This window comes from Bradyrhizobium sp. RDM12, assembly GCF_051917485.1.
GTDB lineage: Bacteria > Pseudomonadota > Alphaproteobacteria > Rhizobiales > Xanthobacteraceae > Bradyrhizobium.
In genome coordinates, this window is sequence record NZ_CM133064.1 from 3,297,617 (window position 1) to 3,412,959 (window position 115,343).

86 protein-coding genes, 1 tRNA gene and 9 pseudogenes (1 of these 96 cut by a window edge) are annotated in these 115,343 nt (G+C 60.0%); 48 read left to right on the forward strand and 48 right to left on the reverse strand.

What is annotated here, in order from left to right:
- The 4 genes from ACTGJ9_RS15950 to ACTGJ9_RS15965 form a co-directional block, all read left to right on the forward strand.
- A protein-coding gene (locus ACTGJ9_RS15950) for a sugar ABC transporter substrate-binding protein (protein WP_456677828.1) crosses the window boundary here: on the forward strand, positions 1 to 944 show its 3' portion. The gene continues 187 nt to the left of window position 1, outside the view; 944 of the gene's 1,131 nt are visible here — the last part of the coding sequence; its start codon lies off the left edge, out of view; it ends in the stop codon at positions 942 to 944.
- A gap of 63 nt (positions 945 to 1,007) precedes the next feature.
- The gene (locus ACTGJ9_RS15955) at positions 1,008 to 2,555 is read left to right on the forward strand and encodes a sugar ABC transporter ATP-binding protein (protein WP_456677829.1); all 1,548 of its coding nucleotides are present in this window, start codon (positions 1,008 to 1,010) and stop codon (positions 2,553 to 2,555) included.
- A gap of 275 nt (positions 2,556 to 2,830) precedes the next feature.
- On the forward strand, positions 2,831 to 3,658 hold the full coding sequence (locus ACTGJ9_RS15960) for an ABC transporter permease (protein ID WP_456677830.1): 828 nt from the start codon (positions 2,831 to 2,833) through the stop codon (positions 3,656 to 3,658).
- Positions 3,655 to 4,614, forward strand: a complete 960-nt coding sequence (locus tag ACTGJ9_RS15965; RefSeq protein ID WP_456677831.1) for an ABC transporter permease — start codon at positions 3,655 to 3,657, stop codon at positions 4,612 to 4,614. Before ACTGJ9_RS15960 ends, ACTGJ9_RS15965 begins: the two co-directional genes overlap by 4 nt.
- Positions 4,615 to 4,647: 33 nt before the next feature.
- Here the strand turns inward: ACTGJ9_RS15965 and ACTGJ9_RS15970 are convergent, their stop codons facing one another.
- The 7 genes from ACTGJ9_RS15970 to ACTGJ9_RS16000 all read right to left on the reverse strand — a co-directional run bounded on the left by ACTGJ9_RS15970 (position 4,648) and on the right by ACTGJ9_RS16000 (position 12,965).
- Entirely contained in the window at positions 4,648 to 5,547 is a 900-nt protein-coding gene (locus tag ACTGJ9_RS15970) for an SMP-30/gluconolactonase/LRE family protein (protein ID WP_456677832.1), read from the reverse strand.
- A 192-nt stretch (positions 5,548 to 5,739) separates the two neighbouring features.
- A complete protein-coding gene (locus ACTGJ9_RS15975) occupies positions 5,740 to 6,978 on the reverse strand; it encodes an ABC transporter substrate-binding protein (protein WP_456677833.1) in 1,239 nt (412 codons plus the stop codon).
- Between the two features lie 41 nt (positions 6,979 to 7,019).
- Positions 7,020 to 8,501 carry an ATP-binding cassette domain-containing protein gene (locus ACTGJ9_RS15980; RefSeq protein ID WP_456677834.1) on the reverse strand — a complete coding sequence of 494 codons (1,482 nt, stop codon included), beginning with the start codon at positions 8,499 to 8,501 and terminating at the stop codon, positions 7,020 to 7,022.
- Positions 8,501 to 9,427 (reverse strand): branched-chain amino acid ABC transporter permease, encoded by a 927-nt coding sequence (locus ACTGJ9_RS15985; RefSeq protein WP_456677835.1) that lies wholly within the window; start codon positions 9,425 to 9,427, stop codon positions 8,501 to 8,503. Before ACTGJ9_RS15985 ends, ACTGJ9_RS15980 begins: the two co-directional genes overlap by 1 nt.
- Before the next feature lies 1 nt (position 9,428).
- Positions 9,429 to 10,304, reverse strand: a complete 876-nt coding sequence (locus ACTGJ9_RS15990) for a branched-chain amino acid ABC transporter permease (RefSeq protein WP_456677836.1) — start codon at positions 10,302 to 10,304, stop codon at positions 9,429 to 9,431.
- A 90-nt stretch (positions 10,305 to 10,394) separates the two neighbouring features.
- Positions 10,395 to 11,639: an ABC transporter substrate-binding protein gene (locus tag ACTGJ9_RS15995; RefSeq protein ID WP_456677837.1), complete on the reverse strand. Its 1,245-nt coding sequence runs from the start codon at positions 11,637 to 11,639 to the stop codon at positions 10,395 to 10,397.
- A 228-nt stretch (positions 11,640 to 11,867) separates the two neighbouring features.
- Positions 11,868 to 12,965, reverse strand: coding sequence for an NAD(P)/FAD-dependent oxidoreductase (locus ACTGJ9_RS16000; RefSeq protein ID WP_456677838.1), 1,098 nt, complete (start codon positions 12,963 to 12,965; stop codon positions 11,868 to 11,870).
- 138 nt (positions 12,966 to 13,103) lie between these two features.
- Here ACTGJ9_RS16000 and ACTGJ9_RS16005 point away from each other — a divergent pair, with 138 nt between their 5' ends.
- Positions 13,104 to 14,501: an IS1380 family transposase gene (locus ACTGJ9_RS16005; RefSeq protein WP_456673068.1), complete on the forward strand. Its 1,398-nt coding sequence runs from the start codon at positions 13,104 to 13,106 to the stop codon at positions 14,499 to 14,501.
- Between the two features lie 318 nt (positions 14,502 to 14,819).
- Here the strand turns inward: ACTGJ9_RS16005 and ACTGJ9_RS16010 are convergent, their stop codons facing one another.
- Positions 14,820 to 16,043, reverse strand: coding sequence for an SMP-30/gluconolactonase/LRE family protein (locus ACTGJ9_RS16010; protein WP_456677839.1), 1,224 nt, complete (start codon positions 16,041 to 16,043; stop codon positions 14,820 to 14,822).
- Between the two features lie 239 nt (positions 16,044 to 16,282).
- On the opposite strand from ACTGJ9_RS16010, the gene ACTGJ9_RS16015 reads away from it, so the two are divergent.
- The 10 genes from ACTGJ9_RS16015 to ACTGJ9_RS16060 all read left to right on the forward strand — a co-directional run bounded on the left by ACTGJ9_RS16015 (position 16,283) and on the right by ACTGJ9_RS16060 (position 27,458).
- Positions 16,283 to 16,528, forward strand: a complete 246-nt coding sequence (locus tag ACTGJ9_RS16015) for a hypothetical protein (protein ID WP_456678539.1) — start codon at positions 16,283 to 16,285, stop codon at positions 16,526 to 16,528.
- 489 nt (positions 16,529 to 17,017) lie between these two features.
- Positions 17,018 to 18,580, forward strand: a complete 1,563-nt coding sequence (locus ACTGJ9_RS16020) for a 2-isopropylmalate synthase (RefSeq protein WP_456677840.1) — start codon at positions 17,018 to 17,020, stop codon at positions 18,578 to 18,580.
- A 276-nt stretch (positions 18,581 to 18,856) separates the two neighbouring features.
- The gene (locus tag ACTGJ9_RS16025) at positions 18,857 to 19,858 is read left to right on the forward strand and encodes a TRAP transporter substrate-binding protein (RefSeq protein WP_456677841.1); all 1,002 of its coding nucleotides are present in this window, start codon (positions 18,857 to 18,859) and stop codon (positions 19,856 to 19,858) included.
- Between the two features lie 196 nt (positions 19,859 to 20,054).
- The gene (locus ACTGJ9_RS16030; protein ID WP_456677842.1) at positions 20,055 to 20,651 is read left to right on the forward strand and encodes a Spy/CpxP family protein refolding chaperone; all 597 of its coding nucleotides are present in this window, start codon (positions 20,055 to 20,057) and stop codon (positions 20,649 to 20,651) included.
- Positions 20,652 to 20,818: 167 nt separating this feature from the next.
- Positions 20,819 to 20,894 (forward strand) — tRNA-Lys (locus ACTGJ9_RS16035).
- Between the two features lie 431 nt (positions 20,895 to 21,325).
- The gene (locus ACTGJ9_RS16040) at positions 21,326 to 22,537 is read left to right on the forward strand and encodes a DUF6884 domain-containing protein (RefSeq protein ID WP_456677843.1); all 1,212 of its coding nucleotides are present in this window, start codon (positions 21,326 to 21,328) and stop codon (positions 22,535 to 22,537) included.
- Positions 22,538 to 22,671: 134 nt separating this feature from the next.
- Complete coding sequence (locus ACTGJ9_RS16045; RefSeq protein ID WP_456677844.1) at positions 22,672 to 23,964, forward strand: SIR2 family protein; 1,293 nt, start codon at positions 22,672 to 22,674, stop codon at positions 23,962 to 23,964.
- 252 nt (positions 23,965 to 24,216) lie between these two features.
- Entirely contained in the window at positions 24,217 to 24,666 is a 450-nt protein-coding gene (locus ACTGJ9_RS16050; protein ID WP_456677845.1) for a nucleoside 2-deoxyribosyltransferase, read from the forward strand.
- Positions 24,651 to 25,355, forward strand: coding sequence for a 7-cyano-7-deazaguanine synthase QueC (queC, locus tag ACTGJ9_RS16055; RefSeq protein ID WP_456677846.1), 705 nt, complete (start codon positions 24,651 to 24,653; stop codon positions 25,353 to 25,355). The genes ACTGJ9_RS16050 and queC overlap by 16 nt, the downstream gene beginning before the upstream one ends.
- An 837-nt stretch (positions 25,356 to 26,192) precedes the next feature.
- Positions 26,193 to 27,458, forward strand: a complete 1,266-nt coding sequence (locus ACTGJ9_RS16060) for a reverse transcriptase domain-containing protein (RefSeq protein ID WP_456677847.1) — start codon at positions 26,193 to 26,195, stop codon at positions 27,456 to 27,458.
- 70 nt (positions 27,459 to 27,528) lie between these two features.
- Here the strand turns inward: ACTGJ9_RS16060 and ACTGJ9_RS16065 are convergent, their stop codons facing one another.
- Positions 27,529 to 28,614 carry a tyrosine-type recombinase/integrase gene (locus ACTGJ9_RS16065; protein ID WP_456677848.1) on the reverse strand — a complete coding sequence of 362 codons (1,086 nt, stop codon included), beginning with the start codon at positions 28,612 to 28,614 and terminating at the stop codon, positions 27,529 to 27,531.
- Positions 28,615 to 28,889: 275 nt separating this feature from the next.
- On the reverse strand, positions 28,890 to 29,537 hold the full coding sequence (locus tag ACTGJ9_RS16070; protein ID WP_456677849.1) for a hypothetical protein: 648 nt from the start codon (positions 29,535 to 29,537) through the stop codon (positions 28,890 to 28,892).
- A 216-nt stretch (positions 29,538 to 29,753) separates the two neighbouring features.
- Here ACTGJ9_RS16070 and ACTGJ9_RS16075 point away from each other — a divergent pair, with 216 nt between their 5' ends.
- Positions 29,754 to 30,368 carry a helix-turn-helix domain-containing protein gene (locus tag ACTGJ9_RS16075; RefSeq protein WP_456677850.1) on the forward strand — a complete coding sequence of 205 codons (615 nt, stop codon included), beginning with the start codon at positions 29,754 to 29,756 and terminating at the stop codon, positions 30,366 to 30,368.
- A 56-nt stretch (positions 30,369 to 30,424) separates the two neighbouring features.
- On the opposite strand, the gene ACTGJ9_RS16080 is transcribed toward ACTGJ9_RS16075, so the two are convergent.
- From ACTGJ9_RS16080 to ACTGJ9_RS16090, 3 genes are all read right to left on the reverse strand, one after another.
- Positions 30,425 to 31,786, reverse strand: coding sequence for a tyrosine-type recombinase/integrase (locus ACTGJ9_RS16080; RefSeq protein WP_456677851.1), 1,362 nt, complete (start codon positions 31,784 to 31,786; stop codon positions 30,425 to 30,427).
- Positions 31,787 to 31,951: 165 nt separating this feature from the next.
- Positions 31,952 to 32,671 carry a hypothetical protein gene (locus ACTGJ9_RS16085; protein WP_456677852.1) on the reverse strand — a complete coding sequence of 240 codons (720 nt, stop codon included), beginning with the start codon at positions 32,669 to 32,671 and terminating at the stop codon, positions 31,952 to 31,954.
- Entirely contained in the window at positions 32,668 to 35,151 is a 2,484-nt protein-coding gene (locus ACTGJ9_RS16090; protein ID WP_456677853.1) for a phage tail tape measure protein, read from the reverse strand. Before ACTGJ9_RS16090 ends, ACTGJ9_RS16085 begins: the two co-directional genes overlap by 4 nt.
- 677 nt (positions 35,152 to 35,828) lie before the next feature.
- Here ACTGJ9_RS16090 and ACTGJ9_RS16095 point away from each other — a divergent pair.
- The gene (locus ACTGJ9_RS16095; RefSeq protein WP_456677854.1) at positions 35,829 to 36,545 is read left to right on the forward strand and encodes a recombinase family protein; all 717 of its coding nucleotides are present in this window, start codon (positions 35,829 to 35,831) and stop codon (positions 36,543 to 36,545) included.
- A 365-nt stretch (positions 36,546 to 36,910) separates the two neighbouring features.
- Here ACTGJ9_RS16095 and ACTGJ9_RS16100 read toward each other — a convergent pair whose 3' ends face one another.
- The 14 genes and pseudogenes from ACTGJ9_RS16100 to ACTGJ9_RS16165 all read right to left on the reverse strand — a co-directional run bounded on the left by ACTGJ9_RS16100 (position 36,911) and on the right by ACTGJ9_RS16165 (position 54,700).
- Positions 36,911 to 37,201 carry a hypothetical protein gene (locus ACTGJ9_RS16100; RefSeq protein ID WP_456677855.1) on the reverse strand — a complete coding sequence of 97 codons (291 nt, stop codon included), beginning with the start codon at positions 37,199 to 37,201 and terminating at the stop codon, positions 36,911 to 36,913.
- 11 nt (positions 37,202 to 37,212) lie between these two features.
- Positions 37,213 to 37,605, reverse strand: coding sequence for a hypothetical protein (locus ACTGJ9_RS16105; protein WP_456677856.1), 393 nt, complete (start codon positions 37,603 to 37,605; stop codon positions 37,213 to 37,215).
- A complete protein-coding gene (locus ACTGJ9_RS16110; protein ID WP_456677857.1) occupies positions 37,605 to 37,793 on the reverse strand; it encodes a hypothetical protein in 189 nt (62 codons plus the stop codon). Before ACTGJ9_RS16110 ends, ACTGJ9_RS16105 begins: the two co-directional genes overlap by 1 nt.
- A 361-nt stretch (positions 37,794 to 38,154) precedes the next feature.
- Positions 38,155 to 38,499 (reverse strand): hypothetical protein, encoded by a 345-nt coding sequence (locus ACTGJ9_RS16115; RefSeq protein WP_456677858.1) that lies wholly within the window; start codon positions 38,497 to 38,499, stop codon positions 38,155 to 38,157.
- Positions 38,500 to 39,215: 716 nt separating this feature from the next.
- Positions 39,216 to 40,172 (reverse strand): hypothetical protein, encoded by a 957-nt coding sequence (locus tag ACTGJ9_RS16120; protein ID WP_456677859.1) that lies wholly within the window; start codon positions 40,170 to 40,172, stop codon positions 39,216 to 39,218.
- A 106-nt stretch (positions 40,173 to 40,278) separates the two neighbouring features.
- Positions 40,279 to 40,452 (reverse strand): hypothetical protein, encoded by a 174-nt coding sequence (locus tag ACTGJ9_RS16125; protein ID WP_456677860.1) that lies wholly within the window; start codon positions 40,450 to 40,452, stop codon positions 40,279 to 40,281.
- A 269-nt stretch (positions 40,453 to 40,721) separates the two neighbouring features.
- Positions 40,722 to 42,809, reverse strand: coding sequence for a UvrD-helicase domain-containing protein (locus ACTGJ9_RS16130; RefSeq protein WP_456677861.1), 2,088 nt, complete (start codon positions 42,807 to 42,809; stop codon positions 40,722 to 40,724).
- A 389-nt stretch (positions 42,810 to 43,198) separates the two neighbouring features.
- Positions 43,199 to 45,022 carry a DUF262 domain-containing protein gene (locus ACTGJ9_RS16135; RefSeq protein ID WP_456677862.1) on the reverse strand — a complete coding sequence of 608 codons (1,824 nt, stop codon included), beginning with the start codon at positions 45,020 to 45,022 and terminating at the stop codon, positions 43,199 to 43,201.
- 2 nt (positions 45,023 to 45,024) lie between these two features.
- On the reverse strand, positions 45,025 to 45,906 hold the full coding sequence (locus ACTGJ9_RS16140; RefSeq protein WP_456677863.1) for a hypothetical protein: 882 nt from the start codon (positions 45,904 to 45,906) through the stop codon (positions 45,025 to 45,027).
- A gap of 369 nt (positions 45,907 to 46,275) precedes the next feature.
- Positions 46,276 to 48,609: a site-specific DNA-methyltransferase gene (locus tag ACTGJ9_RS16145; protein WP_456678540.1), complete on the reverse strand. Its 2,334-nt coding sequence runs from the start codon at positions 48,607 to 48,609 to the stop codon at positions 46,276 to 46,278.
- Positions 48,528 to 49,082: a hypothetical protein gene (locus ACTGJ9_RS16150; protein WP_456677864.1), complete on the reverse strand. Its 555-nt coding sequence runs from the start codon at positions 49,080 to 49,082 to the stop codon at positions 48,528 to 48,530. The genes ACTGJ9_RS16145 and ACTGJ9_RS16150 overlap by 82 nt, the downstream gene beginning before the upstream one ends.
- Before the next feature lie 32 nt (positions 49,083 to 49,114).
- Positions 49,115 to 52,179: pseudogene (locus ACTGJ9_RS16155) on the reverse strand (BPTD_3080 family restriction endonuclease).
- A gap of 318 nt (positions 52,180 to 52,497) precedes the next feature.
- Positions 52,498 to 53,424, reverse strand: coding sequence for a hypothetical protein (locus ACTGJ9_RS16160; protein ID WP_456677865.1), 927 nt, complete (start codon positions 53,422 to 53,424; stop codon positions 52,498 to 52,500).
- A 43-nt stretch (positions 53,425 to 53,467) separates the two neighbouring features.
- On the reverse strand, positions 53,468 to 54,700 hold the full coding sequence (locus tag ACTGJ9_RS16165) for an MBL fold metallo-hydrolase (protein WP_456678541.1): 1,233 nt from the start codon (positions 54,698 to 54,700) through the stop codon (positions 53,468 to 53,470).
- Between the two features lie 313 nt (positions 54,701 to 55,013).
- Between ACTGJ9_RS16165 and ACTGJ9_RS16170 the strand changes: the two genes are divergently transcribed.
- Entirely contained in the window at positions 55,014 to 55,718 is a 705-nt protein-coding gene (locus tag ACTGJ9_RS16170) for a metallophosphoesterase family protein (protein WP_456677866.1), read from the forward strand.
- A 133-nt stretch (positions 55,719 to 55,851) separates the two neighbouring features.
- Here the strand turns inward: ACTGJ9_RS16170 and ACTGJ9_RS16175 are convergent, their stop codons facing one another.
- From ACTGJ9_RS16175 to ACTGJ9_RS16210, 8 genes are all read right to left on the reverse strand, one after another.
- The gene (locus ACTGJ9_RS16175) at positions 55,852 to 57,267 is read right to left on the reverse strand and encodes a hypothetical protein (RefSeq protein ID WP_456677867.1); all 1,416 of its coding nucleotides are present in this window, start codon (positions 57,265 to 57,267) and stop codon (positions 55,852 to 55,854) included.
- Complete coding sequence (locus ACTGJ9_RS16180) at positions 57,234 to 58,259, reverse strand: hypothetical protein (RefSeq protein WP_456677868.1); 1,026 nt, start codon at positions 58,257 to 58,259, stop codon at positions 57,234 to 57,236. The genes ACTGJ9_RS16175 and ACTGJ9_RS16180 overlap by 34 nt, the downstream gene beginning before the upstream one ends.
- On the reverse strand, positions 58,256 to 59,830 hold the full coding sequence (locus ACTGJ9_RS16185) for a DUF2357 domain-containing protein (protein ID WP_456677869.1): 1,575 nt from the start codon (positions 59,828 to 59,830) through the stop codon (positions 58,256 to 58,258). Before ACTGJ9_RS16185 ends, ACTGJ9_RS16180 begins: the two co-directional genes overlap by 4 nt.
- Before the next feature lie 101 nt (positions 59,831 to 59,931).
- The gene (locus tag ACTGJ9_RS16190) at positions 59,932 to 62,070 is read right to left on the reverse strand and encodes an AAA family ATPase (protein WP_456677870.1); all 2,139 of its coding nucleotides are present in this window, start codon (positions 62,068 to 62,070) and stop codon (positions 59,932 to 59,934) included.
- A 13-nt stretch (positions 62,071 to 62,083) separates the two neighbouring features.
- Complete coding sequence (locus tag ACTGJ9_RS16195; RefSeq protein WP_456677871.1) at positions 62,084 to 63,442, reverse strand: hypothetical protein; 1,359 nt, start codon at positions 63,440 to 63,442, stop codon at positions 62,084 to 62,086.
- Positions 63,414 to 66,584: an AAA domain-containing protein gene (locus ACTGJ9_RS16200; RefSeq protein ID WP_456677872.1), complete on the reverse strand. Its 3,171-nt coding sequence runs from the start codon at positions 66,582 to 66,584 to the stop codon at positions 63,414 to 63,416. Before ACTGJ9_RS16200 ends, ACTGJ9_RS16195 begins: the two co-directional genes overlap by 29 nt.
- A gap of 459 nt (positions 66,585 to 67,043) precedes the next feature.
- Positions 67,044 to 68,354 carry a hypothetical protein gene (locus tag ACTGJ9_RS16205; RefSeq protein WP_456677873.1) on the reverse strand — a complete coding sequence of 437 codons (1,311 nt, stop codon included), beginning with the start codon at positions 68,352 to 68,354 and terminating at the stop codon, positions 67,044 to 67,046.
- A gap of 1,115 nt (positions 68,355 to 69,469) precedes the next feature.
- Positions 69,470 to 69,745 (reverse strand): hypothetical protein, encoded by a 276-nt coding sequence (locus ACTGJ9_RS16210; protein WP_456677874.1) that lies wholly within the window; start codon positions 69,743 to 69,745, stop codon positions 69,470 to 69,472.
- A 303-nt stretch (positions 69,746 to 70,048) separates the two neighbouring features.
- On the opposite strand from ACTGJ9_RS16210, the gene ACTGJ9_RS16215 reads away from it, so the two are divergent.
- The 3 genes from ACTGJ9_RS16215 (at position 70,049) to ACTGJ9_RS16225 (ending at position 75,510) form a co-directional block, all read left to right on the forward strand.
- Positions 70,049 to 71,653: an MASE4 domain-containing protein gene (locus ACTGJ9_RS16215; RefSeq protein WP_456677875.1), complete on the forward strand. Its 1,605-nt coding sequence runs from the start codon at positions 70,049 to 70,051 to the stop codon at positions 71,651 to 71,653.
- Between the two features lie 1,680 nt (positions 71,654 to 73,333).
- Positions 73,334 to 73,768, forward strand: coding sequence for a hypothetical protein (locus ACTGJ9_RS16220; protein WP_456677876.1), 435 nt, complete (start codon positions 73,334 to 73,336; stop codon positions 73,766 to 73,768).
- 989 nt (positions 73,769 to 74,757) lie between these two features.
- The gene (locus tag ACTGJ9_RS16225) at positions 74,758 to 75,510 is read left to right on the forward strand and encodes an outer membrane protein (RefSeq protein ID WP_456677877.1); all 753 of its coding nucleotides are present in this window, start codon (positions 74,758 to 74,760) and stop codon (positions 75,508 to 75,510) included.
- Positions 75,511 to 75,587: 77 nt separating this feature from the next.
- Here the strand turns inward: ACTGJ9_RS16225 and ACTGJ9_RS16230 are convergent, their stop codons facing one another.
- Both ACTGJ9_RS16230 and ACTGJ9_RS16235 read right to left on the reverse strand, forming a co-directional pair.
- Complete coding sequence (locus ACTGJ9_RS16230; RefSeq protein ID WP_456677878.1) at positions 75,588 to 75,824, reverse strand: hypothetical protein; 237 nt, start codon at positions 75,822 to 75,824, stop codon at positions 75,588 to 75,590.
- A 151-nt stretch (positions 75,825 to 75,975) separates the two neighbouring features.
- The gene (locus ACTGJ9_RS16235) at positions 75,976 to 76,455 is read right to left on the reverse strand and encodes a hypothetical protein (RefSeq protein ID WP_456677879.1); all 480 of its coding nucleotides are present in this window, start codon (positions 76,453 to 76,455) and stop codon (positions 75,976 to 75,978) included.
- Between the two features lie 318 nt (positions 76,456 to 76,773).
- Here ACTGJ9_RS16235 and ACTGJ9_RS16240 point away from each other — a divergent pair, with 318 nt between their 5' ends.
- From ACTGJ9_RS16240 to fabI, 6 genes and pseudogenes are all read left to right on the forward strand, one after another.
- Positions 76,774 to 77,619 carry an HD domain-containing protein gene (locus ACTGJ9_RS16240; RefSeq protein ID WP_456677880.1) on the forward strand — a complete coding sequence of 282 codons (846 nt, stop codon included), beginning with the start codon at positions 76,774 to 76,776 and terminating at the stop codon, positions 77,617 to 77,619.
- A gap of 91 nt (positions 77,620 to 77,710) precedes the next feature.
- Entirely contained in the window at positions 77,711 to 78,799 is a 1,089-nt protein-coding gene (locus tag ACTGJ9_RS16245; RefSeq protein WP_456677881.1) for an AI-2E family transporter, read from the forward strand.
- A 76-nt stretch (positions 78,800 to 78,875) separates the two neighbouring features.
- Positions 78,876 to 81,091, forward strand: a pseudogene (locus ACTGJ9_RS16250) (DUF3141 domain-containing protein).
- 23 nt (positions 81,092 to 81,114) lie between these two features.
- Positions 81,115 to 82,076 (forward strand): annotated as a pseudogene (locus ACTGJ9_RS16255) (phosphate acetyltransferase).
- 5 nt (positions 82,077 to 82,081) lie between these two features.
- The gene (locus tag ACTGJ9_RS16260) at positions 82,082 to 83,296 is read left to right on the forward strand and encodes an acetate/propionate family kinase (RefSeq protein ID WP_456677882.1); all 1,215 of its coding nucleotides are present in this window, start codon (positions 82,082 to 82,084) and stop codon (positions 83,294 to 83,296) included.
- Complete coding sequence (fabI, locus tag ACTGJ9_RS16265; RefSeq protein ID WP_456677883.1) at positions 83,293 to 84,081, forward strand: enoyl-ACP reductase FabI; 789 nt, start codon at positions 83,293 to 83,295, stop codon at positions 84,079 to 84,081. The genes ACTGJ9_RS16260 and fabI overlap by 4 nt, the downstream gene beginning before the upstream one ends.
- Positions 84,082 to 84,100: 19 nt before the next feature.
- Here fabI and ACTGJ9_RS16270 read toward each other — a convergent pair whose 3' ends face one another.
- Genes ACTGJ9_RS16270 through ACTGJ9_RS16280 form a run of 3 tightly spaced genes read right to left on the reverse strand, consistent with a single transcriptional unit; the run spans position 84,101 to position 85,875 of the window.
- On the reverse strand, positions 84,101 to 84,559 hold the full coding sequence (locus ACTGJ9_RS16270) for a MaoC family dehydratase (RefSeq protein ID WP_456677884.1): 459 nt from the start codon (positions 84,557 to 84,559) through the stop codon (positions 84,101 to 84,103).
- A gap of 13 nt (positions 84,560 to 84,572) precedes the next feature.
- Positions 84,573 to 85,223, reverse strand: a complete 651-nt coding sequence (locus ACTGJ9_RS16275; RefSeq protein WP_456677885.1) for a 3-oxoacid CoA-transferase subunit B — start codon at positions 85,221 to 85,223, stop codon at positions 84,573 to 84,575.
- 4 nt (positions 85,224 to 85,227) lie between these two features.
- On the reverse strand, positions 85,228 to 85,875 hold the full coding sequence (locus tag ACTGJ9_RS16280) for a CoA transferase subunit A (RefSeq protein WP_456677886.1): 648 nt from the start codon (positions 85,873 to 85,875) through the stop codon (positions 85,228 to 85,230).
- 173 nt (positions 85,876 to 86,048) lie between these two features.
- Here ACTGJ9_RS16280 and ACTGJ9_RS16285 point away from each other — a divergent pair, with 173 nt between their 5' ends.
- Positions 86,049 to 86,507 carry a potassium channel family protein gene (locus ACTGJ9_RS16285; RefSeq protein WP_456677887.1) on the forward strand — a complete coding sequence of 153 codons (459 nt, stop codon included), beginning with the start codon at positions 86,049 to 86,051 and terminating at the stop codon, positions 86,505 to 86,507.
- Here ACTGJ9_RS16285 and ACTGJ9_RS16290 read toward each other — a convergent pair.
- Positions 86,485 to 87,168 (reverse strand): helix-turn-helix domain-containing protein, encoded by a 684-nt coding sequence (locus ACTGJ9_RS16290; RefSeq protein WP_456678542.1) that lies wholly within the window; start codon positions 87,166 to 87,168, stop codon positions 86,485 to 86,487. The two genes, ACTGJ9_RS16285 and ACTGJ9_RS16290, sit on opposite strands and share 23 nt — an antisense overlap.
- Positions 87,169 to 87,539: 371 nt before the next feature.
- Here ACTGJ9_RS16290 and ACTGJ9_RS16295 point away from each other — a divergent pair.
- Positions 87,540 to 88,153: pseudogene (locus ACTGJ9_RS16295) on the forward strand (response regulator transcription factor).
- A gap of 240 nt (positions 88,154 to 88,393) precedes the next feature.
- Positions 88,394 to 88,723, forward strand: coding sequence for a response regulator transcription factor (locus ACTGJ9_RS16300; protein WP_456677888.1), 330 nt, complete (start codon positions 88,394 to 88,396; stop codon positions 88,721 to 88,723).
- A gap of 15 nt (positions 88,724 to 88,738) precedes the next feature.
- Here the strand turns inward: ACTGJ9_RS16300 and ACTGJ9_RS16305 are convergent, their stop codons facing one another.
- The 3 genes and pseudogenes from ACTGJ9_RS16305 to ACTGJ9_RS16315 all read right to left on the reverse strand — a co-directional run bounded on the left by ACTGJ9_RS16305 (position 88,739) and on the right by ACTGJ9_RS16315 (position 91,964).
- Positions 88,739 to 89,350 carry an invasion associated locus B family protein gene (locus ACTGJ9_RS16305; protein ID WP_456677889.1) on the reverse strand — a complete coding sequence of 204 codons (612 nt, stop codon included), beginning with the start codon at positions 89,348 to 89,350 and terminating at the stop codon, positions 88,739 to 88,741.
- Between the two features lie 27 nt (positions 89,351 to 89,377).
- The gene (locus ACTGJ9_RS16310) at positions 89,378 to 90,265 is read right to left on the reverse strand and encodes an alpha/beta hydrolase family protein (protein WP_456677890.1); all 888 of its coding nucleotides are present in this window, start codon (positions 90,263 to 90,265) and stop codon (positions 89,378 to 89,380) included.
- 11 nt (positions 90,266 to 90,276) lie between these two features.
- Positions 90,277 to 91,964 (reverse strand): annotated as a pseudogene (locus tag ACTGJ9_RS16315) (aspartate-alanine antiporter-like transporter).
- A 129-nt stretch (positions 91,965 to 92,093) separates the two neighbouring features.
- On the opposite strand from ACTGJ9_RS16315, the pseudogene ACTGJ9_RS16320 reads away from it, so the two are divergent.
- From ACTGJ9_RS16320 to ACTGJ9_RS16345, 6 genes and pseudogenes are all read left to right on the forward strand, one after another.
- Positions 92,094 to 92,767, forward strand: a pseudogene (locus ACTGJ9_RS16320) (YoaK family protein).
- Positions 92,767 to 94,502: pseudogene (locus ACTGJ9_RS16325) on the forward strand (SulP family inorganic anion transporter). Before ACTGJ9_RS16320 ends, ACTGJ9_RS16325 begins: the two co-directional pseudogenes overlap by 1 nt.
- Positions 94,503 to 94,671: 169 nt before the next feature.
- The gene (locus ACTGJ9_RS16330; RefSeq protein ID WP_456677891.1) at positions 94,672 to 97,425 is read left to right on the forward strand and encodes a decarboxylase; all 2,754 of its coding nucleotides are present in this window, start codon (positions 94,672 to 94,674) and stop codon (positions 97,423 to 97,425) included.
- A gap of 24 nt (positions 97,426 to 97,449) precedes the next feature.
- A pseudogene (aspT, locus tag ACTGJ9_RS16335) lies at positions 97,450 to 99,140 on the forward strand (aspartate-alanine antiporter).
- A gap of 74 nt (positions 99,141 to 99,214) precedes the next feature.
- Positions 99,215 to 100,831, forward strand: coding sequence for an aspartate 4-decarboxylase (gene aspD / locus ACTGJ9_RS16340; RefSeq protein ID WP_456677892.1), 1,617 nt, complete (start codon positions 99,215 to 99,217; stop codon positions 100,829 to 100,831).
- 172 nt (positions 100,832 to 101,003) lie between these two features.
- Entirely contained in the window at positions 101,004 to 101,405 is a 402-nt protein-coding gene (locus tag ACTGJ9_RS16345; protein ID WP_456677893.1) for a hypothetical protein, read from the forward strand.
- Between the two features lie 629 nt (positions 101,406 to 102,034).
- Here ACTGJ9_RS16345 and ppk2 read toward each other — a convergent pair.
- Together ppk2 and ACTGJ9_RS16355 are read right to left on the reverse strand one after the other, a co-directional pair.
- A complete protein-coding gene (ppk2, locus tag ACTGJ9_RS16350) occupies positions 102,035 to 102,835 on the reverse strand; it encodes a polyphosphate kinase 2 (protein ID WP_456677894.1) in 801 nt (266 codons plus the stop codon).
- Positions 102,836 to 102,874: 39 nt separating this feature from the next.
- Entirely contained in the window at positions 102,875 to 103,327 is a 453-nt protein-coding gene (locus tag ACTGJ9_RS16355; RefSeq protein WP_456677895.1) for a hypothetical protein, read from the reverse strand.
- A gap of 181 nt (positions 103,328 to 103,508) precedes the next feature.
- Here ACTGJ9_RS16355 and ACTGJ9_RS16360 point away from each other — a divergent pair, with 181 nt between their 5' ends.
- From ACTGJ9_RS16360 to ACTGJ9_RS16370, 3 genes are all read left to right on the forward strand, one after another.
- Complete coding sequence (locus tag ACTGJ9_RS16360) at positions 103,509 to 103,973, forward strand: hypothetical protein (protein WP_456678543.1); 465 nt, start codon at positions 103,509 to 103,511, stop codon at positions 103,971 to 103,973.
- Complete coding sequence (locus tag ACTGJ9_RS16365; protein ID WP_456678544.1) at positions 103,966 to 105,198, forward strand: HlyD family secretion protein; 1,233 nt, start codon at positions 103,966 to 103,968, stop codon at positions 105,196 to 105,198. The genes ACTGJ9_RS16360 and ACTGJ9_RS16365 overlap by 8 nt, the downstream gene beginning before the upstream one ends.
- Positions 105,199 to 105,309: 111 nt before the next feature.
- Positions 105,310 to 106,653: a TAXI family TRAP transporter solute-binding subunit gene (locus ACTGJ9_RS16370; RefSeq protein WP_456678545.1), complete on the forward strand. Its 1,344-nt coding sequence runs from the start codon at positions 105,310 to 105,312 to the stop codon at positions 106,651 to 106,653.
- 107 nt (positions 106,654 to 106,760) lie between these two features.
- Here the strand turns inward: ACTGJ9_RS16370 and ACTGJ9_RS16375 are convergent, their stop codons facing one another.
- Positions 106,761 to 106,943 (reverse strand): hypothetical protein, encoded by a 183-nt coding sequence (locus ACTGJ9_RS16375; protein ID WP_456677896.1) that lies wholly within the window; start codon positions 106,941 to 106,943, stop codon positions 106,761 to 106,763.
- Positions 106,944 to 106,994: 51 nt separating this feature from the next.
- On the opposite strand from ACTGJ9_RS16375, the gene ACTGJ9_RS16380 reads away from it, so the two are divergent.
- The 4 genes from ACTGJ9_RS16380 to ACTGJ9_RS16395 are packed head-to-tail and all read left to right on the forward strand — an operon-like array spanning position 106,995 to position 110,308.
- The gene (locus tag ACTGJ9_RS16380; protein WP_456678546.1) at positions 106,995 to 108,650 is read left to right on the forward strand and encodes a DUF3300 domain-containing protein; all 1,656 of its coding nucleotides are present in this window, start codon (positions 106,995 to 106,997) and stop codon (positions 108,648 to 108,650) included.
- Positions 108,647 to 109,564 carry a DUF2950 domain-containing protein gene (locus ACTGJ9_RS16385; RefSeq protein ID WP_456677897.1) on the forward strand — a complete coding sequence of 306 codons (918 nt, stop codon included), beginning with the start codon at positions 108,647 to 108,649 and terminating at the stop codon, positions 109,562 to 109,564. Before ACTGJ9_RS16380 ends, ACTGJ9_RS16385 begins: the two co-directional genes overlap by 4 nt.
- Complete coding sequence (locus ACTGJ9_RS16390; RefSeq protein WP_456677898.1) at positions 109,548 to 110,009, forward strand: hypothetical protein; 462 nt, start codon at positions 109,548 to 109,550, stop codon at positions 110,007 to 110,009. Before ACTGJ9_RS16385 ends, ACTGJ9_RS16390 begins: the two co-directional genes overlap by 17 nt.
- Positions 110,006 to 110,308 carry a hypothetical protein gene (locus tag ACTGJ9_RS16395; RefSeq protein WP_456677899.1) on the forward strand — a complete coding sequence of 101 codons (303 nt, stop codon included), beginning with the start codon at positions 110,006 to 110,008 and terminating at the stop codon, positions 110,306 to 110,308. Before ACTGJ9_RS16390 ends, ACTGJ9_RS16395 begins: the two co-directional genes overlap by 4 nt.
- A gap of 656 nt (positions 110,309 to 110,964) precedes the next feature.
- Here ACTGJ9_RS16395 and ACTGJ9_RS16400 read toward each other — a convergent pair.
- Positions 110,965 to 111,642 carry a 3'-5' exonuclease gene (locus ACTGJ9_RS16400; RefSeq protein ID WP_456677900.1) on the reverse strand — a complete coding sequence of 226 codons (678 nt, stop codon included), beginning with the start codon at positions 111,640 to 111,642 and terminating at the stop codon, positions 110,965 to 110,967.
- A 509-nt stretch (positions 111,643 to 112,151) separates the two neighbouring features.
- Here ACTGJ9_RS16400 and ACTGJ9_RS16405 point away from each other — a divergent pair.
- The 5 genes and pseudogenes from ACTGJ9_RS16405 to ACTGJ9_RS16425 all read left to right on the forward strand — a co-directional run bounded on the left by ACTGJ9_RS16405 (position 112,152) and on the right by ACTGJ9_RS16425 (position 114,723).
- Positions 112,152 to 112,481 carry a hypothetical protein gene (locus tag ACTGJ9_RS16405; protein WP_456677901.1) on the forward strand — a complete coding sequence of 110 codons (330 nt, stop codon included), beginning with the start codon at positions 112,152 to 112,154 and terminating at the stop codon, positions 112,479 to 112,481.
- The gene (locus ACTGJ9_RS16410; protein ID WP_456677902.1) at positions 112,469 to 112,903 is read left to right on the forward strand and encodes a formate/nitrite transporter family protein; all 435 of its coding nucleotides are present in this window, start codon (positions 112,469 to 112,471) and stop codon (positions 112,901 to 112,903) included. Before ACTGJ9_RS16405 ends, ACTGJ9_RS16410 begins: the two co-directional genes overlap by 13 nt.
- On the forward strand, positions 112,870 to 113,079 hold the full coding sequence (locus ACTGJ9_RS16415) for a hypothetical protein (protein ID WP_456677903.1): 210 nt from the start codon (positions 112,870 to 112,872) through the stop codon (positions 113,077 to 113,079). Before ACTGJ9_RS16410 ends, ACTGJ9_RS16415 begins: the two co-directional genes overlap by 34 nt.
- A gap of 316 nt (positions 113,080 to 113,395) precedes the next feature.
- A pseudogene (locus ACTGJ9_RS16420) lies at positions 113,396 to 114,000 on the forward strand (SDR family oxidoreductase).
- A 207-nt stretch (positions 114,001 to 114,207) separates the two neighbouring features.
- The gene (locus ACTGJ9_RS16425; protein ID WP_456677904.1) at positions 114,208 to 114,723 is read left to right on the forward strand and encodes an N-acetyltransferase family protein; all 516 of its coding nucleotides are present in this window, start codon (positions 114,208 to 114,210) and stop codon (positions 114,721 to 114,723) included.
- The last annotated feature ends 620 nt before the right edge of the window (positions 114,724 to 115,343 follow it).

The following is a 115,343-nucleotide window of genomic DNA, read 5'->3' on the forward strand; positions in this document are numbered from 1 at the left end:
TCAACGGCTTCGTCGGCAACACCTGGCGCATCCAGATGGTGAAGACTGCAAAGGCCTTCGCCGCGCAGCCGGGCATCAAGGAGAACATCAAGGAGTTCAAGGTCGTCTCGACCGGCACCGATGTTGCAGCGCAACTCGGCGCGATGGAGGACTTCATCAACCAGGGCTTCGACGCCATCGTCACCATCGCGGTGGCCCCCGACGGCTTCGACCGCATCATCCGCCTCGCCGACAAGAACAATGTGGTCGTGGTGCCCTTCGACAACGTCCTCGACACCGACAAGGTGATGATGGTCAACGAGGACCAGAAGGAAATGGGCCGCATGTCGGCGAAGTGGCTGATCGATGAGAGCGGCAAGAAGGCGGGCGACATCCTCGAGGTCCGCGGTCTTCCGGGCAATTCGGTTGACCGGGACCGCCATCTCGGCTTCCGCGAAGTCATGGAAGCACCGGGCAACAGCTTCAAGATCACCGAAGTGGTCGGCAACTGGGATACCGGCACCTCGCAGAAGGTGACGGCGGACGCGCTCGCGGTGCACGGTCATTTCGACGGCGTGTTCACGCAAGGCGGCTCCGACGGTACCGTGCAAGCGATGATGTCGGCGAAGCATCCCTTCGTGCCGATGTCGGGCGAGGGTGAGAACGAGTACCGCAAGCAGATCGCCGATCACGCCAAGGACGGGCTCAAGGGCATGTCCTACGGCCAGTCTCCGGCGCTGGTCGCCATCGCCACCAAGGCGGCGATCTCCGCGCTGCAGGGCAATGTGATGCCGCAGCTGATCTCGATCCCGATCCCGGTCGCGACCTACAAGGATCTGAAGCCCGGCATCAACTACTGGCCGGACCTCAACGCAAACTTCTTTGCGCCGAACCAGTTCGCGCCGTGCGGCGTCAATTTCACCGCGCCGGAGATCATGTCGCAGAGCGAGAAGAACACCCAGTGAGCGCACCGGAGATATCCCGGTTGCGGCCCGGCCTTGGCCGGGCCGCCGCTGCGTGAGGCTGCCATGCCGGACGCCGGCCTGAGCCAATCGGCCTTCCTCGCCCTGTCCGGAATCTCCAAGCGCTACGCTGGCGTGCGGGCGCTCGAGGGCGTCGACTTCGCGTGCGAGCGCGGCAAGATTCACGCGGTGCTGGGCGAGAACGGCGCCGGCAAGTCGACGCTGATCAAGATCATCGCCGGCGTCGTCCAGCCCGATACCGGCACCATGCGGCTCGGCAGATCCGATGTGAGGTTCGCGACACCGTCCGCGGCCAATGCCGCCGGCGTCGTCTGCATCTTCCAGGAATTGTCGCTGATGCCCGACCTTTCGGTCGCGGACAACATCTCCATCGCGTCGCCGCCGCGCCGCTTCGGCCTCATCGACGCGCGGGCGCAGCGCCGCCGTGCCGAGGAGCTCCTGGCCGAGATCGGATGCGAGGACGTCAATCCCCTGATGCGCGTGCGCGATCTGCCGCTGTCGCGCCGCCAGGTGGTGGAGATCGCCAAGGCGCTCGGCAAGAAGCCGCAGCTCCTGATCCTCGACGAAGCCACATCGGCCCTCACCAGTGCCGACGTCGAGAAGGTCTATGCCATGCTGGCACGGCTCAAGGCCGAGGGTGTTGCCATTCTCTACATCTCGCACCGGATGCACGAGGTCGAGGCGCTGGCCGACCGCGCGTCCGTGTTCCGCAACGGGCGCCATATTGAGACCTTCGACAAGGGCAGGCGCTCGACCGCTGACATCGTTCAGCTCATGATCGGGCGCGACATCGCCACCCAGTATCCGCCCAAGCCCGCGCGCGCATCGCTGAAGCCGGTGCTGGCCGTCGAGCACCTGAGCTGGGACAAGAGCCTGGATCGCATTTCGCTCCGCGTCGGCGCCGGCGAGATCGTCGGTCTCGGCGGGCTGGATGGCCAAGGCCAGAAGTCCCTGCTGCTGGCGCTGTTCGGCGTGCTGCGTGGCGTTTCCGGGCGGGTCACCGTCGAAGGCCGCGAAGTGCGTCCGGGATCTCCGGCGGCAGCGAAGTCGGTCGGCATCGCGCTCGTGCCGGAGGATCGCAAGACCGAAGGCCTGATGCTGCCGATGTCGATATCAGACAATCTGGTGATCGCCTCGCTCGACGCGATCTCGACCGGACCTCTGGTCGACCGCGCGCGCGAGACCGATGCAATCAAACGCGCCATCGCGCGGCTACAGATCAAGATCGGCGCGCCCGGCGACGCCGTCGCCACGCTCTCCGGCGGCAACCAGCAGAAGGTCGTTCTTGCCAAATGGCTGATGACAGAACCCAAGCTCATCCTGCTCAACGATCCCACGCGCGGCATCGATGTCGGCACCAAGCAGGAGCTTTACCGGCTGATGCGCGAACTCGCCGACCAGGGCGCCGCCATCCTGTTCTACTCCACCGACTATGACGAGCTCATCGGCTGCTGCGATAGGGTGGCGATCATGTATGACGGGCGCATCGTGCGCGAGCTGCAGGGTGACGAACTCACCGAGACCAACATCATCGCCAGCGCGCTGAACATCGACGCCGCGGCGCCGGACACTTCCGGAGCCGCCCATGCTTGACGATGTCGCCATCCGGATTCGCCAGAACATCGGCATCGTCACCGCCGTCCTGTTGTTCTCCATTCTCTATCTCCTCTACAATCTCGCCCATCCCAAGGGCTTCTCGTCGGCGGTTCTGGTGCAGAACGGCGACGAGATCTTTGCCCTCGCCATGCTGGCGATGGCCCAGACCGTGCCGGTGCTGGCGTCAGGGCTCGATCTCTCCGTGGGCGCCGTCATGACCATGGTGGGGTGTTTCGCGAGCTATCTGCTCACGGGAGCGGGCGGGCAGCCCGTTGCACCTCGAGATATTCGGTCTGCATCTCGGCCTCGGCACCTTTCCCGGCGGCGTGAGCGGCATCCTGCTCGGGATCGTCGTGTGTCTTGCGACCGGCGCACTGGCGGGTTTCGTCAATGGCTGCATCGTCGTCTATGGACGCATCCAGCCGATCATCGCGACGCTCGCGACCGGCGCGGTCTATATCGGCATCGCGCTGTTCCTGCGGCCGACGCCGGGCGGCAAGATCGACGAGGATCTCAACTGGGCGCTGACCAATTCGCTCGGGGATTTCGCCGCGACCGTCCATGTTTTCGATGATGGCGCAGCTAGCTGGTTTGCGCCGGTGGCCTGGATCCCGGTGCCGTTCGTGCTGCTCGTCCTGATCGCGCTCCTGGTGTGGGTGCCGTTCCGCCGCTCCGTGCTTGGCCGGGCTGTCTATGCGGTCGGCTCGGCCGAAGGCGCAGCCTACATGTCCGGCCTTCCGATCGAGCGTGCCAAGATCGCGGCCTTCACGCTCGCCGGCTTCTTCGCCGGCTGTGGCGGCCTGTTCCTCGCGATCCAGACATCCTCGGGCAATGCCGACATCCCGCAGGCCGGCGCCTACACGCTCAATTCCATCGCGTCCGTCGTCATCGGCGGGACCTCGCTGCTTGGCGGGACCGGCAGTGCGATCGGCTCGATCTTCGGTGCCATGGTACTGCGAGTCATCTCGTTCTTCTTCCGCATCTTCGACATCGCCCCGCTGTTGCAGCCGCTGTTCGAGGGTCTGATCTTGCTGGCTGCGGTCAGCATTGGCGCGCTCGGCGTGCTGCGCGTCAAGAACACGCTGGAGCTGTTCCGATGAGTTCGGCCTCCCTCAGTCTCTCGCGCGATGACCGCCCGATCCTGATCGCGGCCCTGTTCATCCTCGTCATCCTGGTGGCGGGCACGATCTATACTTTTGCGCGCTTCGGCAGCGCGCCGCTGCTCTCACCGGCCTATCTGTTGCAGCAACTTCAGATCGGCGCCTTCCTCGGCATCGTATCCGCCGGGATGATGATGGTGATCCTGATCGCCCAGATCGACCTGTCGGTGCCGTGGACGCTTGCCGCGGCCGCGATGATGGCGACATCGATCGGCGGTCCGCTTGCAATTCCGGTCGGGCTCGGGGTCGGGCTTCTGGTCGGTCTCATCAACGGCATCGGCGTTGCGTATCTGCGCGTGCCCTCGATGATCTTCACGCTTGGCGTCAACGCGGTGATGCGCGGGCTGATGGTTGCCCACACCGGCGGCTACGCGCCGCAGACCACTGCCACCGACCTGATGCGGATGCTCGCGGCCGACCGCACGCTCGGCATTCCCAACGCCCTGTTTGTCTGGATCGCCGTGTCGGTACTCGTCACGATTGTTCTGCAGCGCATGAGGCTCGGCCGATACGTCTATGCCATCGGCAACAAGGAGGCAGCCGCGTATCTGGCCGGTGTCGATACCCGCCGCATCACCGTGATCTGCTTCGTCCTGTGCGGTGTCGCGGCCGCGCTCGCCGGTGTGCTGCTCGCCGGCTACTCCACCAAGGCGTATCAGGGCATGGGGGATGCCTATCTGCTGCCATCGATCGCGGCGGTCGTGATCGGCGGCACCAACATCCTCGGCGGCCGTGGCCGCTATCTCGGGACGCTGATCGGCGTCGTGCTGATCGTGCTTCTCAACAGCGTGCTGTCGATCATGGACATGCCCGAGGCCGGCCGCCAGGTGATCTACGGCCTTGTCATCATCTTCATGCTGTTGGTCTATGGGCGCGGTGAACGCGTCACGAGTTGACGCGACACGTCTGCTCTGGTTGCGATCGCTCCCCTAAACCGCTGCCCGTGTGTTGAGGTAGATCGAATACAGCGAGGTCTGTCCGCAGATGTAGAGGCGGTTGCGGCGCGGGCCGCCGAAGCAGACATTGGCGACGATCTCGCCGATCGGGATCGTACCGAGATGCGTTCCGTCGGGGGCGTAGCAGAACACGCTCCGGCCCGCCGACGTCCAGATGTTACCATGGATGTCGCAGCGGAAGCCGTCATAGAGCCCGTCCGGGCAGGTGGCAAACAGCGAGGCCTCTCCGACGGTCGGCCCCTTGACCTCATAGGACCAGATCGTTGGCGGCAGCCCGCGGACATGGGTCGCGCCGGTGTCGGCGATATAGAGCCGGCTCTCATCCGGCGAGAAGGCCAGCCCGTTAGGCTGCACCCGGTCGGACACGACGCGCGTGATGGCGCCAGAGCTACCGTCGATCCGGTAGACGTTGGAGGCGCCGATCTCGGATGGACTTTGCTGGCCTTCATAGTCGCTGTCGATGCCGTAAGTCGGATCGGAGAACCAAGTCGAATTGTCAGACTTGACCACGACGTCGTTGGGCGAATTCAACCGGCGGCCCTCGAACGCATCCGCCAGCACCGTGATTGAGCCATCGTGCTCGGTGCGGGTGACGCGCCGCATGAAATGCTCGCAACTGACCAGCCGCCCCTGGCGATCGGTGGTGTTGCCGTTGGAATTGAAGCTCGGCGCGCGGAACACCGACACCGATCCGTCGGTCTCGTCGAAGCGCATCATCCGGTTGTTCGGAATGTCGGACCAGATCAGGTAACGCCCGGCGGGAAAATAGGCGGGGCCTTCGGCCCAGCGGCAACCGCTGGTGAGTTTCTCGAGATTGACATGGCCGATCACCAGCCGCTCGAAGCGAGGGTCGTGCGCGACATAAGGGAGCATGCGTCCTCCTTGATGGCCGCAGATTCTTGGAGCTGCCTGCGTACCCCCTTACTGTGATCGACCCTGCCGAATTTGCAAGCGGGCTTCACTTCAAGGGCACATCGAGCGAGAGATGAAATGCCCGGGACATCTAGCGCGAGGACGCGCTTCTGCCCGGGCATCACATCGTTGCGGTGGCCTTGTTCCGCTTTCTTACTGCGACAGCTTCACGAAATTCGGAAACTTCAGCTTGCCTTCCGCGATCTTCTCCGGCCAGACCACGACCTGCTTCTGGTCCTGCCACTGGAAGACGAGGCCGGTCACCGCGCCCGGACCGGACTTGACGCCGTGGGTGAACTCGTCGTCCTTGCCGTAAAACTTGATCTGGCCGATCGTGCCTTCGAAGTCGGTCTTTTCCATCTCGGCGACCATCTTGTCGGGATCGGTCGAGCCGGCGCGCTTGATCGCGTCGGTGATGATGTAGACGTCGTCATAGGCGGTGTAGCCGGTATAGGCGGGCGGCGTGCCGAACTTGGCCGTGAAGGCGGCCGCGAACGGCTTTGTCTTGGAGGTGACGGCAACATCAGGCGTCGCGACGGCCAGCGACGGCACGCCATCGGCGGCGCCATTGGTGTCCTTCCAGAAGGTCGGGCTGAGCGCCTGCGCGCTGATGCCGAACATCGGGATGGGCACCTGCTGGTTCTTCCACTGCACCGTCGGCTGCACGCCGACATGCGAGATACCGGTGACGATCACATCGGGCTTCTTGCCTTCGATGTTGTTGAAGATCGGCGTGAAGTCGGTGGTATCGGGCGAGAAGCGCACATGCTCGACCACCTTCAGTCCGGCCTTGGGCAGGCAGGCCTCGTAGCCAACATCGAGCGGCTTGGTCCAGGCGGCGTCCTCGCTCATGATCGCGACCGTCTTCATGTGCATCTTGTCGACCAGGAGATCCTTGGCCGCATCGCAGACGATCTGCGCTTGCGCGGCCGAGGTCAGGTAGCCGTGGAAGGTGTACTTATTCTTCTCGTAGTCGTTGTGGATCGCCTTGGTGATCTCGTTCGAGGCGGCGCCGGGCGTGATCAGCGGCATCTTCAGGCGCGCTGCCCAGGGCTCGAGCGCGAGCACGACCTCGCTGATATAGCTCGCGATCACCGCGGAGACCTTGTCCTCGCTCACCGCGCGCTGGAAGGCGCGCACCGAGTCGGCCGAGGAGCTCTTGTTGTCATAGGTAACGATCTCGATCTTGCGGCCGAGGATGCCGCCCTTGGCATTGATCTCGTCGGCGGCAATCTGCGCGCCGCCGGGTGTGGCAGCACCCGCGATCGACTGCACTTCGGCGATGACGCCGATCTTGATGGGGGCGCCCGATTGCGCATAGGCGGGGGCGGCGAGGCACAGCGCCAGCGCGGAGGTGAGGAGGCCAGAGCTCAAAATGCTCGATGATCGCATGGTCGTTTCCCTTTCCTTGTTTTGTTGTTGGTATGCGCGAATTAGAGAAAGTCGGCGCCGGCCTCCGCGGCGAAGCGGCCGGGATCGCCCTCCCAGACGATCCTTGCATGCTCGAGAACATAGACGCGGTCGGCATGCGGCAGCGCGAAGGTCACATTCTGCTCGCCGAGCAGCACCGTGATCGACGTGGTCTGCCGCAGCTTCTCCAGCGCCTTGGACAACAGTTCGAGGATGACCGGCGCGAGGCCCAGCGTCGGCTCGTCCAGGATCAGGATCTGCGGCTGCATCATCAGCGCGCGGCCGATCGCCAGCATCTGCTGCTCGCCGCCGGACAGTGTCTGCGCCAGCTGTCCCTGACGCTCCTTCAGGATCGGGAACAGCTCGAACAGCCAGGCGAGCTGGGCGGCCCGCTTGTCGTCGGTGAGATGTTGCCCGCCGAGATCGAGGTTCTCGCGCACACTCATCTCGCCGAAAAGTTCCCGCGATTCCGGGCACTGCACGAGGCCGCTGCGGGCGATCTTCGCCGGGCTGGTGCCGCGCAGCTTTTCGCCGCCGCGGATGATCTCGCCGGTATAAGGCAAGAAGCCGGAGATGGTGTTGAACAGCGTGGTCTTGCCGGCGCCGTTGAGGCCGACGACGGAGACGAACTCGCCCTCGTGGATGTGGATCGAGACGTTCTCCAGCGCCTGCGCCTTGCCGTAATAGACGCTGACATTCTCGACCTGGAGCAGCGGCACCTTGTCCTTGAAGCCGGTCTCGGGCCGTGCATGGGTCTCGATGGCGCCGCCGAGATAGACCCTGCGCACGGTCTCGTTCTTCATGACGTCGTCGGCCTTGCCGGTGACGATCTCCTCGCCGAGATACATCGCGAGCACGCGGTCGACCAGCGCTGCGACGCTCTTGACGTTGTGGTCGACCAGCATCACCGCGCGGCCTTCGTCGCGAAAGCTGCGGATCAGGTCGGAGAATACGTCGACCTCGGCGCGGGTGAGGCCGGCAAACGGCTCGTCGACCAGCACCACTTTTGGGTCACGTGCGATCGCTTTTGCGAGTTCGAGCCGGCGCAAATCGGCGAAGGGCAGCGTCGGCGGGCGGCGGTTCATCACGCTGCCCAACCCGACACGATCGGCGATCCATTTGGCGCGCTCGACCAGCGCCTTGTCCGGAAACAGCATGAACAGGCTGTCCGGCAGCAGCGCCACCATGATGTTCTCCAGCACGGTCTGCCGGTTCAGCGGCCGCGAGTGCTGGAACACCATGCCAAAGCCCTTGCGCGCGATCTTGTGCGCGGGCAGGCCGGCGACGTTCTCGCCTTCGAAAATCACTTCGCCTGCGGTCGGGCGCTCGATGCCCATCACGCTCTTCATCGCGGTGGACTTACCCGAGCCGTTCGGTCCGATCAGGCCGAAGATCTCGCCGCTATTGACCTCGAAGCCGAGGTTCTTCACCGCGGTCAATCCGCCGAAGCGTTTGGTCAGGCCGCGGACTTCGAGCACGGGGCGGTTTGAAAGCCTCTGGTCCATTACGAGCGAGCCTCGCGCGAGAGGGCCGCTCCGAGGAAGCCGCCGGGGAAGAACAGCACGACGAGAAGCGCGACCGCCGAGACGATGAAGGTCGCAAGCTCGCCCGTCGGGCGCAGGAATTCGCCGGCGACGATCAGGAAGATCGCGCCGAGCGCAGCGCCGAGCACGGTGCGGCGGCCGCCGAGCACGGCCGAGACGATGACGTTGACGCCGACCGCGACGTCGACGACGGTGCCGACCGACGCGGTACCGAAGTAGAACACCAGCAGCGCGCCGGACAATCCAGAGAAGAACGCGCTGACGATGAAGGCGGCAAGCTTGTGCTTGACGATGTTGAAGCCGAGCGCGCCGGCCTGCACCGGATCCTGGCCGCTGGCTTGCAGCACCAGCCCGACCGGCGATTGCGACAGGCCGTAGAGAATGGCTGCCGAGATCGTCATGAAGCCGAGCGCGATCCAGTAATTGGCGCCGGCGCTGATGGTGATGACGTCAGGAATGGTGAGGCCGATCTCGCCGCCGGTGAGATCGGCGAACACCACGATGAAGTTCTGCAGCATCAGGACCGCGACCAGTGTGGTCAGGCCGAAATACGGCCCGCGCACGCGCAGCGCCGGCAGTGCCAGCACCAGCCCTGCGACGACGGAGGCGAGCGCACCGAGCACGATGCAGAGATAGACCGACCAGCCGAACTGGGCATTGAGGATGCCGGCCGTGTAGGCGCCGACGCCGATCAGGAAGGTCGGCCCGAAATTGACCTCGCCGGCGAAGCCGAACAGCAGGTCCCAGGCCATCGCGAACACGCCGAAATAAAATGCGACGGTGAGGAGCCCGAGCACGTAGCCCGAGACGTAGAGCGGCAGCGTGGCTGCGATGATCACGAGCGCCAGTGAGACGAAGAACAGGCGCGAGGTAAAGAAGCCGGCCATCTCAGCGCCTCCCCAGCAGGCCCTGGGGCCGGATGTACATCACGAACACGAGCAGCAGCAGCGCCGGAATGGTGCGGTAGGCCGGCGAGACCAGATAGGCCGTCAGCGTTTCGAGATAGCCGACCACGAAGGCCGCGATCAGCGAGCCGGAGACGCTGCCGAGACCGCCGAGCACCACGATCGAGAATGCGCTCGCGGTCAGCGGCCCCACGCTGTAGGAGCTGACGCCGAGAAACATGCCGAGCAGCACGCCGGCGATGCCGGCGAGGATGCCGTAGATCCCCCACACCACGATGTAGATGTTGGTGAGCTCGAGCCCGAGCAGGGTGACGCCGCGCGGGTTCATCGAGGCCGCCAGCACCGCCTTGCCGGTGCGGGTGCGATTTACCAGCAGCCATAGCAGCGCGATGACGAGGCAGCACACGATCGCGGTGAAAATCTCGTTCTTGGGCGTGCGGACGCCGAGGATCTCGACGACGCCCTCGACGATCGGCAGCACGGTCTTCGCGTTATTGGTGAAGAAATAGGCGATCAGCTCCTGGATCATGATGCCCCAGAGCAGCGTTCCCGTGAGGACGAAGATCTCCTTCTCCTCGTTCGGGATGCGCCGGGAATCCTGGATCGGCTTCACCACCGCGAAGTAGGTGGCGAACGCCGCGAGAAGGGCGACGCCGACCCCGATCAGCGCGCCGGCATAGGTCCCCACATCCAGCACGCTGGCGGCGGCCCAGGCCGCCACCGCTGCCGCCACCATGATGGCACCGTGGGAGAGGTTGAGCACGCCGGAGACGCCGAAGATCAGTGTGAAGCCGGTGGCACCGAGAGCGTAGAGGGCGCTGATGGCAAAGCCATCGATCAGAATCTGGAAAGCTCGCATCTATGATCGGCCAACGTCTTACTGGAGGAAAAGTGCTGCGGGATACCGCAAATGGAAGCTCCCGGGAGGTGGTCCCGGGAGCATGTCCGATCAGTTGCTGAGCTTGATGAAGCTCGGGAACTTGATGTCGACCTTGGCAACGTCCTTGGGCCAGACGGCGCTCTGCTTGCCGTCCTGCCATTGCAGCATCAAGCCGGTGATGAGGCCCTTGCCGTATTTGATCGAGTGCGTAAACGGATCGTCCTTGCCGTAAAACTGGACGCGGCCGATCGTGCCTTCCCAGTCGGTCTTCTCCAGCGCGTCGACCAGCTTGTCCGCATCGGTCGAGCCCGCGCGCTTCACGGCGTCGGCGATGTAGTAGACCTCGTCATAGGCGGTGTAGCCGGCATAGGACGGGTAGTTGCCGAACTTCTTCTTGAAATTTTCGGCAAAGGGCACCGACTTCGGCGTCACCGCGACGCCGGGCCCGGAGACGCCCTGATAGAGCACGCCTTCGGCGGCCTGATTGGTGTCCTTGCCGAACGTCTCGTTGGTCGCCTGCGAGGAGATGCCGAACATCGGGATCGGCACTTGCTGGTTCTTCCACTGCACCGTCGGCTGCACGCCGACATGGGAGATGCCGGTGATGATCACGTCGGGTTTCGAGCCCTCGATCTTGTTGAAGATCGGCGTGAAGTCGGTGGTATCAGGCGAGAAGCGAATGTGGTCGAGCACCTTCAGCCCGATCTTGGGCAGGCACTCCTCGTAGCCGACATCGAGCGGCTTGGTCCAGGCGGCGTCCTCGCTCATGATGACCGCCGTCTTCATGTGCAATTTGTCGACGAGCAGGTCCTTGGCGCCGTCACAGACGGAGAGTGCCAGTGCGGCCGACGTCAGATAACCGTGGAAGGTGTACTTGTTCTTTTCGTAGTCGGCGTGGACGCTCTTGCTGATCTCGTTGGAGGCAGCACCGGGCGTCACGAACGGCGTCTTCAGCCGCGAAGCCCAGGGCTCCAGCGCCAGCACCACTTCGCTGATGTAGCTGGCGATGACGGCGTTGACCTTGTCCTCGTTCACCGCGCGCTGGAAGGCGCGGACCGAGTCGGCCGAGGAGGAGTGATTGTCGTAACCGATGATCTCGATCTTGCGGCCGTCGACGCCGCCATTGGCGTTGATCTCGTCGGCGGCGAGCTGCGCCGCCTGCGGGATCGATGCGCCGGCAATCGCCTGCGCCTCGGCGATCACGCCGATCTTGATCGGATCGGCCGCAAAGGCCGCGCTTGACGCAGCCAGCAATGCGCCGGTCGCGGCCGCACCAAGCACACTTCGCAATGCACCAGAGACTGCGTAATTCATGTTGTTCTCTCCCTTGAACCAAGCTTCTTTGAGCTATTGGCGGGACTATAGCGACGAGAGAATCCGCGGCAAGTGAAACTGTATTCAGGACTGTACGTTGAGGACTAAAGTCTAGCGTTTGCGCAAATATCGGGCAAAGCGGATCAGTATTCCGCACGTAGCCATGCGGATTTTGGCGGCGGGCATGCACGAGCATTCGAGGCCACAAGAAAGGGGTTGCTGAGCTGCTCAGCGCGCTTGAAGCAGCGATGGATCGAGCGGTGCGAGCCGAGCGGGATCGAACGGCGTGAGATCCACCTGGCGCGTTCCGCCTTCGGCGATGAGCTGCGCCATTGCCTCGCCGGTCGCGGGCGCATTCAGGATGCCCCACACATTATGTCCGGTTGCGACATAGAGACCGTCGCTCTGCGGCACCCGGCCGATCAGCGGCAGGCCGTCCTCGGTCACGGGACGGAAGCAGGCCTGCTGCGCGATGACCTTGTCGGGGCGAAACAGTGGCGACAGCCGCTCCGACATGGCTTGCAGGCGCGCAATCGCATCGCGGTCCGGCGTCACGGCCGCCGGATCGAGCGGCAGCGGCGCGACGTCGGACAGCGCCGTGATATGCGTGCTGCCGTCGGCGCGTGGAAAGACCTCGATCGACACGCCGCCGCCATCCGTCTCGCATTCCAGGAACAACGCATTGGCCGGCACGTTGGGGCCGATGTCGTAGACGATACTCGGGCTGCGCTGGCCGTAGACAGCGGGCAGGCTCATCCATTGCGCCGCGAGCAGCGACCATGGTCCCATCGCGATCACGATGGCATCCGCTTCGATGGTGCTGCCGTCGACCGCGATGCCCTTTGCACGCGTCGCATCGCGGACGATGCCGGTGACGCGGCTAAGGCGAAGTTCGGCGCCTTGCGCGAGCGCTGCGTTCATCACGGCGGAAGTGAATTTTTTCGGATGAACGATCGCAGTCGTCTCGATCGTGCCGATGCGCTGTGCGATGACGACGCCGTCGCTGAGCCAGCCGAGCGCGGATGGCGTATTCCGGCGCGGATCGCCATCGGGCGCCACGTAGCCGCCATACGTGCTCATCGGGCGGTAGCCCCAATCGCCCGCGATTTCTTCCGGTAGTCGTGCGTGAAGCGCAAAACTGCGTCGCGCCAGCGCATCGAGCGGCGTGCCCGCACACCAGTCGCGCGCGAGGAAGCCGCCGGCCTTGCCGGAGGCCGCGGCCGCCACTTGCGTTCGTTCGACGACGATGACATCGACGCCGTGCCTGCGGAGGAAGTAAGCGGTGCAGGCTCCGATCACGCCGCCGCCGCAGATCACAACGCGCATGGTTGGTTTCCTGACCCGAGCCTATCGTTGCGGGGACAACCTAGCCCGCATTTCTCACAGTGTTGAGGCGCATCGGGGCGCGAATCAGCGAAAGTTCTTTTGCGAGAAGGACTTCGCGGTGATTCAAGGAATGCCCCGATGCCGGCACAGTGTAGCGCAGAACGGTTTGATTTTGGAGAGGTGGAAGGCCGCATCGTGGAAGCGGCTTTTGATGGTGGCCTGGTGACGTCGGATGCGGGCGCGCTGCTGCTGGGCGCGTCTGATCGGGCGATTGATCTGGTGGGGCGCTTTGCCGATTGCTTTCGCGATCATCGCCGGGTGGACTTGATCGAGCACGCAGTCGGAACGTTGGTCGGACAGCGGGTCTTTGGCATCGCACTTGGCTACGAAGACATCAACGATCACGACGAGTTGCGGCACGACCCGCTGATGGCGGTGCTGGCGGGCAAGCTTGTTGCCAGGCGCGAGGACTGCGCACCGGTGGCCGGCAAGTCGACGCTGAACCGGCTGGAACTGGGCCGGGAGGAACCTTCGCGCTATCACAAGATCGCCTACGACGCGGCGGCGATCGAGGCGTTGCCGGTGACGCTGTTCCTGGAGGCGCACAAGCGACCGCCGCCGCAGATCATCCTCGATCTCGACGCCACCGACGATCCTCTGCACGGGCATCAGGAGGGGCGCTTCTTCCACGGCTATTACGACTGCTACTGCTATCTGCCGCTGTACGTGTTCTGCGGCCGGCATCTGCTGGCGGCCAAGCTGCGGCGCGCCGACATCGATGCCAGCGCAGGCAGTGTCGCGGAGATCGCGCGGATTGTCCGGCAAATCCGCGCCCGCTGGCCGTTCGTGCGCATCGTGCTGCGCGCCGACAGTGGCTTTGCGCGCGAGGCGCTGATGGCGTGGTGTGAGCAAAACCGCGTGGATTATCTGTTCGGGCTCGCCCGCAACACGCGCCTGGTCGCCATGATCGAGGAGGAGCTCGCCGCGGCGAGAGCCACAGCCGAGACGACCGGCCAACCGGCACGCCGCTTCAAGGACTTCCAATGGCGTACGCGCGACACCTGGAGCCAGGAGCGCCGCGTCGTCGCCAAGGCGGAGTGGACGCAAGGCGAGGCCAATCCGCGCTTCGTCGTCACCTCGCTCAAGCGCAGCGCGGCGGGCGTGCGGCAGCTCTATGAGGACATCTACTGCGCCCGCGGCGACATGGAGAACCGCATCAAGGAGTGCCAGCTCGATCTCTACGCCGACCGCACCTCGGCCGCCACCATGCGCGCCAACCAGCTGCGGCTGTGGTTCGCCTCGATGGCCTATGTGCTGATCTGTGCCCTGCGGCGCATCGGCCTTGCCGAAACCACCTTTGCGGACGCCACCTGCGGCACCATCCGCCTCAAGCTCCTCAAGATCGGCGCACTGGTGCGCATCAGCGTCCGCCGCATCAGGATCGCCATGGCCTCGGCCTGCCCAGCCGCTCAGCCGTGGGGACACGCGGCTCGTCGCCTGGCCGAAGCCGCCAAGGCTCGCGCCTCGCCGGCCTGACACGCGACGCTGCGACGCGCTCAATCGGCGGCATCACCAACAGGCCCAACGGAGACATTCAAAACCAAATCGCCGGCTGCGCCTTCAGCGCCACGGCTCCCCGTTGCCTTGCCAAATCCTCCTATCCTCCGTCGCTGAGCAATCGGTCGTGTGAGAAATGCGGGCTAGCCCGAATAGCCACGTTCCAGGACGTAACAGCAAATGCCGACAGGCCGATATCGGCCTGGAGACCTCTTCGCCAGACGGGCGACGTCGCACGCATGTTCGAGGCGCCGGCGGAGCACGCTGGCGCCTCGTCGCAATTCGGCTCACGCCTGCTCAGCCCGGCCCTGCACCTTGCGTCGCGGTGAACACCGCGTAGAGCGACTGGCTCGCGGCCATGAACAGGCGGTTGCGCTTCGGTCCGCCGAAGCAGATGTTGCCGCAGACTTCCGGCAGGCGAATGCGGCCGAGCAGCTTGCCGTCCGGCGACCACACCGTCGCGCCGTTATAGCCGACCGCACGACCGGCGTTGCTGGAGGCCCAGACATTGCCGTTGACGTCGCAGCGCACGCCGTCCGGCCCGCACTTGACGCCGTCGATCACGCAATCGGAGAAACTCTTCAGGTTGGACAGCTTGTTGTCGCTACCGAGGTCGAACACGAAAATCTCGCCCTTGCCGCCGGGGCCGGTGTCGCCCGGTCCCTTGCCGGTCGAGACGACATAGAGATTCTTGAAATCGGGCGAGAAGCACAGCCCGTTCGGATCAGGCACCTGCTCCTCGCTGACGACGAGATCGACGCGCCCTGAGGGATCGATGCGATAGCAATTGGTCGGCAGCTCGCGCTTGCCCGGCGTAAAGCCGGCCGGCTGTCCGATCCGCGGATTGAGCTTGCCGGGCGCATTGGTCGGTCCGCCCGCCGTATCGGGCTCGCCTTCATAGAGCTGGCCGCCATAGGGTGGGTCGGTGAACCAATAGCTGCCGTCGGGATGCGCGACGACGTCGTTCGGCGAGTTCAGCTTCTTGCCGTTGTAATTGTCGCATAGCACGGTGGCGGTGCCGTCATGCTCGTAGCGCGTCACCCGCCGGGTCAGATGCTCGCAGGAGAGCTGGCGTCCCTGGAAGTCGAACGAGTTGCCGTTGGAGTTGTTGGAGGGCGCGCGGAACACGCTGACGCGGCCGTCGTCCTCGCTCCAGCGCATCTGCCTGTTGTTGGGAATGTCGCTCCACAACAGATAGCGGCCTTGGGCGCTCCATGCCGGACCTTCAGCCCAGAGCACGCCGGTGTAGAGCCGCTTGATCGCGGTGTTGGGTTGCGCCAGATCGTTGAAGGACGGATCGACCGCGATGACGTCGGGATCCCAGAAATAGGTGGTGGGTGCGCCGTTGGGGCCGAAATCGCGCGGCGGGGTGGTGATTGTCGTCGGCGGCGCCGCAGGGCCGGTCTGGGCCAGCGCGGCGCCTGTTCCTGCCATCGTGGCCGCGGCGCCGAGCGCAAGCCCTTGCACCAGGGTTCGTCGTGAAAACGCAGCATCCTGCTCACGCTGCTGTTGGCGTGTCATTCGCGTCCTCCCAGGTTGTGGTCAGCTGGCCGGTTGATCAGGCCGAGCAAGTGCAAGGTTAGCCCCATTCATCCCCGGTTGCGAGGGCGGCCGGGAATAGAACCGCTATTCGGCACGGTCTGACGCGATAATTCGCGCGGTCGTGGGGGATTGGCGGAGCCCCAGTTTGGACCCGGTCGAGCCTTGACGTCGCCCCTATTGCTGCGCAGAAAACCGCGAGAGAAAGGCCGCAGCCAATGGTGCAGGGTGTCATCACATTGATCGTGTTGCTCGGGATCGCGTATGCGGCCGGCTATTTCACGCGCGATTTGCAGTCCCGCAAACGGCGCGCCGCGGCTCGCCGTTCGCACAGCTACACGCAGCCGGATTGGCTTGGTCCCGTCGTTCCCGCCAACACCAACGAAACTCCGTCCCCTGCCATCGGTGAACTCGGCCAGATGCTGGATCGCTGGGAAAGCAGAGCCCGCTCGCGCCGCGCGGGCTAGCCAGAGACCACCAGTTCGACCTTCGTCCCGGCCTGGCGCGCCCCGAAGGATGGCGGCGAGCGTTGCGCATTGACAGAAGCGGCTTCGCGGTTGGTCCTGCTTTCGCCAGGACCGCACCGTGAAGGGCGGGTCACCCATGCTGACCATCTTTTGGCGTTGCAGTTGCGGCCATTTCTCGTCTAAAAACGACGTACTGAGCCTCCCGGCAACCAAGCGTCAACGGTTTTGCCCGAGGATTTGGGGCTCAAAAGGGTCTGGCAATGCTGATTCGCGGCCAAATTGATGGGATTTCGGGGGAGGTGGCTCTGGCCGCCGCCACGATCCCGGCCGCGCTGCTGCCCACCCTCCTCATTGGCGGGCTTCTTCTTACTTGCCCCTGAGGGCCGGCTGGGCGCCACGCGCCTGGGCGCTCAGGGGTTGGTCGAGATCACCGGACACCTCAAGCGCCCAGCAGACTGACGGCGCGAACGCTCAAAAGGAAATTCGACAATGGCCCTCGTGAACAAGTCCGATAAGGACCGCGTCATCATTTTCGACACCACACTGCGCGACGGCGAGCAGTGCCCCGGCGCCACCATGACCTTCGAGGAGAAGCTCGAGGTTGCCGAACTGTTGGACGATATGGGCGTCGACGTCATCGAGGCCGGCTTCCCCATCACTTCCGAAGGCGACTTCCAGGCGGTGAGCGAGATCGCCCGCCGCTCCAAGAACGCCGTCATCGCCGGCCTGTCGCGGGCGCATCCGGCCGACATCGACCGCTGCGCCGAAGCCGTGAAATTCGCAAAGCGCGGTCGCGTCCATACCGTGATCGCGACCTCGCCGCTGCATATGCGGGTGAAGCTGAACAAGACGCCGGAGCAGGTGATCGAGACCTCGGTCGCGATGGTCGCGCGCGCCCGTAACCAGATCGACGACGTCGAATGGTCGGCCGAGGACGGCACCCGCAGCGAGATGGACTATCTGTGCCGCATCGTCGAGGCCGTGATCAAGGCCGGCGCGACCACGGTGAACATCCCCGACACCGTCGGTTACACCACGCCCGACGAATACACCCAGTTCATGAAGACGCTGATCGAGCGGGTGCCGAACTCCGACAAGGCGGTTTTCTCCGTGCACTGCCATAACGATCTCGGCATGGCCGTGGCGAACTCGCTGGCCGGCGTGGTCGGCGGCGCGCGTCAGGTCGAGTGCACCATCAACGGCATCGGCGAGCGCGCCGGCAATGCCGCGCTCGAAGAGATCGTGATGGCGATCAACGTGCGCAACGACAAATTCCCGTTCTGGAACAAGGTCGACACCACGCAGCTCACCCGCGCCTCGAAGGTCGTCTCTGCGGCGACCTCGTTCCCGGTGCAGTACAACAAGGCGATCGTGGGCCGGAACGCGTTTGCGCATGAGAGCGGCATCCATCAGGACGGCGTGCTGAAGGATGCCTCCACCTACGAGATCATGCGGCCCGAAATGGTCGGCCTGAAGCAGTCCTCGCTGGTGCTGGGCAAGCATTCCGGACGTCATGCTTTCGTGCACAAGCTGGAAGAGATGGGCTACAAGCTCGGCCCGAACCAGCTGGAAGATGCGTTCACGCGGATGAAGGCGCTCGCCGACCGCAAGAAGGACATCTACGACGAGGACATCGAGGCGCTGGTCGACGAGGAGATGGCGGCGTCGCACGATCGAATCAAGCTGACCTCGCTGACCGTGATCGCCGGCACCCATGGCCCCCAGCGCGCGACCATGAAGCTCGACGTCGACGGCCAGATCAAGATCGAGGAAGCCGAAGGCAACGGCCCCGTCGATGCCGTGTTCAACTGCATCAAGCGCCTGGTGCCGCACGAGGCCAAGCTCGAACTGTATCAGGTCCACGCGGTGACCGAAGGCACCGACGCGCAGGCGGAAGTCTCCGTGCGCCTGTCGCATGAGGGACGTGCGATGACGGCGCGCGCGGCGGATCCGGATACGCTGGTCGCCTCGGCCAAGGCTTATCTCGGCGCGCTCAACAAGATCGTCATGAAGCGCCAGCGCGACACCGTGACGACGGCTGCGGCGAGCTGAGGCTGCCGACTTCGCCTCTCCCGCGTGCGGGAGAGGCCGACACGCGAAGCGTGGCGGGTGAGGGCTCTATCTTCTTGGCGTCTCGCTCGCGGAGATACCCTCTCCCCAACCCTCTCGCTCCGGGAGAGGTCGCGCAGCGGCGCTTGCGGCGTTCTCCATGAATAGCAGCCCTGCTAACTGCCAATAGCACGCTTGGACGCCGGCCTGTATTGAAGTGCGTGGCATGAGGATAGGCCGTCCGCGCGCCGGACGGCCCAAGAACAACAGGGAGAGATTATGCGCACCTTCGCGATCGCGGCATCCGTCGCGGCATTGGCCTTGAGCCTTGCCGGCCCCGCCAGCGCCGACCCGATCATCATCAAGTTCAGCCATGTCGTCGCGACCGACACCCCGAAGGGCAAGGCGTCCGAGAAATTCAAGGAACTCGCCGAGAAGTACACCGGCGGCAAGGTCAAGATCGAGGTCTATCCGAACTCGTCGCTCTACAAGGACAAGGAAGAACTCGAGGCGCTTCAGCTCGGCAGCGTGCAGATGCTGGCGCCGTCCAACTCCAAGTTCGGCCCGCTCGGCATCCGCGAGTTCGAGGTGTTCGATCTGCCCTATATCCTCCCCGACCTGAAGACGCTGCGGAAGGTGACGGAAGGCCCGCTCGGCGCGCGGCTGCTCAAGCTGCTCGAACCGAAGGGCATCACCGGCCTTGCCTATTGGGACAACGGCTTCAAGCAGATGAGCGCCAACAAGAAGCTAGTGACCCCGGCCGACTATCAGGGTGTCAAGTTCCGCATCCAGTCCTCGCGCGTGCTGCAGGCCCAGTTCAAGGCGCTCGGTTCGCTTCCGCAGGTGATGGCGTTCTCGGAAGTCTACCAGGCGCTGCAGACCGGCGTCGTCGACGGCCAGGAGAACACCTGGTCGAACATCTATACCCAGAAGATGCACGAGGTGCAGAAGTACATCACGGAGACCAATCACGGCTACATCGGCTACGTCGTGATCGTGAACAAGAAGTTCTGGGACGATCTGCCGGCCGACATCCGCGACCAGCTCTCGAAGGCGATGAAGGAAGCGACCGACTTCAACAACGCGCAGTCGCAGAAGGAAAACGACGACGCGCTCGCCGAGATCAAGAAGAGCGGCAAGAGCGAGATCATCAAGCTCACGCCGGAGCAGGACGAGGCGATGCGCAAGGCGATGGAGCCGATCTACAAGGATGCGGCGAGCCGCGTCGGCCAGCCGCTGATCGACGAGTTCCTGAAGGAAGCCAAAAGCACGACGAACTGATCTAGATGAAATGTGAAGGAGAGCTTCCGTGCAGGCTGCATGGAAGCTCTCTTTGTTACGAATCATGTCCGCCGGTAGCTGAACGGACGTTCAACTGAATGACATCTCTGAAAGAACGCCCTCTCTGTCCAAGTTGTAAGTTGCACACCGGCCTCGCGACCCTCATCTTCAGGGCATCCTTCCAGAGGAGGTTCGTATGAGGAAGTTCACCATCGCTGCCATCGCCGTGCTCAGCATTGCCGGCTCGGGCGCGGTCTATGCCCAATATCATCGCCCGTGGATGGAGCACTTTCGCCACATCCGCATGAACCCCGAAGACCGCGCCGCCTTCGTCGACGCGCGGATCGCCGCGGTCCATGCCGGGCTGAAGCTCAACGCCGACCAGGAGAAGCTGTGGCCGCCGGTCGAGGCCGCCGTGCGCGACCTGGCCAAGCTGCGTATCGACCGCGCCAATGCGCGGATGAACGCAGGCTCGGGTGACGCTGGCAGGAACGGTGACAAGCCGGACGATCCGGTCGCCCGCCTGCGCCAGCGCGCTGACGACATGGGCGCGACCTCGGCCGCGCTGAAGAAGATCGCCGATGCCGCCGATCCGCTCTACAAGAGTCTCGATGACGGCCAGAAGCGCCGCCTTGCCATGCTGACCCGCCACCGCGGCCCGTTCGGCGGCGGCGAGGACGGCCCGCGCCGCCACTTCATGGAGCGCCACATGGACCGCATGATGGAGCGTGGCATGGACCACTTCCGCGGTGGCGACCGTGACGACGGCCCGGATCGGGAAGGGCGTCTTTGAGCGCTCCGGGATTTCCCGGATATTCACCCTGGAAAAGCCGCTGGAATCCAGCGGCTTTTCGCATTTCCGGGGTTGTTGAAGAACCTTGGAAAACATGCCCCACATCGCTTGCCAGACCCGGATCGCTTTGCTAAACGACCGGCCTCGCAAGGCACTGACCGCCTTTCGGGCGCATAGCTCAGTTGGTAGAGCAGCTGACTCTTAATCAGCGGGTCCCAGGTTCGAGCCCTGGTGCGCCCACCATAAATCCCCTCACAAAATCAAGCATCTAACGTCCTACTCACGAAGTACGGAGTGTGAACGTTTAGACGCATTTTGGAGCCATTTAGACGCTCTCGTGCGACAAACGTTCTCACGAACGGTCAATGTCCGAGCCTGAGCCGTTGCTCATCGTGCTCACTCGGCGGGCCCATTCAAGCGATGGTCTAAGTCGCCACGAAAGCCGTCGAACCAGATAGACCTTCGTCGATAAAAAGACCGACGGCTTGACAGGCCGGTCATTAGGCCGCTTCGTCGAACAGTTTACCGCAGCGCAAGAGCTGTGTCGTAAGAGTTCTCGAGAGGGGCCTCCACGCCTCAGGGAATTCTGTCGAAAAGCGGGACTTGCCAACCTCGTCCGATGCACGCAAAGGCAATACTCTATACATTCGCAGTATCGACGACAGGGGGAGCGGATGAGTCCGAAGCAAGTCGCTTCGTTAGAGGAAGGTTCGCCGTCGACCTTGGGTCTTACTCTTATTCGGCGGATGGAGCGGTTAGATCCTAAGAAGACTCATCTCCTAATTTCTTGCAGCAAGACCAAGGGAGACTACAGGGCGCCCGCCGGCGATCTCTATACTTCGGCCTTGTTCGTGAAATCCCGGCGATTGGCCGACGCTTACCATCTTCCATTCGGCATACTATCGGCCAAACATGGCCTGATCGCTCCGGACACCGTCATCGATCCATATGACGTGACGCTGAAGGGAGCCGATCGTGCATTTCGCGACGAATGGGGGCGCCGCACCGCCGAGCAGATCAATGAAGCTTTTCCGAGCGGCAAGCGCCTGATGTTGCTTGCGGGGAACGACTATGTAGAGCCACTTCGTCAAAATCTGCCGCGTTTCGCCCGGCGTGTCGATTTGCCGTTAGAAGGACTATCTCTCGGTATGCGTCTGAGCGTCCTTGATGGCGCCTATCGTATTCGACAGCGACAGATGGCGATAGAAAGGTTCTATCGCATCTTGGAAGGGTTGGCGGAGTCACTGGGAAGCCGCACTCTTGCCGAGGTTGTCTCCGGCGGTCTGCCCCCGAAGGGCGTGTACTTCTTCTTCGATCCAACAGAGCCGACTTCGTTCTCCAAGAAGTTGCCCCGACTTGTGCGTATTGGAACGCATGCCGTCTCGATCGGATCCAAGGCCACGCTGCGCAATCGTCTTAGAACACACTTCGGGACGCGCGACGGTGCAGGTAACCACCGAGCTTCAGTATTTAGATTGCACGTCGGGCAGTCAATGCTCGCACGCGACGGCCGGAACGAGGATTTTCCCAATTGGGGTAAAGGGCAAAGTGCGAACAAATTGATTACGCAGCACGAGTACTCCTTCGAGCGCCAAGTGTCGGCCTATTTGGCGCGCTTACTAGTGCTGCACGTTCCTATCGACGATGATGCTGGCAAGTCGAGCATGCGGGCGGTCATGGAGCATCACCTGATCGCCCTCATGACGGAAGATCGAGCGTTTCTGGAAACTTCCTCGGAGGCCTGGCTAGGCCGGTGGTCCAGCCGACCCGAGATCTCCTCGTCCGGCCTTTGGAACGTTCGTAGTGTTGGCGAACGGGTCGACTTGAAGATAGTTGAATTACTAGAGCGACTCATCGAAAAGTTGCCTTCATTTCAGAAAACTTAGAGCAAGCAATGCCCCGTATTTCTGACTCATTGAAGAGGGCGGTGAAGAGACACGAGAACCTTCCGATTTGGTTGACGCACATGTGGCAGCGACAGCATGAGCATCATCAGCTCTCGCTGTTGCTCGGAGCTGGAGTGTCGATCGACGCCGGTTGTCCTGGGTGGAAAGAACTCGTCAATCGCTTGGCTGCCGAGGAAGGGGTCAAGACTCGAGAACTTAAGCTCCATCGCGAGGACGGTTTTCAAGAGTCCTATCTCACCGAAATGCTATTTCAAACTCACTCGGTAAAAGAAAAATCGCGGCAGCGATCAATGGAGAAGCGGATACTGAAGTTCCAGATATCATCGGCTTGGTATGCGAAGATTCACAAATGTCTCTACGCAGATATAAAGAATGCCAATTTCGATGATCTATTGCAACGTCATACCTATCTTTCTGATCTTGGCGAGCTTGTCTACAAGACGTCGTTTACGGTGAATTTCAATTTCGATGACGTGGTGGACGAAGCAACCTATCTCTACGCCCGCGATAACAAGAAGCCGAGTCCGGAAATCCTGATGGAGCCTCGCTCTGAAACGCGACGCTCCGTCCCCGCAGTCTACCACATCAATGGATACATTCCGCGCGAGGAAATCCGACGACGAAGTGAAACGGTGACGCTCACGGAGGATGCTTTCGCGGATGTCATGCTTTCCACAAATACGATCGCCTCTGAGTTCATCAATGCAAAATTCGCAACTAATACATTTTTGATCCTGGGGTCATCGCTGTCCGATGGTTCACTAAAGAACATGCTTCGTGGTGGCGCCAAAAGAAACGCCGCAAGCCATCACTATATTGTCTACTGGGAAGATCCGAGCAAGCCGCGAACACAGAGACAGCGCGACGATATCTCCGCCGTGAATTTGAACGTCTACAATCTGATTTCAATCTTCCTCAGCTCTGCGGAGCTGAAATGCATGATCAAGATCCTGAACATCTCTGATGCAGACCAATTCGCCGACGAGATTGCAGGTCTTTCTGAAGGCAAGATCTCTCGCCGGTACTATTTGGTTGGACCGGTCGCTGGGGGTAAGTCGTCGACTTTGGCCGCCCTGCGCTGCTTCAGCACTCACGAGGAGTGGTCGGGGCGGCCGCCGGCCGTGATGTACCGCAAGGAAAGCTTACTTACAAAGAAGCAGCAGCAAGAGGTTGACGATTTTCTCTTTCCTCAGCTCGCATCAAAAAACAACAGAATGTCGGGGGCTGGGCCGGGCATACATGTCATGGATCGGGCTTACTTTGATCTGTTCGCATTCTCACAGAACAATCCCAAGGAAGTGCTACGCAAGGCCGAAGAACTCAGGCAGCGCATTACGGGTCCAAGCAGTGGCGGGTTCGCGGACGGTCACATCCTTTTTTCTAGAAGCAGAGAAGAGCGAGCTTAGTCAGCGCATCGCAAGGCGTGGGAAGCCGAAGGGGCGCCTTGGTCGGATTGCGTACGATGCAACGAGCCTGGTGAAACAGTCGGCACATCTAAAGAAGATTTATCGACCCGCCAAGGGCTCTGTTTTCGACACTACGCACGATGACTGTGCATCGGTGGCACAAAAAATTGCCCGATGGATTCTGCTTGGAAAGTATGTTCCTTATGATTTTAACAGACGATTGAAGCAAGTCATCGTTGCGCGCGGTAGCATATGATCTCTAATCGGCCATCCGTTTATCTTGCTGCGCCGCTCTTTTCGGATAGTGAGCGCGCGAGCAATCGTGAAATTGCAAGGCGCTTATCGGGGAGTGCGGACGTCTTCGTTCCTCAGGACGATGGTCTGCTCCTTGTCGACCTCGTTAGTGCAGGCGTGCCCATCGAAGAAGCGAAACGTCGAATTTTTCAGGGCGACATCGCCGCGATCTCCCGTTGTGACATTCTTGTCATCGTGATGGATGGGCGCTCGATAGACGAGGGAGCCTGTTTCGAGCTCGGATATGCGTATGCATTGGGGAAGGTCTGCGTGGGACTAAAGACCGACATTCGATCTCTCCTCCCTATTGGCGACAATCCGATGATCGAGTGCGCAGTGCGCCGTGTGTTTCGTCGATTGGATGAACTTGCCGAATGGCTCTCGGGGGCCTCATGGAAGCCATCTTAAAGCGGTCAGCCTTGGTGCTATTTTCTGGTGGTCAGGATTCGACCACTTGTCTCGCTTGGGCTCTGTCCAGATTTGATCGCGTTGGAACGGTCGGGTTCGACTACGGGCAGCGTCACGCGGTTGAGCTTGAGGCTCGGCAGGCCTTGCTGCGGCGTATTCACTCCGAGTTTCTCGACTGGCGGCCTAGATTGGACTTCGATCATGTTGTTCGACTAGACCTTCTCCGTGAGCTAGGCCGTGAGAGGTTTGGTTCAGGTCCCGTGTCGGTCGCAAATTTTGAGGCCGGCAAGCGATACATTCCAGGGCGTAATCTGCTGTTTGTAACGATGGCTGCGGTAATCGCATTCAGGACCGGCATATCCGAATTGGTATGTGGCGTTAGCGAGACAGAGTACTCAGGATATCCCGATTGTACGGAGAACGCGGTGGCGGCGATGCAGGCAGCTATAAGCGCGAGCACAGGACGGGAGATGATCGTGCATGCGCCGCTCATGCAAAAGACAAAAGCTGGCGTCTGGGGTTTGGCCGCGGAACTTGGTGGGGAAACATTCGTAGATCTAGTTCGGAAGGAGACCCACACTTGCTATGCTGGGTGCCGAGATATCGAGCACGAATGGGGCTTCGGATGCGGTGATTGCGATGCGTGCCGCTTGCGATCGAGAGGGTATTATGAGTTCATCGGGGAATGAGCTGAACCCATCAAATTTGTATCGTATTGATGATCGAAGAGAGGAGTTCGTAACTTTCACAACGCTGGCATCGCCTTTGCGAAGGTTTTGGTGGCCAGAAGAAAGTCAAAATAATTAAGGGAATCAATGCGGCCGAGCAACACGGGTGGCGTTGCACGGATCACCGATCTTGACTGTTGCGGAGCAGTCCAACCGGCGCGTGATCCGGACGAGCGGCAGGATGTTGTCGCCTGGTTTCTGGACCATCCCAAGCGCCGTGAGACATCAAGATCCATCTCATGGGCCCCGGGAGTATTCACTCATGAGCTCACCATGGATTGTTTACGGATCACACGAAAGTCGGGGAAGATGACTTCAGCCGATTGCACAACATCCAATTGAGCTATACGTTAGGGCTATTGGTAACCGTTTCTAACCTCGAACGACCTCCTAGACGTGATTTGTCAGGAGCCGAGCGCGTCGCGCAATAGCGCGCCAGCCGCAAAGCTCCAACAGCCAGAAGATCGGTCTCGGACCATCGGTTGGCGCCGCAAATCAACGGAGGGTCCAATGCCTGCGGTGCATAAGACGAAGAGCCAGGCTAAGGACTTTAACTACGGAGCCGGCAGAGGTCGGGCGCGGCGCGCCAATGCCAAATGTTCACGATTTGTTCTGATCGGCTTGCCGTTCTTGTTTGCCGTGAACTTCGCCGTCGGGCTTTCTCTTGAAATCCAAACGGCAACGTGTCAGGTGCCGAGCGCGTCGCGCAATAGCGCGCCAGCCGCAAAGCTCCAACAGCCAGAAGATCGGTCTCGGACCATCGGTTGGCGCCCGTTCAATCAGGCCTAGGTGCACCCGTTGCTCGACCCTACGCCTGAGCGAACTGCCCCCTTTCCGAAGCCGGTTAAAATACTTTCAAAGAAGAATCTCTTCATAGCTTGGAAAGAATCGCGCGATGCGTCGTCCGATCCAGGCCGGCCAGGACTTGATGGATTGACTGCAGAGCAGTTCGCTTTGCGGGTTGATGAGCGTCTCGCGGCACTCGCCAAGGAACTCCGCACGGGTAAATATTACCCTTCACGATTGAAGTCGGTGTTCATACCCAAACCGAATTCTACAAAAGAACGACTGATCTGCATTCCGGTCATCCGTGATCGCATCGTTCAAAGAGCGATTGTGAACTATTTGGTCGTGAAGGATCGGTTCCCGATAGAAAACGAGTTCTCATTCGGTTTTGTCAAAGGACGTGGTACCAATCAGGCTGTGACGCGAGCGCTTGAGCTTCGACAAAGATACGAATGGTGTTTGAAAACCGACATCGAGTCGTTTTTCGACAAGATAGCAAGAGCTGACGCAAAGCAGCGGGTCAGCAAGGTCCTCAAAGGCAGTAGTATCACGCCGCTAATACATTCCTTTATCGATTGCGAGATAAGGGCCACCTCTCACGCGCGCCAAAGGCTTAGGAAGCAAGGAATAGTGCCCGGGATTGGGTTACGGCAAGGCATGCCGCTTTCTCCCATCCTTGCCAACCTTGTCCTCGCGGATTTCGACTCGTCGTTTAGGAGAGCAGGGATCGAAATGGTTCGCTACGCGGATGACCTGCTGCTCTTCTTTCACTCGAAGGCGGCGGCCGTAGATGGTTTCACGTTTGTGAAATCCCAACTCGGTGCCCAAGGGCTAACGATTCCTGACTTGGGTGGTGAGGACTCAAAATCCCAGATCGTCGCCCCGAAACATCCCGTTTATTTCCTTGGCCTTGAATTGGTTCACCTGGAATCAACGGGCGGCTACGTAAAGCGGGTTGGTCGAAAGCAACTCGCAAAAATTGAACAACGATTGGAGGAAGAGTACAGTTATGACAACTTGCGGAAGGAGAGGATCAACTTTCAGCAAGCTGTAGCTGACCTAGGTCGATCGATTGCTTCTTACATGCGGCTCTATCGCGGGGTGTACGATTATCCTCGTCTCGACAGCGAGCTGAGGCGTATCGCCCGAAAGGTATTGAGCGGAATATTCGAAGACGTCTTCGGCGTGGGTGCCTTGAAGGGGGTGACTGATGATGGGAAGGACTTTTTGGGACTTGGTGCACTAGAATTTCCTGAAGGTGAAGAATTCGAACCTTAGCAGAAGAGCTACGCGGTCGGAAAAAAGGACAGCGCTCGCCCAGCTCGCCAAACGCTGTGCTATCGAACCCTTAGACTTCCGACCCGACGCCGACATTCACGACGTCCGCCAAGAACAGTGCCTCAAGCTTGCGCGCAGCGCTCTCAGCCAACCTCACATCGCGGCCAAGGTAGTGCTTGTCCAGGATGCTTTCGACGTCCTTCAAGCTATGGCCCGTGAACGTCGCGATCTCCGGCACTGTTGAACCAGCCAGCGCCAATCGGATCACTGCCGAACCTCGCAAATCGTGGAACGTCAGATCCTCGTTGATGTTGGCGCTGGCGAACGCTTTGCCCCAAGACGAGCGGAAGCCGTCCTCAGTCCAAGGCTGATCGCGGGTATTCATGAGCATGTAGATGCCGCGCTTCTTGCTGGCATCGAGGTGCGCCCTGAGCGGACCGCTGACCGGGATGGTTACGCGCTTTGCCTTGCTCCTCTTGCCATGACGGATAGTCTTGGACTGGATCAGGCGGATGTATTTGCCGTCGTAATCCGACCACTTCAGCTTGAGCAGATCGCCTTCGCGTTGGCCGGTCCAGAGCGCCAGCATCATTGCGTCGACCAGCGGGGCGGACGAGGTTTCGATCATCCGTTGGATCGCGCTCTCGCCCCAGACCTTCTCCAGACGATCGCCGCTCTCATATAGTCGCCCGCCGCGCTCGCACGGATTGATGCTGATCCGTCCGCGATCCTTCGCGACGGAGAAGATGCGAGCGAGGACAGTCCAAGCATAGTCGGCCTTGCGCGGATTCTCGGCCATGCCGTCGCGCCACTCCTTGAATTCGCCGCGTGCGCCAGGCTCTTCGAGGGCTCCAATAGGCATGTCCCCGAACTCTTCCTCGATCAGCTTGACGTAGCGGAGGTAGTCTTTCTTGGTCTTATCGCCGAGCTGCCTGAACTCAGTGGAGGACTTGAATTCCGCGATCAAAGAAAAGACTACGCCCTTGGGCGGGACCTTTCGCGTGGCTATCTTCTCGTTGAATTCACGGACGAAGGCCTGAGTGCCGTACTGCGCCTTAATCCGGGGGCCGCCCTTCCAGGCGTAATAATATTTAACGACCCGACCGCTCTTCAGCGTCGCCTGTGTCCAATAAAGACCTGCGAGGTTCACCCGCATAGCAACCTTTCCTTATCCGTCATTAGCGCATTCGCGCAGCTTTCTTAGCTTTCCAATCCGCAAGTAGATTGCCCGATACTCCCGCGGAATCGATGCCAGAAGCCTTATCGAGCGCAACATCGATAGCCTTCCGGTCCCATTTGCTCGTGCCAGGGATTGGACCTGGCACGATACCCCGTTGAATCCAAGTATCGAACGCGGAAGTAGTGGCGCAACCGCAGTATCTTGCCGCTTCGGACTTGGACAGTCCCCGTGGTGCTATTTGGAATGCGCTCTCAGCACAGTTGTCGTTCGCGAATTTCATCGGGCGCCGCTGATTGAGATGATTTTGTCGGTCGTTGGACTTGGAGGTTGCCGTCTTGGTCCTCGCAGTAGGTGACGAGCCTGCGCCCTCTGAGAGTTACCTGGTCGGGGCTCGCACCTTCAGCAGATCCACGATGGAGATGCTGATTCAATAGTGCGTCGTCGAGCTGTGGAACGAGTTGTGTGGCCCGGATCCCCAATTCTTGCTCGAGTTTCGAGGGCCGGATTGCTCGGAAGTAGCCTCCGCCACACAGTTTGCACAGTGCCCGAGCGGCATCCTCCGGCATGACTCCGGTCATGGCACAGATATCTTCAACGTTCGCAAAAACGCTCCGGAGCTGGTTATCCGCGAGTACATCGAGCAAAAAGTCAGCCACCACGCAATCTGCACTGTCCATACACGGATCATTCTCGATTTCGCCACGCAAGCCATCATGAGCGATGCGCAGGCACGCTGCGTACGATTCATCGCTTTCCGGCGAGGGGAATGCATCAGCTTCAATCAGAGATGCGAGACATCGCACAGCAGTTCCTGCCGCGCTGCGGGATGGCGCCGCAGCCTCTAAGTAGAGCAACGTCGGCAGCAGTTCTTTGGCGAGAGCAGCAGGATAATAACTCATCGAAGTCTCCATGGTTACGCAGCGAAATCTTGTCATTTGCGTATAACAGCATTGCAAATAAAATGCAAATCGGCCGGCGCATGGATCGTCAGAGAGCCATCGCGGAGACGGTATTGACAAATTTGCGAGCTTTGGCTAAATGCAAATCGTGCAAATCAAGCGAAAGGACAATGCATGTCGCGAGGCCGGAGCCCTCGTTCTGCTCGTGACCCCTTCGTGGCCTGGATCAGGGGAATAATGCTAAGGAGAGATTGGACGGCCACCGATTTGGCTCGTCGCTCAGGATTAGCTCCATCAACCCTGCTAAGAGCGCTAAACGATCCTGCGCATCGGTTTAGCTTTACAAAAAAAACGCTCCAAAAAATTGCTGACGGAGCAGAAGAGCCGATCCCGCCAAGTCTCGGGGGAACGCCAAGCTCGGAAGCAACGGCAACAAATGTTGCCGGCCAGCGAATGCTGGGGGTACGAAATGTTTCTGCGTTGCCGGCCAAAGCGCAGTCCGCCGCTAAGGCCGGAAAGACGGAAATCGTTGAGGCGCCACCTCGTCTTCGAGACGATGAGACTGCATTTGCACTTCGCAATCCAGACGAAAGTCTCGGCGCATGGTTTAAACCGAGGTGCCTCATGTTTGCGACCAAAGCACGCGATCCGGCTGGAGGAGATCTCATCATGCTGACCGCGAAGGACGGCCGGACGAGAGTAAGACTTCTCTTAGGAATTGATGCGTCGGGAATGCGACTATCAAAATCGATGCCGCCTCGTGAAGATGAATTGATAGAGTTCGATGATCTGGGAGAGGTCGCCATCATCGTCGAAGTTGTCGTGGACTAGAATGTGTGACAGCGAGGCTCCGGCAGCAGTTAGATGTAGAGTAAGGCGTTTCCAACTCAACTTCCCGACGTCTTGTTCTTGGAGCTGACGCCTGCGACGGCACTCTTCATGAAATCCGGATGGTGGTGACCGTAGACGTTGCGCAGCACGTCCACCGACATTCCGAGATAGCCCGCTGCGTCCCACTCTTTGACGCCAGCTTGCATTAACCAGGTCGCTGCCGTGTGCCTCAGAGTGTGCGGCGTCGCCTTAATGTCGAGCTTGGCAAGGCGGACGGCGCTGGCGAATCCCTTCTTTACGCTCTGGACCGGTCGTCCGCGATACTCGACGAAGTTCTCTTTTACGATGCCAAGTCGAACCCATCGGCGCATGTGGTGGAGAAGCCGAGGAGGGAGCGGCACGACTGTTTGGAGCTTTTTCGTTCGGCGCCTCCCAATAGGCTGGCGATAATATAGACCAGCGTCCAAGTCGACGTACGACTTGCCAGCATCTTGCTTTATCGATGCTGAAGCTATCGCCCCAGCACGGGTGCCTGTGTAACAGCCGATCAGTAAAAATCGCGCAACATGCTGCAGTGGTCGTCTATCCGTTGCAATACGCTTGCCTTTGTCTCTGCCACAATGAATTGTTTGGACTTCGCGGTAGCGCCAGGCGGCCCAAATGATCGCGGCAACCTGCCCGCGCGTGAGCCATTGCTGACGAGCCTCTCCCTTCGGCGGTAACGTGACGTTGACAGTCCCGAAATGAAGATTTTGTTGAGCATGGTTGTTGATGGCTGCACGAAGAACCTCAAGGTCACGGCGAGCGCCGCCCGGGCCAGGACGGCTCGAAACATAGTCGCGGCAAGTCGTAGGATTGATTTGAGCTAGACCTCGACTGCCCCAGAAGGCGTTGAGGCGATTGATATGGCCGAGGAGATTCTTGTCGACGTCGGTTGGGCGGCACTTGTCCTGACGATAGCTCGCGAGGACGTCGCTGATCATAATCTCATCGATACCCTGCGCTCGCCCTGCAGGGGCGTGTAGCCCAAAGGTAGAGCCGCTGGAGCGCCGCTCGGGGCGGAGAGGTTGGTTCTGTATCGATAGGACGTGCGAGGATTGTCCATTGATTGCATCGAATGTCTTTGGCTGCGTGCTTGGCCTTGGGTCCTGCGCAGGGCGACGAAAGCCCGACGTGCGAGTACTCGCAGCTTCTACACGACAGGCTTCTCTCATGAAGCCGATGTCGGTAAGCGTAGTGTAAAGCTTGCCGTCGATCGATTCATAGGCCAGTCGTCCGCGTCCAATCTCGCGGCGCAGCCCGGCGGGGGTCATAGATCCGTCGGGGAAGGCGATCTTGGCGGCGGCGCCAAGGAGAAGAGGCGTTGTAGGAGTGATAACACCTTCACACTCATCTTCGTCTCGTCCGTCCTCAAGCATGATGTTCTCTTTCGCAAGCGCGCCAATGAATGGTCGCTACTGGCTCAGTGTTGGAGGATCGTCGATTGCATACAAGGCTGTTGCATTCGCACTAATGCAAATGGAGAGTTATCAAAGCGAGGGTACATCCGCCTCAACAACGATGACTCTTCAACCTGGCGCGGATCAGGTGTACTCAGACTCACTGTCGTGAGCCCGCCAGTTCATGGACTCATCCACGCGGCGCTGGACCAGTGTGGCGAGCGCTTCCGGGTCGTGGCTGCTGCCGTTGATGTGGATCGCGACGCTGCCGCCGGCACCGCCACCAAAGCCACCCCTCATTGGAACGCCAGACTGCGGGGCAGCAGGAACGTTCCTGACCGCGTCCACCGGGGACGGGACCTGACCGATAGGATTGCCGCGACGAACCATCAGGTTCTTGTCGGCGTCAATCCAGTGTTCCCGAACTGCGTCACCGTCATTACCGGCCAGCATCTTGATTTGCAGCCGGCCGTTCTGCATCCGCGTCTCGCCTGTCGCCAGGCCGACGTGACCACCGGGCTGATTGTAACCGAGGCCGTGCGTCTGAAGCAGAACGTCATTACGTTTGACGTCAGGTGGGTTGATCGCGGTGCCGTAGCGCTGGAAGCTGTTTGCTACCGCGCTGCCGGTACCCTGACCCCCGGCTGCTTTGATCGAGGCGTTGACGAAACGAGCGCACCAGGCATTGGACTTGCCTCGAACGTCTGCGCCGACGTAGGACGCAAGCGCCCGGTAGTCGACGTTTTCATTCATGCCCAAGAGCCGTTCACCAGCGCTGACAGCGTCGCCACTGCCGGCATTACCGATGCCGCCCGACAGAGCATTCATCTGTTTCGAGACACCTGACTGCCAACCGCCGTTCAACCCACGCGGATCATTCGGGGCACCGGGTGGCGCATAGCGCTCCCCATCTTGCCGAGGTCTCCGCCGGCCACGCGGTAATTCTTGGCGACGGTCCGCCCCGCAGCATCAATGCCAGCGTCGATGCTTGGAAATGCCAGCTTGGTTCGCGAGCCGGTCTCCGGGTTCATGAGACCGGCGACGTTGTTATAACGGACGTTAGATCCATTGCGAGTTTCGTGCGCGATTACACCCGCGAGCAATGCAGGCGGGATTCCGTTCGCGTCGGCGGCTGAGACAATTTGATCATACTTTCTGGCAAGCGCCGTGCCGGCAAATTTCCGATCAAATGACGCTCTGTCGAGCCTGCCGGCCGCTCCACCGCCTCCGTTGAAGTTCGGAACACTGTTCGTGAAGGAGGAGCGAACTTTCTTCGCGGTGGACTCCCATGAGGCCGTAGCGCCACCGCCAGATGCTCCATCGCTCCATGATCCGGAAGCGCCATATCCGCCGCCCGTACCTTCTACGCCGATAGGAGAAAGCCCGATCCAACCACGAACCTTGTTGATCATGGACAACGCGACATTTTTGACCGCATCGACGATGGAAACGAACGCGGTGAACATCTTTTCCGCGACCCAATCGAGCGCCTTCTTCAAGGCAATGACAGAGGCGATGAAGAGGGCGAATGGACTGCTCAGCAGCGCCATCGCTCCGGCGAGCAGCAACAGCAGGGGATTGATGACGATCAGCGACGTTGCGAGCACAGCGAAATTGGCGACAAGCTTACCCGTGCTCTCCGGATCGTTGCCAGTCAGGCGCCGGACGATGCTGAATGCGGATATGAGGCCTTCGCCCCAAGACTTGATGCCGGCAGCGAATCCCCGTCCCCAAGCCTTCCATGATGCAACCGTGCTAGGGCTGAACTGAGCGACGAGCCAGTCGACGGCCTGCCCCCAGTTCTTCAAACCAAAGCCTTGCAGCAGTCCAACAGTCAGTGCTTCGAAGTGATCCTTGATCGCATCGAAGTTGAAGGTGTCAGCGTGCCGCAGGATTGCGTCGGCAATTTGCGTGAACGCCTTATCGAAACCACCGCCGATCTTCTCTTGTGCCAGCTTCGCTGCGGCCACAACACTTGCATATGCGCCGGACATGGACCTGACCGCCTTAAGCGCGGCCTTGTCCAGGAATCCCTTGTCGGTCTCGATATCTTTTTCGATCTGCTTCAGCTTGTCTTTGGCGAGGACCATCTGCAATATCTCGTCGAACCACTGCTCGCCACCAAGGTCTTTTGCTACACGAATGCGCAGCTTCTCCGGCAGCTTCGCGAGGTGGTCGAGGAGCTGATAAACGGACGCCAATGGGTTGTTACGCATGGCCTGCGCCATCTCATAGCGACCACCGAAACCGAGGTAGCCTGCGGCCTCCTGCATGTCCTTCGCCTTCTGCCCATGCATCGTGTCCGCCGATCCAACAGCACCGATCAGATGGCTGATGAAGTTGCCGGACTTCCCCGGTTGAATGCCAACGTCAATCGCCGTACCGACAAGGCCGGCCAGTTGCTCGGGAGTCAGCTTCCCGCCGGTCGTTGCGAGAGCGGACAAGCCGCGCTTCATGCCCTCAACGATCTGAGTGCCGCTCGCCTTTGAATCCTTGTTCGCGATTGCGATCGAATTGGAGATTAAGGCGTAGCGGTTCTTGTCGAACGCGATGAACGAAGCAAGGCCGCCGAACAGCTCTGCGGTTTCCTTTTCGCTGATGTCCATTGCCGTTTTGGCTTTCAGCGCAAGCTCGGTCGCATCCCCCAGGACTTTCTTGCCGATGCCGGCCTTGCTCAGTTCGGTCGCCACGCCAAGGGTTCCTTCGGCGCCGACGCCGAACTTGATGCCGAGCCGGTCAAGGGATTCCTTCCTCAACTTGCGTACTCCCTCGCTAGAAAGATCGCCAAACATCTCGGCTTGGGTTTCGCTCCTGGAGATTTTGAGCCGCTCCCGGAATGCCGACGCGATGCCGCGGCCGATGCTTCGCTCCGCCGCAACAACATCGTTGCTGAGTTGGCGCACTGCCGATGCTGCGCCGACGCCGAGGAACGTCCCGCCCGCGATCTTGCCTACGCTGGTACCGCTTCCACGCGACAGGGACGCAATGGCAGGACGCTTCGCGAGGAGCGCCTGGTACTGGCGTTCATCCCGCATCAGCGCGCCGTACATGCGGCTTGCGGACTTCTCCCGGTCCTGATCGGCTTTGGTCCAGGCGCTCCGGTATGACGCCGCTGCTCGCTCTGCGACGTTGGTTAGTCCGCGCATTGAATCGGCTGCCGACTTGCTGGCGCGAGTCACGCCGTCGAGTGATTGGAAGGCCGTCTTGCCGAGGCTGGAGAACTCAGCGTTGAAACGCCTTGCGGAGGCTCTGAGCGCATCTATGTTTTTCATGAGTCCCCGGAGGACCGAGGATGCGCTCTCGCTTGCGCTCAGCGTGACTTGAAGGTGGAGACTTTCGGACACGATTTTCCTTCTGGGATATGTTGGGTTTCGTTGATGGCCGTGAAATCGGCCTTTTGGAAAGTTCGCTGAAGAAACGGATTCGAATGTGCCGTCAGATATTTTTGCCGGGTGGGGTGTAGAAACCGAAATAGATGAGACGCTTCGTAGTCGAAGCTGGCTGGTCGATCAGGGGGCCATGCGCAACAAAAACGGGACCCTTCACCCCTCCCGCACTCGCGAGCGCTGTGAAACCTCACTAGGTCCGTGCAAGGGCGAGGACGATGATGGTCGGTGGTGGCTCCCGCAGACAGTGAGGCGAGGCAGGCCCGGTCATTGTCGCGTTGTCCGTCACTGGATGGGACGATCCAGCACGGTTGAAAGATCAGCGATGGGGCGCACCCGTCGAGCGGATGGCAGCTACTGGCCAGCCGTAAGCCAGGCAGATGGTGCCACCCACGCGCGTGAGTCCATGATCTGGACACTACGCCGGACTCTACGGCTGGCGACCAAGCGCGGCGCGGCGTTCTCTGTGGCTGTGGCTTTCTCGGCAGCCTCGCCATGGCGCGTGCCAGTACAGGGTGCGGCAGGACCACCGCGCAGCCGGGACCAAGGCAAAGATTCTCATTGACGAAGGCCAATGACCAAATTTACAAAACGGACTAACGGTCATTAGGCGGTTTTGTAATCGGGGATCGGCAATGAAGATCGTCACCTATCGGCGCGTTTCGACACAGAAGCAGGGTAGGAGCGGGCTTGGCCTCGATGCTCAAGATGCAGCCATCCAAGAGTTTGCCCGAACAAGGTCCGCTCGGATCATTGGTCAATACAAGGAAATCGAGAGCGGCAAGATGAACGATAGACCGGAGCTTGCGGCTGCGCTGCACCATGCCAGGGTCACGGGGGCCACGCTGGTCATAGCCAAGCTGGACCGGCTCTCTCGCTCAGCATCGTTCACCCTTACTCTGCGGGATAGCGGCGTGAAATTCGTTTGCTGCGACATGCCGGAGGCGAATGATCTGACCATTGGCGTTCTGGCGGTTGTCGCTCAGGCAGAAGCCGCCGCTATCTCAAAACGAACCAAGGACGCACTCCAAATGGCCCGCAAACGCATTGCGGAGGCAGGCCAGCGCAATCATCGGAGGATCAAGCGCCTCGGGAACCCCAACGGTGCAGATGCCCTGAGGCGTGCCGGCAAAGGCAACGGAGCCGCTATCGCTCAGGTAATGGCCAAAGCGGATCGGCGTGCCAGTGATCTTACGGTTGTGGTGCAGGACATTAAGGCCGGTGGCGCGGTGACGTTGCAATCCATCGCGGATGAGTTGAATAATCGAGAGATGATGACGCCGCGCGGCGGAAAGTGGCATCCGTCATCTGTTGCTAACCTCCTGCGGCGCATCGAGACGCGCGCCGCATAGAGCAGGATCACCGGAACGCCACGCAATACTCGCCGGCGCTGGTGAATGTCCCGGCCGGACACGATCGGCCAGGCAGACGGGCAAAGGCCCGTGGTGAATCGGGATGGAGCGCGATGCAGCACCATCCCGAGGCCAGATAATTCACTGGACATGCGCTGCCCGTCTTGGCGATCTGATCCCGGCCGCGGACGGGTATGCAGTAGGGTCTGGCAAGGGCGGGAGGCGCGACAACGGCGAGAGCCATCGCAAGGGCGTGCAGTTTCGAAAGCCTTAACATCGCTTGTGTCGCGCCTCCCTATGAGAACGGCAGCCTCTGGAGAGAGTGAGCTGAACCGCCGTCCGAACTAATATAGCAAACCCGCCTGTCAGGCTGCTACGTCATCCCCGGCACGCCCCGTCAACGCGGCAATCTGCTGGGTGATCATTTCCTGCTCCGCCAATGCGTCGGCTAATTCGACTTCCAGCGCTGAAACGTCGATGCGCTGGAGCCTGTCTCGGACTGCCGCCACTCTCTGGTTTGCAACGTCCTGACGTTTCCGCAGGTCGAAAAGTTCCAAGGCAGTGCTGCGGGCGGCTCGGACCTGATCATCAACGGTGTACCGCTCAGCTTTCACCTTCGCTGCGGTCTGGCGAGCTAGGATTCCCGGTCGTGTCATCTGTCGTATCCTTACTTTTTTTGAGCAGCGCGCTGGCGTTCTTGGATGTGCTCGCGAGTGACGCCCGTGTATCGAACGAGATCAGCATCCGTGATGCGGGCCTGCTTCCGGCTTGCGGCGATCTCTGCGCGGTAGCGTTCGGTCAGCGTGCTGGGCTTGTCGGCCGTGACTGGCTTGGAGAAGAACCGTGCGTTCTTCGGATCACTGGCGAGTGCCCGCAGTTCATCGATCAGGGGCTTACCATCGTGCGAGACGACCCCGTGACCGAGCACGAGGCCGGTTGAGAACCGCGCAGCCAGAGCGTCAATTCCCTCCCGGCTGAGGTCCGGCAAGCCATGCTGTTGAAGCAGGCCCTTGAGGACGACGGCAGCATTTGCTTGGCCATTTACTATAACGGCGGTCATCACGCTGCCTCCCGCTTAAGGCCGGCGATCAAAAATCGACGCATCAGGCTCGACCGGTTCGGGGCAGAGGGATCATCGGCTTGTGCCGCTTCGTCGATCTTGTCGATCAGAATTTTTGGCAGCTTGATCCCGACGTGAATCATCGGTGATGCGATAAGTTCGTCCGCGCTGAAGGCGGATTTCTTCATGGTCTTCTCCAAACAAAAACCCGCCGCGCCAGTGAAGGCGACAGCGGGTCGGCAGAAATGACAATGGACCCGCTTGGGGTCCATGTGGTGGATGCTGGGTGCCGTTTAATCCGGTGGCATCGTGCCAAACTCTGTACACCCATATTTTGATTTTGTCCAGTCCTCGAGCCTCGGAATGCAAACTGCGTCCGAGAATGCATCTCGCTTTTTCATGTGGTGTAGGTGAGCGAGTCGGCGGACTTTCGATAGCCTAGGATCGATTGCACTAGATGGCGTACAACGGAGCCCGTAGAGCGCCCGTCACGTTGAGAGCTGGTATGGTAGCCGTCGTCTCCGAAAACGCACCAGCGGTCGATACCCGCTACGTCTGGCTACGGTCTTGCGGTGGTGGTCGCCACCTGCAGAAGCGCGGGCCGTTCGTCTGATCCTCGCGAACGTCGAGCTTTGCGAGCACGCCGACTTTGCCAAATGCGGCGACGGTATCAGACCGGCCGGCGTAACGCATCTCGAGAACGGCGGAAGGGTCCGCACCTTCTCCGAGTAAGAAGCGGGCGGCGGATAGGAGTGGCGTTCGACTAGCCGGAAGCGTTGCGCCGTCAGCCATTTCTATTTGGAACCGGCCATGACGATCGTCTGTTTCCTGGATGTTGATGCGGTGGCGGCTGGTCGTCGCGACGTTGTAGCTAGTGATGGTGCGCGTGTTCATAGTTGCTGTTGCTTTCGGCCGGCGCATGGATGGAAGCGCCGGCATTGATGGTGATGTCCGCTCGATCGATTCCGCTGAAGAGGGACCGGCTCTGATTGGGATAATCGAAAGGCATGGGAGGGGCGGCGCTGAGGCCGGCGGGTCGGGCGCGACGGCGAAGATCCTCGGACATCTGCCTCAACGTTGGCTCTGCGACCGATCGAAAGACGTTTCGAACTCGGTTCTCTTTCGGTTCATTGATAGGTTCAGTGTTGGTTCATTGATAGATTAGGCGGCACGTCGTTCCGGTGGTACCGGCACGTCGTTCCGGTGGTACCGGCACCACGTTCCGGTGGTACCGGAAAGAGATTCCGGTGGTACCGGTACCTGATTCCGGTGGGGTACCGGCACGACGTTCCGCAGGTCCGCAAATCGTCTGTAGTGGTCACCAGTGCGTTTTGCGTCGTGTCCGCTGGTTATTGATGGCTACCTTACGGCAGCGCATGCACGGCTCTGTGAGTTGCTCGCAGGTGCGTTCAATGTTGGGTGCGAACGCCCATCTGTTTGAGTTACGGTCACTCGCTCGATCGGCAGCTACAGCGCGGATCATCCAAGCGATCGAGCGCTGAACGCTTTCGGGCAGTGATGTCCTCTCGTGGCCCTCGGTGAAGCAGAGCCTCTGCCTGAGGGATGACGGAGGGGACGAACAGCCGTGGCGCTGCGCCCAGAAGTGCCGGCTAGATAGCCATCGCTGGCTTCGACCTTGGCCGGTTGTCTCGCTGATAGCCCTCCCAGAGCCGTTCCTTCACGAAGTTCTCCGGGTTCTTGAGGTACTGTGGTTCAACACCGGACTTCTCTGCCGAGTAGTTTCTGACTCCTCGCAGAATGTGCCACGGTTCAGTCTCACCTTCTCGCCTGACCTCTTCAAGAGCGTCGGCGATTTTCTTACGGTCACCTCCCTTGGGATACAGGTTCATGAATTGATCCAAGAAATCATCCGGCCACGGCTCGACACTAGCCGGGATGGGTCGTGGGCGATCATCGACCGAACCAACCGCCGGCCCTCGCTCACCGAACGCAGGACGACGGTGCTCTCTTGATGCAGCCTTCTTCTTTTGATCCTCTTCGAAGGCCGTCTTCACAGAGCCTTCTTCGTCGGGTTCTGAACCTGGCGTCTTTGGTTGAGAACCCGAGTTGTTTGGTTGAGAACCCGGGTTGTTGGGTTCTGAACCCGAGTTGTCTTGCTCAGAGCCCGACCTCGTCTCGTGTTGGGAGCCTGAGTTTTCTTCCTCAAGATCATCTTGGTCCCGGATATCTGCGAACTCATCCTCTTTGACCCTGCCACACTTCCGCAGGCGTTCGTACTCAGCCCTGAACCAAGCCATGTTCGGGCAGATGTGATGCGTGTTCTTTGCTCCAGTGCGACGCACCACTTTGAACGCGCCTGTTTTTTCAATTTCAATCAGGCCCCTGTTGAGTGTCTGGGTAGAAGACGGTGCATATCCAGCCTCGATGGTCATCTTCGGTACGGACGCATAGGCATAACCGACTCGGGAGTCATAGTGAGCCAGAGCGTTTGCAGCCACCGCCTTTCCGACGAGTGTCAGTTTGTCGGTGAGCGCGATCACAACGTACGCGCGTTTCTCATCTTGCAGTTTGATCTCGTATCTGGACTTTTTACGTTTTTCAGGCATAGTGTTTTTAGTTCGATCTCAGCGGGTTGAACAATAGAATGAAGCCCATGGCGCAGCGAACGCCGTGGGCTTTCTCGTTGATGGTTGTGTCTTGGCGCGTTGGTGTCTACGTCACTTCGCGGACAGCCCTCTCTAAAACTTGTCGGGCGAAGTCACTGCGAGATCGTCCCTGGCTTTTTGAGACGCGATCGATCTCGCACTTGAGCGCCTCCGGCATCACGAAGCTGGTGGTGATGCCATTCTCCAGTACCGGCGGCCGGCCACCCTTCTTTCTCTCCATTCGATTTTCTCCATGATTTCGACGCAAAAAAACCGCCGGGCGGATTGCCGGGCGGCTTGTACACGTCGGTGAGGTTGCCTTCTTCAATAGGCCCATATGGCCAGAACGTCAATAGGAGTCCGGGCGACGCCAGACAACCGCGCCCGGTACTCCTAGTCGCTAAGCGCAGACGTTCTGCCAACAACCACCGTTGCGACGCTAGTCCGCCGATGGATCTTCTGTTCATAAGAGCTGCGGACTGACGCTCGTGTACCCTTACTGCATTCCCTTTAGACCTTATCGAGATCGTCCAGAAACTCGGAAACGGGCGTCACACCACTGACCAGCAGATGGTCCCGGGCCCGCGTGCAGGCGACGTAGAGCAAATGACGCTCAGTCTCGTACACCTCCTGCAGATCGGCTTCGTCGCCTACATGCTCGATGCGGTCCTGGAGCGGGATCACCTCGTCGTCGCAGGACATCACGACGACGGCGCGGAACTCCAGGCCCTTGGCCAGATGCATGGTGGCAATTGAGGCCTGTCCGCTTGCCGTTTCGACCCGATCGTCCAGAACCCTAAACTCGAGCCCGGATTCCTTAACCGCAGCGCGGGCTCGGTCGAGTTGCGCTTCGGAGCGCACGAATACTCCGAATTCGTGCGGAAGCAGGCCGGCCGCGGTCAGTTCGGCGATCCAGCGTCCAACCGCTTTGCATTCGTCGCGTTCATCCTGCAGCGCAAGAATCTTCGGCTCTGGACCATTGAAGACCGAGATTGCATCGTCCCGCTTCTCCATGTTGCCATCGGCGTCCGTGACCGAAGGACCGAGCAGGCGGTCGGCCTGACTGCGAATCTGGTGTGACGTCCGATAGTTGACACGCAGAGTTCGCGAGCGCCCCCTAATATCGATACCCAGCGACTTCCAGGAAAAAGGCTGCTGGAAAATGCGCTGCCCCAAGTCGCCCGCAAAGAACACGGCGTTCGCACGGTCGCCGCCGATCGCTGCCAAAAATCTCAGATGGGCGGGATTGACGTCCTGTGCTTCATCGACGACCGCAAAGTCGAATACGATCCGCTTGTCGCGGCCGATCGCGTTAGCGAGCGAGTTGAACAGCTCCGGCCATGTGATCAACTGCATCGATCGCAGCTCTGCCTGAACGCGCTCGAAGATCGACCATAGTACCTTGCGCTGTGGCTCCGGCAGGCGCGTCTTGCGACCGAGTCTGGCAACGTCGCGGTAGGCCTCCCACGATCTTAGCTGCCAGGCATCAACAACCTGGTCCCATTCGGCGATGAGAAACCGCGAGCTGAACTTGTGGTCAGTCGCCGCAGCTACTCTGATGATCAGATCCCGAACGATCTCCGTAGCCGCAATCGCGGCCGGCCCGGCATGGGATTTGTGCAAACGAAGTCCGATGCTGCTGAGCGAGTGCACGTCGATCCGCTCGCCGAGGCGGGGTTCACTTGCCAACAGACGACGTAGTTTCGCCTGGAGGGCGTGGGCGAGCGTGTCGGAAAAGGTGGTCAGAAGCACCCGGGCCTGCGGATGGGTCCGGGCCAGATGTACTGCCCGGTGCAAAGCCACGATCGTCTTTCCGGTGCCTGCCGAACCCGACACGCGGGCAGGTCCGGAATAGTCGCGTTCGACCATGTCGCGCTGTTCCGGATGCAGGAAGACAGTCCACTTCTCCCAAGGAAATTCGAGCGCGCGCTCCAGCTCCTCGACGTTGGTCATCATTCGGAAGCGGCGCTGCGCATCCGGGTGCTCGAACGGGCTGGTCAGCTCCTTTGGAGCGGCTGTCGGGCGAGGCTTGCCGCCGGTTGCCAATTCAAGCAGAGCTTCGGCTGCCTCGGCTGGCAGATGATCTGCCACGACCAGAAGCGTGTCCTCGGTCGCCTTCTTGACATCTGCGAGCCACTCAGTCGGCACCCCATAGCCCAGTAACTCGTCGTCAGAGATATTCACGAAAAGCGCCAGCTTCTCCGGCGCCGGCCTTTGCACCAATGGCAACTCGGTCTGCACATAAATCGGTACAAGCACTTCCTTCACGGTCTCGCGAATTTCGACGAGCTGGGCCGCACCCGTCTTCGGATGGGTCTCCAGCTTGCGTCTTTCCGCCCAATCGTAAGCCTTGTCGTGATGATCGACGTAACAGAGCAACAGGCTTTGGTCGCTCCTATGGACGATCAGCCGGATGTCGCTGTTCACCCGAACTGACCAAAAATTCTTGTCCCTGGCCTTATCAAGCTTATGGAAGCTCATGCCGGGACTGGCAGGATTGAGCTGCAGGTCGAACGCTGTGGTCTTGACAGCCTTCTGCTCGTCGCCAGTCAGTCGGGCAAGGCTGTCGGTGAAAGTGTCGGCGATGCGGAAATCCATGACGTTGCCCTAAAGCTCAATACCACGAGATCCCAGTGATCAATCGGCGCGTGAGTCGAGACCGGAGATCGTTTCGATTTTCGACGCCGCAATCAGGTTCACCTGGCCACTTTTTTCTCCACGCATGCGCAACAAAAACCCTCTTCGCAAATAGTCACCGATCTGCTCGGCCGTTATCGCGATCTGGTTGGCGGAATGATGCTTCGTTCTACCAAGTGCAGGATCGGCGACCCTATATAGCCCATCCGGAAAGCGATGAGGAATATACCGTTCTCCATCCGGGGCACGCCGCTCGAATCGCGGCAACCGTGGTGAGCATGTTGGCGCTTCCCGTTGATCGGCTGTTTCCGAAGCGGTGGCGCCATCCTCACTGTTGACGCCACCGCCTCTCAGTTTCCCAGTGCGCCTACCTCGTTCTGCGGCAATGCTGATGAGCCTCCTGAAGCTGTGGGGTCGAAATTCAGCCGCCGCAACCGCTGGCTGATCAGCCGCTCGCGAGCTGCGACAAACTCCGGCAACGCGGTGACGTCCCAAAGATCCGGGTCGTTCGGGATGAAATGTCGTTGGAGAAAATCCCGGTCGCGCGTTCGGATCCAGTGAGAGAAGGGCGCATTATTTTTCTCCAAATTCTCTCGCCCGAGCAGAAGTTGAAGGTTGCCGAGCTTGTCCACGCTCTCGACGATCTGCTGAATGCGCGTCTCCGGCAGGTTTCGCGCCATCAGGGCTTTCCGATCCGCAAGAGACCGAGGGATGATGTGGTCGATGTGATACTGCGTCGAGCCCCAATTGACGTTGTCGTAGAGCAGTGAAGCCGCCAGGAAGCAGTTTCGCTTACCGTAGGCGATCTCCAAAACTCCATCGATATTGTTGTCATCGAACCCGGTGATCCGGCCGCGCGATGCCAATCTGCTGACCAGTGCGCCATTGGGAAACTGCCTGCTGGCCTGGAGCGATTCCTGAAGGACGGCCCGTGCTGTCCCGATCGTCTGATCAGAGCTGCCACCAAACACTCCGTTCAGCAGACTGCCCAGGAGCCACTGATGAATACGCCTCGCGTTCTCGGCCTCGAAGGGGGTTGAACCATCCAGACTGCCGCAGTTGGTTCGATAGATATAGTATGCGATCGGCAGCAGCGCGTTAACCGAGGTTAGGTTCTCGCGGTCGATACCAAACCGATTCACGAGCCGGAGCGTTGCCTCAAGACTCGCCTTGATTGCGCGCCAGTTCTTCTCGATCAATTTCAAATTTGCAGTGGTGAAGTTGCCGACCTTGTATCGTTGATCGAGATCGGAAAGAACCAGACATGACTTCATGACGAAGTCCTTGTCGATCTCGTTCCTCGCATCCAGGCCGGAATTGAGGTGATCGACGAAGTCATAGATCTCCTGACGCGCGCTGACGCCCTCCCATTTGGAGGTGATCATCGAAAGCAGGAGGTCAGACTTGCTCAGCTTCGTCCCGCCGTCGTTCGCTCGGATAAATATGTCCAACACCCGGTCGTACGACTGATCCTTCTCTGTGTAGTAGGCGATAACTCCGTCCTTCCAGACGGTGCGGTACAGCCGATCCAGATTTTTCTCCGCAACCCGTCGCATGGAGCGGGGGGCGTCGGCCGGCAGCCGCGCCAACACTTCGTCTGCCAGACGGTCCAACGCATCGTCGCTGGTGCAATCGAGAATGCTGCCGACCTTCATCCAGAGGTGGTCCCCGTCGCTTTTCGGCTCTTCTTCCGCAAACCGAAGGCCGTAGGTGATGCCGAGATCCTCTGCGTCCGGGTCTTCAGCGTCGGCAACGGCGGGATCTTTCAGCAGGTCGATGTACAGCCGCTGCCTGCTCCAGGCATCCGGATTGTTCCGGCGGCCGTATTTCGAGCGGACGGTGAAAGTGCCACGCAAGCCGATAAGGAGAGATGTAAGCCGTTGCTGGCCATCCAGTACAAGGACCACATCCCGACCATCTGGTTCGGCCATTTCGTTGTGGGTATCGCCGAACCGGAAGTTTTCGATGAACTTGTATATTTCCCAGTCTGAACGGTGCTCTGGCCTGATTTCCCAGAAGAGAAAGGAGCTGATCGGGTATCCCTTCAGCAGCGAGTCGAAGAGCGCGACAATCTGATCCGGCTGCCAAACGTACGGACGCTGAATGGCGGGCAGAAAATACGAACGATTTATCTGGTCGATGACGCGGGCAACAGTCGATGAAACGTAAGACATGTCTAGTTCCGGTTTACAGGAGTTGTTTTTGTCGTTGATGAGTCATTGCGCCTGTCACGCTCGGCGTGCTTGAGGGCATTCCGACGTCTCGCCAGTTCTTCTTCGGTGAGCGTGGCGGGGGAGTCTCTGCCAGGGGACGTTCGCTTCCGTGGGTCATCGCTCCTCTTGTGCTGCTCCTTCGCGGTCGCGCGCAACTCGCGAGCTCGTGCAGCGACGTTGTCATCGTTGAATACGCGGCTGAGCAAAATGTATGTCAGGCGCGGTGTCCACTTTTCACCACATACCGTTCGGCAGCCCTTGTGGTTCAGTCCAACCGCAACATCCTGCGGCTTCCGCTTACCTTCGCGGGCGAGAGCTTTCACGATCGGCGATAACGTTGCGCAAAACTGCTCAACAGATGTCCGCTTGGATTGGAAATGCCTCAGCTCGTGGGGCTTGATTTCGCTGCCGTCCCTCGACGGACTGGGACGAGGAAATTGCATCCCGCCCGAGCGCAACGACACGGACTGCCTTATGAGTTGTGGATTGCGAGAGAATAAGGGGGACGGCTTGGATTCAGGCGATGTTGTTGTCACCGGTGGTTCGCCGAGAGGAACGGTCCCGCCGAAGACGAACTGAACCGGGGTCATCAGCTCCTTATAGAAAAAGGAAACCTCCTTTCCTCTTATGCTCATGTAGTCGCCGACCTCGAAAATCGGCCGTACGGACTTGCAACTAAATCGCGCGAGCACGCCATCAGACGACTCAAGGCATTCCGCTTCCAGATCGTTTTGGTCTCCGCGTCGATCAACCGAGGTGACGACGTGTAAGGTCCACGTATGCGGCTTCCTCGTGCCGAAAACCTTTCCGCGAAAAATCCCGGCGACATTTGCAGCATCGATCAACTCGCGTGTCAGTCCCCTGGCTCGACGGACGGGCAGGGCGGTGGCCGCTTCGAAAGAGGAAACCTCCGGTCGACGCGAGTTGTCCGTGCATGGATGCTTGGGCCAGGGAGGCCCCAAATCATCGAAGAAGACTCGGCTGCCGAACTCGTTTGCATAGAAGAAGACCGGAGCCCTGCAGACGGGGCATCTGGCGTTTGGGTTTACAAAGCATGCTGCGATTGAACGAACCGCATTCCTTGCAAGTAAATTCCAGGCGTCAAGTCTGCGGACGCTGACTGTAACTTCTCCACTGCCGTAGTTCACACACCAGCCACATGTACAATCTGAATAGTGATTATACCCAGTCACTCGACGGCCCCGATCACGATCTCAGTTCAACTTGAATACCTTCATCACCTCGTCACCAAGGTGATTGATGACCTTCACCGCGATGCGGCCACTCTTGGGCTTGTCGAATGGGCGCGACGTGTCGCTGTTCAGAGTCGCCCAGGCTTCCGGATCGATCTCAGCCTTGAGCGTGGTCTTGAGCGCGCCGTAAGGATCGTTTGCGCCGAGGAAGTAGGCATGACGGACGAAGAAGCTTTCCTCGTTGTAGTCCGTGTCGACAAACCAGCACGCAATGCCATCGGCGTTGTCGCTGATGACCTCACCGGTCTGCGGCTTGAACACGTCGACGCCGTTGACCTTCACGCGCAGTCGGCCGTCCTCTTCGTGGATGAGGTCAATGTCTGGCTCGCCGAAGATGACGAACAAATTTCCCTTACCGGTATTCTTGAGATCGTCGGCCATGTGCAGGTCGGCGTTCATACGCGCCTTCAGCACTGGAATGCGGCCAAGCCTGTTGAACTCGGTGGTGTGCGCTTCATAATTGAACGCGCAAGCGATCAACACGTCGAACGAGGCATCGCCGGCCTCTCGGGCCGCAGCGACCAGATCCGCGCGCAGCACGGTGCCGAACTCCGGGCCGATGAAGATGGCTGCGCGCCGCTCAGTGTCGCCTTCCATGTAGCGGCCTTCCGCGCAGACGAGTTCGCCCGGCCAAGCCGCGAGGGCGGTAAAGTTGATCCGATCGTCCTTATTCGCCTGCTGGACGCCGGCGATCTTGAGGTTTTCGAGGATCATTTCTGGGAAGGAGTTCTTAACCCCGTATTCAGCGCCATTGTCCTTGAGGCCATCAATCAATTCGTCATTCTCGTCCACACCCAGGATGCGATGCGGGCTGAGGCTTTCCACGGTGAAGGGCCCCGCGACCCGGACCTTTTTGGTGTCGGTGTAAGGCTTGTCGTGGAGATATTCGAACTCGGCTTTGGCGGAGATAGAAGCATCGATCTCTTTTTGTCGCGCGATGCGCGCCTCCCACCAATCTGCATGGACCTTTTTCGTGGCTTCAGGCCACGACTTTTCGGCTTCGCGCGGAATTTCCCATTCCTGCCATTTCTTCTTGAGTGCAGCGTTTAACTTGTCGCGTAGTGGCGCCAGCGTGCCCTGCCATTGGTCCCAGACGACATCGATCTCAGCATTGTTTGCGATGGATTTCAGCGTGATGTGCGGCACCCGTTCGTAGACAAAGCCATGGCGGATATCATCACGCACCGGCTTCGAGCTAGGCGCCGCGCGGGTGACCTCGCCCTCCTTGATCTGTCCTTCGCGAGAGTCGGCAAGCAGATAGAAAGGATAGCGCGCACCCATGATCCGCGCGCGAGCCAGAGCAAGAGCGACGCGAGAAGTATCAATGGTGATCCAGCGGCGGCCCCATTGCTCCGAAACCGTCGCTGTAGTTCCTGATCCGCAGGTTGGATCAAGTACTAAGTCACCGGGATCGCTAGCCATCAGCAGGCAGCGTTGAATTACTTTGGTATTCGTCTGCACTACGTAGAGTTTCGGATCGCCGTAACCTGCTGTTGTAGTGTCATCCCATTGGTTATTGAATGGAAAGACCCGAAAGTCTTCAAAGAATCGAACATACCGAAGCGTGTTTCCCAAGGCGATCAGCCGATCTGCCTTTTGAACTCTACTCATTCCGACATGATTGGTCTTCCAACCGCCCTTGTTTGGCATGAAAGTCTTTCCATCAAGCTGAACGGGAAAAACAGTCGTTTGGCCAATGCGTGTTGTTTGGGAGGTCAGATTGTCCGCTCCAAATATGCGGCAGCCATTAGGCAGACTGGCTATTTCGTCGTCTGTTGCAGTCCTGCGGAGACCGTTCGGCTCTTGAATCCGCGTATAGGCGTTGCCTCCAGGCCCCTCGAGAAACTTTGCTTGATACAACTGCCGATATTTTATTCTCTGCTTGTCGCGGGCATACCACAAAATGTGGTTGACCACGTTTGCAAGGACGTCGGTGCCCCCGGCGAAACTGCCTGCGCCGGTTGTTGTCTTAAAAGCTATTTGGCCGGCGAAATTTGAATCTCCAAACACTTCGTCCATTACGACTCGAACGCGATGAACGTTTTCATCGCCGATCTGCACGAAGATGGAACCGGAATCCGACAGAAGATCGCGTGCAACCGTAAGCCGATCACGCAAGTAAGTTAGATAGCTATGAACCTCATCGCGCCACGTATCACGAAATGCCTTAACCTGCTCCGGCTCGCGGGTGATGTGCGCCGCGTTCCCATCTTTCACGTCGCGAGTTGTCGTCGACCACTGGAAATTGCTGTTGAACTTGATGCCGTAGGGCGGATCGAAGTAAATGCACTGCACTTTGCCCCGAAGACCTTCGCGTTCGGCAAGGCTTGCCATAACCTGAAGCGCGTCGCCAGAATCATCCGGTTCGACCAGTTCTGTTCGTGCTGGTAGAACTCGGTCTTATCGACTCCTTTGGGAATGCCATTGAAATCGGCGAAGAGGTCCGGGGTGATTTCTCCGCTCTCATGCTTGCGCTCTTTCGTGGCGCGCAACAGGTCGTCGATCAGCACCTTGGGGTGCACTTTCTCCTGGATGTAGAGCGGCGGCGCGGGGACGACGAGATCGCTCCAGTCCTGCTCGTCCTTGCCGCGCCAGACAAGCTGCGGGTCGAGGTCGCGATTGCGAGGGTAGAAAACCTTCTTTGGATTCTGCTGCTCCGTCTCAAGAACGGACTGGTATTCCGCCGTCGGAATGTTCTTCCGCCTCGCTTCATCGTGCTTGAGCGTCTCAACCGACTTTACAGCCTGCGTCTTTCCGTTCTTTGCCATGCAATCCTCTCGGCCTGTCGTCCTGATAAATCTCAGGCCGGTTCCTTGATGCGGTGCTTGTCGATCAACTTGTCGAATTCGGCCTTTACCCTCGTTTCGAAGTCCGTGCCGATCTGATAGATCTCGCCGAACTCGGCGAAGGCCCATCGCCCGAAGGTGCCGAGATGGTTCACGCCGGGCACCCAATAGGTCTCCATCGTGGCTTTCTTCTCCTTTGCATCCTCGCGCCGATAGCCTTTAATCTCGACGATCAGATTGAGTGGATCGTCCGGACCGTGGCCATCATTGACCTTCACGATGAAGTCGGGCCAATATTTCCGGTTCTCTGAGCCGTAACGGTAGGGCACTTCAGATCCGAGATTGTGGTTCTTGGTATAGGCGATGACGCGCGGGTGGGACTCCGCCACGCGGCAGAACTCGGCCTCCCAGTCCGAATCCAGGATGACCCAGTTCAGGTGATTTTTCGGCGGCGGTCCGTTCGTGTCCCATCGTTCGGCTCGCGAGGTGTTGAAGCGGACGCGACTGGTCGATCCAACTTGATTGTACGGGTTGAGCAGAGCCTTGATCGGCCGTTCGCCAATGAAATGTCGGGTGATGGCAGCTGTAATGCGGTTGCAGGCCATGTCGGCCAGCTCCTGATACATGAGCTGCGCCGGATAGGTGCCGCCTTTGCAGACCAGGCACGTATCGAGCCACTGCTTCACGATGCGTTTGAGCTGACCGAACAAGGTCAGGTTCGGCTCCTCGCCGGGTTCGCGCCACTTGGTGGTTATCAGGCGATGAGTGAGGTTGTAGACGAGAGATGAAGGCCTCATGTCGCCGAGGTGTTCGAGGCTCATGTCGACACCTTGGCCAATGATGCCCGAATTCCGGGTGATCGAGGGGCCGACGAGATCCGGGCTGAGTTCGAGCACGGAGTCGTCGTTGAAATCCGCTGTAAGCCGTTCTTCGGGCAGCTCGACGCGATAGCCCTCGACACGCGGAAAGCGGATCTCCAGGGCATCCCGATCCGGGCTGATGGCCTTGACCTGAATGGTTTCGCGCGGCGGCTGCGGCGGAGCGATGACCGGCTTGGCCGTGAAGTCGAAAGGATGCCGAACACATCGGCGTATTCGACGTTGAACAGCCCCTCTTCATTGAGTTGATAGGACTGTCGGCGCAGCGCGCGGCCGATGACCTGCTCACAGAGCAATTGCGTCCCGAAGGCGCGAATGCCCAGAACATGGGTGACCGTATTGGCATCCCACCCCTCGGTCAGCATCGAGACAGAGACGACGCATCGGATCGAGCCGCCGAGTTGCCCGTGTTTGCCGACGGTGTTCATCACTTCACGAAGCAGATCCAGATCACTAATGTTGTCGGCAGCGTGAGCGTCCTTGGTACGCTCGATGATGTCGCGCTTGAACCGGTGGATTTCGTCGGCGGCCATGGCGCGGAAATTGTCGTCCAGCGCATTGCCGGCTTCGAGCTGCTCGCTGTCGATCAAGAGCGTGTTTGGCCGCGGCAACGGATTGCCCGTGACGTCATCGAAGTTCCGGAACAATGCGAAGCGACTGTTCTGAAGTGTCGTCGAGCCATCCGAGTTCTTCCGGTGGAAGCCGGAGATGAAGTCATAGACCAGCTTCGAGATGGCCGTGTTCTGACAGACGATGATGAAGCAGGGAGGGACTTTGATCCCCTTCTCCTCCCACAGCTTGAACGTCTTCTCGTAGTGGCCGTAGAGCGCCTCGATCGCGGTCTGCAGGCGGGTCGGAAGGCGGAGCGGGTCAAGCTCTTCGCCCTGGCCGCGGCCCTTCTTGGGCATGTCCTTGCGGATATTCTCCCAGAGATCGCGGAACATCGGCATTTCATTGCCAGGAATGTTTTCGGCCACGGGAACGCGCGGCAGCTTGACGATGCCGCATTCGATCGCGTCCATCAGCGAAAAGTCACTCATGGTCCAGGGGAAGAGGGTGCCTTCCGCGTATCCTGAGCCACGGAGGAAGAACGGCGTCGCCGAGAGATCGATGACGCGGGCCACACCGAGCTTACGGTTCACCGCCTCGATGCCGGAAATCCAGAGCCGGGCGGCCTCATTGTTTTTTTCCGCCTCCTTCCTCTCGTCGCCCTTCAGATCCTCATCGTCGGGTTCCTTGGGTTTCTCGCGGTAGCAGTGGTGCGCCTCGTCGTTGATGACCAGGATGTTTTTGAGGCCCATCAGCTCGCCCATGACGCGCTGAATCATCTGGCCTTCGGTCTCCTGCGTGTTCAGCTCTTCGCCAGTCCGTCCTTGCAGGAGTTGACGACCGCCTTTTGACAGCTCAACGCGCTCGCGGAGCCTGAAGGCGTGATAGTTGGTGATGACGATCTTTGCCCGGTGCAGATCGTCCAGCATGTCGGTGGGGACGATCGCGCGCTCTGAGTAGTAGTTCTCGGGGTCATTGGGCTGCAGAACACGTAGCCTATCCTTGATGGTCAGGCCGGGGGCGCAGATCAGGAACCCGCGAGTGAAATTCTTGCTGCCTTCGTGCCGGCAGGCGTTGATAGTCTGCCATGCGATCAGCATAGACATGACCGTCGTCTTGCCGGCACCGGTCGCGAGCTTCAGTGCCAGGCGCATCAGCTCGGGATTGGCATCCTTGTTCGCAGCCGCGAGGTGATCGAGCAGCCGCTTGCCTTGCCGAGTGCCCGGCGCAACCTCGGTCAGCCAGATCGCCGTTTCAACCGCTTCGATCTGGCAGAAGAACGGACGCACGCCCCCAGAGTCGTGATGGCGCCAATGCTGGAGGAGGCGAGCGGTCTCAGGTGTGACTTGCCATTGGTTTGGGTTGGGTAATGCACGCCAGGAGTCGACGTGGCTCCGCACCTCGTTGATAATCGAGGTGATGTCGTACTGTTGTTCGGCCGTGGAAAGACCCTTGCCCTCCTCGAAAACGAACCCTTTCTGGGACGCAGGCTTTTTCTTCTTCGGCTTTGGGATTGGGGTGACGAACTTGGCGCTCCGGCGGCTTTCTATGATCCTTTGGGTTGGCTGCCCCGTCTCGTCGAGTTCCCAGTGCCTGACCGGGTACTCGTAAGGCGAATTGAGGATAGGGTGGTCAAAGAAAGGATCAGACATCACGCCCCCAACGCAAGCATCATCCCCGTGCCAAGTCCCGTACTTCTACGGGATGCAGATCCGCGAAAGTCCGTAGCGATCGGTAGGAATCGAGACCATTGAGTCTCCAGGAGAGACATATCGCTCTCCTCGCGGTTAGCGCAACCATTTCGATCAGATACGAAAAATGCAATTAAACGATAGGCGAATTTAGGAGCCGGTCACAGCAGAATAAGGATGTCTTGACGACCTTTCCCCACATCCATGAGTGTGTGTTCTTCTAAGGGGATTGGGTACGGTGAAGGATCTTGTAAATGCGAGACGAAGGCTTTTGGTCGCCTACGGATCCCGTGAGGGCGCAGGGAGCTGGAGCCGCGTCCGAAACTCTTGCAGCGTCATCATGCAAGCATCATGCATGCTGTATCCGGCAAATGCGGCAGAGAAGAAACGGAGATCAAAGCTCTTCGGCTCTTCGATCGACTGAACGATATTGAGTAGTTTCCTGCTCCTGGGATTATGATTGGCAAGCAGAAAGACGACCTCAGGTCGGCCAGAGACCGAAATGGTTTCTACGGCAGCGCTGCGATTGAAGCTAATTAGACTCAACTCCGAAAGCTGATTGAACTGGTCCGCTATCGTCTGGCTCAGTTCGTGAACCTTCGCCGGATCACTTAGTATCGATTGCAGATCCTGGATGTGCTTTTTGATCCCGGCGTCTCCGTCGTAGGCGTCAATGCCATACTTCATCTCGATAAAGACCGGAGTGCACTTGGAGCCATCCTTTCGATTTTTGCTGAGCCATTTGACCCCCAACATGTCCAACCGCGCGCTTTGGCTCACGTCCGCGTATTCGATATCGGTAATGAAGTACTCGCTCGAGTTGGCTACCGGAGATCGATTGTTTTCCCATGCGACGAGTTGCTGAAATTCCCGTTCTGATTTTGCGTGCACCGAGAAAAAGCGATTCATCAGCTCCTTGAGGGCGGGGAGGGCACCGATCCACTTTTCGCAGTCCTCGGGCGTAGAAATCACGGGCGGTAAAGCGGGGATGGGCTTGCTCTTCGCGTAATTGGGGTCGAACCAAGCGCTATAGTCAGAGCCATTCTGCCTGAGACGTAGAACGCTTCCGCCACGATAGTAAAGATTGATGGATGCGCCGCGAAGCGCGAGCATCAACGTGTCGTCGCTGCGCACCTGCTCCACGAGCGCCGCCAGCTTCCCTTGCTGAAGGTCATTTAAGAACTGCGGGCCAAGTTTGCGAGTCATGCTGTTGCTCCTGGGAAATTCAAAGCCGCCGATACTGTGAGATCTAGACTTGCCACCATTCGCCGTCGGTTCGGCGGATCACGTTTGGAAACAGATCGGTAAACCTGCTGGCTTCGAACGTATGGATCGGGACGAGTGCGCCTGGTGCGATGGCATTCGCGAGCCGCTGCAAATCCTTGATACTCGCGTGCCCCGATGTATGAATGTTCTCTAGACCCACATTGCGGTCGGTAAGGTCGGATTTAAGCTTCGCGCCCGTCCCGGCCGCCAGATAGCCGTCCCACTGGGACCAAATTGCCCGGGCGTTGCGCCATAGGTTGGCTTCGTCAACATCAGGCATCATCGCCGGTCGAAACAGCATTACGGTGCTATCGGCGATCTCGGCGATGTGCTCGCGGAAAACGCGGGCAGCCTTGTAGGGCTCAAGCAGATCGAAACGCCGGCTTCTTGCGATCTGGCGCCTTTGATATTCCGGTACGTAGACGGAGAGGTTTGGCCACCCGGGCGCCGGGAGGTTTTCGTTGCCGGTCGCTCTGAGAATCTCCATCGCGTAAAGGTCGAGCAGCAGGGTTCGTCCGGTTCGCTTGCATGCACGATAGATGCTCACAATGCGATCGATGTTCTGTGCTGAGGCGGATATCGCGACGAAGCCGGGGAGGCCAAACCGGTCGGCAAGGAGCGCTTCGACATCCGCTTCTGATGGAAAGGTTTTGTCCTCGTCCAAGCGGCCGAGACTTGATCCTTCCATCAGTAGCGTGTTCACGGCTTGTGGCGGTTGCTGGATCAGGCGGTCGAACAAGGCAGCCTTGCGACCGTGTGCGCGAATATCGCCCGAATAGAGCAGGCGGCGGCCTCCAGCTTCGACCAGAAGCGCGTAGGCATCAAAGGCTGAATGGTCGACCAAATAAGGCGTGATTGCGAATGGGCCGATGGTAATTCGCTTACGGTCGGCAAGCTCAATCGTTTCGCCGGGAGTGAACGGATTAGGCACGAACGGGGCCGCCGCGTGCAGGATGCGGCGGGTCGCCGCTCCCATTGCGGTGGGAATGCTTGTGTGCGCGAGCGGAACGAGGCCCCAATGGTCGATGTGCCCATGAGAGATCACGATAGCACGAAGGCGGGCATCGGCGCCGTCTTCAAGCCCAGGAACCGGCGGGAGAAGCGCGCGATCGGCTCCTTCCGCATCCAAGGGCTTGCCGAGATCCAAAAGGATGCGCTCGTGGTCGCAGGACAGCTCGATGCAGGAGCCTCCGATCTCGTTGGAACCCCTGCGGATGCAAGCCCAGAAGCCGGAGCCCTCTGGTCCTCCACTATTGTTATTGGCCGTGTTTGTCAGCGTAAGCTCTCTTTGTTCGGCGACACAGGGATACCTGATTCGGATAGACGCTGATCCATCATGCCCACTCAAATTTTAGTCTTTGGCTTCACCTGCCGGCCTGAGTGGTGCAGCACCCGAGCGACCGTCCAATCTTCTAGATTCAATTTAGCCCCGACGAAGTTTACGCATTATGGAACATTTACAGAAAATATTTGCCTGGGACTGCATGAACTGCCGTGCCATTTGCCGACGATCACGATGAGATAGCTGAATGACCGACGCGATTACTTTCGCAATTGGCGACGTTCACGGTTGCTCGCACAAGCTGGAATCGCTGCTCGCAGCCTGTGAGAGCGTGAGCGCTGGGCGGCAGGCGCGCCTCATTCTGGTCGGCGATTACGTTGACCGGGGACCGGATGCAAAAGGAGTTATCGATCTTCTGATGGAGAAGCAGCTCCGGGATCCCGAACGCTTCGTTTGCCTGCGTGGCAATCATGATCAGATGCTCATCGCTGCTGCCGATAAGGGTAGGTCCGACAGCGATCTCATGAATTGGTGGGCCAACGGCGGCGAGCAAACATTGGACAGCTACGGAGTTGGCGACCCAAGCGAAATACCTGAAGAGCACCTGGCATGGATCAGAAATCTTCCGCTCGAAATGTCCGATGGCAAACGGCTGTACGTCCACGCGGGTGTCCGTCCTGGCATTCCTGTGGCGGAGCAGAATGAGCATGACCTGCTCTGGATACGTGAGCCATTCCTCTCATCCCAGAGCGATCATGGTGTATTCGTCGTGCACGGTCACACGCCAACGAAAACCGGATTACCGGACCTTCGGCCCAATCGCCTCAACGTTGACACCGGTGCGTGTTTTGGCAGGCGGTTAACTGCAGCCATGTTCTCAGATCGTCAGCATGGACCGGTGATGTTTCTGAACGATCTTGGACAGGCTTGGCGGCCTCGGACGAAGAGCTAGGCACCATTCGTGCGCCGCTCTCAGCTTCTGCGTGGCGCGTCGCTGCTCGGTTGCCGATCAGACCGCGCGAATGGCTGGTTCATGCGAGGATGAGATAGCGCCGACCAGCGCGGCTAAATGCCTGTGAGTTTCCCTATTCCTCCGCCTCTGCACCGTCGTCGTCTAAGTCTTCGATCCGAACCAGAATTGCTGGATCGCCGCCGCCATCGAGGAGATCGCGGATGCTTGAGATCAAGCCAAGCTTCTCGTCAATGCGCAAGAGCTTGCCCCGCTGAGGCCCCAGGATATGCGCGGTTCGGTCCAAACTATCACGAAGCCTTTGCGCGGTAGGGTCTCGCCCGGCGAGAAGGGCATAGGGTTCAACTTCACGATACCTGAAGAGGCCGGCTATGGCTGACAGCGCATACTTGAACCGAATGTTGAATGAGAGCTTCTCTGTCAGAGCTACGAGTTCGCTGGACGCCAAGCGAACGATGTCTTCGACGAGGCGCCCTGTTAGTGCGTTCGGGGCTTCGGCCCGGCGCGATAAGATCATCGCAAATGCATTCATTGTATCTGCATTAGCCGGGCGTGATACGAGCGAGAGCAACACACGATGAATGCGCCGATCGCCTGTCACCGATCGACCTGCACCCTGGATTAGCACCTTCCGGGCCGCACGAGGAGCCAGAAGAGGGTGTTTGCTTCCGGTGAGGTCGGCATCCAATGCATCCACGATCATGTCCTGAATGCTTTCCGGACATCGGGTGAATGTCCAGGTCAGGCAGCGAGCCGGTCCGTTAACTTTGAGAGGTTGGCGAGGAGCCGTGGAAATCAGCCTGGAAGCTTCATCGAGCGCTGATGTAAGGTCGGCTATGACTTGTTCTGGTAGGTCTTCAGGCAATTCGCCGTCGGTCCCGACAGGTCGAAGGAGCCGCTGGGTCGCGGGATCTCGTTGCGATCGGGACAGCATAGCGGCCAGAGCGTCAAGGTCATAACGTCCGGTACGTCGCATCTGGGCCAGCTGGCTATTCAAGCCTTTGATGCGGTCGGTTCCAACCCAGAAGTCGATCCAGGGCGCTTCGACAATCCGTGTCGGTACTGTGGGCGGTGGCATCCTGAGTTTCTCGAGTATCGCATCAGGCGAAGCATCGAGCGGAGCAAGCGTGGTCCAATCGAGCAATATCGGCGACCGCTGAAGTGGCTCCCACTCAGGTGATGCGAGGGACAATTTTGCCCAGCTTTGCCCCGGGGTTTGCCGAAGCCGCAATTCGACCTCGACATCGGTCTTAGGAGCATCGCTCAGTGCTACCTTCCAGAACCGGACCTCCTTGTCTCCCTTGAGAACATAAAATTCGATCTCCCTCTTTCCGGCCAGCCACTTCAGGTCTCGATAGGGAGGAGAGACGTACTCTTTATTTGCTGGCAAAGTGGCGTCGCTGCCAATCAGGTCATCAAATTGTGGCTCATCCCGCCTCATGACGGCAAGGCTGATCGGGGTCAGCCGATCATAATAATGCGGCAGGCCCCTTTCGATCAGGCGGCCAGCCTTGAGCGTGCCGCGCGCCACAGCGTCCCAACTAAGACGCACAACGTTTGGAAAAAAGCCTGCAGTCGCCTGGCGAGAGCTGAGGCAAACGGCTCAGCCAGAGGGGTCAGCAGAAATGTGCCAGTGATCGCATGTGATGTTCCGAAGTCGATGCCCGACTGGAAGTCGGTGCGCGAAAATACGTCGTCCTCAGTCAAGGAAGGCGGAAAAACTTCGATCCAGTTGCCATTGTTCAGTCGCAAGATCTCCGCCGTCACCGGACCAATCCCAAGAAGTAGCTGAAGCCCGAGCGTGCTTTTCTCACAGGAGCTTTCCTTCAACACCGGATTGGCCTTCAGCACGCTCTCATCGGCCCTGTTCAAAAGGCTCTTTAGTCCGACCTCAGGAAGAAACTGCTTTCCGTAATCGTCGCGCTCTGGAGCAAAATGGTTCGGATGTTCGGCATCACGACGAAGGCGAAGTGTCTGAAGCTGGAGCCCGTCGGTGGAATGAATTAAAAAACAGAAAAGGGCGCCTTCGGTGTCTGGCGAGATCTCTCGGCGTTCCAGAGCGTGCAGGAAAGCGGCGACTGGCCTCCAGAGAAGTCGAACCTTTCTCGTATCTCGATGAAAGATCGAAAGCTTGCGAAACTGTGCCGCTTCATCGAACTGCGGGATATCGGGAACGCTGAGGATAATGTCCTCCGCACCCCGAGCGAGGGCTCCTACCGCAGCGCGATAGATCTGCTTGCCCTCCGGGGTGTATTCCGCGCGCGGATCATCAAGAAGTGGAGCAAGCGCAACTCTGCGCGCCGGATCTCCCAGCTCGCCCCAGCCTTGGCCCCGACCGTGAGGCGCGATGGAGGCCTGAGGCCCGGCGATCCAATCGCCCGAGTTAAGCCTAACAGCAACTGTCCCAATGCCGCCTTCGATGATCTTCGCGATGTGCAGCCGAACCTCTGGCTCTTCGGAGTTCCAGTCGCGTACGGCGATATCCTTCCACCCATTGATGTCGATCCCCGAAATTCGTCTCATCGACGATCCTCGGCCGTCAAGATCGAGGTAAACAACTGCGTCAACTCTTTAAGCGCATTCCATAGGCCAGTGCGTTGCGTGCCGATCGTGAGACAAATAGCCGACGTACCCCGCTGACATTCGTGGCTTTCATCGTCAGCGGTCGGACGAAGAACCGCGGCAGCAACAATCTTAGCCTTCGGCCCGATCGCGAGAATGCGCTCGATCTCCGCCAGTTCTCCCTCGACCAACCCGCCATGAACCGCCCAGATCGGCCAAACGACGGCGTTCCCCAGGAAGCCAACGACTTCACCGAGACGTCCGAACCGGATCAATATAGGCGCGGCGAAATCAGAAATAGCTTTGTCGGGCCTGCGCATTCTATAGCGGACTTCAACGGTCAGCTTCTGTTGAGGCAGATGGAATGTGGCAAGCGGATTGTCGTGACTGATCCAGGATCCGCGGCTTTGTTCGTCGAGAAATTCAAGAGGTGCCGCAGCGATGAGCCTAGCGCCGGGGACGTCTGACAGCGCGACAACGACAGCAAGGGTACAGAACTCTTCCCAAGAGCGGGCTTGCCAGCGCCAGAGCTCGTCGAGAATTCGATCGCGATCGAGCAGTTCTTGCCAGCTGGTCCAAGCTCGATGATAGTTGATGTTGTGCTGAAGAACAAAATTTGGCGTAACACCGGGATCCACCGACCTGACTCCGTGGTCGGCTAGGTGGCGTGCAAGTCGACGGCTGGCGCGGCCGAAGGCATCCACCTTGCGGGCGCGCGTGCTCAAGCGCTTCGCCTTGTTGAGTTCGAGATAGTCGCGAGCGGCGTGTGATGCCAGTTCGCAGTAAGAGCGAAGAACCCGATTTTCCAAGGTGTCGAAGTTCTCTTCGCGAGCAACCGCAAGGAGTCGCTGTCGGTCACCCGCTCGTTCGGCCAGAGTCTCTCCTGGCTGCCGTACCAGCCAGGTCATGGCTCGTCGATCTAGCTCCTGAACCCTGGATAGTGGAATCTGGCGGTGAGTACGCCGCAGGATCCGGCGAGGAGATCGAGCAAGCTCATCGATGGTCCGCCATAATGCAAAGGCATGTTTGACGATGATGTCCATGCTCGGTGGGGTGTCGGCATCTTCCTCCGTCCAGCGGTGGCGCAGTTCTTGCCATATCCGTGCCGGATCTCCGAGCGCTGAATCCACGTCTCTCAGGCGAGCCCATACTGCCTGGGCTCTCAACATCAACCTGTGCGCCTCATGTTCTTGCTCGGTCTGAGGCTCCTGCTTTGCAGGCGGGCGTTCGGGGATGCCGTGCCAACGGAGGCTGACGTTCTGACTACCCGTCGAGATGCTGATGCCCGGCGCATTTCGGAGCGGGAATGGAATGATGGAAAGACGCCGCCCATCATCCCCCGCTTCGAAACCAGGAACGCGCTCGGCTGTGTCCGGCTTACCATTTACCTGGGCGCGTAGATTGTCGGTCTCATAGAGCCAAATTGAAGCGGCGTGATTGGCTCCGATTTCAATATCCTGATTTCGCACCGGCAGTCGGTGGATTCGTTCGAACTGAAGAAGGGCCCATGGCCTGAGCCAGATCTCGAACACGGATCTCACCTACCGCGTTAGACCGCGCCACACGAACAAACCTGTGCCGCCAGCCTGCCGGGTCTGCAGGTCGGCGATTCGGTCCGCCATTAGCGAATCATTCAGTTCGTCCCGAAGCAATCGATCGAGATCATCGAACGCCGCTCGGTGGCTTTCGATCTCAAGCCTCTAAGTTTGGGCAGAATACGAAGTTCGATCTGATCAACTAGTGGTGCGCGGTAGTCATGTCCCCGAACTGCTGGATAATTTGCAACATATGCGATGATTGCATCGCGCAAGCGATGACCAAATGGGCGACCGCAGTCCTCCATGATCTTGGCGAGTTTTTCAATGACAGCATCGACGGCGGTACGCACCCCACCCTGCAGATTCGATGCCGGCTTTATCCAGGTGCGCCATGACTTGAATGACTGTGCTTCCCGCGGGCGATCGCTGCCTCGATCGTGTATCTGATCAGGAAAGTTAGTGGGGGCTGCAAACTGCAGGATGTTGCTTCTGTCGAGAACCTTGTCCGAGAGCGACTGCGTACTTTCGTCATCGTTCATGGTCCCCACAAAGAGCACATTGTGGGACGGAAACAGGGTTATCGGCTTCTCCAGGCCCCTGATGTCGATCGGGATCATGGCGTCCGAGCGCTTACGGGCGTCCGAAGCCTCGTCGTATCGAGGCCTCGCTTCCAGGCGGCTGAGGAACTCCGAAAAATAATACTCGACGCGAGCGAGATTCATTTCATCGAGAAGGACCAACGCGATGTGATCGGATCGATCGGAGTCCGGTGCACAGGGAGATTCGTATGGATTCATGTGGATCAGCAGCCTAGCGAGATCAGTAGCCCGATAGTTCTTTTCGATGTAGTTGTAGAAACCAAGGAGATCCTGCGGACTATCCCAACGAGGTTCCACTGCGACCTGAAGGAAATGAATGCCCATGGCTTCGGCGTAGCGCCTTGGCAGCAGGCTCTTGCCTGTTCCAGAGACGCCTGCGAGCACGGTGAGCTGAGAGAAATCGTTGATCTTGAGCGCCGTGTGGAAGGCGTGAACGGTCCGGTCGCTGTATCTTAGATTGTAGGAACTGAGGTATTGGCCAACATTGTGTAGCGCTTCCGCTTCGCTCCACGGAGCTTGTCGCCTGACCGCTGGGAATTCCAGGACGGATGGCACTTTGATGAGGTCGTCGAGCAGGCGTTCCTGTTCGGCTTCCGTGACCTCAGCTCCAGTCTCTCGGTCCAGTATCGCCTTCCGGACCTCCAGTTGCGTCACGTCGTCCCTAAGTGTCTGAACTTTCGCCTTGATGGCCTCCCTTTCCTGCAGGAGGGTCTCAAGAGGCTGCTGCTGGCGCTCGAGCTCTTCGATATCCTTTAGAAGGTTTTCAAATTGAATCTTCCTTGCAGCTTCGAGCGCGGCAATCGTTTTTGCCTCTTCGATCAGCTTGAGAGCGTTATCACGTTCTGCACGAAGCGGCTGTATTTGAGAGGAAATCTCGTCACGCTCGGTCTTGACTAACTCCAGCTCCCTCCGCGTACGTTCGACCATTTCTGGGCTGAACTTCTCCATAATATCCTGTAGCTCGGCGCGCTTCTTGTTCAACTCCTGGGACACCGTCGCCAGAGGCTCTTTCCGGCGCTCGAGCTCTTCGATTTCCTTTGAGAGATTATCGAGCTGGACCTTCCGTGCAGCTTCCAGTGCGGCAACCGTTTTCGCCTCTTCGATCAACTTGACAGAGTTGTCACGTTCTGCACGAAGCGGCTGTAGTTGAGACGAAATCTCGGCGCGCTCGGTGGTGATCTGGTCGAGCTCCCTCCGTGCTCGTTCAAGTCTGTCAGGGCTAAACTTCTCCATAATATCCTGCAGCTCGGCGCGCTTCTCGTTCAGCTGTTGCGAAATCGTGGCCAGCTCGCCCGCGGCCTCTGCCGCCTGCGCTTTGACTTCTTCGATTTCATGCCTTGCATCCTCAAGGGTCGCAAGTTCGGCCTTTATCACGGCGAAGCGCTCTTCCATGCTGGCGACTTCGGCTATGAGCCGGTCTCGCTGCTGGATTTTCTGTTCGACAACGCTCAACTCCTGCCGCCTGTCCGCAAGCAGACCTTCTTCCTGCGCCCTTAGCTCTTTGATGTTCTCGTAGCGTGTAGCGTCCGGAAGTCGATCGCGACGGATCTGAAAAGCGATCGCGATTCCGCTCATCATGAGAGCTAAAGCCGTAAGCAGGATGACGGCAGGCAGAACGAGCTGGGTGGCGTCCACGATTTTTCTCTTCTTACGGCTGTGACGAGGCTCTTGGTGCCTGATTGTTCGGTTGCGGAAGGAGCCGGGTTGGGCCGGACAAGGGCCTCGGCGCGGTGGCTGGAGCGGTTGCCCTAGGGGATTGGGCCGGCGGCGCTAAAGCAGCGGCAGGCGGTTTGCTGCTGGCGATGCATTGCTCCTGGAGACGCGCGGTGTCGTCGTTCAGTTTCTTTCTCAAATCATCCAACTGGTTCAGTAAACTTGCGCGTCGCTGTTCCATATCTGAAATGCCCGCCTGCACCTCGGCGAGAGCCGTTTCAGATTCCGACCGAGCTTGCTGGGCACGAGCGACCGCCATCTCGTCGGTCGCCATTTGCCGCCTTTTCTGTTCCAGGGTCGCAACTTCCGTACGAAGGGCAGCCGCCCTTTTCTCGGAGGTGGCAGCCTCATCGCGAATGGTCGCCAGGGCCGTCTCTGCGACCGCCCGCTGGGATGCGGCTCGTTGGGCAGCTTGCTCGTCGACGGCAAGACTGGTCCGAAGTAGCGTGAGGCGTCCGATATCAGCTCGGAGCTTCGCCAATTCCTGCTCCACGGCCTGGCGGTCCACTTCGGCCTTAGCGGCGGCTTTCTCCGCAGCTGATCGCGACTCCTCAGCTTTCTTCGCCACCGCATCACTAGCCGCAATGCTGCTCTGGATCGCCTTGTATCGGTCTGTTTCTATTCTCAATTTGTCGCGCTCTGCCGACAGGTCTTGCCATTCCTTGTTGACCCTATCGCGATCGGCCTTCAGTTTGGCCGCATCCGCTGCGGCCTTGGCGGCGAGCTCGGTGTCGCGTTCAAGAGCGCTTTTCCGATCTTCAAGCTTCTTTATGTCGGCATCTAGTGCATCCCGCCGGTCTCCGACCGCTTTGAGTTCGTCGGTCCGTCCAGCTATGGTTTTGCCTACCGACGCGCTCTCTGACTTGAGGATGTCCAACTGGCGTGTCTGGCTTTCCATCCTAGTCTTCAGCTGCGATAGTTCAGCTTCTGATGCGCGTTGTTCGGTAAACAGCCGATCGCGTTCTTTCTTTACTTGCTCGATGTCCGTAGCCGCCTTTTCGGCGTCGTTCTTGCGGCGGTCTGCGGCCGTTCGGGTATCTTCGAGAGATTTGATTTCTTGCCTTAGCACCGGAAGCTGGGCTTGCAGCGCCAATACCTCAACCTTGCCACGCTCGACATCATTCTCGCGCGTCGCAATGGACCGCTCATGCTGTTGCACGAGAAAGAACAGCGCGGAGTTGAGGCAGATGACGAAAAAGGTAAGGCCGGCGATTAGGGCTATCCACTTCCATGACGCTGTAGCTGATGGAAGCGTTGGCCCGCTATCAATTGAATTCGCGTTCAATACGGTCAAGACATCCCTCCATGTCGTCTGCAAGCTGGTGGACCCAGAAGCGCAGCACCGTAAATCCACGGGCAGTGACTTCATTGTCTCTCAGCCGATCGGAAGTCTTTCGATTCCCAGCCACGTCTGTGTGCCAGCGAACACCATCAACCTCAATGTCGAGTTTTGTGCCACCTTTGCAAAGCGCGAAATCGAGGAAGCGGGTCCCAAGCGGATATTGAGGATGTGGGTCCAGTCCGCGCAGTTTCATCGCGGTGTATAGCCGGCGCTCCCAGCTGCTGTCGAACTGCGTTGGCTTCGGTGGGGACCAAGGGCGACTAGCACGGTCGGCGAGAAACTCGATGTGGCGTATTCCGCATTTCTTGGCGTGAGCGAGATCACCCACGGTGATGCAGAGCGCGCGGGCGCGACTGACGGCGACATTCAAACGGCGTCGTTCCTTGCGCAGAAAGGCCCGGGTCGACTGTTGCGAGTTCGCGGCCATTACGAGAGATAGCAGGATGATGTCGGCCTCACCGCCCTGAAATTTGTCGACAGTCGAAATCCGTAGCGAGAGTCGTTCGCGTTCAGGATCTGTCAGGTGTGACTGCACGATCTTCTGGATTTCAGCGACTTGAGCGTTGAAGGGTGCGATGACACCAACCGACCCATGGAAGCTGGTCTCTCCGGCAAATTTCTTGAGCAAGCGGGCAATTTGCTCAGCCTCAGCCTTGTTGATTGGGCCGCCGTTCTGTCTGGTTTCGGAGCCGGTGACATCCTCCCAGGCAAGGCCCGGACGATAGTCCTTTGGCGGGTGAAATTGCTCGTCCCACCGACGGCCAATGAGCTGATCGCTGTAAAAGTCGGCATTGAGATAATCAACGATCGCCGGCGCCGATCGAAACTGGTCGGCCAGCAGAAAGCGCTTGGCGGCAGGACGGGTGGAGCAGAAATCAAACAGTGAATTGATGCTCTGAGCGTAGCGCGATCGTCCGTGCTTTGGAAGTCCAGCGGCATCCATCAATGCGTGCTCGGCACCCGTGCCTAGCGGCCGAATGAAATTGAGCTGCATTGGGTCTCCCACTACGACGGCTTTTTTAGCTCGCGCCAGGAGAGGGAGTGCCGAGGCAATATCGCTCTGGCTGGTTTCATCGAAGATGACATAATCGAAGAGACCGGGCGCAAGCGGGACCCGTGATGGTACGGAGAGAGTGCTCACCGCCCAGATCGGACGCCTACGCAGGACCGTCTGCGCGTCTTCATGGATTAGTTGTTTGGCAGATCTGACGTTGGTGAAAGCGAGCTCCTTTGTCCTGGCTGCGATCTGGCTCCGTTCTTCCTCCGTGGGCTTGGTCACACCATCGGCCAACTTCGGCAGGAAGGATCTGATATCGTTGGCGAGCTCCACATGGTCGATATCGCTGGGCTCCAACGAGTCCGAAGCTCTAGCCTTGACGAGAGCGGCGCGCACATCAGCAACCCGGCTGTTGATCTGTCGAAGTGAGGCGTTCTCGGGGAGGGGATTCAATAAGGGGACCCGATGCCGTCGTAGCCGCCTTAGTGCAAGAAGCAATCGCGTCAGCAGGCTCGGGAGCTTTTTGGCTTGGATTGTCGAGGGCTTCGCCTTGCCGAGAAGCTCGCGTCGCTCAACCAGCGCCGAAAGCGCGAGATGAAGGGCAGATTCGTCCCGGCGCTTGCGACGTCTGTCGTGCCATTCGGCGGCGCGCGTTTGCAGTATGCCTGTTGCCGCGTCCAGCTCGTCGTGCTGGCTCGCGCTGATTGTATCCTCGTGCGAGAGTGCATTGAGCGCATCCAGAAAGCTGATGTCACGCTCGCCTTCGGCATCGCGCGCTCGCGTCATTAGCGGATGGTCAGGAACGACTGCCTTCAGGCGTCTCTCGACCTCGTCAACCGCTTGATGATTGCGGGCGGAGAAAAGGACGGTTTTACCTGCCATCACGGCTGAAATGAGGAGCGTGAAGATGAGTTCGCTCTTGCCGGACCCTGGTGGGCCCTGGATCACAGTCAGGCCGTGCTCCAGTGCGGCCTCGGCGGCACTGAGCTGATGATCGGTTAGTGCCTTTTGTTCACCGACGGGCAGGACATTGATCCCATCGAGTGAACGCGGAGGGGGCAAAGAAGCTGCGAGCAGCGTCGACAGTGCCGTATTCGCCAATTTTTCCTCCGGCCACCCGCGGATCTGCTCGAGATCTTCAGCAGCAGCTTTAGTAAAGTTCCCCTCCTCGGGGAGGAAAAGCGCAGCTGCGTTTCGGAGACCTTTGCCCAGCGTCGATATTTCGGGAGCAAGCTCGCCGGGCCTCAGGTTCATGCCTCCGATTGTTGCGAAGGAGCGTCTGAGACGGTCGCTGATACCGCCAATGGTGTTGTCTTCGCCTTCCGCAAAGAGTTGCTCGGGTATTTCGCTAGGCTTCCGAGGCGTGTGGCGACAGACTTCGTGCACCCATGCGGGGTTGAGTGTCGGCTGGGGATCTTCAATGTTGAGAACGACGTCCTTCCCTTCGATCCGAAAATCGACCGGCAGGATCAGGGCGGGGACGAATAGAGGTCCCTGAGGCGAGGGGAACACAGAGACGGGCCAGCCGATGGCTGGCGACGAAAGATTTTGTTTCGATAGCGCTTCGACTAGCGCCTCAGGGAGGCGCTCGGTGCTGATGCGAATGCTGGCATAGGCCCACCATGTCCCACTAAGTCGCAGCAATTGCCACAACGAGCCATGACGATCCGCAAAGGCCTCTATCTTTCCGCGCGGATCCTTGCGTTGTGTCGCCGCATAGTACCCGAGCAGTGATCGCCAATCCGGCAGGGAACCTTCGTTTTCCGATCTGTCCGAAGCGATATCTTCGGAAGGCCGCAGCGGATACCATGTCGCATCAACCGCAGTGAGGGAGTTGGCGGGAGCTGCGCCCGGGGGCGCCGCCTTACCCTCGGCTGAGGGGGGGCCATCTTTACGGTTGGTTTGCAGACGTGCGACCTGCCACCGACCGGCCGGATTCCGAATGACTTCGCCGCGCTGGGCCAGAGCGCCGAGACCAGCCATCAATTCCGAGGCGCTCAGCCGGATGCCTGATGCGCTCAGTCGCCAGATGAGCTGATCGTCCGTCGCGCCACGCGGAAAAAGCGAGAGGAGCTGACGAATGGTCTGATCGAACACTATTGTCTCTCGCCTAGCATTCGCGAACCAATCGTCGGAAAAGTCGCAAGGTCTTCGAACGTCCGGAGCCTCATCCCCAAGTTCGACGAACACGGTTCCAACAGTCCTCGCAATCGTAAGTGTAAGAGTCCATTACGCAATTGCAGGCTGTCTGTAAACGAGCCCCGCCTTTGTCGGCCATGTATTCTGTTGAGTAGGGCTTTTTCTGCGCCAGCTGTCCGATCATCCCTGACGCAGCGCGCTGCTGATCCGGAAGGACTCGAACCTGCAGCATGATTATTGTGAGCGATCTGGTCTAGCTGTGGAGCACGCGAGGTTGTGAGGACATTTTCATTTAAGACTAAAGTTGAGGCGCTCATTTAGAAATCAGCGTCTAAGTCATTGATGTTCCTTCAGCCCTCTATATGACTTTTAGAAACTAAGTGGCTGAAAACATTGGGGTTGCGATCGGACTCTTAATCAGCGGGTCCCAGGTTCGAGCCCTGGTGCGCCCACCAAGCTTTTCAATAGCTTAGATACCTTGCGAGCCGGCCATTCCGACAGGCGGTCAGCGGCTATTCCGACAAACCGGCTGCTTTTGTTCGCTCGTCGCGGCGCTTCTTGGTGCCCGAGATGAGCTGCTTGCGCGTGCGTTTCGCATAGGTCGGCAACTGCCGCGACGAACGGTGTCGACCAGCTGCGCGCAGTTCGGCGTCCGTTAGGTCGCTGTCTGCTCCCTCGGTGAAGCCGCCATGCCGGAACGAGGTAAACGACAATTCCTCCCTCAGGCCGGCGGCTCGGATGATCTCCTTCGACATCGCGGAGGTAGCGGAGATCTTTCTTTTCGGTGATCCATGGCAGCGGGGTGCGGGACCTACGATGCGCGTGGTCCCGCCGAAAGACGAGGCCGGAGATTGTTGTCTTTTTAATCTCGTCGAGTTCGGCCATCAGTTCGGGAAACAGCGCCTCGCCCGCCTCGTCGAAGAGCGGCCACCAAGCTTCCTCTCCATTCTTGGGGTGTACGATCTTGACGCTATTCGGACGCTCCTTCGGGCGGTAGTGCCCGATCTCGAAGGCGCCGAAGACGTGCTCTTCCCGTTGCAGCCATTCCCAGGTTACGAGTGCTGCGGTCGCGACAGAGCGATATCCTCGATCGATCGCGGCAGCACGGAAGGCGACGAGTTCGTCCCATGTCGCTGTCGGCGTCTCCCGTACGGCCTGGCCTGGCGCGCGAGCCTTGAGCCCCATTCGAGAGAACGGATTGATGGCAGGGACTTTCTTCTCTTCCGCACGCTGGCCGACAAACCATGCGCGCCGGCACCCAACCATTGCAGCGTTGGCAAAGCGCCGACGCTCACGCTTCACGATGCTGCCGTCAGGTTTCTTTTCCTCGACGACCAGCAGCTTCGCGTAGACAGCGTCTACGAATCCTTTTGTGAAATCTGAGATCAGCTTTGAGCCGGCTCGGGTGCCATCCTTCAGCCTATGGTTGGCGAATAACGACAAGCCTTGCTCGTAAAGACGCTGTGTCTTGTGATCGATCTCCTTCCACTTCTGGTGCGCCTTGAACACGCCCACTAGCCAGTCAAACGATCCCGGCGTGACGGCTGCCGGCACCATGTCCGTCAGGCCGCGAGATCGCCAGCTATCGAAGGCCGGCAAGAGGACGTTCTCCGCCCGATCGACGGCGGCCCCGTAATCCTGCCCCAATGCTTCGGCTTCAATTTGGCATCCCTGTGCGCGGGCCCAGGTCGGCGGCTCAAAAAAATAGGCCCATCGACCATTCTTCAACGGCTTTCGCCGGCAGTACCGCGGAAGCTTCAATGATGTGCGAGGCGGTTTCATACAAGCGACGCCAAGTCTTGTTTTGCGGGACTATCCGAATCTGGCTCGAGGAAATTGTCAATGGCCGCCTTCGACCAGATCGGTTCTTTGGCCCGTCCAATCCCGTGATAGCCGATCGGTGGAGGCGCCTCACCCCAGCTCACCCCCGCGCCAGCTCGCTTGTATCGCGATAATCAAGATATGCGGCTGCCATATCGGCACGCATAACCGTGGGCCATGCGCCGGTCGGAGGATAGCGGGCGGGAAGGGGAGAGCGTGGCGACATCGCGCTTCCTCGAGCCTCTCACCTGCAAATCGAACCCGAGTTACACAATTGCGCTTTTGACGGCTTCCCTCCAAAAGGTTGGGGCACCTTTTGCCTCCGCGCTTTATCGACTCGATCAACAGGGACAGACAACAGCGACCATGAAAAGCCACCGCGGCAAGCGTGCGGGTATTCGGCTAGCTTTGAGTGCGAATAGGACGGTTGCTCGAGCAGTGACGCGTCATCCCTTTGCGGTCGACGACTTGGGTCCTCGCCGATGCGTCTGGTGCGGAAACTGGTGCAGCTTGATAATCTCTGCCTCGCTGACCGCGGTCATCGCTGCAAGCGGACCGTCATGAGCGGCAGACTATCGATCAACTTCGTTGATTTTGCTGTATTTTCGTTTGAGGTTGATCGCGTTCATCGTGGTTTGTTCACGTCGTTTCTGGTGCGAAACAGGTGCCGTCAGTGAGCTTCAGTGGGCAATTCACACCGCTGGCAACACAGTCTGTTCCATGATGGATTGGACCGGGACATCTCAAAAAGCGAAGCGCGATCAGCACTTAAGCGCGGTCCTCGGACCCCATGCTGTACCAAATGCTGTGCGGTCCGACCGGCGATTTCCATCCCGCGAGCAAGAATGGTTAGCGGCGACGGTGAGCCGGATTGTCATGCGACCTAGCCGCGGTCCTTGCAGAGGGCTACATGCGCGCGTGCCGTTCACCGGGAATACAACAGGCCCACGCTCGCACAGACGGCACATCCTGCAGGAACATCATCCCGCAGGATGCGGCCTTCAAACCGGCAACAGCGGCTATCAGCGGCAGACATAGCTTCCGTTGACAAGAACGCGGACGCAGCCCGTGCCGACCGCGGCCGCGCCGACGGCCGCACCGCCAACGACGGCGCGCCTGGTGGTGCGGCGTGCGACGCCGGCAACTGATACGGGGGTCAGGGGCCGTCCAACCCGTGCTTCTGCCCGGCCAAGCGACAGCGAAATGCCTTCGTCAGCTGACCAGCCTAGCGAACCAGACACGCCGAAGGCGACTACGGCAGCGGCGAGTGAAATGTTCCTGAGGATGCCACGCTTCATGATGATCTCCGTGCTGTGAGTAAGGTTGGATGCTCCATGGGCTGGTTCTCGGACCATTGATCGAGATCAAGGAACCGCAGAAAATCGTGCGGACGAGAAGCGCGCCTGAACCGGAAAGGGGCGTTCACTGAAATCGGGATGCAGACAAAGCGGAATCCAGAAATTGTCGTCCCACGAGGCTTTTCGAGTTTAACCGATGACCTGCGGACCCCCTGCAGCAAGGGTAATGCTGCTCTTTTTCAGATCAAGGTCGACTGCTATCATTGTGTCGCTGACGATCTAAAATCTGTTCGGGGAAGCACTATGCCTGACGCAGCGCACACGGATGTCCATACGGATTACTCGGCGCTCGTCGTTGCCAAGACGCAAGCGAATTCTCGCGATGAACGAATAGCAATCGCTCTTGTGCTCAGCATAGTCGCCTCCGTGGCGGCCGTCGCTCCTTTTGCACATATGCCGCTCGCGCGTGTAGATGCGTTCCTGCCTGCAATACAAACAACATTGAGCGCGGCCGATCTGCTGACAGCCTCTCTTTTGTTGGCGCAGTATCTCGTCCAGCCACAGCGCGGCCTTCTCGCGCTAGGATGTGGATACATCTGCAGCGGATTGTTCGCGTTCTTGCAAACTCTGGCCTTTCCCGGCGCTTACGCTCCCCTTGGATTGATAGGCGACGGCTTCAACACTGCGCCGTGGCTATTCGTTCTCTGGCACACCAGCTTCCCTCTTGGAATTCTGATCTATGCCTTCCTGAAGAATGGAACCGAAAACAAGATCGCGTTCGGACTCTCTGCCGTACAAACTCTGGTCTTGGCAGTTGGAACAGTGCTGCTCCTGGCCGCTCTGCTATCCTGGTTCGCGGTGTCGGGCACCGCCTATCTGCCTGACATGTATTCTTCGAGTGTGACCGTGCAAACTCAATTCGGGGTGCACGCTAATGAGGCGTTATCGGCCTGGTGTACGGCCGTGATGGTAACTATGATCTTGCGCAGACGCACGGTTCTCGACCTCTGGCTGATTGTTGTTCTTGCTGCATGGCTTCCAAGTTTCCTGATTGGCGCAGTCACCGCTGCTGCTCGCTTTAGCTTGGGCTGGTACGTTGCCCGCGGCTTCACTCTCCTGGCAAGTTGTGTCTTGCTTGCGGTGCTGCTTGCCGAAATGTTGGTGCTTTACTCTCGTTTGGCCAACGCCATCACCCTGCTGCGCCGCGAGCGAGCGAACAGGCTAATGAGCCTGGACGCGGCGACTGCTGCAATAGCTCATGAAGTCCGGACCCCGTTGGGAGCGATTGCTCTCAACGCAAATTCTGCAATGGGAGAGCTCGACAATAGAGAACCGAATTTTGCTGAGGTGCGACAAATTCTGCGCGATATTGAATCCGATAGTTACCGCGTCGAAGCCACTATTTCGAGCACGAGAGCTCTGTTCAAGGATGACGTCAGTATAAGGTCTCCAACCCACCTTCCAGACCTCGTCCGCCAGGCGCTGGCTCTGATTCAGCACGATCTTGAGACGAATCACATAATGCTGGAAACGGAATTTGAGGATCGCATTCCGCTCGTGTTGATTGACAGGATGCAGATCCAGCAGGTCTTGCTCAACTTGCTTCGTAATTCCGTTGACGCTCTCGGTAAAAGAAGGGGCTATACGCGAGTTTTATGCGTGGCAACGAAAGTTGATGGCAATTTAGCTGTTCGAGTATCAGTAGAAGACAATGGAGCAGGAATTTCCCCGGCAGATCAGGAGCGGATTTTCGATGCCTTCTTTACAACGAAAGCTAGCGGAATGGGTCTGGGACTGTCCATTTGCCGAACGATCATCGAGAGGCATGCTGGAAAACTGGAGCTGGTAAGGTCGGGCTCGTTTGGCTCTCTGTTTGAAATCTCGTTGCCTCTTGGGCCTCATCCCTGAGCGAGAGCCGCACAGGCCGGCAGCCAAACAGGAGAACGCGGGCCTTATTCCCCATTGATCATGGATGTCGATGCGAGTGTTGGAGGCACAGCGGGTCTTTCTCAAAGACCAGAATCTGAGTCTCGCCATGTGTACCAAAGAACAATGTCCTTAGAACGAATTGCGCGCACCTAGCACGCTCAAAGCGTGGTGGCTGACAAGGGGATGATCTTGTCAGATGATGGGTTCGCAATTCACTGGTCACCAGTCGCGGCTCAAAATGTTGGTGAGATCTGATCGCGCTCAAAATTCGTTGGCCCGGGCAATGGCTACTCCCACTTCGTCTCGAATGGATCGTGACATCCAACCGGTGATCGACGGGCTCCTTCGCGATTGCTTCGCGCAAAGGCCGTGGGTACGGCGGTGCGTGTTCAAGCGTAGCTCGCTTACTTCCAGGCGCAGTAAGGGCCCGGCATTTTCGTTCCGACCCAAAGGATGGATTCCAACGCAGTAGTTCCGACGCAGATGGCGTCGCAAGGAGGCCTACGGCTGCCGAGCGGCAGCATCTAGTCGGCGCCGGCGGCGCAAATGCGACCCTTCTGCTTCAATGGCAATATGCCAATTCCGGAGGCGAAGCTCGTCAGAGCGGTGATAGCGGCCTTGAAGCGGGTCTCGCACTGAAAGGTCTGTTGCGAGAGACGCGACCAGCTTTCTGCTTCCGCCATCCAGACATGCCGGTTGACCGAATCCTCGCTTGCAAGCCGGCGGCAGAGCGCTGCACAGCGATTGAGTTCGAACCGACCCATCATCATCTTCCCTGCCCGAGGTTCGATGTATGCGAGTTGAGCCTACGACGCGGCGCCGTGCGGGCATATTGCTCTTCTGGTCATTGTCCCAAGGGACAAGTCGCGGCCTTCGGTGTTGCAGGAAAATCGCGCGAGCCAGGCGGCCAAAAAACAGATTTCGTTGATTTGGCTCAACGGAGGTCGGGAGGAAAAGTAACAACCATGTCGCACTTCACGTGTGGGCTTTCAATCGGAGAACAACATCATGAGACAGAACTTAGCAAAGCCGGCTCTGGCCGCTTCCGTCTTCGTATTCTCTTCAATGTTATCGTTCGGTTGGTCCGGGCAGAGCGGACCGTCCCTGTCGGTTGAAAAGGCCGAGGCGCGCGTGGGTCGCCCGCTCACGCCGGTCAGTGTCGCGGGCGTTGCGCGGCGACAATATCGGCGCGCTGCGGTCGGTACCGCGGCTGCCGTCGGCGCTGCGGGCGCGTACTATGCCGGAGTCGGTTATCATGGTCCTGCGGTTCGGGCGGCAAGGGCCGCTTATTACGGGGATGGTGGGTCGGCAGCCGGCATTTCGGAGGGACCTCACTATGCCGTGCGCGCTTACTACGCAGGGGGCCCTGGTACGGCTATAGCGGATGGTACGACTACGCTGGACGCAATGGGATCAAATGCACGCCAGGCGGCACGGTCAAGCTCGACGATGGCCTGATGTATCATTGCCAATAGAAGTTGTCGAGAGGAGCGAGGCGAGGATTGCGCCTCGCTCCCGCGCACGGGATACCGGCCTTACGGCAGATGCAACTCCGGCAGTGTTCAGGCGACTACAGTTATGCCGTCAATTGTATTCCACTGGTGTCGTCCTCGTCCATTGCTTGCCGAACGAAAGTCTTCGCGGGCAACGGAGGGATCCATGCCGGTGTCAGGATATCTGTTCTATGTCGGCGGCTCGTTACTCGCGCTGCTTTTTGTGGCGAATGCCTGTCTTCCGGATCGGCCCGGCATACACGGCGGAGCGGGTGCGTCGGCCACCATCCGCATCCATTCCGATTGGAAATTACCTGAGCGGGTTGTTCTCGACACCACCCAGCCCACGATCGTTGCGGGTCGCCTCGCTAAAGTCGAGCTTGTTGCCCCGCCGGGTACCGACTTCGCCCAAAAGAGCGTGCGCGAGGCATTTGCTCAGTTTGGACCGCTCGATGCCGAACGACTGCAAACACGTCAGTCGACAAAGGCTGAAGCGAAGCCGCAGCGTCAAAACAAAATTGCGAGGAGGCACATTGAAAGACGTATCCGGCTTGTCGCGCGGCCGCCGCAGTACGGCTGGTTCGGCAACCAGGTTTGGTGAGCGTCTCCGTTCGTTGCGCCTGCAGAGTGGGACGCCCACCGTTGACATTGATCAACGAATGCACGTCGAGGCATTGGCTACTGAAACGTCCTCAAGATCGGGAGTAACTGACATGAGTGAAACGTCAAGGTTCGAGCGACTTGGTCGTCGCGAGGCTCTTTCGTTGCTGGGATGGGCCGCTGCGCTCGGGCTGGCGGCATCCGGCACGATCCTGTTCGGAACCCAAGCGCCGGCGCAGACAGTCGGAATGGAACGCCGCCAGGAGAGGCGGGGAGCGCGCCACGAGCGCCGCCAGGAGCGACGTATGGGACGTACCGAACGACGCGTAGAGAGGCGTGAAGGACGCACGGAGCGCCGCGAAGAGCGACGCAACTAGGACGTCAACATGATCTCACCAGTCATTGTTCGCCGACAGATGTCCGCTTGATCGCGATTCGGAAGCTGGCAGATGCCGCAGACCTGGTACGTCACGTTTGAGGTACACAAGCGCGGGACCTTGCCGAAGCGGCGAAGTCCCCGGGAGACACGCACGTTCGAGAGCGAAGCCGACGCGAGGACTTTCGCGCGAGAGAAGTTCAATGAGGGATTGGTCGTGTTCGCAGGCACGCTGAATCCCTTTTGCCGCGACAGCTGATTCCCTCGAGCGACATTCCGTCCTGGATCGAGCAAGGCCGAGGCGACGAGGTCGCCGGCCAGGAGGACAAGCGCGACGCGGAAAAAGGGTCGTGATTGCGACCTATTGTTGCCGATGCCAAGAAGCGAACTCCGGCGGCCGACGGCTTTCCTCCATTCGGAGACCAGGCGAAATCACTGAGGGCTGGCCAGCGAGAAATGATCAGCTCGAGTGCAAAATGTCCTGGGTGTTGCCATTATGGCACGCGGAGATTGCGCCCTCGCCCGTAGAGTTCAGCCGGAAGTTGGGGAATCATTGCATTGCAACAAACCCGCCGTTTCGACCGATCAGAGATGGCCGGCAAGGAGAAAGCACGATGAAAAGGCTTCTGCTAGCAACCGTTTGTCTGGTGGCATTGGGCGCCGTGGGGCCCGCCATGGCTGCCGATATGGCGGTGAAGGCGCCGCCGCCGGCGCCGATTATTCCGATCTACAATTGGACCGGCTTCTATATTGGCGGCAATGGTGGCTGGGCGCAGAACCACAACTGCGTGGATTTCCTGAACGCGGCTGGCGTAGCCGTCGCTTCCGGCTGCCGCGATCGGTCCGGTGGCGTCATCGGTGGCCAGCTCGGTTATCGCTGGCAAGCCAGCCAGTGGGTGTTTGGTCTGGAAGCTCAGGGCGATTGGGCGGATCTCAGCAACCAGCGCGTCAGCTTGATCGATCCGACGTTCTCCACGCGCGCCAAAACGAGTGCCATCGGTCTCTTTACCGGCCAGATCGGCTACGCCTGGAATGCCTCACTGTTCTACGTGAAGGGCGGCGCGGCGGTGACAGATAACCGCTTGAGCGTTCTTGATACCGCGTCCGGCGTCGAACTCGCCGCGCAAAGTGCAACGCGCTGGGGTGGTGTCATTGGTGTTGGATATGAGTATGGCTTCACCCCGAATTGGTCGGTGGGTGTCGAATACGACCATTTGTTCATGGGGCACCGGAATAATTCGTTCACGGTCGCCGATCCGCGACTTGCCGCTTTTGTGAACGACCGGATCACGCAGGACGTAGACATGGTCACGCTGCGCTTTAACTACCGCTTCGGTTGGGGCAACCAGGTCGTCGCAAAGTACTGATCTCTCCCGGGTCTGCGTCTTCAGGGGCCGACAGCAATGCCGGCCCTCACTTTTTGCGGCTTTGTTGCGGCATATGGTCAGCGCCTGCCGACGCGGTCGACCGGACCGCCGCGGTTTGTTGGAGTGCCGGGCCGCACCGCTTCACGTGCGGCAGCGCGCGCGACAGGACGCACTCCCAAGACGACGCCCGGTCTCGCGACGCAGTGCGCGGGATAGTCCACGTATTGGCAATATACGACAGCGTTGGCGCTTTCGGGGCTCGCGAAGACGAGCCCGGTCCTCAATGCAGCTGCCAGTCCGATGGGTGACTTCATTTAGGCCTCCTCTGTTTGGAGCCGCAGTCGATGTCAGCGCTCTGCCTGCGAGTTGATCCAGATCAATGGAGGTATCGCGCTCGCGCAGCCGTTGCGCGGTGTGAGCGACGGCGACACCAAGAGCGCGTGCTCAGGAGAATCCGAGGTAGATCTACCAGCCGGAATAGTAGCTCCGCCTCGCGTAGTAGCCGCCATAGCTACCATAGGCGCTGTAGGCACTGGGCGGACAATAGTCATAGCCGTATCCTCCGCCGTAAGAGGAGTATCCGCCGCCGTAGGAGGGATATGCACCATAGTAGCCGGAACTTGTGATCCCGCCGCCGACGACAGCGTCCGCGACGACTGCGCCGGCGCCCCAGCCGCGGTAGCCTCTATATCCGTAACCTCTGTAGCCATATCCGGCACCGCGATACCCCAGACCACGATAGCCCACTCCCGCTCCGCGGTAGCCTCCACCCCATCCGCCGCGATATCCCCAGCCGCCGTAGCGCACTTCTACCATGTCATTATTGAGCGTGGCTCTCATCGCGCCGACGTTGGTGGGTAAAGGCGCTGCTTCGCTCCTGGGCACAGAAATCATGGCGCTCGCGACAGTAAGAATTGCTGCAAATGCCCCCTTGATGAACCTCATGATGTCCTCCACTTGGTTGAAATCTCGACTGACCGGCGAGGGAAGGATTCCGTCGCGCTAGCGGCATGACCATGCACATGCAATTGTTTGCGTCGTAACCGGCTTGGCCTTGATTTGAATCAACGAGCGGGGTTGGAGGCCGTGAGCGGCTCCGGCCGGTCACGGGGCCGCTTGTCGGAGGCGCTGCACCAGATGGATCGTCTGTGGGTCGCAGAGTGCGGCCGGCTCGAAGCCGAACCTGCCGAAGACCGCCAGCATTGATCGCAGAGAGGCATGGCTTGATCTGCATCGTCGACCATACAATATGGGAGATACCTGATGATCACAGTTCCGGAACTGGTGTCGCAAGCTCTGGGCGCGTTTTTGACGACGGAAACCAAAGACCGGTTCGGGGCGTCGTATGCCGGCCTGACCGAACTTCTTCCGTTTGCAGCCAAGCTCACGATGGAGTGCATCGGCAACAGCGATGCTCTATATCACAATATCGAGCATACGTTGCTCGTGACCCTCGCGGGGCACGATATCCTGACAGGCCGCGCGCTGCTCCGGCCCACCACGGCAAACGACTATGCGAATTTCATTCTGGCGTGCCTTGCTCACGACATTGGATACGTGCGCGGCGTCGTTCAGGGCGATGAGGACGATCGGTTCATTGCGGACGTGACCGGCAACACCGTTCGTCTGCCGCGAGGATCGTCCGACGCAGCTCTCGCGCCATACCATGTCGATCGGTCGAAACTGTTCGTGCTGGAGCGGCTGGATTCAGTCGAGCAGCTGGATGCCGACCGGGTTGCTCGGGCAATCGAATATACCCGGTTTCCTTATACGATGTCCTCCAATGACAGCCTCATCGAAGAGGAGGGATTGCTCTTGCGGGCCGCAGATCTCATCGGTCAGCTCGGGGATCCCAACTATCTGAAGAAGTCGAACGCGCTGTTCTACGAGTTCGAGGAGATCGGACTCAGCAAGACCCTGGGCTACGCGACGCCGGCGGACATCGTTTACAAATATCCCCAATTCTATTGGGGCAACGTCGCTCCTCAGATCCAGCAGGCGATACGTTATCTCAATGTGACCTCGCGTGGCCGGCAATGGATCGCGAGTCTATACGGCAACGTGTTTCGGGCGGAGCGTGAGATGAACCTGTCTGGACCACAGCTCTAGAAGAGGCTCGCCGCTTGATCTGGATCAAGCGGGCGGCGCGAGAGCGGGCGCTAGTTGGTTGCAGTATGCACGAGGCGACTGAGGCGCGTCCGTGAAAACACTTCGCCAGATATTCTCTGAAGACGAGATCATCCAGCTGGTAATTCGGCTCGGACTGCTGGCACTCCTGCTCGTCTGGGCCTTGCTCCTGGTTCGTCCATTTGTGCCTATATTGGCCTGGAGCGTCGTGCTTGCGGCTGCGCTGAATCCGGTGTTCCGGCGCCTGAGTTCTATCCTCGGTGGAAGGCCGAAGCTTGCGGCAACGATCCTCACGCTCGTCAACCTCGCAGTGGTGATCGGACCCGCGACCTGGCTGGGCATGGGCGCCGTCGACGGGATCACCGATCTCGCCGCCCAGATGACCGCTGGTGAACTGCATGTTCCGTCCCCGCCGCAGTCTCTTAAGGAGTGGCCCATCGTCGGGCCTCAGCTGTTCGATCTCTGGGATCAGGCGACGACCAATCTCCGGTCGCTCTTGCGCGCTGTGGTGCCTTACTTGAAGCCATTCGCGGCCACCTTGCTCGGGTTCGCCGGCAATGCCGGTGTGGGAACCGTCAAGTTTCTGCTGTCGGTTGCCGTGGCCGGGGTGCTGCTACCGTATGGACCTCAGCTCGTGGCCGCGGGGCGCAGCTTTCTCTCACGCATCGTGCCGGACCAGAGCGAGCACTTTCTGGACCTGGCGGGGGCCACGATCCGCGCGGTGGCTCAAGGTGTGATCGGTGTTGCCATCATCCAATCCTTGCTGGCCGGAGTCGGGTTCAAGCTGGCCGGCATTGCCGCCGCGGGACTGCTGGCGTTCCTGGTACTATTGCTGTCGATCGTGCAGATAGGCGGAACGATCGTCATCCTTCCGGTCATCATCTGGATTTGGACCGACAAGGAATTTCCGATCGCGCTGCTGCTGACCGTGTTTCTCGTCATCGTGTCGGTGCTCGACAACATCCTGAAACCGCTCGTCATGGGCCGCGGCCTGACCACGCCAGCGCTCGTCATTCTGATCGGGGTGATCGGCGGAACTCTCTTCCACGGGATAATCGGCCTCTTCATCGGACCTATCATTCTGTCGGTGGTCTGGGAGCTGACGGTGGCCTGGATCCGCGCCGAACGTACTGCGCCGGCGAAACTGGCGATCGAGCGTTGACCTATATCAACGCGGCCAAGTGCAGCGGGCTTCGGATGAATCGATACGACGAAGAAGTCGGAGAACGCCGATGGAAATGCCTGTATTGCCTGGTGGTCCAATATCCGGACTCGTCGCTTCGGCGGTCGAATACATGATCGATACGGGACAACGGAGCATCCTGTTCCTCGACGTGATGCGCCGGCGCGGCGATCAGTATCGGGAGCACGTCGCCCAAGCCGCTCCTCACGTCTTGCAATATGCCGCCGAGTTGATCATCGACGGTCGCCAGCTGAACGAACCCGTCAACTATGCGCTTGTCCGCGTCATCCCGCCAGCAGGCGTCGATATCGATCCTGGGCGGCGGCCGTTCGTCGTGATCGATCCGCGCGCCGGACACGGTCCGGGCATCGGAGGATTCAAGGCTGACAGCGAGATCGGCGTCGCCATGAAGGCGGGGCATCCGTGCTACTTCATCGGTTTTCTGCCGCAGCCGATGCCGGGACAGACGATCGAGCGCATTGCGCGAGCCGAAGCCAAGTTCATCGAGAAGGTCATCAGCCGCCATCCGGACGCCGATGGCAAGCCCTGCGTGATCGGCAATTGCCAAGCGGGCTGGGCCGTCATGATTCTGGCGTCACTGCGGCCCGAGCTGTTCGGGCCGCTGATCATCGCCGGCGCGCCACTCGCTTATTGGGCGGGCGTACACGGCAAAAATCCGATGCGCTATTCGGGCGGCCTATTGGGCGGCAGTTGGCTGACGGCGCTTGTCAGCGATCTCGGCGCCGGCAAGTTCGACGGCGTCTGGCTGGTGCAGAACTTCGAGGGCCAAAATCCGTCGAACACGCTCTGGAGCAAGCAGTATAACGTCTATTCGAAGGTTGACACAGAAGCGGAACGTTACCTCGAGTTCGAGCGCTGGTGGGGCGGACACGTAAACCTTAACGCCGAGGAGATCCAGTTCATCGTCGACGAGCTCTTTGTCGGCAATAATCTTGCCTCCGGCAACATCAAGATGTCTGACGGCCAGCAGGTGGACTTGCGCAACATCAGGTCGCCGATCGTGGTGTTCTGTTCTAAGGGCGACAATATCACCCCGCCGCAGCAGGCGCTGGGCTGGATCCTAGAATGCTACGCCGATGTTGATGACATCCGGGCCTATGGGCAGACAATCGTCTATACTGTTCACGAGAGCGTCGGCCATCTCGGTATCTTTGTCTCCGGCGGCATCGCCAAGAAGGAGCACGCCGAGTTTTCAAGCAATATCGATCTAATCGACGTGCTGCCGCCCGGCCTGTACGAAGCGACGTTCGAGGCCAAGGGCGAGGAGACCACGAGTTCCGATCTCGTTATCGGCCAGTGGGTGATGCGCTGCGAGGCCCGGACGCTCGACGATATCCGCGCCATGGGCTGCAATTCGCCCGAGGACGAGCGGCGCTTCGCCGCGGCCAAGCGCGTTTCGAGCTCAATCTGGCCGCTTATCGACGGTTCGTGCAGCCCTGGATCAAAGGCATGGTGGCGCCGCAGACGGCGGAGTTGATGCGCAATCTGCACCCGTTGCGGACGCAGTATGAGGCGTTCAGCAGTCAGAATCCATGGATGACGGCGGTGAAGTCGGTGGCGGACGGGTTGGAAGAGAATCGCAAGCCGGTTTCGAAGCACAATCCCCTCCTGGCAATACAGGAGCAGCTCTCCAAACAAATCGTTAATGTCCTCGACAGCTGGCGCGATTCGCAGGAGGCGCTGAGCGAGGCGATCTTCCTCAACGTCTATGGCTCGCCAGCGCTCCAGGCCGCGGTCGGTATAGATCCCAAGGCCGAACCTTTGCGTCCGCGCGAGATGCCCGCCCAGCATCGTGCCATGCTCAAGAGGCGGATCGGCGAACTCAAATCCCGGATCGATAAGGGCGGACTGCGTGAAGCGGCGCTTCGCGCCTTGCTCTATGTCGGCTCGGCGAGAGGAATGGTCGACGAGCGAAGCATTGAGGCGCTACGTCTGGTCCGCCGCGAGTACGCCGGAGCGCGATTGACGCTGCCCGAGTTCAAGATGCTGGTGCGCGAGCAGTTCTTCATGCTGCTGCTCGATCGCGAGGCGGCCCTGGCCGCGATCCCGAGGCTGCTGCCTGACGATGCCAATCAACGCCGCGCGGCCTTCGCGGCGGTGGGCGAGGTGTTGTCGGCCAGCGAGGAAATCACGGGCGAGCGCGCGAACCGCCTGCAACATATCGCAGCATTGTTCGGCCTTGAAGCTGGCGAGCAGCCGGGGAGGGCGTCGAATATCGCCCCTTTCGATCCCAAAGCGAAGGCGTCGTAATATTGGTTGGAAGGAGCGGCCTCATGACAGCCGATGCCACGCAGACACAGCCCTTGAGCAAATACGACCGCCTGATCGCGGCCGCCAGGGCGGTGTCGCCCCTCCGACCGTCGTCGTGCATCCTTGTGACGAGACATCCCTGCGCGGTGCCGTCGAAAGCGCACAGGCTGGCATTATCCGTCCGATCCTGGTCGGGGCCGACAAGAAGATCCGTGATACGGCCGCCAGGCACGGTCTTGACGTCGGCCCGTTCGAGATCGTCGATACCGCTCATAGCGACGAATCTGCGACTCGGGGCGTCGAACTGATCCATGCAGGCAAGGGCGAACTGCTGATGAAGGGCAGCCTGCACACGGACGAGCTGATGCGCGCTGTCACTGCCAAGACCGGCGGCCTGCGCACGGCCCGTCGCATCAGCCATGTCTTCGTGATGGACGTGCCGGCCTATGCCGAAACCATCTTCGTGACGGATGCGGCCATCAACATCTTCCCGGATCTCGACGCCAAACGCGACATCATCCAGAACGCGATCGATCTCTATGTACAAGCCCGCTTCGGTAAATCGCCGCGGGTGGCGATTCTGTCGGCAGTCGAAACAGTGACCTCCAAGATTCCGTCGACGATCGAGGCCGCGGCACTCTGCAAGATGGCGGACCGGGGCCAGATCACCGGCGGTGTGCTCGATGGGCCGCTCGCGTTCGACAACGCCATCGACGAGAAGGCGGCGCGGATCAAGGGGATCAAGTCCGAAGTCGCCGGCCGGGCGCAGATCCTTGTCGTTCCCGACCTCGAATCCGGCAATATGCTGGCGAAGAATCTCGCATATTTCGCCAAAGCTGACGGCGCGGGCGTCGTGCTCGGCGCCCGGGTGCCGGTCGTTCTGACGTCGCGTGCGGATTCGCCGCGCGCACGGATGGCTTCCTGTGCGGTTGCAGCCCTGTATGCCCACGCACGGCGCCAGCATGCTCCCACGATCGCTGCGTGAGTGCCATGGATACGATCCTTGTGGTCAATGCCGGCTCCTCCAGCGTCAAGTTCCGGATCTATTCGATCGAGAACGAAGGAATGCTGCGGCAGCAGCTCAAGGGGCAGATCGAGGGCATCGGTAACCGTCCCCGCCTGCGGGCGAGCGACGTCGAGAGCAATCCTCTTGCCGATCGCGCCTATCCGATCGATGCCGTACCGGACGTTCCGGCTGCGATGGAGATCGCCGGCGCGTGGCTGCGGGACGAGCTTCGCATCCACCCTATCGCAGTCGGTCACCGCGTCGTTCATGGCGGGCCGGACTATGACCGCCCGATCCAGATCGATCATGGTGTCGTGACCCGGCTGGAGCGGTTTATCGCACTGGCACCGCTGCATCAGCCATACAATCTGGCGCCGATCCGCTCGATCCTCGCCAATTTCCCGACGCTGCCGCAGGTCGCCTGTTTCGACACCGCCTTTCACCGCACACACAGTGTGGTCGCCGACCACTACGCGATCCCGCATGGACTTTATGCCGAAGGCGTGCGTCGCTATGGGTTTCACGGGCTGTCGTACGAATACATCGCGAAGACGTTGCCAAAGATTGCGCCGAAGATTGCGAAGGGACGAGTCATCGTCGCTCATCTCGGGAGCGGCGCCTCGATGTGCGCGCTCAGCGGCGGGCGAAGCATCGAAAGCACGATGGGCTTCACCGCTCTCGACGGGCTTCCCATGGGAACGCGCCCTGGTCAGATCGACCCGGGCGTCGTGCTCTACCTGATCTCAGAGAAAGGCATGTCGGCATCCAACGTTCAGAATTTCCTTTACCGCCATTGCGGCCTGAAGGGACTTTCCGGCGTCAGCAACGACATGCGCGAGCTCGAGGCCAGCGACAGTCCCAACGCAAAACTGGCGATCGACTATTTCGTTTACAGAACCGGGCTCAACGCCGGGATGCTCGCAGCGGCATTGCAAGGCCTTGATGCGTTCGTCTTCACAGCCGGCATTGGCGAGAACTCCGCCGCGCTCCGTGCACGCGTAGCGGAGCAACTCAGATGGTTCGGCGTTTTCCTCGATCAGGCCGAGAATGCTCGTCATTCGCGGATGATATCGGCTTCAAACAGCCTGATTCCGGTTTATGTCGTGCCGACGGACGAGGAATTGATGATCGCGCAGCATACGCTGTCGCTGCTGATGAAAAGGCCAACGACCGATGCGAGACAAGAGAGGGCGTCATGATTCCCGTGTTTCCTGATGCCAACGTTGCCCTGAAGGAAAAAAAAGGCCTTGTCGTAGGCATCGCCAATGACCAGTCGATCGCATGGGGCTGCGCTAAAGCCTTTCGCGCCCTCGGAGCAGATCTCGCCGTCACATACCTGAACGAGCGTGCGAAGAAGCACGTCGAGCCGCTCGCGCAGGCGCTTAAGGCTCCCATTTTCATGCCGCTCGACGTCATGATAGAGGGGCAGACCGAAGAAGCGTTTGCACGGATCGAGAAGGAGTGGGGACAGCTCGACTTCCTGCTGCACTCGATCGCCTTCTCTCCGAAGGAAGCCTTGCACGGGCGCGTGGTGGACGTCGGCCGCGATGGCTTCCTGAAGACGATGGAGGTGTCCTGCTGGTCGTTCATGCGCATGGCGCATCTGGCCGAGCCGCTGATGAAGAACGGCGGCACCATGTTTACCATGACCTATTACGGCAGCCAGATGGTGGTCGAGAATTACAACGTGATGGGCGTGGCGAAGGCCGCGCTCGAAGCGTCGGTGCGCTACATCGCGGCCGAGCTGGGGCCGAAAGGCATCCGCGTGCATGCGATCTCGCCTGGTCCGCTCGCCACACGCGCGGCCTCAGGCATTCCGGAGTTCGACGAGCTGATGGACAGGGCGCAATCGAAGGCACCGTCGCGCAGCCTCGTCAGCATCGACGATGTCGGTAACGCCACTGCGTTCCTGGCGCTCGACGGCGCCAAGCTCATCACGGGCAGCGTTCTCTACGTCGACGGCGGTTATCACATCATCGATTGAGGAGAGACCGGCGCGTTGCTCAGCGATAGTGCAGGGCGATCAGCTCGGCGATGCAAGCCGGCCGTTTGCCGCCTTCGATCTCGATCACGAGATGGTAATTCACGCGCAGGCCGTCAGGAGGCACGTCCTCCGTCTCGGCAATGGTGACGCGGCCGCGCAGCTTCGAACCCGCCGGGACCGGCGAAAGGTACCTGATCCTGTCCGCGCCGTAGTTCAGGGTGTTACGCAGGCCATTCAGCCCGACCACCGAGCGGATGAACATCGGCGCAAGCGCCAGCGACAGCAGCCCGTGGGCGATGGTGGTGCCTCCGGGCATCTCTTTCCTTGCACGCTCCTGGTCGACATGGATCCATTGCTCATCGCAGGTTGCTTCCGCGAACCTGTTGATCCGATCCTGCGTGACTTCGATCCAGTCGCTGGCACCGATCTCGGTGCCGACGGCGGATCTGATCTCGTTGAAATCGCCAAAAATCCGCATGTCCATCACCTGGTCAGATCATCATTTCCGGGACATAGTCAGGAATGACGAGGTCGGCGTCCGTCACCGCCATGACTTCGCCGATCGTGACGCCCGGCGCGGTCTCAAGCAGCGTCGCCTTGCCCCCGGCAAAGCCGATCACTGCCATGTCGGTGACGACCAGGTTCACAGGGCGCGCCGAGGTTAGCGGCAAGGTGCATTTCGCGACGATCTTCGACTTGCCCTTTGCCGCGTGCTGCATGGCGACGATGACGCGCTTGGCGCCGCTGACGAGGTCCATTGCGCCGCCCATGCCTGGCACCATCTTGCCCGGAATTGTCCAGTTGGCGAGATGGCCGTATGCATCGACCTGGAGACCTCCAAGCACGGTAACATCGACATGGCCGCCGCGGATCAATCCGAACGACATCGCGCTATCGAAGGTGCTTGCGCCGGGTAGCGCACTAATCGGGCGTCCGCCTGCGTCCGTTAGCGTCGGATGTGCCAAGCCCTGCTCGGGGATCGGCCCGGTGCCGATCAGGCCGTTTTCCGACTGGAAGAACACCTTCAGGTCGGCCGGAACGTAGTTTGCGACGAGCGTAGGGATACCGATGCCGAGATTGACGAGGTCGCCGCTCCGGAGCTCCTTGGCCACGCGCCGAGCGATCAGGGTCTGCGGATCCATGACGTCACCAGTTCGTAATGAGGTAGTCGACGAGCGGTGCCGGCGTTATGACGTGATCCGGCGCGATAACGCCGACAGGCACGATGTTCTCCGCTGTGACGATCACGGTATCGGCGGCCATCGCCATGGCGGGATTGAAGTTCCGCGAAGTCAGTGCGTAGGCGAGGTTACCGAAGTAGTCGGCCAGGAAGGCGTGCACCAGCGCGAACTGCGCGCGCAGGGCCGTCTCCAGCAGGAAGGACCTGCCGTCGACTTCGATCTCACGCTTACCTTCCGCAACCAGCGTACCGACGCCGGTCGGGGTCAGAACGCCGCCCAGGCCGCATCCGCCGGCGCGAATGCGCTCGACGAATGTTCCCTGAGGAATGAGATCGACGGCGACCGTGTTGGCCAGCATCTGCTGCTGTGCCGTTGGGTTGAGGCCGATATGCGTTGCGGTCAACCGCGAGACCTGCCCGGTGTCGAACAGCTTGCCGACGCCTTTGCCGGGGATAGCTGCGTCATTACAGATCAACGACAGGCCCGTCTTCTTCTGCCGCACCAGTTCGTCGAGCAGGCGCTCCGGTGTCCCGACGCCCATGAACCCGCCGACCATAATGCTCGCGCCTGAGGGAATCATCGCGATGGCTTCTTCGACGGAGATAGCTCTCATGATTGCAGTTCCGGTAGGCGGATAAACGGCGAAGGATCTCAGCGGAGCGATGTTGAGGGTAGGCTGCCATGCTCGCTTGATCTGCATCAAGGCGCCACATCATCCCCTTCGCTGGATGGCAAGGCTGGCCGACCAAACCAACGGTATGGGCGAGTCCACAGTGAGTGCACGCGATGGCGGTTCAATTCCTGCTCGGCACCTTTATCAGCGTGATCAACATCATGATTCACGCGCTGGTGACTGTTGCGGCGATCGACATCGCCCGCACTGCTGGATTGAAGCACACAGCGCGGCCCCGATCGCACTTGATGGCGGTGATGGTCACGACTGCTGTCATTTTGATGGTTGCGCACACTGTCGAGGTTCTCATCTGGGCGCTGGCCTATGCCATGGTCGGCGCGGCGCCTCCGGGAAGCGATCTGCTATATTTCACCTTCGTGAACTACACCACGCTGGGCTATGGCGACATCACTCCGGTGGAGGGGTGGCGGCTGACGGGGCCTATGACAGCGATGAACGGAATCCTGATGTTCGGCTGGTCGACCGCGGTTCTGTTCGAGGTGCTGCGCAAGACGGTCGAACATCTCGCCGCGATTGCGGCGCATGGGTCTAGTTTTGGAGATCGAGGCTAGCGAGCTGCGGCCTGTCCAGCAGCACAATCTGGCGCTGGTTGTTTCCGATGAAGCCGAGGATGCCGAGCTCATGCAACCGCGACAGTGCGCGCGAGACGGTTTCCAGCGTCAATCCGAGATAGTCGGCGATATCACGCCGCGACATCGGCAGCGCCATGATGCCGGCAGCCGTCAGCCGCTTGTCCATCTCGATCAGGAAGGCTGCGACCCGCTCCAGCGAGGTCTTGCGGCCGAGCAGCAGCATGTGGTCTTCCGCATGCTGAAGGTTGCTGGTGGTCATGCAGAGCAGGTTTCGGGCAACCATGGCATCGCCTTCTGCGACGAGTTCGAGGCTCTGCCGCTTGACCAGGCGCACGGTCGTGTCGACGATCGCTTCCGTGGTGAATCTATGCTCGCTGCCGTTTTCAAGCCCGAAGATGTCGCCAACCAGGTGAAAGGCGCCAATCTGGCGACGCCCATCCGACAAGAGCTTGTAGCTTCGCACGGCTCCTGATTTGATCTGATAGACGTACTCGGCCGGCTCTTTCTCGCCGTAGATTTCCGTGGCTTTTTTATAGGTAAATTCGTTCAAACTGATGATCGGATTTGAACTGGTATTCAGGCCAAGCTCGCGGAGTGAATGATGCCGCGAGGAAGCGTCGGCAGCGTTGCGAACCAGCATGGCCAACTCCCGAACTCGTGCTGACGCGACAACCGCGAGCAGCTATTTTCATCACCGGGAATAAGGAGCCGCCGATAAATCACCCCTCCCGCGAAGGTTGTTTAGGCTAAAAGCAGGCTTTGCAACTATTGTCTGTAGGTGCATTGTACCATGGTACAGGGAAGGCGATCGTGCGCTGAATGAGAAACCTGTCAGAACGTCTGTCGGATTGCGCGGGCATCGGATTGAGTCGTGCGTTCCACTGAGGTCGTACCACTGCGGGCGGGCTGCTTTCTTAATGTGACCGCGGGGTACGAGGCGCCTCGAATTGCTTCTAAGGCTTGCGCGGGCAGTTGAGCTTTCTGCTTGCACGAACAGGTCGGGAGGAAATATTGCCTGGCTTCGTCTATGTGGTCGACGACGACCTATCGTTTCGCACCGCCATCCAGCGTCGGCTCAAGCTTGCGGGCTATGAGGTTGTGACCTACGCGTCGGCGCAGCAATTGCTCGAGGACCCCCGGGCTCCGAACATCCGGGCTGTATCCTGCTGGACGTGCAGATTCCGGGCCTGAGCGGACCCGAGTTGCAAGCATGCCTCGCCCAACGACCTTCGCCGTTGCCGATCGTATTCCTGACAGGACATGCTGATACCGCAACAACTGTTCGCGCGATCAAGGCCGGCGCAGAAGATTTTCTGACCAAACCAGTATCTCCGCAAGAGTTGATCGGAGCGATCGAGCGCGCACTGGCTCGGCAGGAAGTGGTGCGCGGCCAACAGAGCAAACTGGATTCACTTCGTGCTCGTTTGACGTCTCTGACACGGCGCGAACGGCAGGTCTTCGATCTGATCGTGCGCGGGAAGATCAACAAGCAAATCGCGTGCGAGCTTGGAAACACCGAGCGCACCGTAAAGGCGCATCGGCACCAGGTCATGACAAAGATGCAGGTGCCATCCCTGGCCGAGCTGGTCTCCGTCGCCGAGCAGCTCGGACTTCTGAGCTCGTAGCCGATCTGAACCGTCGGACTGTTTGGTTGGATGGCGTCAATCTCACCATGAGACCTGTACGATAGGACAATATGAAATGTTATTGACAGATTCTGGGAACGACTGCCAAGTTGGCGCTTGGATTTGCGCAGGAACATTTGCGGCGACTCGCCGTTGCCAGGCGAGTGCAGCGTTTCCGATGAGAAAGCTCACCCATTGTTTGCACGCAGATCAATATACGTTGTGGATGACGATTCATCGATGCTGCGAAGCATGGACCGCCTGCTGCGGAACCACGGCTTTACCGCGGTTGTTTTCGAGTCCGCCGGTGCATTGCTTCGTCATGGCCGTCTCGAAGACGCGTGTTGCCTCGTGCTGGACATCAACCTGAACGGCGAGTCGGGTATCGCCCTGCGGCGCAAGCTGGCAAGTGAGGGCGCTACAGTGCCCGTCATCTACATCACTGGCAACGATAGCCAAGCAAACCAAGCGGCCGCGATCCAGTCCGGGTGTACGGCCTATTTGAGCAAGCCCTTCGCGGCGAGCGAGCTGATCGAAACGGTTGAACGCGCCTGCGGCAAGAGCGCCTGATCCGCTGTCGCGTGCTCATTCGTCGATGTCCTGATCAAGCGTCTGTGCGGGCGCGCCGTTGTGAATGGAGGCGAACTGCGCAAGCGGCAACGATGTCGTCAAAGACAGAAGGTTGGAATCGGTGAGTTCGAGCACGAGGGCCTTGCCGCCATCCATGTCCTTCACGAACTTGGGATCCGCGGCATCGGCGGCAATGCAGGCATTGGTAAGGCACCAGGTGTAAGGCAATGACTGGACGTTTGCCCCATCGATCGTCAGCTTGGCGGGCCTTTGCAGATACATGCCGACGGGAACAAACACTTGCAGGCGCGCAATGGGATCACCGTCACGCTCGATCAGGTCCACGCGGATTGCCATCTGCCCCGTAGAAAACCTGCCCGTGATCGAGGTCCGGCACAGCATCGGCGTCCCTCCAGGCTTCACGCAAAGTTTTTTCCAGTCGCTATAGGTGATGTCCTTGGCTTCGCGCTGCCCGCGAGGTGCGATTTCGGCGGACTTTGCCTCTGGGGTCGGCTTTGGCGCGGCTGTATTCTGCGCCGAAGCTGGTCCGGCAAGAGCCGCCGCGAACAATATCGACACGGAGGCGAGCGCACGCCCAGGCGAAGGCACTGAAGTTGCGTCAATCATGTTCTGCCTCCACGCCAGCCTCTGCGGCTATTTCTGCACGTCAAGAAATCGTTCGACGAGTGGTGACCACATCGGGATCGTGTCGGGCGAGCCGATGAAGAAATGTCCTTCGCTGCCAAAGGGCGGCATCAGATGGTATTCGGCCCTGCCGCCGGCCCCTGTGAAGGCCTCATGCATGCGCTTCGACAGGGCAGGGCCGAAGAACGTGTCGTTCTCGATATAGAACCACAGCATTGGCACCCGCGAGGTCCGGCCGAAATCGGCAGTCGCTTCAACCAGCTTGTCCGGGGCGCAATTGTTGTTGGGTTTGCCCTCGACTCGGCCGCCGCGTCCTGCTGCAAAGGTAATAATCGCTTTCACCTGCGGAGGGTTCACGCTGGAGAGCGCAATGGAGGCCCAGCCGCCGGCGGACTGTCCGATGACAATGACATCCCTTGGGAGAACGCGTTTCTCAGCGACCATGTTGTCGATGATCCACAGATCAACCTGCGCCACGGCACGTCCGGCATCGTGGAAGTTCGGATTGGTGCAGTTTCCGACCTTGGAGAAGAATGGCCCGTAGAGACCGTGCTCGGGAATGTCGATTGCGGCTGCGCCATAGCCGGTGCCGACCGGTGCAACCACCAGGTAGCCACGTTTGGCGAACCACTTCGCGGCGTCGCGGAACTCCACCAGCGGGAAGAAGCTGCGGTCAACCGGTTTGAGTGAGACGCCGTGGTTCATGATCGCCAGCGGGAACGGGCCGTCGCCGATGGGCCGAACCACATATGCGAACATTGGCAGGGGTAGCGGGAGCGCCCAGACCTCCTCCTGGATGCGGGCGTTCTCTTCGGCGCGTGTAGGAGCAAGAAGGCAGGCCAGGATGCCCAACGCCGTCCATATCCCTTTTAGGCCCAAATCGTGCCGGGAGTTCACGTACGCCTCCTTCAATTGCCGAAAGTGCTGGCCACGATGATCGGGCCGAGCACGGTCAAGACGACGTTGCCAACGGCGTAAGGCACGGCAACGCCGAGCACCGGCGTCTGACTCTCCGCAACCTCACAGGCACCCGTCACGGCAGCGTCGACCGTCATGGCGCCGGCCAGCGCACCGCAGATGATGACGGGATTCATGCGGAGCACGCGATGAGCAAACAGGGTGGTCACGACTAGCGGCACCAGAGTGACGACCAAGCCCATGCCCACCAGTAACATGCCGTGCGACTGGATTGCGACCCACGCCGCGTGGCCGTTGCCGAGCCCTATCGCCGCGATAAAGCCGCCGAGCCCGAGGTCACTCAGCGTTTGCTGCGCTGCAGGCGGCATTGCGCCCATGGTCGGCCGCCGCGAACGCAGCCAGCCGCAGAAAAGTCCCGCTATCAAGGCACCGCCGCCGCCACCCAGAGTCAGAGGCACCGACCCGATCTTGACGCTCGCGAGACCGGCGAGCAGACCCGCGGCGAGGCCTGCGGCAAGGAATGCGATGTCGGTTCGGTTCTCGGAGCTCAGGATCTGTCCAACCTGCGAGGCGGCGCGCTCGATGTTGCGGGTGCTGCCGACCAGCGTCATGACATCACCGACATAGACGCGGGTGTCCGCACTCAAGGGGACCTGGCGTCCCATCCGCGTCAAGGTGCGCAGGAACACGCCGCGCGCAGCGTCGCCGACGCGTTCGGCCACCTCCTTAACTGAGCGGCCATGGAGCTTGCGATTGTCGACGAGGACGTCGACCACGTTGCCTGGAAGAGCCTTCAGGATCTCGTCGGCGTCGATCTCGGTGCCAACTATCGGCTTGGCGGCGACAATGGCCGCCGTACGACCTGCGATGACGATGTCGTCGTTCGCTTCAAGAACGGCGTCGCGATGCGGTTCGACGTCAGCGCCCTGGCGCACGATCCGCTCGATCACGCTGCGGCTGCCGATCTCGTCTTCGAGGGCGCCGACTGTCCGTCCCGCCGCTGCCGACACCCGGTACGCACGCGCCTGGAATTTTCGATAATGCAGATTCTCAGTTTGTGGCGGGTTGCCACCCGAAAGCTCCGCCTCGAGCTTTGCAGCTTCCGTTTTCAGATCGATCCGCATCAATTTCGGCGCGACGAACGGCACGTACAGGAGCGTGAGGATATAGCCGAGCACGTAGGTGACGGCGTAGCCGGCCGCGATATTAGCGTCCTGTTGCTGCAGCACCTCTTTCGGCAGTCCGAGCTGGGCTAGTGCGCCAGACGCGGTACCAATGACCGACGACTGTGTCAGGGCTCCCGCAGCAAGTCCGGACGCGGTGCCGGGACCGAGCGCGAACACATGGGCAAACAGGAGAACGATGATGAGACCGGTGCCACCGAGCACGAGCGCGAGCGCGACTTGAGCCAGGGTCCGGATGCTCAGCGAGGCAAAGAACTCGGGTCCGGACCGATAGCCTATCGTGAACACGAACAGGCTGAAGAGAATGACCCTGAGCAGGAGGGAAACGTGAAGGTGCCGAGCTGCCCGATCAAGACGGCCACGATGAGCGTGCACGCCGTGGTGCCAATCGAAAAGCCGCGGATCCGGACGCGGCCAAGAATGGAGCCGAGCGCGACCGACAGCAGCAAGAAGATTTCCGGCGCGGCCGAGATTATCCACCTGACCGTGATCATGGCGCATTCCCTCCAGCAGTTTGGGCCAAATCTGGTTACCGAAAGCCGACGCCACTTGATCCAGATCAATTCTGGTCGGCGGTAAGCGTTGCCCTGTGGAGCCTCAGGACTCAAAGCCGACCTTCGGACATGAGCACGATGGATACTGCCGCTGCTTCGTCGATCCGCCGCGGCGAAACGGTGCTGATTGCGCTGCTGCTTGCGTTCGCCGGCGGCTATATCGACACCTATACGTGGATCATGCACGGCGTGATGGCTAATGCCCAGACCGCAAATCTTGTGCTGCCGTGGGTCTATGGCTCGATCGGAAACTGGACGAAGGCGCTGCACTTCGTTCCGCCGATCCTTGCGCTCGCGGCCGGAATCCTGGTCGCGGCATGGCTGCGCCGGGCAACCGGAGCGCGCGCCAGCGCGATCGGTACGCTGATCGAAATCCTGCTGCTGATCACTATCGCCATTCTGCACAACGGCCTGCCGGAGCTCGCGGGAACGCTTGGCATTTCCTTCGTCGCCGCCGTGCAGAGTGCCGTCTTTACGAGGGGCGAGGGCGTGCTCTACAGCTCCGTCATGATCACGGGCAACATGCGGCAGGCGATTGAAGGCCTGTTCGCTGCGGCCTCCGGCGCTGGGGCGCTCCGTCCCCCGGCATTTTCGCCACCTTGTGCGTCACCTTCGGTCTCAGGGCGGCTGTGGCCGCTTTCGCGACGAAGCAAATCCCGAATCTGGCGCTCGGTTTCCCCGTGGTCGCACTGCTGGTCGTGCTGTTGCTCCGCGAAGTCTCAAGCGAGGAGGGCAGGCTCTGATGTCTTCTGGGCGGAAATGGAGCTGGATCGTCCTGTTTCCGCCTACAAGCTGGTTGGCGCAGTATCACAGCGCTTGGATGCGTTCGGACGCCATCGCCGGCATCACGCTCGCGGCTTACGCCATTCCGGTGTCGCTGGCCTATGCCACCCTGGCGGGCCTGCCGCCCCAGATCGGCATCTACGGTTACATGCTCGGCGGCATCGGTTATGCGCTGCTGGGGTCGTCCCGCCAGCTTGCGATCGGTCCGACCTCCGCGATCTCGCTGATGATTGCGGCGACCGTCGGGACGCTGGCCGGCGGAGACCCGGTGAAATACGCCGAGATCGCGAGCTTGGCCGCATGCGCAGTGGCGCTGCTTTGTCTGATCGCATGGTTGTTCAAGCTCAGCGTTCTCGTCCGTCTGGTGAGCGACAGTATTCTGGTCGGTTTCAAGGCAGGCGCCGGACTCACCATCATGATGAGCCAGTTGCCGAGCCTGTTCGGCGTCACCGGAGGCGGTCACAATTTTTTCGATCGCGCCGTCAAGCTCGCGGCCCAGCTCGGCGACATCAATTGGCTGGTTCTCGCGATCGGAGCCATCGCCCTGCTGTCGCTACTGGGGGAGAGCGGCGTCTGCCGGGACGGCCGGTCGGACTCACGATCATGGCGCTGTCGATCGTCGTGGCGACGTTGCTTGGGCTTCCGTCGCGCGGCGTGCCGGTCACCGGCAAAATTCCCGACGGATTGCCGGCGATCGGATTACCGAGCTTGGGTCTATTGGAGCCGGACGAACTTTTCCCGTTGGCCGCGGGATGCGTGCTGCTGGCCTACATAGAAGGTGTCTCTGCCGCCCGCAGCTTTGCTGCCAAGCATGGCTATGCCCTTGATGTCCGGCAGGAGTTTTTGGGGCTCGGCGCGGCAAACCTGGTCACCGCATTCGGCCACGGCTACCCCGTGGCCGGCGGACTGTCGCAATCTGCGGTCAACGATAATGCCGGGGCGCGCACGCCGCTGGCGCTGGTCGTCTGTTCGACGACGCTGGCGCTGTGCCTGCTCTTCTTCACGGGAGCCCTGACGAATCTGCCCAAGACGGTGCTGGCGGCGATCGTCTTTTCTGCCGTCTACAGACTGGTGGATATCCGCGCGCTGTTGCGGATGTGGCAAGTCAGCCGCATTGACTTTTACGCTGCGGCGATTGCGCTGGTGTCCGTGTTGCTCTAAAGGAATCTTGCAAGGCGTCCTGCTGGCGGCGATTGCTTCGATTGTCCTGCTCCTGGCGCGGGCCTCACGTCCGAATGTGGCCTTCCTCGGTCGGCTCCGGGGTACCGGTCGCTACTCCGATGATGCGAGGCACGAAGGCGTCGAGCCATTGGTCGGCATCATCGCCTTCCGACCGGAAGCCTCGCTGCTTTACATCAATGCCGAAACAATCCTGCAGGCAGTTTCGGATGCCTTGCTGAGGTCAGCCGATATCAGGCTTGTGGTCTGCGATCTCTCCGCATCGCCCTACATCGATTTGGCTGGGACACGTATGTTGCACGACCTCCACGACAAACTCGCCTCCGCGCATGTCGCCTTCTGCATCGTCGGCGCGCACGCACAATTGCGCGATCTGCTGCGGGCTGAGGGACTGGCGGAAAAAGACGGACAGTGCGGCTTGGCTTCGCTCGTGTCGACAGCGTGCTCGGTGAAAGCAAGCAATCGTCTGATCCCATACTCGAGAAACCGGCCGGCTTATTGCCCGGCCAGCTCTGATCCGATCTCCCCGCCCGCAATCGGCCGCGGGCAACCGGTTCGGACGATATTGCATCGCGGCATGTTTCGGGCCTCTTCAAGATGCGCGCGTCCGTTGACTTGGATCAACAGACCGAGGTGAGCGGGCATTACGATCCGGCTGCGATCTCGCAAAGATCCGGAGAGAGCCATGTCCAAGGACGCCAAGTCTTCAGAAAAGCGCATCGATCAGTTCATTTCCGGGCCCGGCGGACGGGCGGATGACTGGCGCGATCTGGTCGAAGCAGCCAAGGCATGGGCGCGCGGCGGCGACCGTGCGAAGCTTGACGCCGCGCTGACCGATCTCTCCGTGATAGAGGAGTTTCACGGCTATCCGGGGCTGCAGTTGATGGCGGCTTTGCGGGAAGCGGCGTCGGTCGGAGATGCGGCGGGTACACTTGGTCTTGCGACACGCATCACCCAGGCCCTGATGACGAGATCCTTTCGCCAGCATGCCGGCGATTGGAATCCCGAGGATGACGGCAATGGTGATGCCCCCGAGCTCGTGTTCTCGACTTTCGGATCGCATGAGAGCCATCGGCCGTATTTCGAAACACTGATCGTCACCGGCGTCGCCTCCAGCCAGTGGCCGGCGCTCGCCGCCGAATGGCGCAAGCTGCGACGGCCAATCGATTCCTTCGTCTATGAGCCGGTGATCGTCGGCAGCCTCGAAGACGCCTTCTGCGCGACGATGCTCAACCCCAACATCGCGGCCGTGGTCATCAACGAAGGGTTCGGCCTGCGCTCGCGTCACGACGCCCCGATATTGCGCACGATGACCGCCGCGGCGGGCATCAATGACGAGTCGGACGCGTCTGCGCTCCGGCTCGCGCACATCATCAAGCGGGTACGTCCCGAACTGGACGTCTATCTGATGTCGAATCGCGACGTCGAGAAAATGGCGGGGAACCCCGAGGCGAACGTGGTCCGGCGGATATTCTACTCCATCGAAGAGCTCCTCGAGCTCCATCTTTCCATTCTCGAAGGCATCCAGGATCGCTTCGACACACCTTTCTTCGACAATCTCAAGAAATACGCGCAACGCCCGATCGGGACGTTCCATGCGCTGCCGATCGCGCGCGGCAAGTCTGTGTTCAGGTCCGACTGGATCCGCGACATGGGCGAATTCTACGGCTTGAACCTGTTCTTGGCCGAGAGCAGCGCGACTACCGGCGGCCTCGACAGCCTGCTGGAGCCGACCGGCACTATCAAGAAGGCGCAGGATAAGGCGGCACGCGCGCTCGGCGCCGATCGCGTGTTCTTCGTGACCAACGGCACCTCGACCTCGAACAAGATGGCGGTCCAGGCGCTGCTCGGGCCAGGCGATATCGCGATCGTGGATCGTAACTGCCACAAGTCGCACCATTACGGCATGGTTTTGGCCGGCGCCCAGCCGATCTACGTCGAAGCGTTCCCAATGACCGAATATTCGATGTACGGCGCGGTGCCGCTGAAGACCATCAAGCAGGCCCTGCTGAATGCCAGGGCCGACGGCCGGCTCGACCGGGTCAAGATGCTTGACCTGACCAACTGTACCTTTGACGGCCACATCTACAACACCCGCCGGGTGATGGAGGAATGCCTAGCGATCAAGCCCGATCTGATCTTCCTGTGGGACGAAGCCTGGTTCGGCTTTGCACGCTTCTCGCCGTTCTTGCGGCGGCGGACCGCGATGGGAGCCGCGAACGAGATCGAGACCTGGATGCACGATCCGCGGTCGGTCGCGGCTTACGAGAAGCAACAGGCCGAACTCGGCAAGGCCCCTTCGGACGAGGTGCTGCTCAGGACTCGCTTGATCCCGGACCCGGGCCAGATCCGATTGCGTGTCTACCAGACCAACTCGACCCACAAGTCGATGTCTGCGATCCGGCAGGGCTCGATGTTGTCGGTCAAGGACGTCGAATTCCACAGCGTCGAGCAGCAGTTCAAGGAAGCGGTGTTCACGCACGCATCGACCAGCCCGAACCAGCAGCTCATCGCAAGCCTTGATGTCTCGCGGCGCCAGATGGAGCTCGAAGGCTATGGTCTCGTGGCCAATGCGATCGAAATCGCATTCGCCATCCGCCAGGCGGTCAACAACAATCCGCTGATTTCCAAATATTTCCGGATTCTCGGCGCGGATGCGATGGTGCCGGCGCAATACCGCCAGACCGGCTTCACCGACTATCTGGCCCCTGGCGTGAATTGGGCGAACCTCTTGAAGAGCCTGGACGACGACGAGTTCTGCCTCGATCCGACTCGCATGACCTTGGTGTGCGGTACCGCCGGCTACGATGGCACGCAGTTCAAGGGCATCCTGGCCAACGACTACAACATCCAGATCAACAAGACTTCACGCAACTCGGTATTGTTCCAGTCCAACATTAACAACACCCGCAGCGACGTCGCGCATCTCGTGAGGGTGCTGGCGGAGATCGCGGGTGAGGTCGACCGCGGGCTGGTTCAGGGCGGCGCCAATGCGAAGAAGACCTTCGATGCGCGGGTCAAGAGCTTGATGACCGACGTGCCGGACCTGCCGAATTTCTCGTATTTCCACGACAGTTTCCGTGGCGATGCCGGCACCAAGACCAACGAGGGCGATATTCGCAGCGGCTTCTACTCGGCCTATGACGCGGCGGGATGCGAATATATCCGGCTCGCCGACCCCGAGATCGACCGTCGCCTCAAGGCCGGTCCCGACCTCGTCTCCGCCAGTTTCGTGATCCCGTATCCGCCGGGCTTCCCGATCATGGTGCCGGGTCAGGTCATCACCCAGGAAACCATCGACTTCATGCGCAAGCTCGATGTGAAGGAAATCCATGGCTACGACGCCAAAGAAGGCTTGAAGCTGGTGCGTCCGGAAGCCCTGGCAAAGATGGGAGAGCGGCATTCGGCCACGCATCAGATAAAGGCCGCCGCGGAATAGTAGCACAGCCACAGGAGGGACATGATGATTGACTGGTTTGTGCAGACGCTTCGCAATTACCCGGAGATAGCCATCTTCCTGTCGCTCGCACTTGGCTACTACTTCGGCTCGTTCACCTACAAGGGCCTTGGTCTGGGAGCCGTAACCGCGACGCTGATTGCGGCTGTGATCATTGGCCAGCTTGAAATCAAGATAGGCAGTCCACTCAAGCCGACGTTCTTCCTGATGTTCCTCTTTGCGATCGGCTATGGCGTCGGACCACAATTCGTGCGTGGGATAGCGAGGGACGGAATTCCGCAGGCGCTGTTTGCCGTAGTGGTCTGCTTCTTCTGTCTTGGAGCCGCGTACCTCGGTGCAAAGCTGGCGGGTTATGACGTCGGGTCGGCTGCCGGGCTCTATGCTGGCTCGCAGACGATTTCGGCATCGATGGGTTTGGCCTCCGATGCCATCAACCGCCTCGGCTTGTCGCCTGAGGAAGCCAAAAAGCTGCTGGATGCGATGCCGGTTGCCTATGCGGTTACGTATATTTTCGGAACGATCGGGTCGGCAATTGTTCTTGCCTTGGTTGGCCCAGCGCTGCTGGGCATCGATCTGGAGGCGGCTTGCAAACGCTATGAGATGCGGTACGGAGGCAAGCAGGAGGCTGGCGGCGCCGGCACAGCATGGCACCAGTTCGAGTTGCGTGCGTTTCGCGTCAAGGAGCGCGGGCCGGTTGTCGGCAAGACGGTACAGCAAGTGGAGGCGCTGCTTCCGGAGCATCGTGTGTTTGCGGAACGCATCCGGCGGGACGGACATATCCTGGAGGCCACGGCAGACACGGTAGTACACGCAGGGGATATCGTTGCGGTAGCCGGCCGCCGCGACGTGCTGGTGAGTCTGCTTGGTGAAGGCGCCGAAGAAGTCGATGACCGGGGGCTGCTGGCGGTCCCGATCGAAGGTGTCGACGTCTATGTGAGCAGCAAGGAGGTCGACGGGAAGACGCTGGCAGAGCTGGCGAACATGCCGGCCGCCCGTGGCGTTTTTCTGCGACGGATCGTCCGCGGTGCGACCGCGACTGAAATTCCAATTCTGGCCGGTACGCAGTTGAACCGGGGCGACATCCTCACCATCGTCGGACGGACGCCGGACGTGGCGACCGCGACCAAGATGCTGGGCTACGCAGATCGAGCGACCGACGTGGCGGACGTGGCATTCATTGGAGCGGCCATCACGATCGGGGCACTGCTTGGCGCGCTGGTCTACAAGGCCGGCAGCGTGCCCTCACACTATCGACGTCCGGCGGCGTGTTAATCGCTGGCCTGTTCTTTGGATGGCTGCGCTCCGTGTACCCGTCCTTCGGACGAATTCCTTCACCTACCGTCTGGTTCATGAACTCAGTCGGTCTGAACGTGTTCATCGCGGTGGTCGGTATCTCGTCCGGACCGGGATTCGTAGCTGGGCTGCAGCAGCTTGGGTTCAGCCTGTTTCTCTGGGGCGTGGCTGTGACCACAGTGCCGTTGATACTGGCCATGTACGTCGGCAAGTACCTGTTTCGCTTCGACGACGCCATCGTGCTGGGGTGCTGCTCGGGCGCGCGCACCACGACGGCCTCGCTCGGCATGATCAACGACCGGGCCAAGAGCCAGATTCCCGGCTTGGGCTACACCGTCACCTACGCCGTCGGAAACACGCTGCTGACCGTCTGGGGCATGGTGCTCGTGATGCTGCTGACGTAGCGGGAACGCGGACCAAACTGCTCAACCTGTCGCAATAGCCTAGCGCCTCTCTCTCTGGACAAAAGGAACTAGTGATGGCTGACATTATGACGCTGAAGAAATTCGAGGCTCTGAGCCCCTTCGAGATCAAGGACGAGCTGATCAATCTCGCGAAGGAAACGTCCAAGACGACTCAAGCAGCTTTCCTGAACGCTGGCCGCGGGAATCCCAACTGGATCGCGACTACGCCACGCGAAGGCTTTTTCCTGCTTGGCCAGTTTGCGATTGGCGAGAGCAAACGCGTGATGGAGCATCCCGCCGGGATCGGCGGAATGCCGCAGGCCGGCGGCATTGCGGGCCGTTTCGAGGCCTGGCTCGGCAAGCATTCGGATATGCCGGGCGCCTCCTTTCTCTCCGAGATGACGAAGTTCGCCGTCAAGATGTTTGGGTTTAACGCCGATGCTTTCGTTCACGAACTCGTAGATTTGATTATCGGAGACAATTACCCGGTCCCCGATCGCATGCTGGTTCACAATGAACGGATCGTGCACGAGTATCTCATGTGGGCCATGTGCGGCCAGCCGCGACCATCCGGCAAGTTCGATCTTTATGCGGTCGAGGGCGGAACGGCCGCGATGTGCTATATCTTCAAATCGCTGAAAGCCAACCGGCTTTTGCTGCCTGGCGACACGATTGCGCTGGGTACGCCGATCTTCACGCCCTATCTTGAGATGACACACCTCGAGGACTACGACCTCAAGGTCGTGCATGTCAGAGCCCCGCAGGAAAATCGATTCCAGTACACCGACGAGGAAATCAAGAAGCTGGAGGATCCCAAGATCAAGGCCTTCTTCATCGTCAATCCCGGCAATCCGACCGGGATGGCAATGAGCCATGAAACCATCGGCAAAATCACGAACCTGGTGAAGACGAAGCGTCCGGATCTGATGCTGCTGACCGACGACGTCTACGGCACTTTCGTCGATGACTTTCGTTCCCTGCTCGGCGAATTGCCGCACAACACGATCGGTGTCTATTCCTATTCAAAATACTTTGGCTGCACCGGTTGGCGGCTCGGGGCGATCGCGATTCACGAGGACAACATCTTCGATAAGATGATTGCCAAGCTGCCGGACGCAGAGCTGAAGGCGCTCGACAAGCGGTATGGCGCGCTGACACTCGAGCCGCGCAAGGTCAAAATGATCGACCGCATCGTCGCCGACAGCCGCGATGTGGCACTCAACCACACGGCGGGACTGTCGCTGCCGCAGCAAGTGATGATGAGTCTGTTCTCTCTCGCCGAGATGATGGACACCGAGAAGCAGTACCAGAAGGCCTGCAAGGAAATCGTTCATCGGCGAGCGCAGACACTGATCGACAGCATTGGCCTTCATTTGGCCGGAAATCCGAACTTCGACGCCTACTATGGCCTGATCGATTTCGAGTTCTGGGCACGAAAGAACATCGGTGACGATGCGGTCGAGTACCTGAAGAAGAACATTCACCCGCTCGATCTGGCCTTCCGTCTCGCCGAAGCGTACGGAATCGTTCTGTTGAACGGCGGCGGATTCGAAGCGCCCAACTGGTCCCTTCGCGTGTCCCTGGCAAATCTGCCTGACGAGGCCTATGAGCAAATCGGACGCGGCGTACGACTGATCGCTCGCGGCTATCGAGACGTGTATGAAGCGTCGGGGTCGGCGACGAGGAGGTAAATCAATTGCCGAGGGATCGGGGCGCCGGATCGCGTTCCCGTCGGTCAAGCCAGATATTGGCCGGTGTCCGGTAGATGCAGCAGTTTCGCCGCCAAGCGGCGCCATAGGTCAACAAGTCTTTAGCATCAGGAGATGTCATGAGAAGGTCTGCCACGTATGCAATCTCGCCGCCTTGCTCGCAGGGATCACGTGCTCCAGCACGCCATCGCGGGCAGACACGGGCCAGGTCGCAGTTGTCTTTACCAAAGGCGGTTTCATCGTCGGCGTCGGTGGCGGCGAAGGCGTTCTGCTGCTGCGCGGCCACAAATATCCCTTCACCGTCTCGGGCATGAGCGTCGGCTTCACGATCGGGGCATCGACCACCAAGCTGGTCGGTCGCGCGCTCAACCTGAGGGGGCCGGAGTCGATCGAAGGCTCCTACGCTGTGGGCGGTGCGGGCGGTGCCATCGCCGCCGGCGCAGGTGCCGTCCAGCTGCAAAACGGCAACGGTGTGATTCTGCAGCTCAGCGGCCCGAAAGTCGGAGCCGAGCTGTCAGCTGCTGTGGGGGGCGTGACGATAAGTTTGAAGCGGTAGAGCCGCAGTCGCGCCGCTTCGGCGGTCGCGGCGCCGAGCTTGAATGGCGGCTGCTTCTCTCATGCACGTAAGCCAGGGAAGCGGCCCCAAATCAGCGGCAGGTTCGGGTGCCAATCGCATTTCGCGCCGTCGAAAGCGGATCACGGCACCCATATCGAGGGAGGACATGTCATGCTTCGTTGTCTTCCAGTCCCTTGCTGCGGCCTTCGTTTCTAGCCGCAACACTCATTCCCGATGATGCCTATGCCCGCCGGGACGGCGGTGGCGGCTATCGCGGCGGTGGAGCGGGCAAGGCGCCGGAGGTTTCCGTGGCGGCGCCGTTCACGCCGTACGGATTCATGGCAGGGGCGAACGCCATTACGCAGGACGTCCGCGGCCGAGCCATCCAATCGCCGGTCGCCCGGGTCGTCCCGGTTACCCCGTTGCAGATCGTCCTGGCCGTCCGATTGCTGGCTATGCCGGAGGCCATCCGCCATATGGCTACCGAGGCGCGGCTTACGGGGCTGCCGCCGTCGGTGCGGCCGCCGCGGGCGCCTATACGGGTCCTACAATAACAACTACGACAATTTCAGCAGCATCGATCTGACGGAGGGATCGGACCGCACCGCGAGCGCGGCCCGATCGTCTGGTCAATACTGCTCCGCGACGAAGTTCATCCCGCGCAGGCTGGCCTGGTCATTGTAGCGCCCCTTGTCGGAGCGCTTCGGTAGTCTCACCTTGTCCTTCTTAATCGGGTTGTGGGGGATAGCTTTCAGGATGTGCGCGATGCAGTTCAGCCGCGCCCGCCGCTTGTCGTCGGAGCGTATGATGTACCAAGGCGCGTACTTCGTGCTCGTCTTCTTGAGCATCAGGTCGCGTGCCCGCGAATAATCATACCAGCGCTTGAAAGATTCGAGGTCCATCGGGCTCAGTTTCCATTGCCGCACCGGATCGTCGATGCGGGCGTTGAAGCGGCGCTCCTGCTCGTCCATGCCGACCTCGAGCCAGATCTTGATCAGGATGATGCCGCCGTCGATGGCGTACTTTTCCATCTGCGGGCAGAGCGCTAGGAAACGATCGTGCTCGGCTGGCGAGCAGAACCCCATCACATATTCGACGCCGGCGCGATTGTACCAGCTCCGATCGAAGATCACGATCTCGCCGCCGGCCGGAAACTGCTTCATGTAGCGCTGAAAGAAAAGCTGCGTCTTTTCGCGGTCCGATGGCGCCGGCAGCGCCACCACCCGGAATACGCGCGGGCTGACCTTTTCTGTGATCGCCTTGATCGTGCCGCCCTTGCCGGCCGCGTCGCGGCCTTCGAACAGGACGATGACCCGAAGCTTGTTTTCCTTCACATAATCCTGGAGATGGCAAAGTGCGACCTGGAGCTTTTCGAGCTCTTTTTCGTAATCCTTGCGTTTCATCCGCTCTGCGACTTGGTCCTTTGCCATGCTCCGCCTTCCGCTGCTTCAACTCGGCCGAAACCGTGATCAGTCTCCCCAGGAAATGGTCACGCCGATGTCGCCGGGCACCCCGCCGGGGAAGTCGATGACCTGATAGCCGATGCGATAGCCGCGCGGCTTGAGATATTCGGTCCAGAGCTCGAAGATCTCCTTTGGAACTCCCATCAGCGTTTTCTCCCAGCCCGCCTCCATCTGATTGATGGCGCGGCCTTTGTCGGTGCACAGGATATTCGGGAAGCGATAGACCTGCACTTCGCTCAGGCCATTGCGAACCGCACGCTGAATGATGGTCGCAGCGAGCTTGATCTTCTCGTCCTCCGACTTGCCGGACGGCTTGCTCAGCCGCTCGATCAGAGCGCGTTTCTCGGCTTCGGCCGCAGCGGCGAGACGCACATATTCTTCGGCCTTTCTGGCCTCCTCGAGCGCCGCTTCCTTGCGGATTTGCGTTGCGTTTGGGATGAGATCATCGATGCCGGGCATGGCTGACAGGCTCCTGGCTTGCTGTTAGGGCAGAGTCAGGCCTAGGTTAGGTTTGGCGTCGTCTGGTCCTTTGATTCATATCAACCAATTTCTCGCCTGCGCGGTCACTTTGGCTGTCTGGAACGCAAACTGCCTCATCCCCTTTTGTGGAGAGATACCATTGAGCGAGCAAATGCATTCGATGGCCCCTCATCATTTGCCGTTCTATCTCGCGCCGGGAAGCGGGACGGACGTGCTATTGGTGGTGATGGGTATCTTCCTGATCGGAACCGTGTTCTGGGTTGGCACGCTCTACTGGAAGCTGCACAGCCTGCCCGAGCGGATGGCTCACAAGTCACAAAAGCTGCAATTTGAGTTCGTGGCCGTGCTCGGTCTGATCTCCCTGTTTACCCACATGCACATCTTCTGGGTGGCGGGACTGTTGTTGGCCTTGCTCGACCTTCCGGATTTCGGCACTCCGCTGCGCAGCATCGCCAGTTCCGTCGAGAAGATCGCAGACGCAACGCCGGGAGAGCAAAGCGAGGTTGCCGAACCCGGACCGCAGCCACCTGGAAGACCCGGGCCGGCGCCGACGGCTGTCAAACCCGACCCGCCGCCGCCCGAGAAACCCGGCGCACCGAAAGCGAAGGAGCGCAGCCATGTTTGAGCTCATGTTCTGCTCCCTGCTGACGATCCTGCCGGACTACCTCTACCGCCGCTACGCCCAAGGGAAGCGCTTCGGCAAGGAGATCACGTTCTTTTCCATCTGGTACGAACTGCGATGGGGTATCACCGGCTGCTTGATGCTCACAGTCTCGCTGATCACCATGATCTTCTATTTTCACCCGTCAACGACCTCGGCCACGCTCTATTTCCGCACGGTGCCGATCCTGCCCGAGGGCTCCGGCCGCGTCGCGGAAGTCAATGTAGGCTACAGCGAGGCAGTGAAGAAAGGCGACGTGCTGTTCAGGCTGGACAGTTCGAAGCAGAAGGCTGCTTTGGAAACAGCCACGCGCAAGATCGCTGAGGTCGATGCTGCGATGACAAGCGCGAAAAACGACGTGGTCAAGGCCGAAGCCCAGATCCAGGAAGCCAAAGCCAGCCTTCAGCAGGCTCAGGACGAACTGGACGTCAAGACAGAGTTGCAGCGACGCAACCCCGGCATCGTCCCGCAACGCGACATCGAGAAACTACAGGTCGTGGTCAACCAGCGGCAGGCTGGTGTGGACGCGGCCACGGCGTCCAAGACGTCGGCGACGTTGCGGCTTTCGTCGTTGCTGCCGGCGGAGAAGGCGAGCGCCGAGGCGGCGTTGGCCGAAGCGCAGGTCGATCTAGACAAGACTTTCGTTCGCGCCGGCGTCGACGGTCGTGTGGAGCAATTCCTGGTCCGCACCGGAGACGTCGTCAATCAGCTGATGCGGCCGGCAGGCGTGCTGGTTCCTGAGGGCGCCGGCCGACGCGTCTTGCAAGCTGGTTTTGGTCAGATCGAGGCACAGGTGATGAAGGTCGGCATGGTGGCGGAAGCAACCTGCGTCTCGAAGCCATGGGTGATCATTCCCATGGTGGTCACCAACGTCCAGGACTACATCGCGGCCGGGCAGTTCCGAAGCGGCGAGCAACTGATCGAGGCGCAGAATGTCGGGCGACCCGGTACGATCCTGGCGTTCCTGGAGCCGCTCTACAAGGGCGGACTTGAAGGCGTGACGCCGGGCAGCAGCTGCATCGTCAATGCCTATACCAGCAATCACGAGGAGATCTCGGCCAAGGAGACCGGTACAGGCCGGGCAATTGCCTTGCATGTCGTCGATGGGGTTGGCCTCGTACACGCCATGCTGTTGCGAATTCAGGCGCTGTTGCTGCCGATCAAGACGCTGGTGCTGAGCGGGCACTGACCGGGTCGCTTTTGTTTAATCGCACTTCGGTTCAGCGATGCGCCACAAATGAGCCGGTCTGGCATCATAAGCCAGTCCGACCGCCGAGCGCATATTCACTGTGAGCGCCACATGGTCCCTGCGAAAATCCCGGTTTGGCTTCGTTCCGTCATTGTCGCCAGCGCTGTTGTGCTCGCGCTTGGAGCTGGCTGGTTCGGCTACAGGTGGTATTCTCGCCCCACGACGCTGACCATCGCGGTCGGATCGCTGGACGGTGAGGCCGCGCGTCTGGTCTCGGCCCTGGCGAGCCGGCTTGCCGTGGTGAACGCCCCGGTCCGGCTCAGATTGGTGGAAACGACCAACGCGGTTGATGCTGCCGAGCAGTTTGCGGCGCAAAAGGTCGAGCTTGCTGTCGTCCGCGGTGACGTCGGCGACCTATCGCACGCGCAGGCCATCGTGGTTCTCGCCCATGCCGTTGTCCTCTTGGTTGCGCCGCCGGGCTCGGCAATTACCGATATCGCCGGGTTGAAACGCATCAGTGTCGGCGTGATCGGCGGCGAGATAAATCGCAACATCGTCAACGTCCTCAACGACGAATACGGCCTGGGACGAGCGAACGTGACATTTCGCAATCTCCAGCCGGCAGACGCGCGGCGTGCACTCGACACCAAGGAGGTGCGCGCGGTTCTGATCGTCGTTCCCCTTGTCGAAAAATATTTGGCTCTGTTGCGTGGTCTCTTTCTACAGTCCCCAAAGACCGCGCCGATCCTCCTTCCCATCGAAGCCGCAGGCGCAATCGCGGAAAAACAGCGCGCCTATGAAAGCTTCGATGTCCCGAAGGGCACGTTGCGCGGTTCGCCGCCTGTCCCGAGCGAGGATATCACCACGCTGCGGCTCTCGTTCTATGTGGTCGCGCAAAAGCAGCTCAGCGCAGAGGTGGCGGGCAGCCTCGCCGACACGCTGATGAAGGCGCGCAGGGACCTGCTCGGCGAATTGCCCATCCTCTCGCAAATGACCGCGCCGAGCACGGATTCGGACGCCTTCCTCCCGGTGCATCCTGGCGCCGCAGCATTCTACAACGGGACGCAGCAGAGCTTTCTAGACGAATGGGGAAACGCGATCTTCCTCGCGCCCATGATTTTCGGCGGCCTCATCTCTGTGTTGGCGGCGGCTTGGAAATTTCTTCAGGTACGTGATCCCTCTAAAGACGAACGGGGCCTGGACTCTCTGTATGCGCTGGGCGCGCGGATACGCAGGACCGAGGCGGAGGCCGAATTGTCCGATATCGAGGTCGAGATCGACCGGGTGCTCCAGAGCCAGCGCGCCAAAGCCGCGGCAGGAGACGAGAATGCGCTCGATGTCACGACCTTGAATGTCGCTGCGCATCGCCTTCAGAGCCTGATTCATGACCGTCGGATCCTGCTGTCCGCGCACGGACATGAGCAAGCGCGAGGTCAGCCGCTTGGCCGCACGTGACGGTGGTCACTTCAAGTCAAGTCGTATCACGGCCGAACCCAAGCTCAGCTACCTTGATCTTGATCAAAACCCTCCGGCCGCCAACGTCGTTCCCTTCAGTAATCGCATCATCCGATGTCCGCAGTCCGGTGCAATTTGCCACAAGGTTCGATGCCCTTATCAACATGAGAGCCGTCCACGCGTTTGGGCTGGCGATTACAGAACGATTGCTGATGGAGGTCGAGCTGATCGACCGGTTGTTCGGCGCGTTGCGGGAGATGAGACAGCGTTTCGTTGATCTCGATCAACAAATGCCAGCTCTCGGGTCTAATGATCGCCGAGATATGTGCATGGAGGATCTGATGTTTCGCTGCGGCAGGACCTTGATGGCGCTTGCGCTCGTCGCAATCCCGCTAGCTGCGGCGGCGCAGACAGCAGATAAGGCGCCAACCCCAAGCGTGCAGCCGGCGAATGCCCCCGCGCAAGCCGCAGAGCTTCTGAAACCGGAGCAGCTCGAAGCTCTGGTCGCACCGATCTCGCTCTATCCAGACGAGCTACTTGCCAATGTGCTGGCGGCATCCACCTATCCTCTGGAGGTCGTTCAGGCCGATCGCTGGCTGAAAGAGCGCAAGACTCTGAAGGGCGATGCCCTGAAGACGGAAGTCGAGAAGCAGCCTTGGGATGACAGCATCAAGGCGCTGGCCTCGACCGCTGAGGTCCTGGCCATGATGAGCGATAAGCTGGACTGGACCAAGGCGCTGGGCGACGCCGTGCTGGCGCAGCAGCCGGATGTGATGGATGCGGTCCAGCGGCTGCGGACCAAGGCCTATGACAACAAGAAGCTGGTGACCACCAAGCAGCAGAAGGTGAGCATCAAGACCGAGGACAGCAGGCAGGTGGTCGTGATCGAGCCGGCTGTGCCCGATACATTGTACGTGCCGTACTACGATCCTGCGACAGTCTACGGCGCATGGCCCTACACGGAGTATCCACCATATTACTTCGGCTACCCGTCCTACATCGGCGCCGGCGTTGTTGCGGCGGGTCTCGCTTTCGGCACGGCCTGGGCCATTGGTCGTTGGGGCAATTATTGGGGCGGCGGCTGCAACTGGGGCAACCGCAACGTCTATATCAATCACCGGACCACAAATATCGGAAACGGCTGGCAGCACAATCCCTCGCATCGCCAAGGGGTGCGGTACAACAACGCCAACGTTCAGCAGCGCTTCGGCAACAGCAATCTCAAGGCCGGCGCCGCCGACCGGATGGATTTCCGCGGCCGCGACGGACAGCAGGTCTTGAAGCCGGGACAGGACCGGCCCGGTGCGGCTGATCGCGCCGGCGGTCGTGCAGCAGACCGCACGGGCGATCGAGGTGGCGATCGTCAAGGCGCGGGCGATCGCGCCAAGGGTGGAGGCGATCGTGCCAAAAGTGGAGGCGATCGTGCTGGCAAGGGTGGTGGTGCCAAGAATGCGGGTGCCAAGAGTGCCGGTCCGAAGGGCGGCGGCGCCAAGAGCGGCGGAGCCAAGGCCGCGCACCGAGGCGGTGGCGGCGGAGCATTGAACGTTTCAACGGGCCGCTCGGCGGCCGCAGCATCGGCCCGCGGTCACGCCAGCATGGCGAGCATGGGCCCGCGCGGCGGTGGAGGTGCGAGCTTCGCCGGACGCGGCGGCGGTGGCATGTCGGCGGGCGGTGGTGGCTTTCGCGGCGGAGGCGGTGGAGGCGGGCGCGGCGGTGGTGGCGGCGGGCGGCGCTCCGATATCGCGCTGAAGCACGATGTCGTTCTGCTCGGTCATCTCGCAAATGGCCTTGGGTACTACCGCTTCAGTTATGTCGGCAGCGCCAAAGCCTATGTCGGTGTGATTGCGCAGGAGGTGGCAGACGTAATGCCGAAAGCGGTCGTCCGCGATGCCGATGGTTATCTGAGGGTCTATTACGAAAAGCTCGGTCTGAAATTCCGATCGTATCGAGATTGGCTTGCTGGCGGCGCGACGATTCCTGCGAAGGTGATGCCATGATGAGCTTTAAGTCGCTTCATCGCGCTGCTCTGCCGGCCATCATGGCGCTCGCGATCATGAGTTCGCCATCCCAGGCGCAGCAATCCTATCCGACACCGGAGGATGCGGCGGCCGCGCTCGCCTCGGCCGTCAAGAGCGGACCGGAACGGGCTATCCTGAAAGTGCTCAGCACCGCCGCGGAGGACATCGTTTCCTCCGGCGACGAGGTCGCCGACGTCGACATCCGGCAACGCTTCACCTCGATGTATGATGCCAAGCATTCGATCAAGGCGGAGGGCAACAAGAAGGCGACGCTGATGCTGGGCCCGGACGACTTTCCGTTCCCGATACCGCTCGTCAACACCAGGACCGGCTGGGAATTCGATACCGCCGAAGGCCGCATTGAGGTGCTGTATCGTCGCATCGGCCGCAATGAGCTCGACGCAATCCAGACCAGTCTCGCCTTTGTCGATGCCGAGAACGAATATGCCGACAAGGATCGCGGCGAGGGGGCTGGCGTGTACGCCCAGCGTATCGTTAGCAGTGCGGGCAAGAAGGATGGTCTGTTCTGGCGCGACGACAACGACCAGAGCCCGCTTGGCGCACTGGCGGCGCAGGCTTCGTCCGAAGGCTACAAGGCCGAGGAGGGCCCGGCGCCATATCACGGCTACTATTTCCGCATCTTGAAGGCGCAGGGGGCGAACGCGCCAGGCGGCGCTCTGAACTATGTCGTCAACGGCAAGATGATCGGGGGCTTTGCGCTCATAGCCTGGCCTGCCGAGTACGGCAATTCCGGCGTGATGACTTTCCTGGTCAACCACAGTGGCGTCGTCTACCAGAAGGATCTCGGGCCTCGGACCAAGGCCCTCGCTGCGCGCATCACCGCCTTTGATCCGGATCAAACGTGGAAGAAGGTCGATGTGGCCAAGCCCTGAACGGCGGACCGATCTGTTGGGCCTTTGGCGTCTCGCAACGCTTGCGCTGCTCGCATTCCTCGTTCCGGCTACGCCCTCTTTTGCGCAGGCCTCCGGTCAGGTCCGCCTGAAGATCATCAAGGCGGGACTGCTGGTGGGTGGCGGCGCCGGGAACGGCGTGCTAACTTATCGCGGCCGCGACTACCCGTTTCGCGTCAGCGGATTGAGCTTGGGCGTCACTGCCGGTGCGACGTTCAGCCGACTCCAAGGCTGGGCCTCGGGCATTCGTGAGGTCAGCGACTTCGCTGGTATGTACAGTTCCGTCGGCGGCGGAGCTGCCTTGGTCGGCGGCATCAGCGGCGTTCAGTTGCGCAACGACAAGGGCGTCACGATGGTGTTGCAGGGGCCAAAAGCTGGGCTCGAATTCGCCGCTAATCTCAGCCAGATCATGATCTCTCTGAGATGAGCGTGTATCCCTCGGCCCGCCCACTATCGTGGCTTCTTGGACGTCCTGGTCTCGTGCTGGCGCTGGTCGTCCAAAGCGGAATTGGAGCCTCACATGCAGGACCGCTGACGCCATTTCGCAACGAGGCACAGGCGCAGCGCCACTGCCCTGGAGACGAAGTGGTCTGGCTCGATTTCCGGCTGGGCCGGTACTATTCCCAGAGGCAAAAGCGCTACGGTTCAGGCTTTAACGGCAGCTATGTGTGCCGGAAAGAGGCAAAGTCGAGTGGCTTTAGGCGGTCGCTGCTTGGGCTGCGGTAGCAACTGTGCACGTCCCAATCGCTCTGGTCGGTCGAACGGCGAGAAGTGCTCTGTTGCGGCGATTTCTTGCCGAATCACCCCTATCATCGCCGAAACTGCGATTGCCCCTATCAAGCACTAGATAGGGGAGATCAGAGCGTTACGTTGCGCCTGAATTTAGCAGCGACCTAGAAGGAACCTGCACACGTGTTCTGGGCGATTAGCGGTACTGCACGGCCTCACCCAGTACTGCAATGCTGTACCGGACGAGGTGCGGCACCATCGAAGGACGGCCATGCCGTCGACCGTACGCACTTGAAAAGAAAGGAAAATGCCGCAGCTCTCAACCTGAGATTCCGGTCGGGCTAAAAGCCAGCCATTCCAGACGAGAAGATAGAGCGAAACAACATCAATATGTTAGCGCGCCGATTTTGCATTGCGCCCATGATGGATTGGACCGACACTTCCAAGAAAGCAAAGCTCAATCAGTAGCTAAGCATCATTCGCAACACTCGTGCAGTACCGCCATCTCGCCATAGTCCAATTGGCCCGATCGAGCACGTACCCCTATAGTGGCGGGCGCGGCCCCTCGATTCCTGTCCACTAGGGATGATTGTTCGTCAGTCAGCGAGCGGCAACGAGCCGTTATATGACTTCGACAATCTTTACTCCGGCGTCTAGCAAGAGCTGATACAGGATGCGATTGCGCGGCGCGTTCCGCGCTGGGTGCAGCAGGTAAACACGACACCTTGCTTCGCTCGCGTAAAGGCGACAAAGAACCCGGAAGTTGCCTCGACCCGATCCTCCTCAAAACTCCGGCGCCATGCATCATCGTCGAGCCCGACAAAGACGACAGTGTGGTACTCGAGCCCCTTGCTCTTGTGGATCGTCATCAGCGGGACGGCATGTAGGCCCTCATAAGTGTCGAGAGCATCGATCCAGTCCTTTGCCGATCCGGTAGATGCCTGTAGGTGAAGCGTCGTCGCCTTGACGATCTTCTCCAGCCAGCCGCCTTGCGCGTAGGCCGGATGGGCTGCCAGCAGCTGATCCCGACCTATAAAGTCGAGAATTTCGGCGGTCAGCGTCTCCGCCGCTGTGAGCGTGCTGGGCGGAGCTGGGTATCGCACACGAAGCTCAGCAACGAAGCGATCAAGTGTAGCTGAAAAGCGGGCCTGGGCGGGACCATCGTCTGGATTGATCCCCTCGGCGCGCCGATTGCTTCCTGGCCGTCTGTCCAAAATCGGCCTGCGCGCGCGGTCATAGCGAGGCGCAGAATGCAGACCAGCAGCGTCGACACTTCGTCCGGAAGCAGCTCTTGAAGCGTGATGTCCCCAACGGTCGCTGCTTAGTTGCATAGCGCGATCCCTGCTGCACGAAACTGGGGCTCCAAAACGGCCGTGTACCGGTCGGCGCGCTGACGAACGAGCAGGACGAAATCGCGAGGGCCAACCCATGGCTCTTCATTTCTGACGCAGTGACGGCCGCTAGCCGAGCAGCCTCGATGTCCGGCGTCGGAAAGTCGCAGATCGCACAAGCATCGCCGGAAATCGTTGCCTTGGCCTTTGACACAGGCTCAACGGCATCTTGATCGAAAGCTCGCGCGAGCCGATGCTGTATCCGCACAAGCTCGGGAGAGGATCGGTAGTTGGAATTCGCCCATGAACAGATGGGAAAAGGTCAGCCGAAGGAATCGCGGGCCATGGGATTGAGACGAAGTAAAAGCTCCGCCAGCCGACCAGTCATTGGAAACGACAGTCGGCTCTTTTGCCCTCCGCGCAGCGCTCCCTTGCCAAAATTTGTCAGCTGCCCACTGGCCAACCGTTGGATTTGTCCAGCCGTCGACCGGCAACGGCGACCCGAGAAGATGATGCCGTTCGAAATCCTTGACCGAAATTGCCTGAACATTGGCCGCGGTGCCATGGGGATGTCCGACCGAGCGCCCGCGCCGCAGCCCCCGATCTTCAGCCTGCAGGCCTTCAGCCCGGCCGAGATCAAAGAGGCCGTCGAGAAGGTCGGGGTCAAGAAGGCGCACCTGTCACTCGCGGCATCCCTGATGCTGGCGGTGGTCGCCGGCGGCGGGGTAGGCTTCGGCGCGCTCTACTACACCATCATCGCCTCCGATCCTACGCTGGGCTTTGCCGCGACGCGGCTGCTCGGCGGCTCGCGTTCACGCTCGGTCTGGTGCTCGTGCTGATCGGCGGCGCCGAACTGTTCACCGGCAACAACGTGATCGTGATGGCTTGGGCCAGCGGCAAGGTCTCGACCGCGACGATGCTGCGCAACTGGACCGTCGTCTTTATCGGCAACTTCGTCGGCGCGCTCGGCCTAGTCGTCTTGGTTTTCCTGTCTCACCACCTCGACATGAACGACGGGCGCGTCGGCCTCTCGGTGCTAAACACGGCCGCCGGCAAGATCCGGCCCGACGTCGTGTCGCTGTTCGTCAAGGGCATCCTGTGCAACGTGCTGCTCTGCGCGGCTGTCTGGCTCACCTATGCCGGACGGTCGGTCACCGACAAGGTCGTGGCGAGGTGCTGCCGGTCTCCGCCTTCATCGCGGCTGGCTTCGAGCAGTGCGTCGCCAACATGTACTTCCTACCGCTCGCATGGCTGCAGGTAAGCACGGGGCACGCGCCGGAGGGGTTCGACAGCTCGGCGATCACCGCTACCGGGATTCTCCACAACCTCGTTCCGGTGACGCTCGGCAATGTCGTTGGCGGGGCCGGCCTGGTCGGCATCGCGTACTGGACGATCTACCGTGCGGCATTCGGCAAGGAGCGCCTTGGCGGCAGGTAGACACCGGACATCGAAGACCTCGAGCAAAAGGATCATGGTTATGCCGCTGCGGAATGCCGACTAGGAGCCGAACCGAGAGATACCCGTAGGCAAGGGCGCCACTCTCCAGCAGTTCTTCGCCATTTCCGGCAAAGACCGCTTCGAGATCAGCGTCGCGCCCTGGGGCGAGGGGCAGCTCAAGGTGAACGGCGAGGAGATCGCCAGAACCGCCGAGGCCAAAGACCGGAGCCAAGCCTTCGCGACGCTGAAGGAGGCGGCGCAGCGCTATGCGCGCGGCGAGTCCCTGGAGCAACCGAAGAACGGAAAGGCCCGCTTGATGCCTGCGGTCAAGGCCAAGCTGCTGGAGGGTAAGAAGGGGCTGGTCGTGGGCATAGCGAACGATAAGTCAATCGCGTGGGGCTGCGCCGCGCCGTTCCGCGCCTTCGGCGCCGAACTCGCCGTCACCTACCTGAACGACAAGGCCAGGAAGCACGTCGAACCGCTGGCGCAGGTGCTCGAAGCTCCGATCATCATGCCGCTCGATGCGCAGGTCCCCGGCCAGATTGATGCGGTCTTTGAGCGCATCGGCAAAGAGGGGCGGTCTGGATTTCGTAGTGCACTCGGTCGCCTTCGCGCCCAAGGAGGCGCTGCACGGACCGGTCATCGATGTGCCACTGGACGGCTTCCTCACTACAATGCACGTGTCCTGCTGGACGTTCCTGCGCATGGCCAAGCTCGCCGAACCTCTTATGAAGAAGGACCCGCGCCGCATCTGGGATTCCGGAATTTGACAAGCTGCTCGAGAAGGCCAAGGCGCCGGCGCGCAGCCTCGTGAGCATCGAGGACGTCGGTGCAGCAACCGCGTTTCTGGCCCGCGACGTGGCCAGACTGATAACTGGCGACACCATCTATGTGGACGGAGGATATCACCTCGTCGACTGACTGGCCGCACTCAAGCTCGCAGGGGAGAAAACGAGACCTGACCTAAGGCTAGGTCGTTCTTCAGCCGAATACGGGCTTGTGGCTCCGGAGATGGCGACGCCGTTGACTGTGGGCGCCCCGCCGCCGCCTGTTTTGCCGATTAGGGTCTTCCTTTCTCAGGATTCACATACTGATCCACAATCTTCGCGGACAGCAGGGAGATAATCAATGCCTGGTAGCTATCGCGCCACCGAACATCTCCGCGATGGGCGTCCGGTCGAAATCCGGGCGCTTCGGCCGGACGATGAGGATGACATACTCGCTGCAATTGGGCGCACGAGCACGGAGGCGCTGAGGCGGCGTTTCTTCGTGGCGAAGCGCGGCTTCTCGCAGAAGGAAATCGATTTCTTTATGAGGATCGACTTCCGCAATCACGTCGCCCTGATTGCTCTGGCTGACGAGGATGGCCGTCCCACCATCGTTGGCGGTGGGCGCTACATCGTTGTTGAACCCCGCAGAGCTGAGGTGGCTTTCATGGTCATGGACGGTTATCAGGGTCAAGGGGTCGGGTCGCATCTGATGCGGCATCTGGCGGGCATTGCGCGCGAAGCCGGGTTAAGGGAATTGATCGCGGAAGTGCTGCCGGAGAACACCGCCATGCGGAAGGTGTTTAGCAAGTTCGGGTTCGAGCCTGCTCTCAGTCGGGAGCCGCAGGTCATTCACCTCGTGATGCAGCTAACCTAGGTCAGCATTTTCGTGGTTGGAATAGTGTCAAGCTGCCTCAGCGAGCTCGTAGGCCCAAGTGTGGATGACCGGATGCTTACTAATATCTTCGATGCCGGCCATGATGCGCTCCTTGAGCTCGTGCTTTGATGTCGCCCGAATGTGACGCAGGACAGAGCGGACGAATTGGAGAAGAAGCCCTCAATGAGGTTTAGCCAGCAGCACCTGTAGACACCGGGATAACGCAAGGAGACAAGATCACCTTCCCGTCCATCGCAAGATCAAGTGAAGCGAACGAAGAGAATGCGGACGGACCGCTCCCGGCGAGCGAACGTATCGGCTTCGCGGTCGTCGCTTTGGTCGTGTCTCTGTCGAGCAAGTATTCGCCTTCGGCCAAGCGAAGAAAAGCTGACTGGCCGCGCTTGTTTCGGGGTCCCCGGACAAGCTGACGCACTTGAGGGCAGTACGCCGTTCGACGGGAAGCTCTGCTCGCTTATGAGGAACTCGAGCGACTCCGCGAGATGGAAGACGTTAAGGTTGTCTACATCGTCCTGCCGAACTCGATGCACAAAGAATAAGTTCCTCGATCGGCGGCGATCGGTAAGCATGTGCTGTGCGAGAAGCCGATGGCGACGACTTCA

Coding starts and splice junctions, on each gene's coding strand:
- ACTGJ9_RS15955 (WP_456677829.1), top strand. CDS start 1,008: ATGCCGGACGCCGGCCTGAGCCAATCGGCCTTCCTCGCCCTGTCCGGA.
- ACTGJ9_RS15965 (WP_456677831.1), top strand. CDS start 3,655: ATGAGTTCGGCCTCCCTCAGTCTCTCGCGCGATGACCGCCCGATCCTG.
- ACTGJ9_RS15970 (WP_456677832.1), bottom strand. CDS start 5,547: ATGCTCCCTTATGTCGCGCACGACCCTCGCTTCGAGCGGCTGGTGATC.
- ACTGJ9_RS15975 (WP_456677833.1), bottom strand. CDS start 6,978: ATGCGATCATCGAGCATTTTGAGCTCTGGCCTCCTCACCTCCGCGCTG.
- ACTGJ9_RS15980 (WP_456677834.1), bottom strand. CDS start 8,501: ATGGACCAGAGGCTTTCAAACCGCCCCGTGCTCGAAGTCCGCGGCCTG.
- ACTGJ9_RS15985 (WP_456677835.1), bottom strand. CDS start 9,427: ATGGCCGGCTTCTTTACCTCGCGCCTGTTCTTCGTCTCACTGGCGCTC.
- ACTGJ9_RS15990 (WP_456677836.1), bottom strand. CDS start 10,304: ATGCGAGCTTTCCAGATTCTGATCGATGGCTTTGCCATCAGCGCCCTC.
- ACTGJ9_RS15995 (WP_456677837.1), bottom strand. CDS start 11,639: ATGAATTACGCAGTCTCTGGTGCATTGCGAAGTGTGCTTGGTGCGGCC.
- ACTGJ9_RS16000 (WP_456677838.1), bottom strand. CDS start 12,965: ATGCGCGTTGTGATCTGCGGCGGCGGCGTGATCGGAGCCTGCACCGCT.
- ACTGJ9_RS16005 (WP_456673068.1), top strand. CDS start 13,104: ATGCCGGCACAGTGTAGCGCAGAACGGTTTGATTTTGGAGAGGTGGAA.
- ACTGJ9_RS16010 (WP_456677839.1), bottom strand. CDS start 16,043: ATGACACGCCAACAGCAGCGTGAGCAGGATGCTGCGTTTTCACGACGA.
- ACTGJ9_RS16020 (WP_456677840.1), top strand. CDS start 17,018: ATGGCCCTCGTGAACAAGTCCGATAAGGACCGCGTCATCATTTTCGAC.
- ACTGJ9_RS16025 (WP_456677841.1), top strand. CDS start 18,857: ATGCGCACCTTCGCGATCGCGGCATCCGTCGCGGCATTGGCCTTGAGC.
- ACTGJ9_RS16030 (WP_456677842.1), top strand. CDS start 20,055: ATGAGGAAGTTCACCATCGCTGCCATCGCCGTGCTCAGCATTGCCGGC.
- ACTGJ9_RS16040 (WP_456677843.1), top strand. CDS start 21,326: ATGAGTCCGAAGCAAGTCGCTTCGTTAGAGGAAGGTTCGCCGTCGACC.
- ACTGJ9_RS16050 (WP_456677845.1), top strand. CDS start 24,217: ATGATCTCTAATCGGCCATCCGTTTATCTTGCTGCGCCGCTCTTTTCG.
- queC (WP_456677846.1), top strand. CDS start 24,651: ATGGAAGCCATCTTAAAGCGGTCAGCCTTGGTGCTATTTTCTGGTGGT.
- ACTGJ9_RS16065 (WP_456677848.1), bottom strand. CDS start 28,614: ATGCGGGTGAACCTCGCAGGTCTTTATTGGACACAGGCGACGCTGAAG.
- ACTGJ9_RS16070 (WP_456677849.1), bottom strand. CDS start 29,537: ATGAGTTATTATCCTGCTGCTCTCGCCAAAGAACTGCTGCCGACGTTG.
- ACTGJ9_RS16080 (WP_456677851.1), bottom strand. CDS start 31,786: ATGCTTGAGGACGGACGAGACGAAGATGAGTGTGAAGGTGTTATCACT.
- ACTGJ9_RS16095 (WP_456677854.1), top strand. CDS start 35,829: ATGAAGATCGTCACCTATCGGCGCGTTTCGACACAGAAGCAGGGTAGG.
- ACTGJ9_RS16100 (WP_456677855.1), bottom strand. CDS start 37,201: ATGACACGACCGGGAATCCTAGCTCGCCAGACCGCAGCGAAGGTGAAA.
- ACTGJ9_RS16105 (WP_456677856.1), bottom strand. CDS start 37,605: ATGACCGCCGTTATAGTAAATGGCCAAGCAAATGCTGCCGTCGTCCTC.
- ACTGJ9_RS16110 (WP_456677857.1), bottom strand. CDS start 37,793: ATGAAGAAATCCGCCTTCAGCGCGGACGAACTTATCGCATCACCGATG.
- ACTGJ9_RS16115 (WP_456677858.1), bottom strand. CDS start 38,499: ATGAACACGCGCACCATCACTAGCTACAACGTCGCGACGACCAGCCGC.
- ACTGJ9_RS16120 (WP_456677859.1), bottom strand. CDS start 40,172: ATGCCTGAAAAACGTAAAAAGTCCAGATACGAGATCAAACTGCAAGAT.
- ACTGJ9_RS16125 (WP_456677860.1), bottom strand. CDS start 40,452: ATGGAGAGAAAGAAGGGTGGCCGGCCGCCGGTACTGGAGAATGGCATC.
- ACTGJ9_RS16130 (WP_456677861.1), bottom strand. CDS start 42,809: ATGGATTTCCGCATCGCCGACACTTTCACCGACAGCCTTGCCCGACTG.
- ACTGJ9_RS16135 (WP_456677862.1), bottom strand. CDS start 45,022: ATGTCTTACGTTTCATCGACTGTTGCCCGCGTCATCGACCAGATAAAT.
- ACTGJ9_RS16150 (WP_456677864.1), bottom strand. CDS start 49,082: ATGGCAAAGAACGGAAAGACGCAGGCTGTAAAGTCGGTTGAGACGCTC.
- ACTGJ9_RS16160 (WP_456677865.1), bottom strand. CDS start 53,424: ATGACTCGCAAACTTGGCCCGCAGTTCTTAAATGACCTTCAGCAAGGG.
- ACTGJ9_RS16170 (WP_456677866.1), top strand. CDS start 55,014: ATGACCGACGCGATTACTTTCGCAATTGGCGACGTTCACGGTTGCTCG.
- ACTGJ9_RS16180 (WP_456677868.1), bottom strand. CDS start 58,259: ATGAGACGAATTTCGGGGATCGACATCAATGGGTGGAAGGATATCGCC.
- ACTGJ9_RS16210 (WP_456677874.1), bottom strand. CDS start 69,745: ATGAAGCGTGGCATCCTCAGGAACATTTCACTCGCCGCTGCCGTAGTC.
- ACTGJ9_RS16215 (WP_456677875.1), top strand. CDS start 70,049: ATGCCTGACGCAGCGCACACGGATGTCCATACGGATTACTCGGCGCTC.
- ACTGJ9_RS16220 (WP_456677876.1), top strand. CDS start 73,334: ATGCCGGTGTCAGGATATCTGTTCTATGTCGGCGGCTCGTTACTCGCG.
- ACTGJ9_RS16225 (WP_456677877.1), top strand. CDS start 74,758: ATGAAAAGGCTTCTGCTAGCAACCGTTTGTCTGGTGGCATTGGGCGCC.
- ACTGJ9_RS16230 (WP_456677878.1), bottom strand. CDS start 75,824: ATGAAGTCACCCATCGGACTGGCAGCTGCATTGAGGACCGGGCTCGTC.
- ACTGJ9_RS16235 (WP_456677879.1), bottom strand. CDS start 76,455: ATGAGGTTCATCAAGGGGGCATTTGCAGCAATTCTTACTGTCGCGAGC.
- ACTGJ9_RS16240 (WP_456677880.1), top strand. CDS start 76,774: ATGATCACAGTTCCGGAACTGGTGTCGCAAGCTCTGGGCGCGTTTTTG.
- ACTGJ9_RS16260 (WP_456677882.1), top strand. CDS start 82,082: ATGGATACGATCCTTGTGGTCAATGCCGGCTCCTCCAGCGTCAAGTTC.
- fabI (WP_456677883.1), top strand. CDS start 83,293: ATGATTCCCGTGTTTCCTGATGCCAACGTTGCCCTGAAGGAAAAAAAA.
- ACTGJ9_RS16270 (WP_456677884.1), bottom strand. CDS start 84,559: ATGCGGATTTTTGGCGATTTCAACGAGATCAGATCCGCCGTCGGCACC.
- ACTGJ9_RS16275 (WP_456677885.1), bottom strand. CDS start 85,223: ATGGATCCGCAGACCCTGATCGCTCGGCGCGTGGCCAAGGAGCTCCGG.
- ACTGJ9_RS16280 (WP_456677886.1), bottom strand. CDS start 85,875: ATGAGAGCTATCTCCGTCGAAGAAGCCATCGCGATGATTCCCTCAGGC.
- ACTGJ9_RS16285 (WP_456677887.1), top strand. CDS start 86,049: ATGGCGGTTCAATTCCTGCTCGGCACCTTTATCAGCGTGATCAACATC.
- ACTGJ9_RS16290 (WP_456678542.1), bottom strand. CDS start 87,168: ATGCTGGTTCGCAACGCTGCCGACGCTTCCTCGCGGCATCATTCACTC.
- ACTGJ9_RS16300 (WP_456677888.1), top strand. CDS start 88,394: ATGCTGCGAAGCATGGACCGCCTGCTGCGGAACCACGGCTTTACCGCG.
- ACTGJ9_RS16305 (WP_456677889.1), bottom strand. CDS start 89,350: ATGATTGACGCAACTTCAGTGCCTTCGCCTGGGCGTGCGCTCGCCTCC.
- ACTGJ9_RS16330 (WP_456677891.1), top strand. CDS start 94,672: ATGTCCAAGGACGCCAAGTCTTCAGAAAAGCGCATCGATCAGTTCATT.
- aspD (WP_456677892.1), top strand. CDS start 99,215: ATGGCTGACATTATGACGCTGAAGAAATTCGAGGCTCTGAGCCCCTTC.
- ppk2 (WP_456677894.1), bottom strand. CDS start 102,835: ATGGCAAAGGACCAAGTCGCAGAGCGGATGAAACGCAAGGATTACGAA.
- ACTGJ9_RS16355 (WP_456677895.1), bottom strand. CDS start 103,327: ATGCCCGGCATCGATGATCTCATCCCAAACGCAACGCAAATCCGCAAG.
- ACTGJ9_RS16360 (WP_456678543.1), top strand. CDS start 103,509: ATGGCCCCTCATCATTTGCCGTTCTATCTCGCGCCGGGAAGCGGGACG.
- ACTGJ9_RS16365 (WP_456678544.1), top strand. CDS start 103,966: ATGTTTGAGCTCATGTTCTGCTCCCTGCTGACGATCCTGCCGGACTAC.
- ACTGJ9_RS16370 (WP_456678545.1), top strand. CDS start 105,310: ATGGTCCCTGCGAAAATCCCGGTTTGGCTTCGTTCCGTCATTGTCGCC.
- ACTGJ9_RS16380 (WP_456678546.1), top strand. CDS start 106,995: ATGTTTCGCTGCGGCAGGACCTTGATGGCGCTTGCGCTCGTCGCAATC.
- ACTGJ9_RS16385 (WP_456677897.1), top strand. CDS start 108,647: ATGATGAGCTTTAAGTCGCTTCATCGCGCTGCTCTGCCGGCCATCATG.
- ACTGJ9_RS16390 (WP_456677898.1), top strand. CDS start 109,548: ATGTGGCCAAGCCCTGAACGGCGGACCGATCTGTTGGGCCTTTGGCGT.
- ACTGJ9_RS16395 (WP_456677899.1), top strand. CDS start 110,006: ATGAGCGTGTATCCCTCGGCCCGCCCACTATCGTGGCTTCTTGGACGT.
- ACTGJ9_RS16400 (WP_456677900.1), bottom strand. CDS start 111,642: ATGCAACTAAGCAGCGACCGTTGGGGACATCACGCTTCAAGAGCTGCT.
- ACTGJ9_RS16405 (WP_456677901.1), top strand. CDS start 112,152: ATGATGCCGTTCGAAATCCTTGACCGAAATTGCCTGAACATTGGCCGC.
- ACTGJ9_RS16415 (WP_456677903.1), top strand. CDS start 112,870: ATGTACTTCCTACCGCTCGCATGGCTGCAGGTAAGCACGGGGCACGCG.
- ACTGJ9_RS16425 (WP_456677904.1), top strand. CDS start 114,208: ATGCCTGGTAGCTATCGCGCCACCGAACATCTCCGCGATGGGCGTCCG.